This window comes from Microcoleus sp. FACHB-SPT15 (assembly GCF_014849525.1).
GTDB classification, from domain to species: Bacteria; Cyanobacteriota; Cyanobacteriia; order Cyanobacteriales; family Coleofasciculaceae; genus Symplocastrum; species Symplocastrum torsivum.
Genome location: NZ_JACJNU010000049.1, coordinates 57,672 through 173,014 on the forward strand (window position 1 = coordinate 57,672; position 115,343 = coordinate 173,014).

Genomic DNA, 115,343 nt, shown 5'->3' on the forward strand with positions numbered 1-115,343 from the left:
TCCGTCCTTTACAGCCCAACAACTAGGAAAATCTATAATTGATAAGGGTTTGCTGAAAGTAGACCTTGCGAAATTATCCTGAGCTTGTTATGACCTCTCCTCGCCGCTACCACATCACCACTTTTGGCTGCCAGATGAACAAAGCCGACTCCGAACGCATGGCTGGCATTTTGGAAGATATGGGCTTTGAGTGGTCAGAAGACCCTAACGAGGCAAATCTACTCCTCTACAACACCTGCACAATTCGGGATAACGCTGAGCAAAAGGTTTATTCCTACTTAGGCAGACAGGCTCATCGCAAGCACGAACAACCCGACCTCACGCTTGTCGTTACTGGATGTGTTGCCCAGCAGGAGGGAGAAGCCTTGCTGCGACGGGTGCCAGAACTTGACTTGGTCATGGGGCCACAACACGCCAATCGTCTCCAAGATTTGCTGGAGCAGGTATTTGATGGCAACCAGATTGTTGCAACAGAACCAATTCAGATTGTTGAAGACATCACTAAACCTCGCCGCGATAGCAAAGTGACGGCTTGGGTGAATGTCATCTACGGCTGCAATGAGCGTTGTACCTACTGTGTCGTTCCCAATGTCCGAGGCGTTGAGCAATCGCGATCGCCAGAAGCAATTCGTGCTGAAATGGAGCAACTAGGGCAGCAGGGGTATAAAGAAGTAACACTACTAGGACAAAATATTGATGCCTACGGACGTGACCTTCCGGGTGTTACCGAGTCCGGGCGGCACCAGCATACCTTGACAGATTTGCTTTATTATGTTCACGATGTGCCAGGGATAGAACGCCTCCGCTTTGCGACCAGTCACCCCCGTTACTTCACCGAACGCCTGATTCGTGCTTGTGCAGAATTACCGAAGGTGTGTGAGCATTTCCACATCCCCTTCCAATCGGGAGATAACGAGATACTTAAGGCAATGTCACGGGGATACACTCATGAGAAATATCGCCGCATCATCGACAAGATTCGTCAGTATATGCCCGATGCTTCGATCAGTGCAGATGCGATTGTCGGCTTCCCTGGAGAAACGGAAGAACAGTTTGAGAATACGCTAAAGCTAGTAGAGGATATTGGCTTTGACTTGCTAAATACGGCAGCTTATTCGCCCCGTCCTGGCACACCAGCCGCAGTATGGGACGATCAGCTCAGTGAGGAAATAAAAAGCGATCGCCTTCAGCGCCTCAACCATTTAGTATCAATCAAAGCTGCTCAAGCCTCACAGCGTTATCTTGGTCGTGTCGAAGAAGTCCTAGTCGAAGACCAAAATCCCAAAGACCCGACTCAAGTAATGGGACGCACACGGGGCAACCGCCTCACCTTCTTCACTGGAGATATTGAGGAATTGAAAGGTAAATTGGTCAAAGGCAAAATTACTCAGGCGCGTGCCTTCAGCTTAACGGGTGAACGAGTAGAGGTACCCATCCTCACAGGCGGTTAAACATCAAGTTCCCTAGTCCTCTTCTATATCCGTCACTTCCTCCCAACGATTACCGCGATTCGGATACAGCCTCTTTGGAAGAAGATTCCATGCCGCGCAATCAGCAGCCCAGTTGCGAAAAATTCGTTGGCTAACAAAACATTGGGCAAAACGCCAATTGTAGATTTGCTTCCAAGCACTTGGCCATTGTTCTGTCTCATGCACCTTTTGCAAAGCTCGCACGTCTGCTTCCAAAGCCTCTGCATATTTCTGAAAAATGGCTTCCAATTGGTTAAAGTGTTCTTGGGGTGCTTGCATGGATGTTTAGGAACTGGGACAGAGCCTTAAGTGAATGAAGGCTAAACGCTGGAGTGCTTGAATATTACATCAATACTTTCATCCCGCACTGCCACACTCACTAAAAACTCAGATTGCTAGCAGTTTACTTTCTCCCTCGAATACAATAGCGGCAATACCTCCCCAGCCTGAAAACTTTTAAGACAAGGAACAGCAGGTGTTTAAGACAAAGAATCTGCTTTTAAAGAAAACAAAGAACACAACAAACCTGGAAAGATAGACAAGACACTCAATTAGTTCAACCAGGTTATTTTCTGCCAATAGAGGTTAAACGCAATGGGGCAACGGGACTTGCAACCGGAAAACGTTGGAGCCAGTGATCCACAAGCAGCAGAAGCTCTTTTGAGATCCATGACTCAGGATATTGAGAACCTGCGGCAAAATCTTGTTGTCCAGCTATCTCAAGATGTCGAGCGGCTCCAAAGAGAGAAAGCCCAGTTGATTGACGATATCGAAAGGCTCAAAACCCAGCGTCAGCAGCAAATTGTTCAACAACAACAATTAGTCCAGCAAATCACTCCAGCTCTAGCGAACCAGCTCCAAGAACTACTAAGAGAGCAGATCAATCAACTACCAGTTCCCCCATCAGTCTCTGACAGAGGCACTATGCCCCTCGACGGCTCCGGAGGAGCAGGGGAAAGGCAAGGTTCTATGCCGTTATCAAGAGATACGGCTGCCAGTGATTACAACGAAAATGCTTATCGGCTCATTGCCTCTTTAGATTCCACCCTGAGAACGACGTTCAAAACGTTGCAACAAGACCTCAGCAGCTATCAAAGCTCTCTTTCTCAGCAGTTGGGTCATATGTACAGCCTAGAGCAGCAAGGAGAGGCGATTTTAGAAGCACTGGTGAGTCGGCTCAGAGAAGAAATTCAATCTGAGTCGTTGGTGGCTAAGAATCCTCCGGTTGCACCTCCCACAGTACCACCCCCTTCTCCCCTACCTCGTCGCGAGAGGCTGGAGTATCCAGAGAATAATCACAACCACTCCACTGTTGCTTCTTCTTCAGCACAACCAGGGGCGACCATGCCACTCGTGCCGGAGCCAGAGCCGCCTGCCGCTATTCCCAAGCCGCCACCTCGCACTCAACCCGCCTCAAAAGTCCAGCTTGGGTTTTTGCTCGTTCTCCTTTCCTCGCTAGCACTCTCGTTTCTCAACATTGTTATTACGGTAATTCTCAACAAGTCACGAATTTTTGGGGTATTTGAACAAGGAGGATTTATTTCTCCAAGTGTAGGAAATTCACTACTCATCCTGTGGCTACGAATGCTAGTTGTGGTACCGCTGATGACGGGTTTGACGACTATTCTTTACCCCAATATGTGGCGAGATATTAAGCAGTTTGCTCAGTCGAATGACCAGCCTTTATTTCTCAAAGTCATAGGCAGTGGCTTCTTTCTATTTGTGTCCCAAGTACTCATCTATATGGCTTTGGGCCCGATTTCACCGGGAGTGGCAATTACAATTTTCTTCATCTATCCAATCGTTACTGTACTGTTGGCATGGCTGTTATTTGGCGATCGCCCTAGCTCATTTCGCAGTGCGATTATTGCCTGTGTCTTGCTGGGAGTTGTCCTAATCATGGTTCCAACTGGAGCGGCTAAGCTTTCTGGGTTGGGGGTTGCGGCGGCGGCTGGTTCTGGGATTGCCTTCGCTATTTACGTCATCCTGACGCAAATGTGTGCAAAAAAGCTACACCCAATTCCGTTTAGTTGGATTAACTTTGTGATCATTCTGGGCTTCTCTGGTCTTAGCTTGGCGGGACCATTGCCAGAATCCTGGCGTTTTGAAGTTGACCCGGCGATGTGGCCGAATCTAATCGTTAGTAGTGTGATTTTAGGGGCGATTACACTGGTTAGCTATCTGTTTAACAACATTGGTATTAGCTTGATTGGTGCGGCGAGAGCGTCAATTTTAGGGGCAACTGGACCCGCGTTAACAGCGCTTTTAGCATTGGTGGTTATTCAAAGAGCATTGCTGCCACTACAAATGTTTGGAATGCTACTGGTTACTCTAGGAGTCGCTGCCTTGAGTTTTGAGCGATTGCGACAAGCGCCTAAAACCCCTCAAACAGCTAGGCAAGCCCAAGCTAAATAATTGGGTACACATTGAATCGGCAATATCAACTTCTGGCAGAAGGGGCAAGGTAATTCTATATCTACCTTTCCCCTTTGGCTTAATTACATAGGCACGTCACAAGATACGCAAGGTTGAAAAATGCGATCGCTTTCGTGGCTACCCAGTAATCACACATCTATTGGCAACATTATTCATCTTGATCTGGCTTGACATTTAAGCAAATGCTTAACTATCATAAAAACAGTTAAGCATTCGCTTAAATATTGAGTTGAACTGTTGAGTAGACCTGCTGCCAGTACTGATATATTTCAAGCGATCGCAGATCCAACGCGACGCGCCTTATTAGATCGACTTCGTGACGGTGAACAACCTGTCAAGCAGTTGGCAGAACCCTTTGAAATGTCATTACCAGCCATCTCTCAGCACTTGCAAATACTGTGTGAAGCTGGCTTGGTGTCTCAACGCAAAGCAGGACGACAACGCCTCTATCGCCTAAACCCTGAACCTCTAAGAGAAGTGTCTGACTGGCTCATCCATTACGAGCAATTCTGGCAAGAGAGATTAGATGCTCTTGGCAATTATTTGGAGGAAAATCCATGCTCCGAGACGTAAAGACTGAAGTTTTTTACCCTTATCCCCCAGAACGAGTTTGGCAAGTACTCACCAACCGCCGTGCCTTGGCAGCGTGGCTGATGGATAACGACTTTGAGCCACGAGTCGGACACAAATTCCGCTTTCAGCCTGATCCACAACAAGGAATTGAAGAAGCTATCCACTGTGAAGTAATTGAACTCAATGAGCCAAGGAGTCTTTCTTATACCTGGCGAGGTGGTTTTATGGCTAAGCCAACTATCGTTACATGGACACTCTTGCCTGTTGATGGGGGTACACAACTCCAGCTTGAGCATAAAGGGTTGGAGGGCGAGGTAACACCCTTTAGTCAGCCGATACGTCTTGCTCAAGCAAGGCACGACAACTCTATATTCAAGGCAACCCTAGAGACACAACTGCTACCAGTTAGTCCAAGAATGCCGTCAGCGCTTGGATACAAACAGTTTGAGAGCTTTGACAACATTACTCTCAACTTTTATCTCAGTGGCGGCTGGCACTCACCACTTAACAGCAGACTTCAAACTGTGCTAGCTGACATTGCTAAGCAGAGTCACCTTGCAGCCGCCTCTAATGTTCATACAGAGCGTTCGTAATAACGTTGAGATGGTTCCTTGACAAGAGTCCTAACTACAAAAACATCGAGAATAAAAAATGTCTACAAGCCTTTCTAACATTGACGAAAAGATGATCAGCAACGTTGAACCAAGATTCGAGAAACTAACCAAACGCGAATACATAGCTGCCTTAGCTCTTCAATCAGTTCTAAAAAATAGTAGCTGGATAGAGTTTTCACAAAGCGCCAAAGAGCGGGGCATCATCACGAATAACACACTTAAAGTTGCTGATGAAAACAGCAAAATAATTACTGAACTCTGTGTCAAATATGCAGATGCGCTTCTCGCTCGACTTGAAGAAAACTGAATAATGAATGAGGTAAATTTAAGAAACATTTGCCTTAGTTGAAAAGCACATGCCAGAGGTGGACACAAAAAACGCTAAAAAATGCTGCACCCTCTGGTCAGACAAGTTTTAGAACTTGGAACACTAAGCCTGCCGAAATTTACCTTCAAAGAATTACCGAAACACATCGGCTTCCTTCCCGCTGTAAAAATACCTGTCTTGAGATAGTAGGGGAGAGGAGAATAGGTAATCTTTTGACTCTAAAGGGGATAAGTCTTTAAAAATTAGCCTTAGGAAAGGAAGTGAATGATGTCTAGCAGAGAATCACTAGAGCTAGCTGGTGTCCCTGTTGTAGTTCGTCCGCCTGCTAATCCCAGGTTATCGGCCCCGCTTATTGTCCTTTGGCATGGTGCGGGTATACCAGGTAGCGAGGAGAACCTAGCTGAGACATTTCCGCTTAAAGAGGTGCAAGCCTGGAAAGCGTATCTCGGACTGCCACTATTTGGAAAGCGCCTGCCAGTCGGTGGCACTGATGAGATGATGCAACGACAGCTAGAAGACTACGTGTTACGGGCCCTGCTTCCCACTATGGAACAAGCCATGCAAGAGTTACCGAATGTCGTTCGGGCGTTGCAAACACAATTTAGCATCAATGATAAGGAAGGGATTGGTTTGTTTGGATGGTCGGTTGGTGGTCTTACTGCTTTGCTCACCTTGGTGGAAAGTTCGCTACCCATTAAAGTAGCTGTGTTAGCTGGTGTTACCAAAGACCTTACGGTTGCTGTAGATAACTACGAACGTCACGTTCAGAATGCATATCCTACACTCAAAGAGCAATATCCTTGGGTAGAGAAGCGCTACCGCTGGACTGAGGAGTCAGAAGTTGCTAAACAACGTTTAGACTTTGTTTCTCATGCTTCAAAAATTACTCAGCGCCAACCAATGCCTGCTATTTTATTCGCGCATGGTTCGCAGGACGACATATTTCCTGTAAGCAAGGTAGAGGAATTGTATGCGGCTCTTGCACCGTACTACGAGCAAACTAATCAGGTGAAGCGTTTGTCCATACAAACCTTTGAGAATTTGAAGCATAACATCGACCTGGAAGCCGCAGAGAATTCTCCTGAGATGCAACAAGATATAGCTGAACTTCAACGGATTGTGGCGGAATGGTTCAGCCAATATCTAACCCCATAAGCTACTAGCTTTAATCATTCAAAATTCAAACTCAACCGAAATTGCGATCGCACTATTTCTTGAAGGTAGGTATCTTATGTCTACTGGTGTGCCTAAAATTCCCTATCAGTTTCCTGGCGAACCCTATTCGCAATGGATTGACATCTACAACCGACTCTATCGAGACCGAATTATTTTCTTAAACAAAGAAGTAGATGATGAAATTGCCAATCAGATTGTTGCATTGATGCTTTATCTAGATTCGGAAGAACCTGGTAAAGATATCCAGCTCTATATCAACTCGCCAGGGGGTTCTGTGACGGCTGGCATGGCAATTTACAACACGATGCAGTGTATTAAATCTGATGTGGTTACAACTTGTGTGGGTTTAGCCGCTTCAATGGGATCGTTTCTTTTAGCAGTCGGAGCTAAAGGCAAACGATTGGCTCTGCCTCATGCTCGAATTATGCTACATCAACCTGCAACACCAGGAACTCAAGGACAGGCTTTAGATATTGAAATTCAAGCTAGGGAAATTCTGCGGATTCGGCGGCAATTGAACGAAATCTACGCTCAAAAAACAGGGCAGACTGTAGAGAAAATTGAAAAAGACACGGAGCGAGACTTTTTCCTGTCTGCTGAGGAAGCGAAAGAATACGGCTTAGTCGATCGCGTTTTGTCGAAGTGAGGAAGGATGAAACTGCTAATCCTTGGTGGTACTGAATTTTTGGGTCGTTATTTAGTGGAAGCTGCCTTGGTAGGTGGACATGAAGTAACGTTATTCAACCGTGGGCAAACCAATCCAGACTTGTTTCCTAACCTTGAGAAACTACGTGGTAATCGTGACGGAGAGTTGGAGGCGCTCAAAGGTCGTCAGTGGGATGCAGTAATTGACACTTGTGGCTACGTGCCACGGGTGGTAAGAGCAACGATAGAACTCCTTGTTAATTCGGTAGATCACTATACATTCATCTCCAGCCTGTCGGTTTACGCCAATACCAACGTGCCAGGACAGGACGAAAGCGCCCCTGTCGAGGTGCTGACGAATGCCAATCATCTAGAGGATGAAGAAAACCCCGAAACATACGGCGCACGAAAGGCGTTGTGTGAACAAATTGTCGAGGAGACTATGCCGGGTCGTGTCTTAAGTATCCGTGCGGGGATGCTCGTTGGCCCCCATGATTACAGCGATCGCTTTCCCTACTGGGTACGTCGAGTAGCTCAAGGCGGCGAAGTGCTAGCACCTGGTCGCCCAAACCGTCCAGTCCAGTTGATCGATGTGCGAGATCTGGCTGCCTGGACTCTCCGGGCGATCGAAGCTCGTCAAACAGGTGTCTACAACGCTACATGGCCAGACTACTTGCTCACAATGGGGCAACTGCTTGAAGTTTGCAGAACAGCGACTGGCAGTGATGCCTACTTTACCTGGGTTGATGAGCAATTCCTGAAAGAAAAGGAAGTTAAACCTTGGAGTGAAATACCATTCTGGTTGCCCGAAGCAGAATTTGCTGGTTTTTTCTCCTTTGATTGCCGCAAAGCTATTCGTGCCGGACTAAGCTATCGCCCTCTAGTTGATACAGTCCAAGACATTTTAGCTTGGGATAGCACTCGTGAAACAACGACAGAACCCTCGAAGCGATCGCTAGTTTTAGCGCAGGGTCAAATTGGCTTATCGCCAGAACGAGAGCAAGAATTACTGAAAGCGTGGCATAAAGAATGTTTTAATGTTTAAGAGGCAAACCCCATGCTAAAGCTTTATCACCTTCCTCTCTCTGCCAACTCTCGCCGTGTGTGGATTGCACTACTAGAAAAAGGGCTTCCCTTTGAAGAGGTTTTACTCAAGCTAGATGGCGATCAATATCAACCAGAGTTTTTAGAACTTAACCCATTTCACCACGTTCCAGTTTTAGTCGATGATGGTTTTAGGGTAGTAGAATCTTTGGCAATTCTTGACTACCTAGAGGTAAAGTATCCGATACCTCCGCTAATGCCTAGCGAGGCTAAAGCGATCGCAACTGTGCGAATGGTACAAATGCTTAGCATTACTGAATTATGGTCTCCAATGATTCGGCTGACGAGTGAGGTGATGGGCTTTGTCAAAAACGACGCCGAAAAGCTGGAGAAGGCTCGTCAGCAAGTACACACAGTGCTGAGCTTTTTTGAAAGTCAACTCGATGATTCGCCTTATTTTGGAAGTAATCACCTCACTTTAGGCGATATTACTGCCGGAACTTTGGTGACTCAGCTTCCTAGTATTGGTGTGCTACTAGATGACTATCCAAAAGTCATTGGTTGGTGCGATCGCTTAATGCAACGTGATTCATGGAAAGCAACTGAACCTAGTCCAGAAGCAATTGAAGCATTAATTCCTCAGGCAAAGGCTTTGATGAGAGCTTATCTCACTTAACAGGCTAACGAAATCATCCAATTCCTTTTGAGATGAAAGGAGTCTTTGAAGAACTATCTACAACCCGTTGAAATGAGATAACGCTCTCCTATTACTCTAGGCAGCAGAAAATAGAAACTCTTGCATTTAGTAGAGGTCTATTTATAGTTAAGGGCAGGCAAGTTGCCCGCCCTACAACAGAGAATGCGAAAGTGATCGCTTTTTTAGCCTAAACAACAACCTACATGATGGGAAGAACACTAATTAAATCTTGTAGGTTATCTGCCACAGCAGCCGTTAGTTGGTGCGTAACTGGCAAGCTATCTACTACTATTCCTGTACATAAAAGCATCATGTAGAGGATAGAGTATTTAAACATTGAACGAGCAAGTTGCTTGTCAGTAGGTGCTTGTAATAGCTGCCATGCTTTTTTCAAGAAAAGGCTTCCCAAGACTAAGGCAAGTACGCCATAAATAACACCCGACTCATGCAAAGGATAAATCAGTAAGAAGGACGCGGGTACCACTAGCAATGTGTAATACCAGATTTGACGGGTAGTAAACTCTTCACCCGCCACAACGGGCAACATGGGGATACCAACTTTCGCGTAGTCGTCTCGAATCATCAAAGCTAACGCCCAGAAGTGGGGAGGTGTCCACAGGAAGACAATCGCGAATAACAACCATGCTGCCCAACTAAGTGTACCTGTTACAGCCGCCCAACCCACTAGTGCTGGAATTGCCCCAGCCGCACCGCCAATTACAATGTTTTGCGCTGTATGGCGTTTCAGTAAGTGGGTGTAGATCAGCATGTAGAAGACAATGCCGGACATTGCCAACAACGCACTTAGCAGGTTGGCAAATACTGTGAGTAGAGTAAAGGAGAGAAACGCTAACGCGATCGCAAATAACAAAGCATCACGCGGTTGCACTCGTCCCGAAGGAATCGGACGATGGCGCGTCCGCATCATATCGTAGTCGATGTCACGGTCATAAATGCAGTTCAGCGTCTGAGCCGAAGCAGCAGCCAGTGTACCACCCACCAGGGTTACTAGCAGCAATATGGGATTCACTTGTCCATCGGATGCCATCCACATCCCTGCTGCTGTCGTAATTAACAACAGTGGGATAATTCGGGGCTTCGTTAGCTGATAGTAGCTTTGAATAACTTGCAGGAAGTTTTCATGTTGACGGGATACACTTGTCCCAATCATTAAGTCACCTATTCCTTTTTTTGAAACAATACGCGCCTTGCCTAGGAGTGGGAAGTAACGCGGTTAACTCCTGAAATGTTTAAGTAGCTTCAGCCTCTTGGGACAACGCCTTTAGCGCACCAGCCTCTGTCCGATCGCGCAATGCTAATACAGTGAAGGCAACTAGCGTTCCTAGTAAAGCCGCGCCTACAGCTTGATGGGCAACAGTTAGTGGTTCAACTTGCAGGTGTAGCCGCCAGGTTGCAACGCCTAAGAGTATCTGTAAAACCACTAATCCAGCGGCAAGCTTTGCCAACTGGCGCAGGGTAGGATGAAGTGCAGCTGTCCGCCAAGCGATAACTACAACAGCCAAGGTTGCTAGGGTTGCAGGGACTACACCAGCAATATGACTATTCATCACGAGGCATAGTTGAGATACCCCAAAGCATTGATGTAACGCCCATTTGGAAGCAACCAGTCCACCTAAGAGACTTTGTAGATAAACCAAAATTGCTGCTGTTAAACTCACCCAAGGTAACTTACCAACAGCACCCGTACCTTTGTAAGGGAGGAGTGCTGTACCAATCACCAGTAGGGTAGTGAAAAATAACAGTGCTGTTCCTAGATGGGCGGTAACGATATCAAACCGAAGCAATTCTGTAACAGTTAACCCACCCAGGACACCTTGGAAAACAATCAGACCCAAGGCAAATGTGGATGCCCAAGGAAGCCAGTTGGGTAAAGAGCGTCGATCCCACCAGGATAAACCAGCCAGTGCGATCGCACTAATCCCAATCAAGGCGGCATCCAGTCGGTGAAACCACTCTAAGAATACTTGAAGATTCATTTGCTGGCTGGGGACTAGCTGACCGTAGCATAAAGGCCAGTCAGGACAAGCTAGACCCGCATTCATCACCCTTGTCGCACTACCTACTGCCATCAATAGCAATGTTGCGATCGCGATTTTCCATACCAAGCGACGGATACGTTCTTTGGGTTGGGATGATTCCTGAGTAGCAACCGACCGATAGAGGACTGATTCAGCCATAGCACCAATTGCAAATCAAAATTAATGAACTTTAGAGTAGCGGCTCATCCTCAACCTAGCACCTGGACTTTGAAGATGACCAAACTCCACTTACCACTTTAATGACGCTATCGCCAGAGATGAATAGTTTTAGAGATTTTTCAGAATTGCTAACTTCCCAATTAAGCCTTATGGCTCTCAGAAATCTTTACATTTACTTAATATCAAGCCATCAAACAACAAGGATTCTTTCCTGCCTCGCTTGATCCCAAGGAAATTAATAAAAAATCTATAAAAAATCAGTGGTTGTTACTTTTTTTCTAAGCAGGGTGTCTTACCGTGGTAAGTGACCACAAGGTAAAAGCTATAGTCAAAGGGTTTGCTCGACGGCTGACCTTGGCAAGTGATTATACTGACGAGCCGCATTCGAGAGAACTTTGACGGGAGCTGCGCCAAAAACTAAAGTTTTGCAGAAAGTCCTACACTAGCAAGCATCGTGAACATCCCAAGTCAAATTACAACCCTGCTGGCTGGCATCGCCTTGACCCTGATCAGCTTGTGGTATGGTCAAAACCACGGTCTACTGCCTCTAGCAGCCTCCGATGAAGCTGCCCAAGTGGACGCGCTGTTTAACATGATGATGACCATTGCCATGGGTCTGTTTCTGCTGGTACAGGGGGTAATTGTCGTTTCGGCAATCAAGTTTCGTCGCCGCAAAGATGACGAAACCGATGGACCACCGGTTCATGGCAATATCCCTCTGGAGATTGTCTGGACAGCAATACCTGCTGTATTGGTCTTAATCATCTCCGTCTATAGCTTTGAGATTTACAACGCGATGGGAGGACTCGATCCCATGGCATCTCATGACCATCATGGGTCACAGCTGGCTCAGGCTCATAACATGTCCCCTTCTGAAGCGAATCCTGACAAGAGTCTCATCGCCCTTAGTCCAAGCCGAGGAGTGATCGCGATAGGGCTTGGTGCTTCCCCAGAAAACATAGGCAAACCAGTACCACTGACCGTCAATGTCATGGGTTTGCAATATGCCTGGATTTTTACCTACCCTGAAACTGGGATCACATCCGGCGAATTGCATCTCCCAGTCGGACAAGAGGTGGATCTGAGAATCAGTGCCCAAGATGTTCTGCACGCCTTCTGGCTGCCAGAGTTTCGCCTCAAACAAGATGCGATCCCCGGTCGGGAAACCGAGCTACGCTTCACAGCAAATAAAGTTGGTCAGTACCCTATAGTCTGTGCTGAACTCTGTGGTGCCTACCACGGCGCAATGGGTGCTCAACTTTTCGTTCAGACACCGGAAGAATATCAGGCATGGCTTAAAGAGCAGCAAGCTGTTGCCAGCAATGACACTTTGGATAAAGCGGTTGCTGCCAATCCTGCCGATAGGTCAAACAGTGAATTTCTTGCTCCCTATGCTCAAGAGATGGGAATTGAATCGCAAACCCTGGAGCAACTGCACTCCAACCACGAGCATTTTGCTCAAACTATGGCAATTAGTAATTAGCTGTAATTGGTTGTTGGCTATTGGTTGTTGGTTAAAGAGTTGAAGGTTGAAAGGTTGATGCATTTGAAGGCGATTAACAACTTGCCAACCGCTTAGCCTACCAACCTAGAACCCTTCAAAAACAACAGGCAACAAACAACAAGCAACGAGCAACAAACAACAAACACCATGACACAAGCAGAGCTTCAAGAAAAAGCTAATCAGCCTGCCCAACCCCCAGAACCAGGGGAAAGGAAATGGCAAGATTACTTTACCTTCAACACTGATCACAAGGTCATTGGCATTCAATACCTCGTGACCGCATTTGTATTTTTCTTCATCGGTGGGATACTTGCCTCGATAATTCGGGTTGAACTGGCTACGCCTGCTTCCGATTTGGTTAGCCCTGAAACCTACAACCGAGTATTTACAATGCACGGGACGATCATGATCTTCCTGTGGGTTGTTCCGGCGGGAACGGGTGCTTTTGCGAACTATCTGATTCCCCTAATGATTGGGGCGAAGGATATGGCATTTCCAAAGTTGAATGCCGTAGCCTTTTGGATGAATGCTGTTGGTGGACTGTTGCTCCTCTCCAGCTTTTTTGTTGGGCCTGCTGAGGCAGGTTGGACTTCCTATCCACCGTTGAGTACAACAGCGAGCCGTGCGGGAGAGGCAATTTGGATTCTTAGCCTCCTGACAGCCGGAACCTCCTCAATTTTGGGAGGTCTGAATATTGGCGTCACCATCCTAAAGATGCGGGTGCCAGGAATGGGGCTAAATCAGATGCCCTTGTTCTGCTGGTCGATGTTGTCAACTACAGCCCTTCAGTTGCTTGCAACACCAGTGCTGGCAGCGGCTCTGATTCTGCTGGCTTTTGACTTGCTTGCCGGGACAACATTTTTTAATCCAACGGGTGGGGGCGACCCGGTTGTTTACCAGCATATGTTCTGGTTTTACTCCCACCCTGCTGTCTACATCATGATTTTGCCCTTCTTTGGGGTGATTTCGGAAGTGTTGCCAGTACACGCTCGGAAACCGATTTTTGGTTATCGAGCGATCGCATATTCCAGCATTGCAATCAGCTTCCTGGGTCTGTTGGTTTGGGCACACCACATGTTTACCAGTGGCACCCCAGGCTGGATGCGGATGTTTTTCATGATCGCGAGTATGGTGATTGCCGTGCCAACGGGAATCAAGGTCTTTAGCTGGTTGGCAACGATTTGGGGAGGCAAACTCACCTTAGATGCTCCAATGCTATTTGGTATGGGCTTTGTCTCTGTCTTTGTGATCGGCGGTATTACAGGTGTAATGTTGGCATCGGTGCCGTTTGATATTCACGTTCACGACACCTACTTTGTTGTCGCTCACCTCCATTACGTCCTCTTCGGTGGCAGTGTTCTTGGGCTTTTTGCTGGGTTCTACCACTGGTTCCCGAAGGTAACAGGGCGGATGTACAACGAAACTCTAGGTCAAATTCACTTTGTACTGACCTACATCGGTTTGAACCTAACGTTCATGCCAATGCATGAGTTAGGTTTGTTGGGAATGAACCGACGAATTGCCATTTATGACCCGAAGTTTCAAGCGCTTAATGAGCTTTGTACAGTTGGCGCGATCATCATGGATACGTCAATTATTCCCTTCCTAATTAACGTCTTTTGGAGTATCGCTCGTGGTAAGAAAGCGGGTGACAATCCTTGGAAGGGTTTAACACTGGAGTGGATGACAACTTCACCACCCGCGATTGAAAACTTTGAAGGTGTGCCTGTATTAGCGACTGGTCCTTATGACTATGGTATGGGCGATCGCAAATATCAAACCTATGTACCCACATCTGACGAACGGGAACCCGCTTTAGCTGCTGGTCCCAACTCCGCTTTACGAGCAGACCCCGACCCAGCCGTTGCCGCTCATCCCGATGACCGTCAAGGGGAAAGTCAAAATCGCGAATAGTCATTAGTTTTTGGTTGTTTGTTGTTTGTTGCTAAAAATAAATAACCAATAACAAATAACCAATAACAAATAACCACTCAGACAAGAGGTTTATGCAAGGTTCAACAATCGACGAATCTAAAACTTCCCTCAATTATCACCATGAGGTTGAGGCGACAGATCACCACGAGGAGCATCCAGACTTTCGGATGTTTGGTGTGGTTGTATTTTTAGTTGCCGAGAGTATGATCTTTCTCGGCTTATTCACGGCTTTCATGATCTACCGCACCATTATGCCAGTTTGGCCTCCAGAAGGAACGCCAGATTTAGAGCTGTTGCTCCCAGGTATTAACACGGTAATTCTAATTGCCAGTAGCTTTGTCATGCATCAAGGCGATGTAGCAATTAAGAAGAACGACGTTTCTGGGCTGCGGTTCTGGTATTTGCTCACAGCCGTGATGGGAATAATCTTTCTGGCTGGTCAAGCTTATGAGTATTCTCATCTAGAGTTTGGTCTGACCACCAATGTCTTTGCTAGCGCGTTTTATGTTCTGACAGGTTTCCACGGTTTGCACGTCACTGTTGGCGTTTTACTCATTTTGTCGGTATTGTGGCGATCGCAAAAAGCAGACCATTACACCAGTGAAGAACACTTTGGTCCAGAAGCCGCAGAACTTTACTGGCATTTTGTCGATGTTGTGTGGATTGTTCTATTCACACTGGTATATTTGCTTTAAGCAATTTTTAATACTCTATTGCTAAAAAAGTCCCCAATTGGGGGCTTTTTTTTCAAACAAATAACTTTTTAAAATTAAGTCCTTTAATTTATTCGTTTATCTAAGGCAATATGTATTGCTGTTCTAATATCTTTTAGGGCGTTTATACTATCTCCTTTGCTAAAATGTACTTGCGCTCTTAATCGGTATAGCTCAGTCTCTTTATTGTTCGATTGAATCGCTACATTATAGTTGTTAATGGCTGCTGACCAATCTTCTAAATCAGCATAAACAGCAGCTCTATTTCTATGATAGATAGTTTGTTTAGGCTCTAAGGTTATCGCTTGAGTAAAATCTCTAAGACCATCTTGCTTATCTCCTAGTTTAATTCGAGAGATTCCCCGGCTATTATAGACGTTCGCAAGACGTGCAGGATTATCGGCTGTTTTAATAGCTAGGTCATAATCTTGAATAGCACCCTGATGGTCTTTTAAGAGTTCACGGCTAATACCACGATACGTATAAGCATCAAGAAAGCTAGGATTAAGTTTAATAGCTTCAGTATAATTTTTAATGGCTTGACCATATTCTCTTGCAAGAAATTTCTCATGTCCCTGATTATAAAAATCTAGGTAAGTCTTTTTCGCTTTGGAAGTGTTTTGTTTTGGTAGCTGTGGAGTTGGGTAAATTATTATATAAGCTTGGGAATTGTCATCTATTTGTTGATGGTTATTAACTTGTAAATAGTTATTAGTAGAACCATTAGGTTTGCCAAACCAGATAATAGTTGCAGAACTCAGTAATGCGACTGTGAGAGTGACGAGACCAAGCCTAGACCATCTCCTATTAATACGGCGAGTCCCATTCTTGGTGAGCAACTTTTCACCTCCTTTAATGTCATGGCTAACTGTGGGTGATGCCTGTTTGTAGCTAAACTGTTTATCCATAGGTGTTTTAGCTTGATGTACGAATGTTTAACGTTGTTAGTAATTGCTACCTAAATGAGTTAACTAAATCCGGAAGCTAAGTCACAATAAATCGCTTCATAACTCTACTCAATAGCGAATAACTACTTACTGTCCTAACAAAAAAACCTATTTTCTGAACGCAGCGTTTCTGTTAATGAAACCTTGCTTGCAAAGATACGTGGCTACATTATTGAAGGCTATGAAGATTGACACTTGGTTTTTTAAGCAAGTTTCCAGAACCTTGTATTGAATCCTGTGTTCCTATGAAGGTAATGTTTTGGTTGGCTTACAAACCCGGAGACAATGAAATATATCGCTCTACCGTTGTTCTTGATGTTATCGCTAGCTGTTGTACTCCCTGCTCAAGCGTCCTTCTGCCGCAACTCTAATGACCACTTGATTTGCATCCTGAGTATCAAGCGAAGCGCTAAGAATTACTGGGAGTACCGGGCAGCCGTTAGTGTTGATGGGGTTAAACGACCAATCGAGGTATACAATTGCCAAGAGCGTGTTAGGGTTCGCCAAGATGGAGTCGTGGTGCCATTTGAACCCAACAGCCCAGGTGAACTCATCTGCAATCTCATCAAGAGATAGCTCTTATTTGCCAAAAGCTTTCAGCTAAATTAGATGAAATTAGCGATCGTGACTTGATGGTTTTCAATCTGTGCGGACTTGGTTCGGTGAGCGATCGCCTTTTAAGCCAGCTTCTAAACTAAGATTAGGTCTGTTTATGGTGTTGTAGGCACCGAAACATTTAACAAAAGACAAATTGCTATATAGACCATGAATCAAACAGCAGATGCCCTAAGCCTGAATGCCATTGATGACAAGCTATCGCAGCGTCATATTAACCTTGACCCAGGCGGATATTTCATTATCTATCTGGATCGGGAGGCAGGGCTAATTTGTGCAAAGCATTTTACAAATGTAATTGACGATCGCGGCTTAGCCATTGACCCAGAGACAGGAAAAGTCATCCCCGCGCGGGGTAAAGTAGAACGAACCCAATGCACCCTATTTACTGGCAGAACCGCTAAAGAACTTTGTGTCGCGATTTTTGAGCAAACCCAGCCCTGTCCTGTCACACTGTTCGACCATGCGGCTTATTTGGGACGAGAATTTGTTCGGGCTGAGAATGCTCTAATCAATGGGCAAGAGTATGTTCAGGACTAGCCTGAGAAACCCTGGTAGAAGAAGTAGGTTGCCATTGGAACAACGGTGGCGATAACCAAGATGACAACAACCCAAATTGTTGAATTTTTAGTATCCGTTTCTTCTGCTTTTGTAAACGTACCTGCAACCTGAACATTTTCTTCCACAACAGGTGGCCCAGGATCAGGTTCACCAGAAAGAACAGCGACTAAGCGATTGCTTGCATCTAGTAAGCCCTGATTGTATTTGTTCCCGTCACGGATTGGCACAATCAGTGTTTCAGACGCTACACTCTCGGCAATGTCGTCAGGCAAAATAGACTTGACGGCTTCACCCCTGCGAATTGCTGCATTATTCGTGAGCGTATCAATCACGATTAAGGCTTGATTCGCTTGAGCTTCCGGTGTCGGGAACCATTTTTTAAACAGGCTATCTGTGAAAGTTTCTGCTGTCTCACCGTAGTCTAAGCGGTGGATGGTTACCATCCTCACCTCTTTGCCAGTTTTTCTGGCTAAATCATCCAGAGTGCCACTCAGTTTGCCTTCACTCAGGCGGCTGAGAACCTCTGCTTTATCGATGACCCAGGTTGGTTCACCTGCCCGAACATTGGGCATTTGATAGACACCCGTAGCGCTGGCTGGTGCAGCGATAAACCCACTTACCAGAAGGACTAATAATAGCGGTAAAAACAGGCGTTGAAGGTATGTTCGATAGTTGTATAGCGAATTGAGGAGCTGTGTCATTGAATTGATCTCAAGATGATCTTGTTCAATAAATACTATACAAACTGGCACGAAACCTATACCTCAAACATGAAGAGCATGTTAGGGTTGATGGGTAGCCGTCGGCTTACTCACATGCGCGAGTGCCAGCAATGAGTTCAGCAGAAATTTATCGGGGTTGGATTATTGAGGCTAGACCAGTGTTTTGCGTTCAGGTTTGGAGTGCTGCTGGTGAATGCGTTATTCCCATTCATAATGCGAAAACTGAAGAAGAGGCACTTCACTTAGCAAAACGCTGGATTGATTTGCAAATGACACCAGACAGCGTCAAACCTCAACCAACTGATACACCTCCCCCAGACTTCGACTTCGACGATGACGATATCCCATTTTCGCGACCCATTAACCTGAGAACTAGTGAGAGAAATCTCCAAGACCCTTGGGAATTTGAGGTTAATCAACCTGGGATTTGGTTGCATGGTAGTAGAGGATTATTCTTCTGAATCAGGCAACGTGAAGAAGTCGTAGAGACGTTCCGGCGGAACGTCTTTACAAAGTTTTATGGGTTGCTTAAAGCAAGCCAGTTAAATGTGAGAGCAGCTTGCTTGATCTCATCAACTAGATTTGCTCTCACTGCCCAGTTCAAACTCAAAACTGTCTGACTCGCTGCCTTGATGAACTGTTTTTACCCATTTCAACCGCTTGGGACGCACAGAAATTCGAGCGGTAATCCCAGCAATCACCAGCATCCAGTGCAGCATATACAGAGTACCGCGCAGTGTCTGCACGAGGGTAATCAACAATGATGCAGCAGTACGGGGTTCGTCTCGCTTAGTACGGCATAAGCCAACGAACATCCCGATTAAGGGTAGGGTGAGGGTAAGTGCGGTTAGAGGAGTTAGGAGAGGGAAACTCTTGCGTGCGATCGCCATCAAACAGTCTGGCACAGCCGCCGCAGGCAAAAGGTACTGGATGATCATAAATGAGAACAAATCCAGCGTTTTAAGTGTGCCCATGCGATTACTTGCGATTAACCGCCAGTAATCCAAATAGCGCTGGTATCCACCTTCTCCCCAACGGTTACGCTGATGCCATAGTGCAAAGGCATTGGTGACACCTTCTTCTTCAACAGGGGGAAAGTCGAGAAAGCCAATATCCCACTTGTCCAGATGCAAGCGAATGGTTAAATCTAAGTCATCTGTAATGGTTAGCTCGTTCCAGCCTCCACAACTCTCTAGCGCTGCACGACGCACAAATTGACCATTCCCCCGCAATTCGCCAATGCCACCAATGGCAATGCGCTGCTGCTGGATGTAGGTATCGAGAGCCATTTCTGCCATCTGCCCTCGTGTCCAGAAGTTGACTGAGGCATTTGCGATCGCTTTTCGCACCTGCACCGCTCCAGTTTCTGCCTTACCAAATAACGGCAGAACTCGCCGCAGTAAATCCTTTGGTACTTGAGCATCCGCATCAAACACGCCAACAATTTCCCCTCTGGTTAAGGGTAGTACCTGATTGAGCGCTCCCGATTTGCCACCGCCCGCATCAGCCGAGCGATGCAGCACTCTCAACTGGCTGTATTCAATGGCTAACTGGTCTAACAACACGGGTGTCTGATCGGTACTGTGGTCATCAATTACCCAAACTTCATACCGTGTTTTGGGATAATCTAAGTCACACAATCTCCTGACTAGGTTACTGATAACCGCTTCCTCATTTTTTGCCGCTACAAGCAGAGAAACATAGGGAAAATCGACTTGAGTGTTATCTGCAAGTGGTTTGGGTGTCTTTAAAGGTCGAGCCAGCAATACTCGCATCGCCTGAATTCCTAATAGCGCTGTGAAGCCCCAAATCAACCAGGAACCCCAAGAAACTAAATGGAGGATGATTGTGCCGCCCCAAATCGCTGTTAATGTCACAGCGGCTTTGCGTCGGCGCCCTTCTAATCCTTGGAAGAAGAAGTCACTTTCAAAATCTTCATCGTCCAAATCAGATAAAAGAGAGGTAATCGGGTCAAGCTCGTTACCAAGATCGTTTTCTGTCCAGGAATTCTCTGGCATAAGTTATTTGGTTTAACCACCTATACTTATCAACACCCACTAGTCCACTGAGGGTGAGCTAACACCACACTGTGCAGCATCATTGTATCTAACATTATTAAATTTCTTATACTTTAATGAGTATTTTTTACACTTAAAACCCCGTATAGTCGAGTGGTTGATTTTTGACAAATTAAATTTAAAGGTTTGTGGAATTGGCGTATGGTGACGTTTTGGATGGCTACTGCCGCTTGGGGATTGGGTTCTGTATTATGGGTAGAACTCGTGCGAGACTTCTATCACGTCTTATCCCATCATTGGTCTCCTTTATATCGGTTACACGTCTGGCATCATCGCGTTTTTCGCCCCGATTTAACAGCCGTCAGTGATACTATTTACCGCCAAGCCCAGTGGCGCAATGATGTGCCAGAATGCTTAGTGATGCTGCTATTTAGCGTGTTGCTATGGGCTGTTGCTCACACATTTGCACCTGAACACCAACTGTCGGCATTAGTTGGTTCTCTCTATACCCTAACGTTTTTAGGAAGTGCGATCGCACGCGGCAGTGGATTCACCTGGGCGAATGAAATCACCGATTTGACCCATCTCCCTGGCCCTTTCCTTACCCCACCGTCTTGTTGGAGTGTCAATCGAACCTACCACTGGCGACACCACTTTGATAATCAAAAGGCTTACTATTGCGGTACGTTGACGTTGGTGGACAAGCTCATGGGAACCGCTCTCTCACTCAAAGGTAAAACAATTGCAGTCACAGGAGCATCGGGAACGCTAGGGAAAGCGCTTCTTTTAGAACTTCACAGCAGAGGAGCAAAAGTAATTGCTCTTACATCCCAAGAGCAACCCGTTACGGTGAGTGTGAAGGGTGAAAGTGTACCAGTTAAAACGATTACTTGGAAGATTGGACAGGAGTCTGAATTAGCCCCACATCTGGAAAAGGTCGATATCCTCATCCTTAACCACGGGATTAACGTACATGGTGAGCGAACGGCTGAGGCGATCGCAAAATCTTACGAAATCAACACCTTTTCGAGTTGGCGGTTGCTAGAACTCTTCTTCACCACCGTTCGCACCAATGAAGACATCGCCCGTAAAGAAGTTTGGGTCAATACCTCAGAAGCAGAAGTTAGTCCGGCATTGAGTCCTTTGTACGAACTAACCAAACGAGCCTTAGGAGACTTAGTAACACTACGCCGTCTTGATGCTCCGTGTGTAGTCCGCAAACTCATTCTTGGGCCATTTAAAAGCAATCTCAATCCCATAGGTGTAATGTCCGCACCCAAGGTGGCAAAGCAAATCGTCAATCTAGCTACCAGAGATGCACGTAACATCATCGTGACCATTAACCCCTTAACTTTTATTACTTACCCCATCAAAGAGTTTTGCGTCGGAACCTACTTTAAGCTATTTAGTCGCCCTACTGATGTAACTCAAGTAGTACCATTCCCGGAAACGCTAGCAGCAGATGCGACAACTTCATCACGAACACGTTAGCGAAGACTGAAGAATTAAGAAGAGTTTTTCCATAACTGCTCACGCCTCCCCTTACTTCGCCTGCTCCCACTGCTGCCCCTGCGTCTATCTGCCTCCCATTTCAAGGGTAGGTTTGTAATAAAATGCCATCAATAATTGGGTGATGAGGTGAGGTGATGAGTAAAAAACCCCCCAAATTTAATTTAATGTAAATTAACGTCCTACCTCCCCAACATCCCAATCTCAAAAACCTCAAGTTGATATTCGCACCAAAGCTGTAAATATTGAGTCAAAACAGACAATTACAGCCGATAACGCCACAATTAAAGCTAACGCCGTTCTTTACTATCGCCTGGTTGACCCTTCTAAGGCAATTAATAAGGTTGAAAACTAGAATCTATCAGTCTATCAAACCGCCCTTCCTACCTTACGAAATGTTGACCCTTCGATGGCTTGAAAAGGCGATGAGCTGACTTAATTTAAAAAATGCGATCGCGTCCTATAAAAGCTTTTCCAAGAAGAAATTATTCAACGTTGTGGGGCAGGTATCCCAGGAATTACTGTCTTTGGGTAAAATTTCTCAGCTTACGCCACAAGAAACCTTCCGATATTTTTATTTTAAAATCCTAAAACTTTTATTTACTGTCAAATTTGCAACTTCCTTATCATTTAAGACAATGATGAGTCTGATAATTATTTTTAATTTATCAAAAACTTTAAAAAAGTTTATCTTTTGATATCACCTGTCTAAAAACTACTACTATAGATACAAGCCTTACAAGGCTTATTTTGCTAACCACCCTTGTTGAAATAAATTCTTAACGTTTAAGTGAAACAAGAGCCTACTTACCAGAATAAAAGCTCAAGAAGAGACTCTAAAGCCTTAGGCTAATAGCGTTGTAACTAAATGATCAAGATAGTTACAAAACGTTGTACTTAAGTTGAGCAACGTTGTCTCAGCAGCACAACGGCTTCATCAAGGAAGCAATTCAAATCATCAACCTGTAAAAGCTAAGAAAAACTTAAGAAAATTGTTACTGCCTAATCAGGAAGGGGAGATAATACTAATGCGAACAAGTGAGCAAATCAAGGCAGAAATTGAGGAAAAATTTGGTTTTTTCCCACCCTTTTTTGCTCCTGGTGAACAGACTCCACAGGTATTGGACAACCTCTGGCAACAAACCATTAGTGCGTATGTTGATAATCCTCTGCCGCCTCTGTTTAAGGAAAAGCTGTCTGCTTACCTGTCTCGCTTCTGTTCTGTTCCTTACTGCATGATCTGCCACAGTTGTTCCTTGCACGCTTTAGGGATGCAAGCACAAGAAGTGCTGGAACTCCTTGAATCTCCTCTACCAACGCCAAGTGACATCGATAAACATCTTCGTATCCTTGTTGCATCTGATGTGCCGAAGCTTTTACAAGAGGGGAACGCAGCCCTTGAAGAAAGCTTACTCTATTGCTCAATCTTCATTGCATTAAAAGGAGAAAACAACGAGTATTACCGAAGTGAACTCCGTCGCTTACTTGGAGGTGCTACTTACCAGCACTTAGTCTCGTTTATTGCTTATGTTAAAACTTGTCATGTCTGGATGGAAGCTCATCCTGAAGTTGTCTATCAGGCTGACAAGCGAGTACAAGACCATTTTGATACCCTCCTGAAGAAGGAGCCAGGTTTAAGTGAGTTCTTTAATAACTACTGCGATAGAGTCAGGCGTGAACACCAAAGTTGGGCAGAACAGATGGCTCGAATCCATGAGCGTAAGCAAAATGAGGAAACACTTCGCAAACTCGGTGTTGAAAACCTGCGCCTTGCCCGTACTGTTGCTTCAGTTTCTGATAGTGTCCTAATCACCGACCCGAACCAATTCGACAACCCAATCATCTACACTAATCCCGCTTTTTCCCGGATTACTGGCTATCAACCGGAGGAAGTTCTGGGTCGCAATTGCCGCTTTTTACAAGGTTCTGGTACAAATCAACAGACGATTGAGCAAATTGATGCTTACCTTGCCCGAAGAGAAGAGGTGAATGCCACTGTGCTGAACTACCGCAAAGATGGCAAGCCGTTTTGGAACGAATTGAAAATCTCCCCAGTATTTTCAGAAGAAGGTGACTTACTCTACTTTGTTGGTATCCAAAGAGATATCACTGAATACAAGCAAGCCGAAGCAAAAATTTGTGAGCAAGCGGCATTGTTGGATGTTGCAACCGATGCGATTTTTGTTCGAGATCTAGAGGACAAAATTTTACTGTGGAATAAAGGCGCTGAACGGCTATACGGCTGGAACTCAGAAGAAGTCCTTGGCAAGCAGGCAGTACAGCTATTGAACCAGGAAAAAATAGCTCACCTTCGAGAAATCAGAAAGACTGTTTTTGAAGAGGGTCTGTGGAAGGGTGAGCTACATCAAGTCACTAAAGACGGCAAAAGAATTATTGTCGAAAGTCGGTGGACACTAGTGCGTGATGAAGAGGAAAAACCTAAATCAATCCTTGTTGTCAATACTGATATTACTGAAAAGATACAACTTGAAGCACAGTTCCTTCGCGCTCAACGTATGGAGAGCATTGGCACTCTCGCTAGTGGTATTGCTCACGATTTAAATAATGAGTTGACACCAATTCTTGCATCGGCTCAGTTACTACTATTGCCAACCAAACTTTCTGAAGAGAAAAAGCGACAGTTACTCAAGACAATTGAAACGAGTACTAAACGTGGGGCTGCTTTGGTCAAGCAAGTTTTACTGTTTGCGCGAGGTGTTGAAGGGAAGCGCACTATACTTCAAACTGAGCAATTAATCTTGGACATTAAGCAAATTGTCGAAGAGACATTCCCAAAATCTTTAGATATTCAAACCCATATTCAGAAAGATAGTTGGATGATCAACGGAGATGCTACACAACTGCATCAGGTTCTGATCAATCTCTGTGTTAATGCTCGTGATGCGATGCCAAAAGGTGGAACATTGAGTTTAAGCGCCACCAATCTATTTATTGATGAAAACTTTGTCCGGATGAATCTTGATGCCACAGTCGGCTCCTACATTTTGATTACTGTTTCTGATACAGGAATGGGCATTCCACCAACAGTTATTGATCGGATTTTTGAACCATTCTTTACGACGAAAGAGCAGGGTAAAGGAACTGGGTTGGGACTTTCGACGGTAATGGGCATTATTAAAAGCCACGGTGGTTTTGTGGATGTGACAAGTAGGGTAGGGAAAGGCACACAGTTTAAAATCTACTTACCCGCTATTAGGAAAGCTGAAACTCAACAAACTGAAGACGGTGAATTCTCTACTGGACAGGGAGAGTTGATTTTGGTTGTCGATGATGAAGCAGCAATTTGTGAAATTAATAAGACATCTCTAGAAGCCTATAACTATCGGGTGGTTACAGCGAGTGATGGGATTGAAGCGATCGCACTTTACGTCCAGCATAAGGATGACATCAGCCTGGTGATCGTCGATATGATGATGCCATCAATGGATGGACCGACCACAATCCGCACTCTGCATAAGATTAACCCAAACGTTAAGATTATCGCTGTCAGTGGGCTGATATCTAGCGCTCAGCTAACTGACGCGACCAATGCTGGCATCCAAAGATTTTTGCCGAAGCCCTACACCGCAAGAGATCTATTAAAAACAATCAACGAGGTTTTGGACTTGACAACAGTACCTTTATAAGAAGCAGCAAACCGGATTGAGGGTGCGGGTAGCAGCAAGAGGTCAAACACATTCAAATCCAAACTGTTGGGACACTTGATAACGGGCAGGTTTCCGGAGATTCTGCGCGACTCCAACAAATTCCATGTCACCGAGGGGAAGCCCTCACCCTATATCCCTCTCCCACGGGGAGAGGGACTTTGAACTCTTACTCCCCTTCTCCCAATGGGAGAAGGGGTTGGGGGATGTTAGCGTATCGGCACGCAGTGCGGGCTGTTCCTCCACTCTTTGTGTTTAACACAACCTTCATATTTGCAACAATCTTAGGGAAGATCCGGATGAGTAGAAGCGAAGTTCGTAGATTGTGGTAGGTCTGCAAAAGCAAGATGCAGCGTTTCTTAAGGTTATCTGTCTAAGATAAGGAACTCCTTTTCGGGGAAGTTGAGATTTAACAAAATGCTTACTCCGTCATCTGTTAGCTCGATCAATCCTCCAGTAAAAAGACAGGAGGTAGTGTTAACCACCAACGAGCTGGTAGAGAAGATTCAGGCTTGTAGCCAAGATCAATTTACAGGTCAGTTGGATTTGAGTATTGAATATAGCAGAGACCAGAAGTGGAGCCTGTATTTTTACTTAGGTGATTTGATTGGCTGTACTGGTGGAGTGCATCCAATTCGTCGTTGGTTTCGGCAGTTGTCCCACCACTGTCCACAACTGCCAGTCTATATTGCCACGCCTGAGTCGAAGCAGCCTCGGTGTTGGGATTATGACTCCTTAGCAACACTAGTGAGGCAGGGGGAAGTCACGCTAAGGCAGATGGCAGAGATTGTTACAGGCAACGTAATGGAAATCCTGTTCGATATTATCCAACGGGAGGAACAGCTCCACCATCGTTCAGGGGTGCAACTCTCCTACAGACCGATACCGATAAACAGCATCGAGGCAAACGTTGTTTCGATTCGAGTTTACCCGCTTTGCCTAGAAGCAATGCAGGATTGGGAGGCTTGGCAGCAGGCAGGCTTAGCGAAGTATTCCCCAAACCTCGCTCCCAAAATCTCGAACGCTGAAGAATTGCGTTGGCAAACTTCACCCGCTGTCTACCGCAACCTGACTACCCTGATTGATGGCAATCAGACTTTAAGGGATTTAGCGGTCAAATTAAAACAGAATCCGTTACCTCTAGCCCAATCCCTGATGCCCTATGTCCAAAAAGGGTTGATCGGACTGGAGGAGGTTAAAGACTTCCCCAGCTATTCCGTTAAGCCAGCTACGGCAACCACGTCTTTTTTCGCACCTAGCGGGAACTCCGCAAGTCCAGAGCGATCGCAATCAACGGAAGTAACAGTTGCCTATATTGATGACAGCCGTCTCGATAGCCAGACAATGAGTCACATCCTCAACCAAGCTGGCTATCAATTTCTCAACATTCAAGACCCCGTAAAAGCACTGCCACTCTTACTGGAACATAAACCAAGCCTGATTTTCTTGGATTTGGTCATGCCAATCGCCAACGGCTATGAAATCTGTGCCCAAATTCGCCGCATTTCAGCCTTCAAGGATACACCTGTGATTATTCTCACCAGCAATGACGGGATTGTAGACCGAGTGAGGGCAAAGATCGTCGGCTCTTCCGGCTTTTTAGCAAAACCCATTAATTCAGAGAAGGTGCTGGCAACTTTACAAAGGTATTTACCAACTTCAACAACGGCTCAATCCCAAAGGTGGAACACGCCTTAGGAGGAATCTCCTTGTGTAGGCAGCTTTTGAAGCCAAGAGTCATAAAGAAAGAAACATTTGATTAGTTACCCAAGTCTTATGATTACAGTCCTTTTGGTTGAAGACAGCCTGACAGAAACGGAGGTGTTAACCGGTTACCTCAGACAGGCAGGTCTAAGAGTAGTCAGTGTCACCAGTGGCGAGGAGGCTCACCTCAAACTTGAGGGTGCCAAACCAGATTTAGTGATTCTTGATGTGATTTTACCAGGGCAAAGTGGCTTTGAACTCTGCCGCCAACTCAAGAGCAATTCCAGTACTAAAGCAATTCCAGTCGTCATGTGCTCAACCAAAGGTACCGAGGCGGATAAACTCTGGGGTTCGATGCTGGGGGCTGATGCCTACCTACCCAAACCAGTAAACCAGCAACAACTGATTCAAACAATCCAGCAATTAACTTCCGTGTATTAGGAAAGAGTTTATGCTGACCCCACTTGACGCTGTGCTAACAGCGAACAGTTTTGACCTATTCACATTAGACGACCCACTCCCCCCAGAAATCGGAGAGCGGTTGCTCCGCTTTCCCTTAGGTCACGAGGACAGTGCGCTCCTACCACTCGCGCAGATTGCAGAAATTTTTAGGGTGAACGTGGAGGACATTCTGCCAGTCCCTGAAATGCCCAGTTGCGTTTTGGGAATTTGCAATTGGCGGGGAGAAATGCTCTGGCTTGTGGACTTAGACCAGCTTCTAGGCTATCCACCTCTATATCTAATGGCAGCCACTCCTATGGCTATCGTCGTTCAAGCCAATACCCAGCCTTTGGGTCTGGTAGTGTCGCAAGTCAATGACATTGAGTTACACGACTTGCAGAAACTTACAAACGCGGCGAACGGCTTATTTCCTCCCAAACTCCTGCCTTTTGTCCTGGGTGCTCTTGCTGAGGGTAAGGGCACTGTCTTGGATGCCATTGCCATTACTCAGTCTCCCTTATGGCAGATCCACCGAGGAGAAATCTCTTGAAGTCATCTACTAAAACCAAGTTCCTTGAACGCAGGGAGTAGGGAAAAACCCTGAATTGATACATGGAGAGTCCCCTACCCGTCTCCATGACCAACCTGAGTCAGCAAATCTAGTTAATAACAACAGTAATATGTCTCCAGAGAATCTAGTACCAGCGATGCCGAAGCTTGAGCCATCCGAGCCAAGAGTTGAGCCATCGAAGAGTCAAAGCAAAGGTAATGAGGTAGTTAACGGATCGAATGGCAATTTTGAGCCACAGCAAGCTCTAGCCGTAGTTAATGCCCTCAAAGCCGACCTCAAACAGGCGGGACTTGCCAAACCGGAAATTCAGGAGAAAGTTCTTCAGTTGGAGAAGTGGGTACAAGGTTTGCCAACCGGGGTTAATGGTGACAAACCAGCGATCGCAACTGAGGAACACCGCAAGCGCGAACGGCAGTGGTTATTAGCCCTTAACAGTCAAATGCGCTCTGCAAAGAATCTTGACACCTTGTTTAAAACGACATTAACTGAGGTTCGTCAGCATTTACAAGTAGACCGAGCATTGATCTACGAGTTCCAGACTGAGAACGAAGGTGTGGTGCTGGCGGAGTCGATGGTGGCTGGCTATACACCCAGTTTAGGAGAGTCCCTCAGTGCGATCGCTTTTGGTGTAGCCGAACGACTAGACTACCAGCAACAGCAAGTTGTCATTCTAGATCGAACCTTACCCAAGCCTCTGAGTCCCTACCAACTTCAACTGCTGCAAAAATTCCAGGTCAAAGGCAGTTTGACGTTGCCGATTTTCTTAGAAGGACAAGTATGGGGTTTGCTCAGCCTCATGCAATGCTCTGCTTCTAGGGCATGGCGGGAAACTGAAATAACCTTGCTCCACCAAATTGTCACCGAACTGACTCTCGCTCTACAGTCAGTGGAATTTTCTGACCAAATGCAAAAACAGGCTGAGCAAGCCAAAGTTATCAACAAAGCGATCGACAAAATCCGCCAGCCCGAAAATCTAGATACGCTCTTCAAGACAACAGCCAGAGAAGTCCGACAACTCCTCAATGCTGACCGAGTGGGAGTGTTTCGCTTTTACCCTGAGTCCGGCTTTGATGATGGGGAATTTGTATCGGAAGATTTAAACTCAGGCTACAGTTCAGCTATAGCTGCCAAGGTTCACGACCACTGCTTTGGTCAACAGTATGCCGCCCATTACGCTCAAGGAAGAATTCAGGCGGTTGCTGATATCTACAATGCTCAGTTGAGCGATTGCCATATCGAGATTCTCGCTCAGTTTCAAGTTCGAGCTAACTTGATTGTGCCTCTGTTGATCGGCAATGAACTGTGGGGATTGTTGTGCATTCATCAATGCAGTAGCCCACGCGAGTGGCAGAAGGATGAGATTGACTTTGCCAAGCAGATTGCCGCCCAGTTTAGCTTGGCACTAAAGCAAGCAGAGTACTTGCAGCAGTTGCAGGAGCAATCCACCAACATAGCAAAAACCGCTGAACGGGAGCGAGCGGTCGCCAAAGTAATTGACAGGATTCGCCACAGTTCGGATATTGACACCATATTCAAGACCACGACGCAAGAAGTCCGCAAGCTCTTGGGTGTGGAGCGCTTGACCATCTACAAATTCCGTCCGGACTATTTCGGTGACTTCCTAGTGGAGTCAGAGTCTGGGGATTGGCCTAAATTAGTGGGCAGTGCTTGGGAAGACCCCTATTTGAACGAACACCAAGGCGGTCGCTTCCGCAACAACGAACCTCTAGTGGTGGATGATGTCTACAATAGCGGCTTAACCGACTGTCATGTTGAAGCCTTAGAGTACTTTGGGGTCAAATCCTGCCTAGTGGTTGCCATCTTCCAAGGACAGAAGCTCTGGGGATTGCTCTCAGCCTTTGAACACAGTGGACCACGCCACTGGGAAGAGGGTGAACTCAAGAGCCTCAGCCAAATTGCCAGCCAACTGGGGGTGGCTCTCCAGCAGGCAGAGTACTTGGAACAAGTTCAAACCCAAGCCGAGCAAGTTGCCAAGACCGCAGAACGAGAGCGAACCGTTGTCAAAGTGATTGACAAGATTCGCAAGAGCTTGGACATCAACACGATTTTCAAAACGGTAACTCAAGAAGTTCGAGAATTGCTACAAGCTGAGCGTGTGGGAGTCTATCGCTTTGAGCCTGATTGGAGCGGTGAGTTTGTTGCCGAGTCAGTCGGGAGTCGCTGGACTGCATTGATGCAGGAACAAATTGATAACCCACTCTTGCGAGAAAATATCAGCGAGTGTAGTGCAAAAATTCTTGGCGGTGGCAAAGCCAGAGTGGCAGATACCTATTTGCAACAAACTCAGGGCGGGATGTATGCCAAGGGAGCAAACTTCCGAGTTGTCGATGATATATACCAAGCAGGCTTTTCACCTTGTTACATTGACATTCTGGAGCAATATCAGGCGAAAGCCTATGTAATCGTTCCGATTGTCCAAGGAGAAAGACTCTGGGGACTACTAGCGGCTTATCAAAACTCTGGGCCTCGTGCTTGGGAAGACGGCGAAGTCAAGGTGATGACTCAAATCGGCACTCAACTGGGGGTAGCTCTCCAACAAGCCGAATACCAAGAGCAGCTACGGCAGCAATCGGCTCAACTTGCTAAAGTCGCCGAGTGGGAGCGAGCAGTCACTCGCCTAGTTGGTCGTGTGAGCGACAAGATGCGCCAGACGATCGATATTGAGAGTATTTTCAAGACAACGACGCAGGAAGTTCGGAAACTACTTGGTGTGGAGCGAGTCGCTGTTTGCAAGTTCCGTCCAGACTACTCTGGCGATTTTGTCTTTGAGTCTCAGGCTGGAGATTTACCCCAAATGGTTGGCATGACTTGGGAAGACACCTATATGAAGGAGAACCAAGGCGGATGCTTTGGCAAAAACCAACCATTTGTTATCAATAATATTGGTCACGATTCTGGTTTGAGTGATTGCCATGTAGCAATCTATGAGGGCGTTGATATCAAAGCTTGTGCGATCGTTGCGATTTTTCAAGGGCAGAAACTCTGGGGCGTGTTGGGCGCTTATCAGCACAGTGCCTCTCGCCATTGGCAAGACGATGAAGTGAGGTTTCTGACTCAGATTAGTAACCAACTTGGTGTCGCTCTACAGCAGGCGGAGTTGGTCTATGAAATGGATAAAGTCGTAAAGTACAAGCAACAAGTCCCCGCAATCATCGACAAGATTAGCAATACGTCATACATTGAGAACGCTTGTAAAGCTGCTGTCGAAGATGTCCGACAACTTCTGGAAGTGGAGCGAGTCTGTATATACAAGTTCCGCCCAGACTATTTTGGAGACTTTATCTATGAGTCAGAGTCTGGAGGATGGCCGAAACTCGTCGGTAGTGCTTGGGAAGACACCTATCTACAGGAACACAAGGGCGGAAGGTTCGCCAACAGCGAACCCTATGTTGCGGATGATGTTTACACAGTGGGTTTGAGTGATTGCCATGTGGAAACCTTGGAGTACTTTGGTGTCAAATCGTACCTGATCGTTGCCATCAAACAAGGGGAAAAGCTCTGGGGCTTGCTGAGTGCATTTCAACACAGTGGACCTCGGCATTGGTTAGAAAGTGAAGTCACCTTGCTGGCTGACATTGGTCGTCAACTGGGGTCGGTTTTACAGCAGACCGATTACCTGGCGCAGTTGCAGGCACAATCCACCCAGATGACCAAAGCCGCTAAAGTCAGCAACTCGGTCGCGGAAATCATACCCAAAATCCTTCAGTCTCAGGATACAGATACGATCTTCCGTGTCACCAACCAAGCCGTCCGCCTGCTGCTGAAATGCGATCGCGCCGCAATCTATCGCTTCAATCCTGATTGGAGTAGTGAGTTGGTCGCCCAATCAGTAACCAAAGGCTGGAATGCTGTGGAAGGCTCTGAGATAGGAGCCATCTGGCCCCAAGTTAATCTGCAAGAAGCTCAAGGAGGCGCCTATCGCAACGGTGAAAGCTTGGTCGTGAAGAACATTTACGCGGCTGGCCACTCTCCCTTTGAAATTGAAATGCTGGAGGAGTTTGAGGTCAAAGCTTATGTAGTCGTGCCAATTTTCAAAGACGACAAGCTCTGGGGTCTACTTGGTGTTTACCAAAACACTGAAGTTCGCTCATGGGCAGAGATTGAAGTCAGCGCCCTAAAACAAATCGGTGTGCAAGTCGGCGTGGCGATGCGACAAGTGGACTACTTGAAGCAAGTGCAGCAGCAGTCGGAGCAATTGGCAGAAGCCGCCCAACGGGAAAAAGCAGCTAAAGAACAAATCCAGCAGGAGGTTATCCAATTGCTGGCGGCAGTCCGACCAGCACTCAATGGAGACCTTACCGTCCGCGCTCCCGTAACCGAAGATGAAGTCGGTACGATTGCTGATGCCTACAACAACACCCTGCAAAGTCTGCGGGAAATCGTGAAACAGGTGCAAACTGCGTCCCGCCAAGTCGCCCAGACATCCCAAGAGAGTGCATCGTCGATTACTGGTCTTGCTGGTCAAGCCCAAGAGCAATTCCAAGCACTTGGTCGCGCCTTAGAGCAAATCCAGACCATGGTCAGTTCTACGAAAGCTGTAGGAATGAATGCTCAACAGGTAGATGTAGCTGTCCAACAGACCAACCAGACTGTTCGGGAAGGGGATGCGGCGATGAACCGCACTGTAGATGGAATTATGGATATCCGGGAAACAGTGGCGGAAACCAGTAAGCGACTCAAGCGCTTGAGCGAATCGTCGCAGAAGGTGTCCAGAGTGGTGAACCTGATTAGCAACTTTACGACTCAAACCCAACTACTAGCTCTAAACGCGGCAATTGAAGCGACACGAGCTGGGGAGTATGGGCGTGGTTTCGTTGTTGTTGCAGATGAGGTGCGTTCTCTAGCGCGTCAATCAGCGGAAGCAACCACTGAAATCTCGCAGTTAGTTCAGGAAATCCAGGAAGGCACGGCTGAGGTGTCCACTGTGATGGAAAAGAGCATCCAGCAGGTTGCGGCAGGAACATCGATGGTACACGATACCCGCCAGAATCTGAATGCGATCGTTGAAGCCACGTCTCAAATCAGTCAACTCGTTGCGGGTATCACCCAAGCAACGCAGGTACAGACTCAGCAGTTCCAATCGGTAACACAAACGATGACAGAAGTAGCTGCGATCGCTAACAAGACCACGGAGGATTCCACTGAGATTTCTACCTCATTCAAGGAACTCCTGACAATGGCGCAGAACCTGCAAGCAAGTGCCGATCAGTTTAAGGTTGATTAGTTGTTGATTGATTAGTTGTTGGTTGTTTGTTGTTCGTTAATAACTAATAACCAATAACCAACAACAAATAACCAATATTATTTGAGGGAGTTTAAATAGGAGTTTAATCGAGGTGCTAGTTCGTCAACGATTGGTTTGAGTGTTTGGAACTGATCAGGTGTTAAAAGATTGCGAGAATAGGCTCTTCTTAACCAATGTTGAGTTTCATATAAAGAGCCTCTCGCTATCCTGACGAATCGTTGATTGTCTAGAGAACTACCTCTTCCTACTCCCTCTGCAATATTGGCTCCAACGCTATCTGCTGACCGGATAATCTGCTTACCTAATGTATCCTTTGCCAACGGCTCCCACTGTGTAACAGTTTTCCAAATCTCATCTGCTAGTTGTTCTGCTAACCGATAAACCTGCAAATCTTGAAGTCTCATTGTTAGTTGTTAGTTGTTTGTTGTTTTTGGATTGACGAATGATTAATAACTAATGACCAATAACAAAAAAATAATCTCTAGCGGTCAATAGTTTCAAGGACTGCTAAATCAAGTAAGTATTTACTCTGTCTATAGAATTCCCATCAAATCCTGTAAGGTAACAGCCTGAATTGAAAACTAAATCAACAAACAACAAATAACAAACAACCAACAACAAATGACAGATCCAACCATACGCGAACAAAGCTATCTCTACTTTCTCCAGGAAGCGCCGGAACTGCTGCAAGTTTTAGAACAAGAATTGCTGAGTCTTCGAGAAGACTACAGTATTAACAAGGTCAATACTCTAATGCGGGCTACCCATACCCTGAAGGGGGCAGCAGCAAGTGTTGGGTTGGAAACAATCCAAACGGTTGCCCACTCTTTGGAGGATATTTTTAAAGCCCTTTTTAACCCTGACTTGTCGATTGACCCAGAAGTTGAGGCGTTAATTTTTGAGGGATTTGAGTGTCTCCGCTTACCTCTAACTGCTGAATTTACGGGAGGGCAAGTCAATGATGCTGAGATTCTTGACCGAACTGCTGCTATTTTTGCCCAACTGCAAGAAAAGCTGGGTGACTGTTTTGGTCAGGAAGCTTACCTCCCTAGTTCGGTAGAGTTGGGCTTTGATTTAACCCTGTCTATCTTTGAAGTGGGAGTTAACCAACGATTAGACGAACTTGCTGATGCCCTAACCCGTGCGAACCTAGAGGAAGTTGCTACGACTCTTCGGACTCAGGCAGAGGTTTTCACTGGATTGGCAGAATCCTTGAATTTGCCTGGGTTTGGAGCAATTGCTCAAGCGGCAATCAAGGGCTTGGATACCGCTCCGGCTCAGGCAGTGACGATTGCCGAGATTGCTCTGGCAGACTTTCAATCGGGACAGGCAGCCGTGCTAGGGGGCGATCGCACTCAAGGCGGTCAACCGTCTCTAGCTCTACAGCAACTCGCTGGACTCAGTACCAGCGCAACTGAACCTATTATTAATAGTGCTGAGCCAGTAGTCAGGCACAATGATTTTGATGCCATAGAGGAAAAGGGCGAGACAACTCCCCATTCCTCTTTCACGTCCTCACCCCAAGATGTCGCTGTCGATGCTCAAGAATCATTAATTGAATCTGAATTGGGTGAGGTGACTAATGCCGCGAATTTAGAGTCGAGCGTGACTGACTCATACAAATCCGAGCCGAGTATTGGTGAAGTTCCATCTCTAGAGTCGTTGAACAACTCAGAACACGAGGAACCAGAACACGAGGAATTAGGCAACTCGCTCTTAGAGACTATCTGGGGAGGGGAAGCGGTACTGGATTCCCAAACTCCTGCTGAAACGGAGGCAGAGCAAGCCAGCTCTAGCTCACCACATAACCCTTATCATGTTGTTCCTTCGATGCCAGCGTCGGCGGCTGATTCAGCCAGTTGGAAGCCTATGGAACCAGAGGTGACAGTTCCACCATCCCCATCCCGCTTCCGCATTGATAGTACTCCTACCCCAATTTCCCAGAATGAGCAGGGTTCTGTCTCTCCTACTGTGCGGGTGAATGTTGAGCATTTAGAACACCTGAATTCTTCAATTGGGGAATTGTTAACGAACCAAAACCGCCAGACGCTCCAGAACGAGCAACTACGAACAGCGGTGCGATCGCTTCTTGTCCGTCTCCAGAAACACCAGCAACTACTCGGTCAGCTCCAGGATTGGTCTGATCGGCAGTTCATTGGGCAACAACGGTGGGCTGAGACGGGTAGCGATTGGCAGTCCCATGCGCCTTTCGATTCCCTGGAACTCGATCGTTATGACGAAGCCCAAGTTGTTGTTCAATCGATTCTGGAAGACGCTTTTACATTAACAGAAGCGACTGACGCGATCGAGTTATTTACATCGGCATCCAGTCAAAGCTTGGAAAAACAACGTCGGTTGTTGACGAGTACTCGTGATGCCCTAATGCAAGCCCGGATGTCACCTTTGGGAGATATCTTCGGGCGCTTCCACCGTGTTTTACAGCCGTTAGAAATTAGGCACAACAAGCAGGTAACCCTAGAACTTAGTGGAACTGAAGTCCTGGTGGATAAAGTGGTGGCGGAAAAGCTCTATGACCCCTTGCTACACTTAGTTCGCAATGCTTTTGACCACGGAATTGAGTCCCTTGAAGTCCGGCAACAACACAATAAACCAGATTTTGGTCAGATTGAACTGAGTGCCTCTCAATCTGGCAGACATCTGGTGATTGAAGTCCGGGATGATGGTAAAGGGTTGGATTTTGAACGAATTCGGCAACGGGCAGTAGAACGTCAACTCATCTCTGAGGAACAAGCGATCAATTTAGATGAGGGTCAGCTCATCAATTTACTGTTTGAACCGGGCTTTTCTACAGTATCTGGAGTCAGTGAACTCTCTGGGCGAGGTGTTGGTCTAGATGTGGTTCGGGCGCAGTTGCAAGCTCTCCATGGTTCGATCACGGTTTATTCCGAACCTTATCGAGGGACAACATTCTCCCTCCAAATTCCTCTGAACCTAACGATCACTAAGTTGCTTTTGTGTCAAGCAGGTGGTCAAAGCTATTCCTTCTTTGTGGATGCGATCGAACAAATTTTGATTCCTCAAGCACACCAGCTTCGGTGCTGGGAAGGTGGCAAAGTCCTCCGATGGAACAAGAATGCGAGTAGCGAGTTAGCGAATCCACATTTGCCAAGCCAACGCGAAGCGCAAACATCGGAGCAACTTATCCCCATATACCAACTCTCGAAAGTCCTGAATTATTCCTCAGAGGTTGTCAACTCGTTGATTTTCCAGTCTCATCAGCCGTTTGTCCCTGAAGGACAGATGATGCCGATCATTCTTATCCGTTACCAGGATAGGTTTTTGGGTCTGGAAGTAGATCAGTTGATTGGAGAGCAAGAATTAGTGATTCGTCCCTTGGGGGCGATGATTGTGCCACCCAACTATGTTTATGGGAGCAGTGTTTTAGCTGATGGACGGTTGACATTGGTGCTTGATGGGGCTGCATTGATGCAGTACGTGTCTGAGCAGCAGACGGGTAGTAGTAGCGATTCTTTACAGGATAGGTATACGGCTGACGCACTAACTTACACAACGGCTTCACGCGCTTTAGCCGCAAGTGCAACACGCTCCATATCATCATCAAGTCAAGAGCAACGGCTATTACCAGCAGCACCCAATACAGATGTCAGGGCAAGACGAGACAAACTGATTCTCCTTGTGGATGACTCTATCACCCTGCGCCAAACTCTGGCTTTGACTTTACAGAAGGCTGGTTATCGAGTGCTTCAGGCTAAGGATGGTTACGAAGCGATCGAGCAACTCCGACAGCACCGGGAGATTCAGTTGGTAATCTGCGATATCGAGATGCCTCGAATGAATGGATTTGAGTTTCTTAAATACCGTCAGCAAGACTCTGTTTTGGCAGACATTCCGGTTGTCATGTTGACGTCCCGGAGTGCGTCGAAGCACCGCTTGATTGCAACGGAGTTAGGGGCAACAGCCTACATTACGAAGCCTTATTTGGAACAAATGCTGTTAGCGACGCTAACTGATGCAATTGAGAACAATACTCGAAATTCTATTTCTATATGAGAGTTAGGAGAGGGCGATGCACGACGAGTCAACAGTAGCTAAGTTCGTAGTTTTCAAGGTTATGGATTATCTCCTTGCCCTTCCCATTGAGGATGTGCTCAAGGCAGTGAATTATTCGTCTGTAGCTGGCGGTGGGCTGAGAACAATGGGTGTTGTCCAGCTTGGTGGCCATATGATTAGGGTTTTGGATTTGCATCAGCACATCAGTGTAGAGAGTTTATCTCAGTTACCCGCTAACCATCTTTTTTTAGTGATTACCCGTAGTTCAGGGGGAGAACTTTGTGGAATTCCGGTGGATGAACCGCCGAATTTGGTAGAGTTACCGCTAGCGATGATGCAAAGGCTGCCAATGTCTCAAATACAAGGTAATGCTCTCCTTGAGATGGTCTCTCATGCGGCTGTTCTATCCCAGGAAAATGTGACAACAACAATTTTTCTGCTGGATGTGAAGCGAGTTCTAAATACCAGCATGAATGATTCCCAGAAGAGACTGCCAGGAAATAGACAAATGGCAGTCTAAACTTATGGACACCAAGAAAAATAAACCCCCACCCGCAAGAGCGAGTGGGGTGAAGGCAAGTTGTCTTAGTGCTGGTAAAAGGTATCTCTGGAACTGATGCCACTTATGCAGTCAGACGATTGTATAGAGTGTCATCTGCTTGTTCGGGTAGTGCAACACCCTTGCTTTCTATTTCCTGGAGTTTTGCCTTAATCCACTCTGTAGATTTTGTTTTACACAGTTCAAGCCAAAGGTGTTGCCCGACACGTCGAGGTACAGGGGAGTCGAGAGCAAAAGCGTACCACAAACCCTCTTTCTGAAAAAGCTTGGTTAAGCCGAAATATTGGCAAATCAATGTAGCCGCAGCAGGACGCAACTCTCCAGGAGCGACTTGCTCCCAAAAAGCCACTTTTTGATGCTGAGAATCGTGAATTGCTCTTTCTGTGCCTTCTAAAAGTGCGATCGCTTCCAGTATTTTCTGCTTGGCTTTGTGAATTCGGACGAGTTCTTCTTGCTTTTGGCGATGCAATCCAGATGCCCAATCCCCATTCAACGCCTCCTTCAGCATTCGGCGTTCTACTGGATGGGTGGGTTCAAGGGCATAAGCAGCAGATTTCAGTTCGTTAACGGTTCGCATCAATATTCTCCTGTTATGGGTGAGCTAAAAGCTATAAAAAGATTGCCAATGGGTTGAGTGTGGCTCTCAAAGAAGGTCACGAGGCTAACGCAAACACTAACGGAAATGCTAACGTTTGTAACTTATTGCTTTTTGTCATTGGTTAGGAAGAGCGGGCAACAAACATAACGTCAGATCTATTAACGAAATCCCTAACGAAATTAGAAAAAAAGTGTTATTCATTCACAAATTCTTCACAGTTGCTTAGTAGTCTTTATACATAAGCCTTTGAACACTGACGAACCCTCTCGATGAATCGGGGGGGTATTTTTTTACCATATCCATAAAAAAGGTTAGCTGCAATGGTTAAGCTGATGCTGATACCGAGTTGCATTCGCTGTGGACGATCAAAAAGAAAAGGGTCAAGGTGAAAGAACACTGACCTTCACTCTTACCCTTGCCTACAAGTATAATTTTTGTTGCTATTTAAAGGCTCATTCACTGACTAGACACCTATGCAGGGTTCAGAATAACTCTGAACTCCTGAACTCCTGAACTCCTGAATTCTTCTTGTTCAAAGTTACACTGACTCCAAAGCCGCTTGTGCTTCCTTCGCAACTTCCTCTTTTTCATCATTGGCTAGAGTTTCCAGCACTGAACGCACCTCAGTGCCTCCAAGTTTAGTGAGCGCTTGTACCAACCGATAGCGAACCTGCCAATCTGAATTTGTGGCATAAGGAGTCAAAAGAGGTACCGCACGCGCATCACCTAAGTCTCCCAGTGAACTAATTGCTGCTGTTTGTACAAGCCCTGTATCAGAGTTTAGGGCTTCTTCTAACAGTTCAAAAGAACGCGGATCGCCTAGCTCTCCCAAGGTTGCAATAATACTGAACTGAACCAGCCATTCGGGAGTCTGATGATAAAGCCGCTGCAAATCTTCAAACGCTTCTGTAAGCTTTAGTGCCCCGATCGCATCTGCGGCGGCTGCCTGAACATCAGGTTCCGAATCATTGAGAAGGCGATCGCGCAACAGTGTCAACGTCGTTTGTAAATCTTGACCCCCCAAGGTATCAAGTTGGCTTACTGCCGCATATCGAACACGAGTATTTTTATCAGTCACAACTGGCTGAATTAACTCAAACGCCACAGAGGGTTCCAGTTGACGTAACTGGTTGACTCCACTAATACGCTTGCCGAAATCCTCTGAACTCAGCAGTTGTTGAACAGACTCACGGGTAACGCTCATTGGTAAATATTAATTATCAATTGCTAGTTATTCCACCTAAAAAAGCAGCGGTTGTTGCTTGGTTGCAGTCCGAGTCTCCAACACGCTGCCTCATGAATTGAATCAGGAATTCCTGCCCTAGTGCAAGGAACCTTAAACCTTGGCTGAGCTACTCTTCAAATTCAGCTGCCATTGCCCGCACAATATCTCCAGGTGTGAGGATACCAATTACCTTACCTGTCTCATCAGTTACGGCTAAACGTCGGATGGATTTTTCCCGCATCAGCTTAGCCGCTTTAGGCAAAGGTTGGTCAGGTTCTACAGTAACAGGGTCACCGCTCATCACTTCCCCAACAGTTTGCCCCAGTGCCTTGTGAAGTTCTTGGTCATGACGGGCGGGGTTTTCGAGAGTTATGACGCTGTCCAGAAACATGATGTAAAGTGGTGGCTCTACTCCTGTCTCCTGCCAGAGCAAGTCTGTTTCTGAAATTACACCGACCAATTTGCCTGTGTCATCTACCACTGGCAAACCACTGATGCGTTGTTCGGCAAGAATTTTTATTGCCTCCCGGATAGGTGTTTGAGGTTCCACCAAGATGGGGTTACGACTCATGACATCGGCAACAGTTTTAGCCATACTCAGTCGGCTGTATCTTCTTTAATTCAGTACTAATTAATTGTAGGTAATCTACAGACAGACTTAACTTGAATGTGTCTCTCTTAAGCGAAAAATAGTCACTTGTAGAAAAACCAGGCTTGGGGGGCTTCCCCCCAAACCCCCCGCGCAAGGGTTGATGGTGGAGAGTTGTTAAGTTAAGTCAGTCCTATTCGACTTTACTTAGTCAGGACTTACGCAGAACCCCTATCTGTAGGGTGAGCACTGCCCACCTTACTACTACGAATAGTGTTTAAACGAGCAATTTGCGTAAATCCTATTAGTGTTCAAAGATATCTCGGTAAAGCAACAAATCTAGAGTCACCATGACGGGTAAAGCCTCAAAGCACTGTTGAGCTAGTTCCCAACGACCTTCTCGTTGCAGCATATGGGTTAGCTTCTGCCGCACACTCACAAGGTAGCGAACATCGTTGGCAGCATAGCGTAACTGCTCGTCTGAGAGGTTGGCGACATTGCCCCAGTCGGAACTTTGAGCGCTTTTGTCTAGTTCTACTTGTTCTAGCTCTAGTACCAACTCTTTAAGCCCATGGCGACTACTATAGGTACGGGCGAGCTTACTGGCGATTTTCGTGCAAAAGATGGGCGTGGTTTGGATACCAAGATTCTGGCGTAGCATCGCAAGATCGAAGCGAGCAAAGTGAAACAGCTTAAGGATACTGGGGGTTTCCAGCAACTGTTTTAAGTTAGGAGCCTCTGTCTGATCTTTAGCAATGCGGACAACAGTAACTCGGTTTTTGGGGTCACATAGCTGTACTAGGCATAAGCGATCGCGTTGGTAAATGAGTCCCATGGTTTCTGTATCCACCGCTAGTGCATCTACGGTGAGATACTCCTGAAGCAGACTATCGGATAAATCGCGATCGCAAACTTGAAATTCTTCCAATTCTCGATTCCTCAGTAGATTAGTTCTGCCAAGTGGCTTAACAAAACTCATGAAATCGGGCAGGCTGGAGTTACCTGCCCATCCAAAACGGCTTAGCGGCGTTTGATGAAAACTTGCGTGAAGTAATACTCACCCTTGGCATTTTTTGTGATGCCAATACCCGTTACATCAAACTGACCTTCCATATTCTTGCGGTGACCAGGGCTTTTTATCCAGCCTTCAACCGCTTGTTGGTCTGGGTTAGAGTAGCCCTGGTTGTAAGCAACATTTTCCGCCGCACTTCCATAAGGAATTGACTGACCAATTGCTTTAACTCGTGCCTCAAATCCATTGTGGCTAAACGGTACCTTACCACTTGCCATTGCCTGAGAATGAAGTCTTGACTGCTCACTGATTCGAGCATCCAATGCTAGAGGCGGTAAGTTGCGGGACTGGCGATATTTATTGATCTGTTGATGCACAGACTGTTCCAAAGCCGCGAATTCATTCGTCGTTGACCTTTGAGACACGGTTGAATTTGGTGGATTGCTCAAGGTGGGCAAAGGTTGACTGGGACTATCAAAAACCTCATAAGCAGCAGCACAGCCACTCACTCCACCCACAAGGGTGAACACGCCGAGGATAATTTTTGCCAAACGTTTTTGCATCTTGGAAAGGAATAGTGATTGGAGACGAGGAAGGAATGCGTTCGGAGGTAGGAGTTAAAGCTTCTGATTCTCTAACCCTCACTTCCCACTCTTACTAATTCCTAGTCCCCAGACCTCAGCCCCTAGTTCCCTTTTTCTAAATCAAAAAACTTGGCAATGGTTTGGACATCCTTATCACCACGACCTGAACAGTTAATGACAATCCTTGGACTGCCATTGAGTTGTGGGCAGAGGGTTTCGAGATAAGCGATCGCATGAGCCGTTTCCAACGCAGGGATGATTCCCTCTAATTCTGATAACCGTCTTAACGCATCAACTGCCTCTTTGTCAGTCACACTGTAATATTCTGCTCGACCAATATCCTTTAGATAGCTATGTTCAGGACCAACACCTGGATAATCTAGTCCAGCACTAATGGAGTGAGGTTCTATCACCTGACCATCCGCGTCTTGCAGCAAATAACTCATTGCTCCGTGTAAAACCCCAGGACGACCTTTGGTCAGCGTTGCCGCATGCTTCTCTGTATTCACTCCTTCCCCTGCTGCCTCAATTCCAATCAGCCGCACATTAGGTTCCTTAACAAACTCATGAAACAGTCCCATCGCATTCGAGCCACCGCCTACACAAGCCAAAAGAATATCCGGCAAGCCACCCCATTTTTCTAGAGCTTGTTCGCGTGTTTCTTCTCCAATTACTGCCTGGAAATCACGCACAAGCATCGGGTAAGGATGAGGCCCGGCAACTGACCCCAGAATATAGTGGGTTGTTTCCACATTCGTTACCCAGTCTCGAATTGCTTCTGAGGTCGCATCCTTGAGGGTTCCTGTGCCAGCAGAGACAGGTTGTACCGTCGCCCCCATTAGCCGCATCCGAAACACATTTAGGGCTTGGCGTTCCATATCCTGAACGCCCATATAAACAATGCATTCCAGCCCAAACCGCGCACACACGGTTGCTGTTGCCACACCATGCTGACCCGCACCTGTTTCAGCAATAATCCGTTGCTTGCCCATCCGCTTGGCTAGCAGCACCTGAGCCAAAGCATTATTAATTTTGTGCGCTCCGGTATGGTTTAAGTCTTCCCGTTTCAGATAAATCTGCACTCCACTACCGTCAGGTTTGCCATAGTGGGATGTCAGGCGTTCGGCAAAGTAGAGAGGGCTGGGGCGTCCTACATAGTCTCGCTGTAACTGTTGTAGTTCCTGCTGAAACTCTGGGTCGTCACGGTATTGCCAAAAACACTGCTCTAGTTCACTCAGAGCGGGCATTAGTGTTTCAGGCACATACTTGCCGCCAAATTTACCAAAACGACCTAAGGCATCAGGTTGTTGGCTTACAGCGTCGGCATCAGGTTGGGAACTACGAGGTAAGGGAGTAGTGGTCACAGCGCAATATAGAGATTGTAGGGGTCTTTTTAATTTTATGTCTGAGTGGGAGGTTTATTCGGGTTAGTAGAGCCAAGAAACTGGGACTTGAGTTCCTCTAACTCAAGATCAATTTGAGTTTTTGATTTGGGGGGACTGGGAGAAGAAGCTGCCTGAGATGTCGGTTTTTGGCTTGGGGTTTTAGGAGTAGGAGTGCCAAGAAACTGAGACTTGAGTTCCGCTAATTCAGCATCAATCGCCGGAGTCGATTTCGGCACAGGAGGTTGTGATTTTATCGGAGGTGTTGGAGGAAGTGTAGGTGTCTGTGACTTGACTACTGTTGGAGGCGTTTGAGAATTCAAATCTCGAAGAACTTCAGCGGCTGACTGGTACCGGCGATTGATTGCACTTTCTAGCATCTTGTCCAGAATACGACCAAGAGCAACACTCACGGGCTGACTACAAGCATCTCGCCACACCCAAATGCCTTCATTGGCATCAAACAAATCAAAGGGGTGCCTCCCAGTCAACAAATGAATGCAGGTGACACCCAATCCATAGATATCACTGGCGAAAACTGCCCTACCGATGTTTTGTTCAGGTGCTGAATATCCAGCCGAACCAATTGCAGTTCCCGTTCTAGCTAGCGCGGTGCCACTAGCAACTTTTGAGGCTCCAAAATCAACGAGAACCAGTTGACTATCCCGATGACGGCGAATAATGTTTTCTGGCTTGATGTCCCGGTGAATGACTTGATGTTGATGCACAAATTGCAGTACGGGTAGCAAATCATTAAGTAGCGATCGCACTTGTGCTTCATTAAAAACGCCCTTCTCTGTCAGTTCATGGGCTAAGTCTTTGCCATCGATAAACTCTTGCACTAAATACTGTTGGCTGTCTTGAGAAAAATACGCCAGTAGTTCAGGGATTTGGGGATGTTTGCCCAACTCATCCAAGCGTACTGCTTCCTGAGTGAATAACTCTGCTGCTTTTTGAACTGTGTTGGTACCCTGCGCTTGGGGGAAAAACTGCTTGATGACACAGCGCGGTTGGGAAGGTTTATCCTCATCCACAGCTAAGAACGTTTTGCCAAAGCCACCCTGCCCAATGGGTTCAAGCGTTCTGTAACGCTCTTTGAGCAGTAACTTGGCTCCACACGTCCGACAAAAGTTGGCACCTGCGGGGTTCTGGGGTGATGGACAGCTGGGATTAAGGCAGTAGCTCATTTGGATAGTAGGCAGCTCTTGCGTTTATCTCTATACTCTATTTTGACTGAGCTTAGGCTTATCCGACCTTTAAAAGAGGCTCATGCGCTCAAACCGCACGGAAAGACAAGTATTTAGAACGATGAACGTTTGTGTTGAATAATCGCTTCCCGAAAGCCCAGCACGATCAATATATTTGACAGTGTTAGGAAAAACTCGGCACTACCATGTAACCAATCTACATTTGCTAATTGCTCCCCATAAGCTACCTGTGCATAAATCCCTGCCGGGATAGTGACGGCAACAAACACTAGAGTCATGTAGAAGCCAATTAGTGCTAAGCGAGGCATCTTTCCAGAACGGGTAAGAAACCACAAAAATCCTAAGTAAGGAAATAAGGAAAGTGCAAATAAGGTTTCTTTAGAAGGCATATCAAGATAGGCTACAAGCTATTAAAAGAAGATTTTTGTAAGGCGATCGCATTTTGAGCTTGTTCTTTGTTGTTTGTTAAAGAATACAAATAACAAGTAACCAACAACCAACAACAAATACACTTGCGTCCCAAAAGGGCTTAGTCAAGAAGCATCAGTGGTTGACTTCGATTTGATTGTTCTGGTCGTTGTACTAGTATCAGACTGCGCCGAACGCCAAATCCACCAGGCAGCAGCACAAAGGGTGACGTTTCCAACAACAGTCATAGCCGCCTGAAGTGTAACAATCCAGTCTAGGGCTTCTGGATTGTCAAAAAAGTGCCAGGTGCAGGCACACATGGCGCTGATCAAGGCGGGTAACATAGCGAAGGATAAAGCCCACCAAGAGCGATCGCCTTTTATTTCGCCATACGTCCAAATTAACCAAATTGCAGCTATCCACTCGATGACGCTGGAGATGTGAATAATCCATGTAGGAATGGAGAGGGCGTGCATATTTTTACTGACTAGGGGTAATCATTCGTTCTTGCCTCCGGCAGTGATAGCCTGTTGTTTATAGCTTCACCGCCAGAGGCTTTGACTTTAACGGCGTTTGCAAGACATCAATCTAATCGTCCGAGACCCAACTTTTTCGTAATGCCCTTAGTATCCGGGTGAGTTGAGGTGAGCGATCGCACCTCAACAAAACTGGCGATAGTTTATAAGATTCAGTCTGCAACAAACTTAAGCGAAACGCCGTTCATACAGTAGCGTTTACCAGTAGGTTTGGGGCCATCATTAAACACATGACCCAAATGCCCACCGCAGCGACTACAATGCACTTCAGTTCTCGTCATAAACAGGGACTTGTCTACGGTTGTAGCGATCGCGTTTTCCATCGGGTCGAAAAAACTCGGCCAGCCAGTACCGCTGTTGAATTTGGTTTCAGATGAAAATAGTGGCAACTCACACCCCGCACAGACAAAGGTACCCTTGCCATATTGCTTATCCAGTGGGCTAGTGTGAGCGCGTTCAGTGCCATGTTTCCGCAGCACCTGAAACTGTTCTGGTGTCAGAACTTTGCGCCACTCTTCCTCAGTTTTGCTGATTTCAAATTCACTATTTGACGTTGCCATAACTTTTGCTCTCCAAGGTAGATTAATGTGACAGGTGTGCCGTGCTTGGTCTTGTTGCACCAGCCTGTAAAAGATATCTTTCTTCATAATCCTTCATTTAGTTGCCGATTAACCAGTAATCAAATCATCAAAGGATAGGGATTGGAGGTATTTAAAGCATAAGTCTATTAGCCAAACGCTTGGGATGCTTTTCGATAGAATAGTCACGACTGAGTAAAGGAATGAATATTATGCAGGTAGTGTTTCGCGAATTTAACCCTTTTGATTTGTGGATTTGGCTGGAGTTCAGCATGGTTCCCTCTTCGATGGAAAAGGAATATGTTGAGGAACTGTTCAACTCCTGGTTCTTCCTCGGTAAGCTGGGAGGCTTCGATGCGGAAAACCTCCAGGTTCAGGACGTTGGGATTGATATCAGCTATATGGAGTACGACGACAAGGTAGCAGACAGCAGCTTGATGTCAGTGATGCATAATAAGAGTGATTTTGAGTTTGAAGGTACTTGGGCACGCTGTTGGTTTGATTTAGGTACCAGTGATGCGATCGCAATTGATGTCTTAATCAATTCCCTCAGGCAGCTTTCTAAGGAATATGTAATTATTGAACGCTTATACCTTGGTGGCGAAAATGAAGACTGGCCGATAGACAATGATCGGCGTGCTCTTTTCTCTGAAGCTCAGCAAAACTAAAGCAACTTGCTAACAGCCAAAAGTGCAGGTTAGGACAATCTGAGATCTCAGAGTTTTCAGTTGCACAGGTAGACGTAGAGAACAGCTAAAAGCAGCAATGAACCCACCTAAGCAAATCCGTGTAATAGTACTGGGATTGATTCGAGATGGCGATCGCATCTTTCTTTCGGAAGGTTACGATCCAGTCAAGCAAGAGACGTTTTATCGAGCATTAGGTGGCGGTGTTGATTTTGGCGAAACTAGCTATGATGCTTTAAAACGAGAGTTTCAAGAAGAACTCGAAGCCGAACTCACTAATATTAAATACCTAGGTTGTATTGAAAACCTATTTATCTACAACGGTCAACCGGGTCATGAAATTGTTCAATTGTATCAATGTGATTTTGTTGACCCAAAGTTTTACCAACTCGAATCAATAGAATTTTCTGAGGGAGATCATAAAGGAACAGCGGTTTGGTTAGATATTGACCAGTGTCAATCTGGAGAACTTCGTATTGTTCCTGAACAGTTTTTAGATTACCTGAGTTCGCCTCATGAAGGAGCAACAGCGTGAAGCCTACATCAATCTGATTAATGGTGTCTGTGTTAAGTAGGGGATGAGAAGGTTCGTGGTGCGATCGCTCAACTCTTCCAGATTTAACGAGGATTAACGTAAAAACAATGGGTTATCTTAATATCGTTACAAAAGATTTCCCAGAAACGGTGATGCCAATCTCACTGATATAGTTCAAGGCTCCTTAAGGAACCAAATCTATCATTACTTTGCGAATCGTGCATATCTAAAGAGCATTTGCATAAACAGAGGTATAGACTATGGGGTTAAAAATGTAATGTAGTCTTGTTAGCGTAGATACAAGTGTCTAGTCTACTTGACAGAATTACAGTCAATCCCAAGCAGTATGGTGGTCGTCCTTGCCTCCGTGGGATGAGAATCAGGGTATCAGATGTATTAGATTTACTAGCTGCTAGTTTAAGTTTTGAGCAAATTTTAGAAGAAATGCCAGACCTTGAGATGGACGATCTTAAGGCAGCTTTACTTTACGCAGCACGCAAACTCGATCATCCAGTGATTGCAGCATGATTATCTGGCTCAATGCCCAACTGCCGCCTGCTATTGCTGCTTGGATTATTGCTACCTTCGGTATAACAACTATAGCTGTGCGCGAGCTTGGGTTGAGAGACGCAGAGGATCGTGAGATTTTTGAGGCGGCGAAGGCTCAGGGGGTAGTTGTGATGACCAAAGATAGAGATTTTGTCGATTTAGTTGAACAAGATGGTTCACCTCCACAGGTGATTTGGCTGACTTGTGGCAATACGTCTAATGCACAACTCAAAGAAATCCTCACTGCCACTTTGCCAGATGCTCTCGAACTTTTGCGATCGGGCGAAAGGCTTGTATAAATCACTGGCAATTAAATGTATTGCCTCTAAAGCCGTTGTGTACTCGATGGCTAGTTCACGCATTGCGATCGCAGACTGCTCGCCCAAAGTAGTCCAGAGTAGCTTAGGTCAGATACTCCTCAAAGGTTAGTTTCTTGGTTGTTACAGTCATGATCGTCCCCTTCAGAGCAAAGGTATGGGAATGCTGGAAGCGGTGAAGGCAGTGCTTGTGCGATCAATCTTTTGGTCGGGAGGTCATCTCAATCAGGTGATGCACCTTAATAAAAAAATATAAAGCCTGCAATAAAAGCAGGCTTCATTCGTGAATGCCCGACTTCAGTCTCAGGCTCTACCGAAACATACTGCTGACTGAACTGTCCTCATGGACACGCCAGATGGTTTCGCCTAGCAAGTTCGCGACTGAAAGCACTGTTAGCTGTTGAAAGCGGTTTTCTTCAGGAACTGGAATTGTGTTTGTCACAATTACTTCTTCAAACACCCCACTCGATAAACGCTCAATGGCAGGTGGTGAAAAGACGGCATGAGTAGCGCAAGCATAGACTTGACGAGCGCCTTCTTCACGTAGGATTCTTGCTCCTTCGCAAATAGTGCCACCTGTATCAATCATGTCGTCTACCAGTACCGCTGTCTTACCCTCGACATCCCCAATGACGTTCATCACTTCCGCAACATTATGCGCTTGCCGTCGCTTATCGATAATTGCCAGTGGCGCATCATTCAGCTTTTTGGCAAAAGCTCTCGCTCTTGCTACACCCCCCACATCTGGGGAAACAACAACAATATCGGATAGTTGCTTCCTTTCCAGGTAGTCTAGTAGCACCGGAGAGCCGTAGACATGGTCAAACGGAATATCAAAATATCCTTGAATTTGGGCAGAATGCAAATCCATTGCCAAAATCCGACTCGCACCTGCCTCGGTAATCAGGTTAGCAACTAGCTTCGCCGTAATTGACTCACGACCCGCTGTTTTGCGGTCTGCTCTGGCATAACCATAGTAAGGAATTACTGCAGTGATTTGCCGCGCTGAGGCGCGACGGCAGGCATCAACCATAATCAGTAACTCCATCAGGTGGGCATTTACGGGTTGGCAAGTTGGTTGAATAAGGTAAACGTCACAGCCACGGATTGATTCTTGAATTTGGATATATAACTCTCCATCTGCAAACCGCTTGCGAACCATCGGTCCTAAGTCCATGCCAAGATAACGAGCCACTTCCTGAGAAAGCGGAACATTAGCAGAACCTGAAAATAGTCGGAGACGATTGTTGTCCGCAATCGGCGGCAGTGTGGGCTGAAGCGTTAAAGTAGCAGAACGGCTCACAGCAGACCCTCGAAGCTCATTTCACTGCAATCTTATCATTACTAGATTGTAAACTTTTCTCAGGATTTGCTCGAAATTGGCTTGGAGGGAAATTCTTACGGTTCCTCCAGAAGAACACCTCTATCAATAGCAACAAACAAATTTATTTTTCTATAGTAGTAAAAAATTCCGCATAATAATTGATTCACTTCAACAACCACTGACCAAAAAACTATGGCTCGAAGCTGAAGTGCAATACCGCTCAATCAAGCGGCGTATTTACTATTTCTAAGTCTCTTGAATCTAAACTGTATGGTAAAGGACGATATTTAAGCAGTTTTCAACTATTCTGGTTAAGGATGCTTGACGGTTCAAGCAGGGAAGTGGTAGGCAACACGATTTTATTTACCAAGATTAAAAAAATATAAATTTTTATAAATAAACGTTCTTAGTGTTATTAAGTTACAGAAAATACTTAAGAGATTTAATAATCTCTAACCACAAAAAAACTGTAGTTCATTTTTAAAACTACCATTGGCGAGTTGGTTTCATTCACGATACTCTAACATAGTGATGACAGGTCACTGCATTCGGAAGTGAAGTTCAGCTTGCCGTTAGGCATCCTTCCTCTTTCTCGTAAACACCGATTTACACCCTCATGGAACCACCAATCGCCTCTGGAACTATTCTGCAAAATCGCTACCACTTGCTCAGTGTTCTTGGTCAAGGTGGATTTGGTCGGACTTATAAAGCGGAAGACCAAGGACGTTTTAATGAACTTTGTGCCCTCAAGGAATTAATTCCACCTCAGAGTGAGCCGTTTGTACTAGAGAAATCAAAGGAGCTGTTCCAACGAGAAGCAACTGCCCTGTATCAAATTAAGCACCCGCAAGTTCCTCAGTTTAGAGCAACGTTTGAGGAAGGGGGACGGCTGTTCTTGGTGCAGGACTATGTGGAAGGGAAAACCTACCGCGAGTTGCTCAACGATCGCAAAGCTCAGCAATCGAGTGGGGAGGCTCAAACTCAGAATCAGAATTTGGGGATTTCCACCCCAACGACAAGGGGAACAATGGCAAACTCTGGCTCTGGAGTCTTCTCAGAAGCCGAGGTACGACAGCTATTACTACAGTTATTACCAGTTTTAGACCACGTCCACAGTAAAAGCATTATTCACCGGGATATTACACCGGACAATATAATGCTGCGTAACACAGACAATCTGCCTGTATTGATTGACTTCGGTGTTGTGAAAGAACTGGCAACCCGTTTTCAGTCTCCTAATTCTACGGCTCCAGTAACGACTGTTGGGAAAGTGGGTTATGCGCCTAGTGAGCAAATTCAGACAGGTAGAGCTTATCCCAGTAGTGACCTCTATTCCTTAGCCGTTTCAGCGGTAGTCCTCTTGACAGGCAAAGAGCCACAGTCACTTTTTGATGATACTCAGCTAATATGGCGCTGGCGTCGGTGGGTCAATGTCACTGATGAATTAGCCAACATCTTGAACAAGATGCTGAGCTACCGACCAGGCGATCGCTATCAGTCGGCAATGGAAGTGATGCAAGCGCTTCAATCTCACGGCTCAGTTGCGCCACAGCCAGCGCCACAACCAGTTCCACTGCCTCCACCTCAACCTCAACAACCAGACCGGAATGTTTCCAATATGGCGACCATGCCAGTGGGACGCCGCCCGGAACCACCTGCTAATCCAAATCCCAGAATCCCAAACCAACCCGGCCCTGTCATTCCTGAACCCAGAGCTAACTCAATTTGGGATAATCCTTGGGCTGTCGTTGGGATTGGTGGAGCATTGGCGTTGCTAGCAGGACTTGGCTCCTGGGCAATTATCAGCAGTATCCGCAATTCACAAAATGCTCAGGTGACACCGACACCCACAACGCCTGTTACTGAGTTACCAACCCCAATCCCAACAGAAACACCCACAGAAACACCCACAGAATCACCCACACAGACACCGACCCCCACACCAACGCAACCTAGTTCATTTAGTCAGCGTGTAAATCTGTCGGCTGGTCAAGCTGTCTCAAGATCGGGAACTATAAACGCGAATTCAACGATTAACTACGTTGTTCCAGGTACACAAGACCAACAGCTTAGAGCCTCTCTTAATGGTGAAGGGGTTTTGCTGACGGTACTTGGGCCTGACCAAAACCCAATTGATAATCAAGCTAACCGTGTGCAGCGCTGGCAGGGAACTCTACCTTTTAATGGAGATTACACCGTCCAACTGCGTCCAGTTCAAGGTTTGCCAAGGAGCAACTACAATTTATCGTTGGGTTTGACTAACCCAGCGCCCCCAACAACACAACCAACAACATCACCGTCACCACAGGTTAGCTATGACACAGAACGACTAAACTTTGCAGAAGGTCAAGGAACGTTGCAGCTTGCTGATCAAACGGGTCCACGAACGATTAAGCGCTACTTGATCAATGCTCAGGAAGGACAGCAGCTAGCGGCAGAAGTGCAAGACGGTGGTGTGTCTTTAACAATCCGCGATCCTGGGGGTCAGGTAATAGCAGATGCTTCGGGTGTCCAGTTTTGGCAGTCTCAGGTCTTGCGTGCTGGTAATTATACAATTGACGTAATTGCCCAAAGACCGACACGCTTCCAGCTGTCTACTAGTCTTCAGTACCCACAGTAATTCAGGTTTATCTGGATTAAGCGATCGCAGGTACTAACTGATTAATTTTTGCCTAGCACAACAATTTAAACTTAGATGCACAGTAGCTTATTGATTGCTGGCACGGATACAGAGACAGGAAAAACTGTTTTGACCTGTTCCCTCGCTGCTTATTGGCAGACGTACCGTCCTCAAGAGAGTTTGGGAATTTTGAAGCCAATTCAGACGGGGATAGGTGATTGCGAGTTATACCAAAAACTCTTTGACCTCAAGCAAACCCCAGAAGAGATTACACCTTTGCACTTTCAGACACCTGTTGCGCCACCTGTGGCAGCAGAACGAGAAGGACGCTTAGTTGATCTAGCACTCGCTTGGCAGGCATTTACTTCCTTGCAGCAGCGATGCCAATTAGTACTGGTGGAATCCTTGGGGGGACTCGGTTCACCAATTACTCACGAACTAACGGTAGCGGATTTGGCACGGGATTGGCGGTTACCTGTAGTGTTAGTGGTTCCGGTTAAGCTGGGTGCGATCGCACAAGCTGTCGCCAATGTTGCCCTAGCACGTCAATCAAATGTCCACCTCAAAGGAATAGTCCTCAATTGCGTTAGCCCTCGTTCAGACGAAGAGATTGCTGATTGGGCACCCGTTGACCTCATCCAGTCTCTAACAAACGTTCCAATTTTAGGTAGATTGCCCCATATGGCTAACCCGACTGACCTCTTTAAACTTGCTCAAGTTGCCTCAGATCTAGAGATAGAGCGATTACTCCCGAAGTACTAAGCTATTGCACATTTAACCTACAGCACTAATTTATTGGGGGTCACTCAATAGTGCTGTCTTTGCGGCTTTAGGCGTACTTGTTGGGGTAAATGTGAAGTCTCTTGAAAGGTTTTAGAGCCGACTAACACGACTGGTAGACTTTGGCTTACGAAACACTTGCCTACTCAAGCCGAAAGCACCAATTGTTAGTATGCTCAAAACAGAAGATGGCTCAGGTACAGATCGAGATACTTTGCCATCAATGCCCATTGAAAAATCACGAGTACCAGGCAATCCTGGTAAGAAGGCCGAACCATATCGGAGTTCAAATGTACGACCATTATTTCCAGGCGGCATCCCAACGGCATTTGCACCACTTGTGGTTGCGATGTTAGAAAAGGGAGCGTCAATTGGACTATCTGAAATGTATTGTGGGATAACTGACAGCCAGTAGGTTCCTGGAGAGAGGTTAATATTTAATCCTGAAGCTGTAACAGTATATACAGCGTAGTCAGAGCCAGAAACGGTGAAGTTGGTAGGCGTGATTGTCGCCGAACTAGAACCACTTGTAATAATTGTGCGCTCATAGGGACGGCAGCTAATTCCACATCCTGTTGGCAAAAATTGTTCAATTGACCAAGCTACACCACTAACTCGCGTGGAATCTCGTAGCAGGTTATTAGACCAAACGCTGTCGATGTACCAACCTTCGTCCGTAGTGGGGACGATGAAGTCATCAAGAACTAACTGGGTTAGACGTAGACCAAGAGCAGAAGAAGGCTCAAAAATATTGAAGGAGTTGCGCGTGGAGTCTTGTCCATTGGGGTCACCGTTGTACCAAAGAGTGTCAGCAGTAGCAGGAGTGGCAGTAGCATAGCTGAGGGCAGCAGGAACTATCAATGCAATGGCTAGCTTACAAAGATTAGCCATGAACGAGTAATTGATAGTTTTTGAAAGCATGAGATTTCTCCAACTAGAGCTGTATTTCTCCTTCGCCTAATTCTCACCTTTAGGATAAACTTCCTGCTCTACCTCAAAGCATATTTTTTAAGGTTCTCTGTATAGGGTTTGACAGGATTTCTAGGGTGTCCTGTTGAGGTAGTAAGCAATTGTTGAAGTAATTTTGCGATCGCACTTTCTCTTCTTGGTGCTTATCAATTTGCTCACCAACAGGACTAAGGAGTCGAGCCAAGATAAATTACCCATTTTTACCTTAAAAAAGGGAAGAAGTACTGCTAAATTCAAGCTACATCGAATCTCGGTATTTTTGTAACAGTTGGGGGATATAGTCATAGCCATCAACGCCAATGATTGGGATGATTTTTGGGCGCTGTTGACTCAGTAAGCTTTGGAAGGCTTCAACTCCCATTTGACCTTGCAAAATTGTTAGTAAGCCTGCGGCTTTACGCCAATCATTAGAACCAATTTGTTCGAGAAGATATGCACCTAATGTTCCGGTGTAGATGGTTGTTTCCCAATTTTGTAAGCTGTAGGATGCTTCAGCTAAGTAAGTGAGGTTGAGACCTTGGAGGTACAAATCGCCAGAAAATTGAGCGGCTTGCCAGCCTTTTTCTAGATATGCGATCGCTTTTTCCGGCTGTTGGATCACAACGTAAGCAATTCCTAAACTACTAAAACACAACGCCTGACTTTGACCATCACTCAAACGTTCCGATAATTGCAACCCTTGTTCTAAGTAGTAAATTGCATTCTCATACACCTCTGGTTCTACCTGTTGGGTATCCTGAGCTTGGAAGACTTCACTGTAGCCAAAGTTTGCCAAGGCATTGGCTTCTCCTAACCTGTCTCCCGATTGCCGAGAAAGAATCAAGGCACGTTGACTATAGTTAATTGCTTCCGCATAAATTTTCCGAGCGACATAAATTCGGCTGAGGTGATTGAGATTAGCCACTTCACAAGCCCTATCACCCGCTTCACGCGCAATCTCTACTGCTTGTTGATGAAACGATGTTGCTCGATCATATTGACCCTGAGCTTGTAATGAATAACCAAGTAAAGTCAGAATCCGTGCTTTTTCCTGTGTTCCCTCAACACGGCGTAAAGGTTCATCTAAGTAGTTCAGGGCATCCCGCAGATAGTTACCAGCCAATGAGGCAAAAACACCACCATAAAGGGGAAAATAATCTCGCTGGGCGAAGGCGCGGAGAATTTGCAGACTGACTTGAAAACAGCCATTAACAATCGCATCACGTTGCTCACTACTCAGTGCATAGCTCAAGACACTAGCTAACTGTGACCAAATCACGGCAAAGGCGATGAAGGTCGAAATTGAAAGTTTAGCTCCTACCTTAGAGTCATAAACCATCTTGTCGAACCAAGCGACTAGCCCTCGCTGCAAGCACTGAAGAACAACAGCTAACTCCACCCAGGTACCAACTTCCAGATTTCGCTGACTATCTGCCCATTCATTGAGCGGTTGATTCCGGGCTAGAGCTTGAAATAGAGATTGGGGTAAGGGGCTATTGACCTGTTTTGCCCACAATGCCCAAGGTCCACGCTGTTCAGGGATGCCGTCAAATCCTAATGGCCCTCGGTTTTGGTCGTAAATCCAGCTAACTAAGTGATCTTCCAAGCGTTGCCAGGAGGCTAAACCCGCTGTAATGCCTGCCGATAGTTGCTGAATTTCTTTTGCACTCTCAGAGTCAGATGCTGAAGCTTGTTGTTGTAGAGTTTTTGCGAGTTGAGTGAGTTGTTGTAAGTTCAGTACCTCTTGCCGATTCGGGTCAATCACTCGCACTAAAGCAGTGAGACGGTCAGTCGAGTTAGCTGAGGTAATGGCTTTAATGGCGGCGGCAAGACTTTTAGAGACTTGGTTTTGCTGCTGTACCCGTTCCCACTCACCACTGATCGTTTTTAGTGCCCTAAGCACCCGCATCGCCTTAGCTTGCTTGATTTCACTAACCGGATTGTCTACCTGCTGCTGGGTTGTACTCAGTTGCTCTTCGAGGCAACGCTCAAAGATTTCCCCAGTACCGCTACTGACTCCTTGCAATAGCATTTGATAGACCTGCTCTTTCGAGCGGATTTTCCCCTTTAGGGTTGCTTGCACAATTTCATCAATTAACTCTAAGTAGCGACTTTGTAGTGATATAGGCTCTGACATAACTCCTGCTCTTGAAAGAGCTGACTTTACCTCAACTGTACTGCGAAATTCCTCTTCCTATCGCTTCTTTCAAGCTGACTTAGAAGAGGGATTGTTGTCCCAATTGCCAAATCAAACCTTTCCAGTTTTTTTTGCTAGACTCGCGACCACTGTTACTAGTTCGGCTGGTTCTACAGGCTTTGGGATGTGCATCTGAAAACCAGAGGAGATCGCTTTCATTCGGTCTTCTGCTCTAGCATAGGCGGTTAGTGCGATCGCTGGAATCTCTCCCCCCTGCTCTGCTGAGAGTTGCCGAACTTTACGAATTAAGCTGTAGCCGTCCTCAAGCGGCATTCCAATATCGCTTACTAAGACATCTGGCTGGAACTGTGATATAGCTTCCAATGCCTCACTCGCTGATGCAACGGCAAAGACTTTGGCTTCACACTCCTCCAATGCGGCAACGAGAAGCTCTCGCGAATCCACCTCATCATCAACAATCAGGACTCGTACCCCATTGAGTGCTGGCGTGTTGTCGAATGGCACTCCCAGATCAATGGTTGGATGGACAGATTCACCTGAATGAGGCTTGACGCGGAGGGGCATAAGCGGCAACTTAATGGTAAAGGTGGCTCCTTTCCCCTCACCTTCACTATCAGCACGCACTGTGCCACCGTGCAGCTCAACCAATTGTCGTACAATCGCAAGTCCCAGTCCCAGCCCACTATAGACCCTGGTGCTAGAACTATCGGCTTGCCGAAAGCGCTCGAAAACGTAGGGGACAAACTCAGGGTTAATGCCTTTACCCGAATCCGTGACGGTGACTTCAACATAGGAGTTCACTCGCTCTAAGCGCACCATGACACGCCCCTCTTTGGGCGTGAACTTGATGGCATTCGATAACAAATTCCAAATGATTTGCTGCAAGCGGTCAAAGTCACCTGCAACTGGCCCGGCTGCCGGGTCAAGCACTGATTGGAGAAGAATTTCTTTGGCTTGGGCGGCAGGACGCACTGTTTCAAGCGCCGTCTCAATTACTGCAACCAGTTCAACCGGACGGACATTCAAGCGGAGCTTACCCTGGATAATCCGGGAGACATCCAGCAAATCCTCAACCAGTTGCGCTTGTGATTTGGCATTGCGCTCAATCGTTTGCATTGCCCGTGCCGTAGTCGCTTCGTCAAATTTCCGACTATTGAGTAACCGCGTCCATCCCAGCATCGCATTCAGAGGCGATCGCAATTCGTGAGAGAGAGTCGCTAAAAACTCATCCTTCAGGCGATTAGCAGCCTCAGCGGCGGCGCGTGCCTCCTGTTCACGGGCGAGTAGCTGGTTGCGTTCATCTTCCGCTTGCTTGCGCTCGGTGAAGTCACGCATAATTTTAGAAAAGCCACGTAGCTGCCCCGTCTCATCTCGTAGGGGTGTACTGATGCCACTTGCCCAGAATCGGCTACCATCTTTACGAATGTGCCAGCGTTCATCCTCAGCGCGACCATCCGTGACTGCGGTTTCCAATTCTTGCTTGTCTATACCCTGCTGAAGGTCTTCAGGCGTAAAAATTATTGAGCCAGGTTGTCCGAGAATTTCGGATTCCTGATAGCCCAACATACGTTCTGCTCCTAGACTCCAACGGCTAACCCGCCCCTGAGTGTCGAGGAATAAAATTGCGTAGTCCTTCACATTCTCCAACAACAGACGAAACCGCTCTTCGCTGACCCGAAGCGCTTCCTCTGCCTGTCTACGATCTGTCATGTCAGCCAGGATGTAAACAGCACCGATGAATGCTCCACCCTCATTGAACACGGGGTCTACTGTTATAGAAAACCATTGGCTATCGAAGTGAACCTCCTGGCTCTCGCGCTGACGAGTTTGCTGAACGTGGCGCAAGGGATTTGCCTCAACCGAACCCAGCGTCGTTAGCATTAGCTCTTGATACAGACAACCAACGAGTTCGCTAAAAGGTTTGTTTAAAAGCTCTGTCATAGCGCTATTGCAGCGCATAACTCTTCCTTCCTGATTTAGGAGGCAAACGCCATCGTTCATGGCATCAAATGTGCTTTGCCACTCCCGCGCCAATGAGAGTGCAGACTCTTCAGCCTGCCGAATGCGTAGCAGAGATTTGATAGTAGCAATTAATTCAATCGGTTCTACAGGCTGCGCTAGGTAGCCATCTGCACCACTATCTAACCCCTGTGCCTTGTCCCGACTTTCAACAAAACTGGCAGATAGATGGAGTACGGGAATAAAGGCAGTAGCTGGGTTAGTTTTGATTCGTCGGCAGACCTCAAATCCGTTTATATCAGGCAGCTTCACGTCCAGAATAACTAGGTCGGGTCTGGTCTGAGTCACGAGTTGCAAGCCAGCTTCACCTGTTGCTGCCTCAATGAGGTTAAACCCCCGATGTCTTAACATCCGCTTGACAGCGTAACGATTGGCTTCGTTATCGTCTACGTGCAAGATCGTGACTAGCTGCGGCTCAGACATTATCTTCCTCACAAAGCTCCAGTGCTATTCCTGCCTTTACAAGTGCTTCCCTAACCCGTGCGATCTGTTCTTGGCACCGTTTTGCTGTCACAACGTCCTCGGATACCATCTCTTTAGAGAGAATCGCAACGGTGTTTTCAGCAAGAGTCGTTTGCTCTTGGGCATCAAGAGGCTGTGAGGTATTAATAATCACAGGAATCTGGTTAGTTGTAGAGTCGTTTTTGAGCCGTGATAGTATCTCGATGCCACTCATTTCTGGCAGGGAAAGATCAAGAACAATGCAGTCCGGCTTTTCGACTTGAGCCAGATGGATACCCTCACGTCCATCAACTGCTTCAATAACAGTAAGGTGAATATCACCTAAGAATTGCTTAAACACATATCGGGCTGTTGGATCATCGTCAATGAGCAAGAGCTTGCTCGGTGTATCAGGCTTTACCAGCCTATTGAGTTGGTTCAACAATGAAAATCTATCCACAGGCTTAACTAAGAAACCATCAGCCCCTGAAGCCATGACTTGCTTTTCATTATCAATGACGGTGACAACGAGAATGGGAATATCTTGGGTTACCTGATTCTCTTTCAGCTCACGAAGGAACCCCCAAGTGTTTTGCTCCTCCAGCAAAATATCCAACATGATCACGCTGGGAGTGAACAAAGCCATTGCTTGTTCAGCTTGTATCAACGTTCGTGCTAAGAAAGGTTGATAAATCGACCCCTGGAAATACTTCTCGTAAGTGAAAAGGGTTTCTGCATTGTCCTCTACCACCAGTATGGGTAAGCGTTGCGGGTCTAGATCCCAAGACACTGGCGGCAAAGCTGGCTCTTCGGGAGAACCAGGGTAAACAAGTGGAATGGAAGCAAAAAAGGTAGAGCCAACTCCCAAAGTACTGGTGACCCAAACGCTTCCTCCTAATAACTCCGCAAGCTTACGCGAAAGCGGTAGCCCCAGACCTGTGCCTTTTACCTGCCTTTGCAAGGGAGAGTCTACCTGGACAAATTCTTCAAAGATTCGCTCAGTATCCTCTGGTGCAATGCCGATGCCTGTATCGGCAACGGAGAAAGTAATTGTGTTGCTAACCCGCACGGCGGATACCCGAACCTCACCCGTGGCTGTAAATTTGAGGGCATTAGAAATAAAGTTTCTGAGAATTTGGGCAACCTTGCCCTCATCGGTGCGAAGCGTCGGGATATCGTGAGGTTCTTCAAAGACCAAAGCAATTGAGGAGTTGTGTGCCAGCAGAGGGCGCAGCATTCCTCTGAGGGTTCCGAAGAGTTCGCTTACTTCAAATTCGTCGGGCTGTACGACAATTTTCCCTGCCTCCACTTTCGCGAGATCTAAGAGGTCATTCACTAAATCAGAGAGTCCTTCAGCCGCTTTTCGGATGAATGTGACCTGCTTTTCCTGCTCTGGCGTTAACTCACCATCCATCCGGTCTAACAGCATCCGGGAGAGGGAAGTAATCGAGTTAACAGGTGTCCGAAACTCATGGCTCATGTTTGAGAGGAAACGAGTCTTGAGTTCGTTGGCTCGTCTTAAAGAATCGGCTTTTTCGTCTAATTCGGCGTACAGCGCTACGACACCCCGATTGGTATCTTCGAGTTCACGGTTGAGCTGAGTTAACGCCTCCTCTCGCTTTTGTAGTTCTTCTAAGGCGTATAGCAGTTCCTGGTTCTGCTGCTGGATTTCTTCAAAGGGATTGCTAGGCGATCGCTTAATCAACTCGTCCACTATCTGTGTCAAACGACTTGCATTCACTAAAGGCGATCGCTTTGGCAAGGGTTTTCCCATCCGCACAGTTGTTCCGTGACTGGGTGAAGACTCAATCTCGAACAGATCCATAAGTCGCTTGCAGCCAGTAATCCCTAACCCCATGCCAGTCTCCGACGTATATCGCCCCTCCAAAATGGAGTTCAGATTGGTGATACCTGACCCTTTGTCACGAATGCAGACTAGCAAACTTTGAGAGGATTCGCCTTCCAGCCGGAACTCAACTCTTCCTCCCTTTGCATACTGAAAAGCATTGCGGGCGATTTCCGATACAGCTGTGGCAATGCGGGTTTGATCTTGAGAGTCAAAACCCAACAGTTCAGCAATCTGCCGTGCCCGCTGACGGGTCATGACAACATCTTGTTCATAACGTACTTCTATGGTGAGGATAGTTGCCCTCATCTCAATTTTGGATTTTGGATTGTGAAGATTCTCCCCATCTGCCCATCTCCCCATTTCCCTATCCTCCCATCTCTCCCTCACGGGCAACTAACACAGTTACGTCATCCCGACCTCGGTTGAAATCCCGGTACAACACTCCAGCGATGAGACTGGGATGTCTGGTTACCAAGCCAGCATAGCGGTCTAAGCGCCATTGTGTGCCCAATCCATCAGAGTGCATAATCAAAAGCCCTCCTTTAGACCACGGATAGACAAACTCCTGAATCTTGCGAACCTCATGCCCAACCGTGCCGTTGTAGGAAACCAGGTTGTTGTTTTTTTCCGGAGAAAGAATCGTGCCAGAAATGTTTCCGACACCAGCAAAACGCACGGTAAGGCGTTCAAAATCAACTTCCGCGATCGCTAAAGCAGCTCCGCGTGTACTTCGCAGTGCCGCGTGTGCCACCTCAACAATCTCTTTAGGACTTTTGCCCAGATTCTCTCGAAATACCCTTACCGCTTCACGAGAGGCAAGGGCGGCTTGTGAACCATGACCCAAACCATCTGCCACCAAGAGCAAATAGCGACCTGAATCTTGATCAATTGCCCAAGCATCCCCCGAAACATCCTCACCTGTCTTGGGTAGACACACGACACCACTTTCTAGATAGTTGGCTTGCGACCTTGCAGGTAAGTCATTAGCCCAGAGGTGGCTTAATAAGGCTGTGCCCCCATTCGGAACAGAATAAAGATCAAAAAAAGCGGAAAGGCGGCTAATTGCCCCCAAGCCAGTTCCAGGAGTTCCTGCTGTAGAAAAGCCATCACGCAGGCACTCGTTGATGTTGCTTATCCCTGGTCCTTTATCTAAGGCTAAGATTTCAATGCCCTCGCTCTTGTCTCTGGTCAAAGGTTGTAGCAGTAGTTTGCCATCTGTGGCGTGCCGAACGAGGTTATTTGCCACTTCTGTAACCACAATGCCGACTTTCCCTCGCTCAGTCTCGTTGAAGCCAAGACGACTCGCAAGAGCGATCGCCATCCGTCGCGCTTCACCTGCCTGACTAGACTCTAAAATCGGTAAGGCAACGGGTTCTGTCATGATTTAAGTCATTTCCATTTGGTAATAGTAACGCAGGTGCCTTCTCCGACTTGGGAAACGATCTTGAATTCGTTGACCAGCCGCTTTGTTCCACTTAAGCCCATACCCAGTCCGTTACCAGTCGTGAAGCCGTCTTTTAGGGCTAGTTCAATGTCTGGAATTCCTGGTCCCTTGTCTTCAAACGTCAACTGTAGACCTTGACGAATTCCATCCTGTAGGACTTCCAGCTTTACTGTGCCGCCCCCGCCATAGTCCAGGGTGTTGCGGGCAAGCTCACTCGCTGCGGTGACAATCTTAGTCTGATCTATCAGACTAAAACGCAGTTCCACAGCCCACTGACGCACGGCTTGCCGTACTAGTACAACATCGGCAGAGGACTGGATGCTCATTGTTTCAGACCTCTGTCTGTCCATTTGCGCTCTCCGTGGAAGACGCTGCCAACGAGGCACGGAGGCGAGCCATTCCCTTTTCAACGTTTAATGCCGTACTAATTCCTGTTAAGGAGAGTCCTAACTCGACCAGAGTAATGGCAACTGCTGGCTGCATTCCGACAACAACCGTTTCGGCATCCAGTATCCGCGACATTTTGGCGATGTTTCCCAGTATCCGCCCGATGAAGGAATCAACAATTTCTAAGGCTGAGATATCAATCAGCACACCGCGAGCACTAATTTGGGTAATTCGGTTGGTCAGGTCGTCCTGTAAGGTCATTGCTAAGCGATCGTGCATATCGACCTGAATTGTCACTAGAAGGAATTCGCCCATTTGGAGGATGGGAATACGTTCCATAAACTCTCCTGGCTCTATAGTGTCCCACTTTTGGAACGACTGATTGTTGCCCCAGTTCGCTTTAGGGCAAGAGCAAAAGCATCGGCAAGTGAAGCTTTTGTGACCATATCCGCGAGATCTACGCCCAGGTAGACAATGGTTTGAGCGATCTGGGGACGAATGCCGCTAAGGATACAATCAGCGCCCATCAGACGAGCCGCTGTTACTGTCTTGAGTAAGTGTTGAGCCGTTAGGGTATCTACGGTTGGCACTCCTGTAATGTCAATGATTGCCACTTCCGAACCCGTCTCGACAATTTTCTCCAAGAGAGACTCCATCACCACTTGGGTACGGGCGCTATCAAGGGTACCAATAATCGGTAGGGCTAAAATCCCGTCCCACAGTTTCACAACAGGCGTTGAAAGTTCTAACAACTCCTCTTGCTGCCGCATGATCACTTGATCGCGGGTTTTCTGATAAACCTCAGTTGTCCAAAGCCCCAACTCGTCCAGCAGGTTACTTGCTAACAAAATGTCTTCAACTAAAGCTGCGCCATCCTGTGCGAGTTCGGAGCGGAGGTGGTTGAATAGGGGTTGCTTAAAGGAGAAAACAAAGGTTGCCGTTTCCGATGGTGTAAAGCCTTTCTGGGAACGAGTTCGGGAAACACTTGCCAACATTTCGCGCACTCCCTTCCACTCTGGGGCTTGAGTATCACTCAAGTCACTCTGCTGTACAGCAGTTTTAAATAGCTCCAAAAACTCTCTGCACTCTTCTCGCAACTCTGCCTCTTTGAGCAAACCATGGCGGTTACCATGAGCCAATTGCTGTTGGAGCCAGTCCTCTAACAGTTGAGTTTTGTAATTTGTAAAAATCTCTGGAATTTTACTTTTGCCGCTCAAGTCCATAAAAAATCCTCGAAGTTGGAACCCCCTGTCCTCAGACGGTAGAGGAAAACGATTAGACGACTCAAGTTCCAGTGTTCCACCCGCCGAGGGTTCACTCATTATTACAGGTCAATTATTCTAAACTTTCCGGTTAACTAGCACGAGTGGTGCCGTAGAACTGTGAAGTGGTGGGAAATTTACGGGCGGCGCTTCAAGAGTGCCAAAGGATAAGTTAACTACTACTGGAGGTATTCCTTAAAGGCTGATTGACCTACTTATTATAGGTACAAAGTGGGTCAACTGCTGCGGACACTCTATTCCACGGGGCTGTTCTCTACAGACAAAGTAAATAGACCTCTTGCTCTCATTCCTTTTCATCAAATTCTGGGGCAGGCGGGATGCCTACTCCACCAGAAAAAAGGCTATGAGTGGGATGAGCCGAAAAGCCCGACCTAGCTATTGCTCTTCAAGAGGTTTAATGTATAGCAGTAGCCACGAATGTTAGGGCATTAAGGGGAGAAGAGCGTTCCTTAACTAGAGCCAATTTGACCCAAAGCTGACCGCCCAAAGCTGACTGCTGATGGCTATACATTAGCTGAACACTTGATTAGTAGAGTTAGCTTCTGTTGCTCGACATGCCTGTTGTCGCGTGGGAATTTCAATCCAAAACTCGGTTCCCTCTCCGGGTTTGGAAAAACACTGAAAAACGCCACCATGTTTTTCCACGACAATTTGGTAACTAATAGAAAGCCCTAAGCCTGTGCCTTTTCCAATCGGCTTGGTTGTAAAAAATGGGTCAAAGATTTGAGATTTTGTCATTTGGCTCATCCCAGGCCCGTTGTCAGAAATTTGAATAACGACATCTTCAGCAGAAGCATTATTTTGAATGGTGTTGAGGGGCATGGAATAATTTTCCCTATCCCCTACAAAGGGTTTCATCCCAGTGCGGATGGTGATCTGGCTCTCTTCGATTTGAGTTCCCTGTAATAACCGGATGGTATGGTACTCTTCTAGAGCATCGATCGCATTACTCAGGACATTCATGAATACTTGATTGAGCTGACTGGCATAGCACTCAACTAAGGGTAATTCTCCATAGGCTTTAACAATCTTGATGCCGGGATAATTAGGCTTATTCTTCAGGCGATGTTGCAAAATTAAGAGTGTACTGTCTAAGCCTTCATGAATATCCACTGGCTTCATCTCAGCTTGGTCAAGGCGGGAGAAATTCCTTAACGACAGCACTAGCTTACGGATGCGCTCAGTACCGATTTTCATGGAAGCAAGGATTTTTGGTAAATCTTCGTCCAGGAAATCTAAGTCAATACTCTGGGCAAGCTGGGCAATCTCTGGATTGGGATTGGGATAGTGTTTTTGATACAGGTGTAGGAGAGTCAGTAAATCCTGAGCATACTGGCTGGTGTAGGCAAGGTTGCCGTAGATAAAGTTGACAGGGTTGTTGATTTCGTGAGCTACACCCGCGACCAATTGCCCCAAGCTGGACATTTTTTCGGTCTGAATGAGCTGGGTTTGGGTTTGCTTGAGATTGTCGAATGCGATCGCAAGTTGTTCTGTCTGCTGAGTTGTCTTTGTCAGTAATTTCGCTTGCTGTAAGGCAACACCGAGGTGCGCTGCAATCTGGGTCACAAAATCTATTTCGGAGGCGTTCCACTGTCGCGATGTTCGGCATTGGTGGATACAGAGTAATCCCCAAAGTCGAGGGGGTGTCCCTGTCCCTTCTCCCCCTTTTAGCAATGGCACAACTAAGTTGGCTCGTACCTGAAATTTTGCCAAAATCTGGATGTGGCACTCACTTAAATTGGCATTGTAAATATCAGCCACTGCCTGAATTCGACCTTGATGATACTGAGCGGCAAACTGATTCCCGAAGCAGTGGTCGTAGATTTTTGAGTCAAGTGCTGGCGGCAAATTGGGTTGAACATCTTCAGAGATAAATGTTCCCTCATCGTAGCCAGAGTCAGGATTGAAGCGAAATATCGCAACTCGGTCAGCGTCTAGTAGTCGCCGGACTTCTGTCGTTGTTGCTTTGAAGATTGTCTCGACATCCAGGGATTGTCGGATTTTGGTAATGACTCCAAACAAGGCTTGCTGTTGTTGGGCAACTGTTGCGAGTTTTTGGGCTTGTGCTGTCGCTGTAGCGGCGGCGGTGCAGCTTTGTTCATACAGTTCGGCTTGCTGAATTGCAACAGCCGCTTGGTCAGCTAGCTGTTGTAGTAACTCAATTTCAGAAGCTTGCCAACGACGTGGTGCCTGACATTCTTGAGCAATCAAGAGTCCCCACAACTGTGCGCCAACTCCTATCGGGACGATTAGTGATGCCTGAATTTGGAACGCTGCCAAAAACTGTCGATGTTCTAGTGTGAGGTTGAATTGAGAGACATCGTTAATGACTTGTACGCTGCCTCCTTCGTATAGTTGACGCTGTGGGTCGGGAAAGTAGCCTTGAGGGTCACTGACTCCTAGAATTGATAAGCAGTTACCGTTGAGTGATTCCACAATCACTTGCCCTGGAGTGCTACTCGCAAATTGGTAAATTACTACTCGATCCGTATTCAGCAGGTGCCGGACTTCTCGCACTATTGTTTGCAGAGTAGTTTTTAAGTCAAGGGTGCTGCGGATTTGCTTCGTAATACGCTCCAAAGCCCGTCCCTGTTCCAATGATTGTTGTAATTTCGCCGTGCGCTCCTCGACTTGGCGTTCTAGATTAGTGTTGAGGGACTGGACAAGGGAGTAGAGTTTGTATTGCTCAATTGCCATCGCCAAATGACGACCTAACGCGATCGCAAGTTCACGATCATTCGCTGTCCACTCTTGAGATTCACCTCGTTTTAACTCTCGCCAAACTTCAAAAGAGCGACGAGGCAGTTGTTGTTTCGCACTAGGGTCAAATTGTCCTGCCCATAAGGTTTCGGTATCAACTTGAGGACGAAAGACGCTAAGGTAGCCCAAGAACCCACAGCGATAATACAACGGTAAAACCAATATTCCTCGAATTGCTGTCGAGTTAAAGGCTGAGGTGAGAATCTGTAAGTCTGGACTTTGATACAGGTTCGTCGTTGTTAGAGGTTCACAACCTTGTTGGAGATTAGGGATTGCTAAAGAGTCAGTTGATACATGCTTTGCTCTACTAATAGACTCCTTCCCATTCCCATTCCCATTCCCAATTCCCGATTCCCAATTCCCAATTCCCGATAAAGCCCAGGCTGAAAAGACCGGATGCTGTTCAATCGGGTTCTGTATTTGCCCATCCCAGGACGAGGGTTGAGTTCCGTAGACAAATACCTCAGCAGAATCAGCCGTTTTGTAAGGAGCAATATAGAGTCTGCCACCACAGCCTTGGAGTGCGGTAACAGTTTCTTCCAGTGCCGTTTGTAGTTCAATCGTCGGTAGGGAATGTAGGAGAGTGGAAACTCGGTTAATGGTTGCTTCGATAAAGTGCTGTTGACGCGCTTGAGACAGGAGATTGGATTGAGCGATCGCCATTGAAACTTGATCGACTACCAATTGCACAATTTGCAATTCCTGTCTTGAAATTGAGTGGGCTTGGGAATGATGTGACACGATTAAGCCCCAAAGTCGCTCTTGACTTGGCGTTGCCTGAATATCGTAATGCACAATCGGTAGTACTAATGAAGAGGCGACACCCATGGCTGTGAGGTAAGCCGCATGGCAGGGGTCTACAGGGCGATAGTAGAATTCTTCAACCACAGGGCGATCGCTAGAAGCAACAGCATCCATAGGCGAGAATCCAATCATCCCAGCAGCAACATCGACGATTGAACGTAGGCGTACTGTCAGGTAAAGCTGCCGAGCAGTTTCAGGAATATCATCGGCTGGAAAGTTTAGCCCTTTGAGAGACGGAAGGCGATTGTCTTGAATAGACTCTGCCATCACTTCTCCACTGCCAGATTTGTGAAATCGGTAAACCATTACCCGATCAGTTCTCAAAAAGGCACGGATTTCACTTACCGTCGTTGTTAGGATTTCTTCTAATTCCAGAGATTGACGAATCCGATTAGTGATTCGACGCAGTAAATCTTCCTGGTTAAGCTCTGGCTGTCGCACTGTCGTACTCTCTCTAGGATTTTTTCTAGTTATGCACCCGCCATAAATGTTCGATGAAGGCTTTCTCTGTACAAGCATTTTCTTACCTAAAAGCCAATCAGGACATACATACAACCCTGAAAGTTCATAAAAATTAAGCAAACTTAGCTACTTCTTGTACTTGTTCTATAGAATATACACAGATAAGGATTTTTAGTTAATCTCTCGTGTGTTTACGGGTTGGTGTAATTCAGCGAAGCCGTCGTTTCGGGATAGATGAATAGGCATTAGTTATCAGACAATCTGTCTCACTTCCTCATTCCAAACTCTTAAAACAGTGAGATTTATGGTTGTTCACAACTCAGTTCCTTGCCTAAACGTAAAGACAAGATGTGAATCGCGGGATGAAGATCGAGGCTTTTTCATTGTTGATGTGTGATTCTTTAGATAAGTAATGAGGGCAATTTATTTAATAGACTGATTCCTGTCCAATGGTAACTGAGCCATGTAAAGCCAAGCTCACCTAGGAAAATGGACAAATCAAGGGTTAAAGTGCATTACAGGTGTAATACTTCTTGAAAAAGCTTCAAGTGAATAAAAGATGATGTTATTGTTAATATTCTAATCTTGAAAGCTTCAATCCGTCGAATTCTGGAAATCGCTCATCAAGAAAAAGTTTTGACTTGAGGCGTTAGGGCTTAATTCTTACTGCCGCTTGCCACAATGCTAGGTTATTTGCTGCCGTTGTCGGATTTCTTGGCGAACATTCATGAGAATTTTCCCTAATTGGTTTTGACCCGTTTTATCTTGACCACAGCCCCAGTAATAATCAACAGGAGAGTCTTCCACAATCAGTTCTTCGCCAGTATCAAGCAGAATTGCCTGAATATCGGTATGGGTGAGAAATTTGGTTAAAACACCTTGCCACATGACTTGTGACTTCACCTGCTCCCAGTCGGAACGAAGTTTGCGAGTGCGATCGCGTCCTAAGGTTGCCGCATCCATCGGTGTTGGGGCATCGCGAATCACAGCGATTAAGGCTTCATCTTCAGTACCGACAAATTTGTGAGCTTGGTAGTAATGCTCCACAGTTTGCCAATACAACTCCTTGATTTGAATTGGATGGGGGGAGAAGTTGGAAAAGCAACCGTAGGGTTCAGTAACCTTATAAAAGTAAATCGTCATGTCAAACTATTTGTTCTATGCCCAGAGTAAAATATTGGAGACCTTTTCTTTAGCCAAGCTCTGCCTTTAGATAGTTGCCAGATTTAAAAAAGTGTCTCTGCCTTGGTCTAAATACTCTGCGAAGTGAGATTAGACAGTTCAACAGATTAACGATGTCATCTGACTAGAGGCTGACCCACACAAAGGCGTAATGCATATCTCCAGCAAGGCTGAGAGAATAGTTGTTGGGTTAGCTACTCTCTTTTAAGGATAGGATGGGTAACCGCTTTGTCCATCCCCTGTATAGGTGTCAAAGAGTCGGCACACGACAACTCAATGTTATAGAAATAGAAATAGAAGCTGTATCCAGAATCAAACTGAATCAAACCGAGTCATTCGTTTTTCTTCCCCAGTGGAGGCGCAGTACGCACCTAAAAATGCTACCGAATAATATTAGTAACTCAAGTTGCCAAGCCGTTATTTATGATCAACTCTCTAAATCGCGACTCTGCTTCTCTGGCATGGATCAATTTTCAACTCGGTAGAAAATCAGGAAAAAGAGTTTCTATTGGCTCTTCCACAAGACACTAAAAAAAAGCAAAGCTGTATCGTAATATACATTTAGTCAAGATTAGCTAGCTTTAAAAGTTAATATAAGATTAGCTAATGTTCAAAGCATCCACAATCCATGCTACTAAAGTTTCAATTAATTTAAATTTAGGCTAGGTGCCGTTATGGACTTTGAAGAAAATTATCAACAATGCTTAGATAAATTACTTTGGGTCAACGAGCAGTTAGAGGTAAAAATTCCTCAAGCCCAACTTTATAAAATTGCTAAGCTTATTGTTCAAACAATGACAGGCCCTTGGCGCTATTTTCATTCAACCGAACATATTTTTGAAGTCGGTGGATATAGAGATGCGATTGAAGTACTAGCGGCTTTATTTCACGACATAGTATATGTACAAGTGGATGGAAGTGTAAATTTTAACCTCACCTACTATCTGACTCCTTTTATTAGAGAAGAGGAGGGGAAAATGTTTATTCAAGAGAAAAGTGAATATAATCGTGATTCCGACTTTGAAATGGTAGCTGCGATCTTTGGTTATGTTCCTGGGCAGCCGCTTTCTCCTTTTTCGGGGCAAAATGAATTTTTGAGTGCTGTCGTTACTGCCAAGGTTTTATCAGCTTTTTTGAGTCCGTCGCTAATCGTACAGATAGTTGCTTGTATTGAAGCCACGATTCCTTTTCGCTCAAAGTCAGAATCAGGGTTGAGTCCTTGTGAAGTCTTATATGAGCGACTGAAGTTAACTAATGAGCAGTTCAATCTTCAGTTGACAGAGGAAGAAATCATTCAAACCTTGAAGCGCTCAGTAAGAGTGGCGAACCGCGATGTATATAGCTTTGCTAATCAGAGTTCTGCTATCTTTTTATCCAGCACTTGGAGTTTGTTACCGGAAACTAACCATAATCTCCAGAAATCGGGTTCTTACACGGTTCGTGATTACCGAATTGCCATGCAAAAGATGGCAAATTTCATGAATTTTCTCAATCCAGATCTGATTTTCCGTCAGTTCCAAGGAGAACCGGATGACCAAACCTATCAAAGCTTGGTTGAGCAAGCGAGGACGAATCTGCAAGCGGGACGGCTTTACTTGGAGAGCAAACTCGTTACAATCGCTATTCTTGAAGCTTTGTCTTTACGAATCGGCTCAGATGTTTCTCTATCAATCATTATGGGGGAATTACCGGGTTCGGGAGTTTCTGTCGGTCGGTTGGTAGAGTATTTTCCTGATATTCATAAGGTTTATCAACCTGCAACTGATACTGAAATAACAGTATTGAATTTATTTGAAGTCGGACGAAGTAATAATACAAGTTACGATCTCAAAACTTCGCCCTTAACTGCCTTTATCGCTAAATACGTTGGATTTGATGAAATTCGAGAAATGCGATCGCACTCGTATTCCTTTTTCCAAGGAACTATTTCTTCCGAAGAATTTCTGACTAATTGCAATCCGGCTCTCATTACAGTCATCACTAACGGTGTAATCAAACTCTTGGAAAATCGTAAGGCAGCATTGCTTGGTTCTTGGAAATCGCGCATGTCTTAAAATAATCTATTTAGATAGTCGCTTTTTAGGACTAAGAGAACACAGACACTTTCATCTTCCTCTGTTCTCTCACGAAGTTAAGGATAGGTTATCGAATTATTCATACATTAATTTTAGGTTAAGCCAACATCTTCTTCGTGGGCAGTTATCAAGTATTGGTCAGTAGCTCACTCTAATTAAATATGCTACAAAAATTACATATTTCACACTTGTTTTACTTTAGATAAAATATAAATGTAATCCTAAAAAATATAATTTATTACCCTAAGTTTTAACCCTAACTTTACTTTGATTGAAATACAATCAAAGGAATCATAGCAGTAATCCAATCATCCAGTGCTTAGGCTCATCATTAAGCTAGGGCGACGCATCTACTAGGCAATGTTGAGTACACTCTCGCTACAAACTATTAATTGTGCTTGTTCAAATACCAGATAGGCTTACGCTTGATTCACGTCTGGCAGACCTCCCAACACATGACTTTCAAGTTAGCTTAACAACCTTGGGGGAGGTAGTCGTAAAAAAGTTTCAGCGCCAGCCTGAGTTACCAGGGGTAATGATTACGAATGATAGTCAAATCGTAGGCATGATTTCTAGAACTCAATTCTTTGAATGGCTCAGTCGTCCCTATGGATTAGAGACTTTCCTGAAACGTCCAATTAAATCCCTTTGGAGGATGATTGCGGATAGTGGGGAAATTGCTGATGTAGAAAAATTCCTAGAAAAGCATCTCGTGTTGAGTGCGACTTGCCCTATTGATAAAGCCGTAGAACTTGCTCTCAAACGTCGAACCTCCTTAGCCTATGAACCGATCATTATTGAATGGGCAGATGGGCGGCGGCGGTTACTCGATATGCAGGTTTTGCTCTTGGCTCAATCTCAGCTCTTTGCCCTAGCCAAAGAAGCGGCTGATACCGCCAATCGGGCTAAAAGCGAATTCCTTGCCAATATGAGTCATGAACTACGTACTCCCCTAAATGCCATTCTCGGCTTTACCCAGGTAATGAACCGAGATCCATTTCTATCTACTGAACAGCAACAACATTTGGGCATTATCAATCGCGCTGGTGAGCATCTGCTGGAATTGATCAACGACATTCTCGAAATGTCCAAAATTGAGGCAGGCAGAATTGCCTTGAATGAAACTAGCTTTGACTTGTATCGCTTGCTAGATAGTCTCCGCGAGATGCTACAACTCAAAGCCTCATCCAAAGGCTTACAACTTCTTTTTGACTATGCACCAAACGTCCCTCGATACGTACAAACCGACGAGCGGAAGTTGCGAGAAGTTCTGATTAACCTTCTCGGTAATGCCATCAAATTTACTCAACACGGATGTGTGACGCTGCGGTTAAGTATGCGGAATGGGGACAAGGAAGAAAAGGAGGAACTTTCTGAAAACGCAGCCTTATCTCCCTACTCCCTATTCTTCGAGGTGGAAGACACAGGAGCAGGTATTGCTCCAGAGGAAATAGAGCAATTGTTTACTGCTTTTGGGCAAACAGAAACAGGTCGTAAATCGGGAGAAGGTACGGGATTAGGTTTACCGATTAGTCAAAAATTTGTGCAATTGATGGGGGGGACTATTACTGTCAGTAGTAATCCCGGTCAAAGGACAACGTTTGCTTTTGATGTCCGAGTGAAGCTAGCTCAAGCGGCTGACATTCCAAAGACTCACCCAACCAGTAGGGTTATTGGCTTAGCACCTGACCAGCCGAACTATCGCATCCTGGTGGTTGAGGATCGTTTAGAGAGCCGTCTACTGTTGGTCAAGTTGCTAACCTCTTTAGGCTTTTCTGTCCGTGAAGCTGAGAATGGTCAAGAAGCTCTTGAACTATGGTCAAGTTACTCGCCGCACCTGATCTTGATGGATATGCGAATGCCTGTAATGGATGGGTATGAGGCTACCACACAGATCAGAGCGCATCTCAAAGATCAGACAACAGTAATTATTGCCCTGACTGCTAGTGTCTTTGAGGAGGAGCGAAATATTGTCTTGTCAGCAGGTTGTGATGACTTTGTGCATAAGCCTTTTCGAGAAGAGGTACTTCTAGAAAAAATGGCAGAACATTTAGGGGTGCGTTATCTCTATGAAGAGGTAAAGTCGCCAGATGTTGTGTCTGGAGATGGCGCTTTCGAGGAAACTCAGGGTGAGTTTATGATAACTGACCAATCCCTCTCGCTTCACTTATCCCAAATGCCAACTGAGTGGATAGAACAACTGCATCAGGCAGCAAATAAATGTTTTGATCATGTGATTATTCAGCTTATTAAAGAAATACCACACGCTCATGCACCTTTAGCGATCACGTTGGAAAATTGGGCAAATAATTTTCTTTTTGAGCAAGTTATAGATTTAATTCAACAGGTACAGGTAAAAGAACCATTATCCGCTATAAAAAATTAGAAGCGTCAAACCTAATCTGAAACTAGGTGGTAGGTGGTAGGGGAGAGGGGTTTTCCTCGCCATGTTTGTGTACTGAACTCAAATTACAGATGAACAGTAATCAAACTGAGACAACTAAAGGAAACATTCTTATCGTTGATGATACGCCAGACAATCTGCGCCTTTTGTCAGCTATTTTGACTGAGCAAGGCTATGAAGTTGGCAAAGCGCCCAATGGTCAAATGGCATTGAGGGCGGCTAAGACAGCCCTACCTGATCTCATTTTGCTCGACATTAATATGCCGGATATTGATGGTTATGAGGTTTGTAAACGCCTGAAGGCGGATGACAAAACTAAGGATATTCCTGTAATTTTTATTAGTGCTCTTGATGAGGTTTGGGATAAAGTCAAAGCCTTCCATGCTGGTGGCGTGGGCTATGTGATTAAGCCATTTCAGAGGGAAGAAGTTTTGGTTCGCGTCGAGAATCAACTTGTGATCGCACGTCTTCGCTCATCCTTTCAGAAACAAAATGTACACTTGCTGCCGGAGACTCCAAAGCTTTTGGTGCAGGAAGGACAAGGAAAAATTTTTGAATCAACTTCTCTCGTATCTCTTGAACAGGTAACTAGAGGAAATATTCTCATTGTTGATGATACCCCAGACAATCTGCGCCTTTTATCCACGATTCTGACTGAGCGAGGCTATGAAGTTGGTAAAGCGCGTAACGGACAGATAGCATTGAATGCCGCTAAGGCTGCCCTACCTGATTTAATTTTGCTCGACATCAATATGCCGAATATGAATGGCTATGAAGTTTGTGAATACCTGAAAGCAGATGACCAAACTAAGGAGATTCCCGTAATTTTTATCAGCGCTCTCGATGAGGTTTTGGATAAGGTCAAAGCTTTTAAGGTTGGTGGCGTAGACTATATTACTAAGCCATTTCAGGGTGAAGAGGTGTTGGCTCGTGTTGAGAATCATTTAAAACTTCGTGCCCTCTCGAAAGCACTGCAAAAAGAACAAGAAAAATCAGAGAATTTATTGTTAAATATTTTGCCTCAGGCGATTGTTGAGGAGCTAAAACAAAATCAGAGGGCTACGCCTACACAGTATGAGGAAGCAACATTTTTGTTTGCTGATATTGTTGGCTTTGCGCCCCAGTCCTTTTCTATGACTCCTACAGATGTGGTTAACTTGCTAAATCAGGTGTTTTCTATCTTTGATCAGCTAGCCCAGCAGCATGGTGTTGAGAAAATTAGAACAATTGGGGATGCCTATTTTGTAGCAGGGGGACTGCCTGTCGTGCGAAACGATCATGCTGAAGCCATTGCTGAGATGGCACTGGATATGCAAAAAGCGATCGCACGTTTCCAATGGCCCAATGGTGAACCCCTAAAGCTGAGAATTGGCATTAACACGGGTGGCCCTGTGGTAGCGGCTGTGATTGGTATCAAAAAATTTGCTTATGATATTTGGGGGAATGCTGTAAATATTGCCTGTCGGATGGAGACGCAGGGAGTCGCAGGACGTATTCAAGTTACGGCGGATACTTATGAACGGTTGCAGGATAAGTATGAGTTTGAAGAACGGGGCGTAATCGGCGTTAAGGGTAGGGGAGAAATGACGACTTATTGGTTGTGCGATCGCAAACACCCAAGCTCAATTTCCTAGATTGAGTAAATAGAAAGCAAGATTGTGCAGTTCATCTAGTTGGTTAACAGTTCTGCTGCGACTAATCCTTTTTGGATTGCAAGGATTGCGGCTTGAGTGCGATCGCGTACTTCCACCCAATAATATTGAGTCTTGTGAAACCTAACTTATGAGCGACTTCCAAAATGACTCGTGTAATTGGTTTAATCAGTGGCACATCTGTAGACGGAATTGACGCAGCTTTGGTGGAAATTTCTGGTACGGATATCAATTTGCAAGTGGAACTGGTGGCTGGGGAAACTTATCCATACCCAGATAGTTTGAGAGAGCAAATCTTAGCGGTTTGTGCTGGTGCCTCTCTTTCAATGGCAGAGTTAGCCGAATTGGATGATGCGATCGCTTTTCAATTTGCCCAAGCAGCACAAGAAATTCAAGGCAACTCTCCCTCAGCTAGCTTAATTGGTTCACATGGTCAAACCGTCTATCACCGCCCACCTGTAAAGCAGGGAAGTCAACAAACTCTAGAAGAACCCCTTCCCACCTCTCCATCATCCCATCTCCCCATCACCCAACTGGGATACACTCTGCAATTGGGACGGGGAGAGGTTATTGCCCAACTGACAGGTATCAAAACAATCAGCAATTTTCGTGTAGCTGATATTGCAGCTAAGGGACAGGGGGCACCACTAGTGTCAAGAGTGGATGCTTATTTGCTCTCGTCACCAACTCAACATCGGTGTATTCAAAACATTGGTGGAATTGGCAACCTTACATACCTCCCAGCCCGTCAAGGCAATTGGCTAGAAGCAATCTGCGGCTGGGACACAGGCCCCGGTAATGCTCTTTTAGATTTAGCGGTGCAGCACTTTAGTCACGGCAGCCAAACCTACGATCAAGATGGTAACTGGGCGCGTCAGGGTACCCCCTGTCAGGCACTGGTTGAACAGTGGCTTAGCGAAGACTTTTTCCACCTATCACCGCCAAAGTCTACAGGACGAGAGTTATTTGGTGTTGATTACCTAAATCGCTGCTTGGCAGAAAGTACAGCTTACCACTTGAGTCCTGCTGACACTCTGGCAACACTGACTGAACTGACTGCATCCTCAATTGTCCACAGCTACCACAACTTCTTACCCAAAATGCCGGACGAAGTCCTCTTATGTGGGGGGGGGGGTCGTAATCTTTACTTAAAGCAGCGTCTACAAGCCTTGATGGAGTCTGTGCAGGTACGAACAACGGATGAGGCTGGAGTAAGTGGAGATTTTAAAGAAGCGATCGCCTTTGCTGTTCTAGCCTACTGGCGCTCTCTTGGTATTCCTGGTAATCTTCCTCAAGTTACGGGGGCAGCAGCCGCCGTACCGTTAGGGAATGTCTATGCTCCAATAGAGTCTTAGTACAGAGTTCGGTGTAGTATGTAAGACTCCGGTTATACTCTTAATGATACTTACCGCCTTTCATCCTCATCTATGCCACTTTGGGAATCCGTCTACTTAAGTTAATGACTAATCCTTAGTTGAGAGAATGAAAGAGGCGATGTGTTGCATTACAAGCAAAGGTAAAAACCGTGGCTCACACCTTTTTAATGGAGGCGGGACGCTGGACACTCCAGGGAAATTGGCTGGAGCGAAATGGAATGCCAATAGCGGTCAAAGGTAAGACGATCGTTGCCTGGGGTCGGGAAAACTGGTTTACTATGGTCACAAAGCTAGTTTTTCCTGATAGCGATCGCGAAGATATTTCTTTTCAGTATCGAGGGCGTCTTGACGCTGGTGAGCGACAGTACACCTTTGTTTTACAACACAGTGTCTTAGGTCGTGTTGAGGGAGAAGGCTGGGTCACTCCGGAATCCATTGTGCAACGCTACTGGGTCTTAGGCGATAAGCAACGGCGTAGTGGCTTTGAGACAAGGCACCGGCTTGATGAAAACACCTACTACCTATCAAGTGGCATTATGGCAGGTCACTATCTCACAAGCACCATGGAGGCAACTCTAGAGCGTCAGCCAGAATCACCCTATTCTTGAGTTTAAATAGTGGGTGAGTTTAATTTAACAGACGAGCAACTAGGCGGTGGCTTGCTCAATGTCCCCAAAATAACTATTTCTTTTCTTGCAAGAGAGAAATTAATTGTAGGCAATCCCAACGCCGCCTCAGCTTGCTTTGTTTCCTACTCGACTCATCTAGGAATCGTTAAAACGATGACCTGAGCAAGCTGGGTCAACTTGTATCACAATCGCTGGAAAGTTATGAGGAAATACTTTTCCTTGAAACCTCCTAAATTATGTTCTAACGAAATCGATCGCTAGGTATATTTCACAACTGCTTCAAGCTGCACCCACTTAAATCATGTTGACAGACCCTAACACTGGTCGCTTACTCGCCAATCGCTATCAACTCGTTGAGCTGATAGGCAAAGGCGCTATGGGTCGAGTTTATCAAGCCAAAGATATGTTGCTGGGAGGCGTCATCGTCGCCGTCAAGTTTCTCTCCCAAGCCTTACTAAACAAGAAAATGCGCGAACGCTTTGAGCGGGAAGCAACCATCTGTGCGCTGCTCGGCGAGAAAAGCAATCACATTGTTCGCGTCAGAGACTACGGCGTGGATGAAAATGATATTCCCTTTTACGTCATGGAATATCTGGAAGGAGAAAACTTAAGTGCAGTGATTCGACCGCACCCTCTTCCTTTACCTCGATTTTTGAACATCACCCGCCAAATCTGCCTAGGGCTGCAATACGCTCATAAAGGCATCATTATTGAAAATCACCTCTCCCCAATCGTCCACCGCGATATTAAGCCAAGTAATATTCTTATTATCCAAGACACCTCTTTCGGTGAACTCGTAAAAATCCTTGATTTTGGGATTGCTAAACTTCTCCAGGAAGACAGCTCTCAAACTCACTCGTTTATGGGCACGATGGCTTATTGTTCTCCCGAACAAATGGAGGGGAAGGAACTCGATAACCGCTCAGACATTTATAGTTTAGGCGTAGTGATGTTTGAAATGCTCACCGGGGAGATGCCGATTGTGGGAGAAACGCATTCCTTCGGTGGTTGGTACAAAGCGCATCACTTTTCACCTCCCAGATCGTTTGAATCTGTTAACCCCAGATTGAGATTACCAAAGGCGCTAGAAAATCTAGTAATGAGCTGTCTGGCAAAAGACCCAAAGGCTCGTCCTCAAAACGTTACGGAAGTCCGACAGACTTTAGAATCTTTAGAGCAACGCTTTGGTCGGGGTCAGCAACTGGGTCAGCGCATTGGTGCCGCACTATCCAAATTACCCGTTGTCACCGACTTACAACAAAAGCCTTCTCTTAGTGCTGATGAAATTTGTTGGCAGGCTTCCTGGCCCAAGGACAAACCCATCGCTGCGATCGTCTTTCCTCATATCATTACTAATGGCAGTGAAGCTTTAGCCACACTCTGGGTAATGCTAAACAAACAGGACATTCAGAATCGTCAGGTAAGTACACGATACAACCATTTCCTGTTTCTAATGTCACCTCATCCAATGATGCTCTGGATTACGGCTCTGCACAACCGTGAACATGGAGCGCGGTGGCTTCCTTGCTACTTAGACCTCAAAACAGCGATCGGTCAAAGAATGGTTAGGCGCTTGGGCGAAACTGGATGCTATCGTATTTTATTCTTTGCCTTAACAGAACCAGAACATTGCGCTAATGTGATGACTTCAACGATCGCCCCTATCCAACGCAGACGGTTCATAGATTGGGCAAATACGAGTCAGACATTAATCACCACTACTCAGCCAGAGCTGAGTAAGAGAATCCTCAAGCAAGAGTTTGAGAAACTCAAGCCGAAGATTTTGATGAAGTTGGAGACGATTTACACTGGCGATACTACTGATATTTCGGATTAGGGATTGGGAATTGGGAAAAGCGTAGAGCTAAGTTAGTTTCAGAACTCCCTGTCACTAGTCACCAATCCCCATCCCCGATTAGAGCTGCTTGACTTCAGACACTAGCTGCGCTACGACATCCTTAGCACTGCCAAAGAGCATCATGGTTTTGTCTTTGTAGAACAGGTCATTATCGACACCTGCAAAGCCTGTACTCATCCCTCGCTTAATGACGATCGCATGTTTTGCCTTGTCTACCTCTAAAATCGGCATTCCATAAATGGGGCTACCCGCATCACTGCGTGCGGCTGGGTTAACTACATCGTTCGCACCAATCACCAGCGCGACATCCGTTTCCTCAAACTGGGGATTGATGTCATCCATATCATACAACTGAGGATAAGGTACATTCGCCTCTGCCAATAACACATTCATGTGTCCCGGCATCCGACCCGCAACAGGGTGAATCGCGTATTTTACCTCAACGCCTTTCCCTTCTAGCTGGTCAGCCAACTCGCGCACTGAATGTTGTGCTTGAGCCACTGCCATACCATAGCCAGGAATAATCACCACTGAGCGGGCATATCCCAACATCATTGCCGCTTCTTCGGGATCAACGCTCTTGACGGTCTTATCTTGGTTGCCACTGCCACTAGCACCAGCCACTGCCGATTTTCCACCTCCTCCAAATGCACCAAACAGCACACTTGTCAAGGAGCGGTTCATCGCTTTACACATAATCTGGGTCAGGATGATGCCCGACGCACCGACTAAGGCACCAGCAATGATCAACATATTGTTCATCACTACAAAACCAGCAGCACTCGCGGCTAAACCTGAGTAGGAGTTCAGTAGAGAAATCACCACTGGCATATCGCCACCCCCAATTGGGAGAACGAACAACACACCGAGTAAAAGGGAAATCGCAACCAGCCCTAGGAATACTGAGATATTGGCTTGTGTGACGATGAGATAGCCACTTGTGACGAGAAAGCCAATCAATAGCAGAGCATTAACAGGTTGTTGCAAAGGGAACGTAATCGGGGCACCAGGCAAGAGACCTTGCAATTTGGCAAAGGCGACAAAACTACCTGTAAGTGTGATACCACCAATTAAGACACCGAGAATGATCGTAATCGTGGCGTCGAGAGATACAGGTTCCCCAGTACTAAGTAATCTCCAGAACTCTCCAATCGCCACTAAAGCCGAGGCAGCCCCCCCAAGACCATTGAGCAAACCAACCATCTGGGGCATATCGGTCATTTCGACTTTATAAGCTGCGATCGCACCCAGTACTGAACCAATCGATAGCCCCACGATAATCATTGGGTAGTTCAACACCTGCCGATCCAGTAGTGTCACCACTACTGCCAAGAGCATCCCTACCGCTGCTAAGGAATTACCCCGGCGGGCTGTTGCTGGTGAACCCAACTGCTTCAAACCCACAATAAATAGCGACGCTGCAACTAAATAACTCAGCTCGATCCCCGTAGGCAGAAAGTCAATCACGCCTTCACCTCTTTTTTCTTAAACATTTGCAACATCCGATCCGTGACTAAGAAACCGCCCACTACGTTGATGGTTGCCAGGACTATGGCAATTAAGCCCAAAATCACAGTGATATTCCAGTCTTTTGGGCCAGAAATGAGTAGCGCCCCAATCACAGCGATGCCAGAAATTGCATTCGCCCCAGACATTAAAGGGGTATGAAGTGTTGGCGGCACTTTGTTGATCACTTCAAAACCAACAAATGACGCTAAAACAAAGACAAACAAACTTGCAAGTAATGCTGTTGTCATAAACTGAACTAAGTTTTTCCGATACTAGACGCAATAATTTTGACGCGATTGACAAGCGCGAAAGAGAGTAGTTGCCTGAAATTAAACCGCTGCCCTAACCTGATCTAGAGCATCCTTGACTCGTTGGTTCCGAATTTCCCCTGCGTGAGTCACGCAAGTGCTACCAATGATGTCATCGTCAAAGTTCAGTTGTAATTGGCCATCTTTAACCAAGTACTGCAACAGGGTAGAGATGTTCTTGGCATACATCTGACTGGCATGTATTGGCATGGAAGAGGGTAAGTTAATCGGTCCGATAATCGTAACACCGTGTCTTACAACGTCCTTACCCGGTTCGGTGCCTGCACAGTTGCCACCTTGTTCAGCCGCGAGGTCAACAATCACGGAGCCAGGGTTCATCTGGGCTACCATTTCTTCAGTGACAAGTAACGGGGCTTTTCTTCCAGGAACCTGAGCTGTTGTGATCACGACATCGGCATTCTTTACGTGTTCAGCCACGACTTCTTGAGTGCGCTGCTTGGACACCTCAGAGACTTCTTTGGCGTAACCTCCTGCGGCTACGGTTTCTTCGTCTAGCTTGACTTCGACGAATTTGGCACCGAGACTTTGCACTTCTTCCTTAACGGCTGGACGGATATCAAAGGCTTCAACGATAGCTCCCAAACGTCGTGCTGTTGCGATCGCTTGTAGTCCTGCAACCCCTGCTCCCATCACAAATACCTTCGCAGGCTTGATGGTACCAGCTGCTGTGGTCAACATCGGGAAGAACTTGGGCAGTGCTGCCGCTGCAATCAGTACAGCTTTGTATCCAGCGACACCCGCCTGAGATGACAGGGCATCCATACTCTGCGCTCGGCTAGTACGAGGAATCAGCTCCATCCCAAACGCCGTTATTTTCCGATTGGCTAGGTGCTGTGCCACCTCTGGTAACCCAAGCGGATTGAGGAAGCTAATCAAGACGCTTCCTTCCCGCATTTGATTAATTTCATGTTCTTTGGGGACACCTACTTTCAGTAGGACATCTGCCTCACTCCAGAGGGTAGCTGCATCATGGATAATCTTGGCACCAGCAGCTTCATAGGCATCATTACTAAAGAATGATGCCTCACCCGCACCGCTTTCTAACCAGATTTCTAAGCCCTGTTTGACTAATCGGGCGACGATATCAGGAATCAAGGCGACGCGATGCTCACCAACTTCTACTTCAATTTCTTTAGCGATCGCTATTCTCATGAACGCTCCTTGCAACTTCAGCTAGTGATAACGATAAAAACTTGCCTCAAACAAAACCAATTACTTCAACCTCCGACCCAGCACTTCACTGGCAGCACAAAAAAGCACTAGCACAGTGCAGGTAGCCAGCCGATCAAGTAAGGAAAACAAATCTCGTCATAATTTGCATCCTATGTTGCACTCCAAATCCTGATCGCTATCTTTAACTTCTCTTAGGAATTCGATGTTTAGGCAGTAACAAATCTTAGAGTTGATCTGGGATTATCAAGTGGCGTTTGTCATACAACTTAAAATAAGTTGAGTAGAGGAAATAGGTCAAAATCCCTATTCCATAAAGAATTAAGGTTAGATACGGTTCTTAGTACAAACGCTCACTTTGGTAAGTGTTCTTAACAATTTGAATTAAAGCTTGCGACATTGTTGTGTATGGATTGCTGAATTGATAAGAATCTTTGCCGCTTTCTCACAGTTTCTCCTTTTTGATCAAAGGGGAGTCAACCCGGATTTGGGATCAGAAGCTTTTCCAGGTAATGGGGAAAGAAACACGGTTAAAAAGCTTACAACCATCAGCCGCAGCTAAATATCAATCCGTAGTGGCACTTTTGGGGAACTTTTTACGTCAGGGTAAAGTAAGGAGTAAAGGGCAACGGTGGGATTAGAGTGATCGCTTTGTTAAAAGGCTGGGTAGAGAATACTCCCTCTCTCCTATTTCATCTTCTTCAGTCATTATTCAAAGAGACTTAACTCTGATAAAGTCAAGAACAGTAAATTTTAGTAACGAACGTCAATACTATACCGTTAAGAGCAACAAACCTATGTTCTCCACAAAATCATCCATACGCCGCCTGTTTAGTGCCCTGGCAGTTACGGGTTGCCTACTTACAGGTGTTGCCGCTACTAGTTGGGCGCAGAATAACTCCGGATTAACGCTGTTTAGCGGAGTTCAGCGTGGAAATCAGCTGAACTATTACCTAGATTTTGGGGGTCGCCCTAACCAATTCGATCGTTATCGGCTGCGAATCCCTGCCAAGAAAATGGAGTTGGGAGTCTCCCAGTTTGCCATTTCTTATCCTGACTATTACAACGGCAAGTTTGACCTAAACAAAATCGAGGTGCGGGTTAAGGGCGATGCGGTTCCTCTGTCCAATGTCGAGTGGGATCAGGAGAATCATGTTGTTCAGATTGAGTTGGAGGAGCCAATTTCTGCGGGTAATAAAGTCGAGTTAGTGTTTTCTAACGTGAAAAACCCGCCATTTGGTGGGATTTATTACTTCAATTGCCAAATTTTGACACCCGGTGATGTTCCACTACCCCGTTACCTGGGTACATGGATTTTGAGCATTGGTCAAGGTTAGAATTCATACTCTCACAACGGGATGTTCTAGTATTGGTCGCTCATCGTTATTAGTAGAGGCGTGGTTAAGGAAAGCTGTGGCATACCGCTTTGCGATCGCGTCTCTATGCCGTCAGTTACTGATAACCCATAACAATGAACCAGAATTGTAGGAACAGGAGTAATTTTCATACAACTCCTTGATTGGGTGTAAAGCACCTGTCTCGTATTAATGTTGTGGGAAATTACGCCTCAAGCGTTTCTTGAGCAAGCTTTCCCCTAGTCAAGGTGCTAATGTAATAGACTGTGGCTCTTTTACAAAACGTCAAATCGCTTTTTTGAAGTAATCGCTCATGACTCAACGTACTCTTCGCGGTACCAGCCGTAAGCAAAAAAGAACATCTGGTTTTCGCGCCCGGATGCGAACCAGAACTGGTCAAGCTGTAATCAAAGCTCGTAGAAAAAAGGGACGTTATCGTCTCTCTGTCTAGTTGTGGTTTGTTGCTACAGGGCAATCGCACTCTTGTTGCACTGTTGATTGTACTCTTGTGGGAGAGTTGTCCGTGGCATTGCCTCAATCCAATCGGCTCAAGCACCGGCGAGATTTCCAGACGATTTATCAAAAAGGAATTCGTCGCTCAGGGCGTTATTTAACATTGCGGGGTCTGCGGCAGCGTAATAATGTCGTAGACACCCCACCTTTAGGTAAGTTACTGCCCTTGGATGAGAGCAAGCCTCCAACTCGGATTGGCATTTCTATTAGCCAAAAAGTTAGCAAAAAAGCCGTGGTTCGTAATCGAATTAAGCGCCAAATTCGGGCAATTTTCCGCCAATTTTTGCCACGTCTCTCACCGGGATGGCAACTGGTCGTGGTAGTTAGACCAGGAGCTGACGAGTGCGATTATGGGCAAATTTTGCGAGAATTAGAGCAGTTGTTAGCAGAAGCAGAGGTGCTTAATGGGCATTAAAGAGGAAACGTTCTTTGAAGGTGGCCCTCATGTTGGTGATTTGATTATTAATATTTTGATAGGGTTTACAGTTGTTGGCTTGCCCTTAACTGTTGGTGCAATTGTGCGATCGCTTTGGTTACGCTATCGAATTACGGATCGCCGTATCTCTGTAACCGGGGGATGGCGAGGGCGCGAACGTACCGATCTTATTTATTCAGAAATTTCAAAAATTATCAAAGTTCCTCGTGGCTTTGGGGGGTGGGGGGACATTGTTGTCACCCTGAGAGATGGTAGCCGCTTGGAGTTGCGTTCAATTCCCCGCTTTCGCGAAATCTACGACTACATCGCTGAAAAAGTCTCACAAAAAACAGGTAAACCCATTGACTCCGTAAAGTCTTGAGGTAACAGGCACCTCAGCTATGCCCAATCAGATGTGACCCGCTAGGAAGAGAAATTAAGTCTCTAACCCTCAACTATTGCAATCTAATACTGTAAGAGAGGCGAACAACGTGCGGGTCATCTAAACGGTACATGTCGGATAACCAGCCTCGCATTTTGACAAATTTTAGATAAATTAGATTAGAAAACTCTACAGCGTCTAGGTTGACTTCATACGAATGGACTTTGGTATCGGGTTTCTTTCTAACAACGTAATGCTGCCAATCCTGGATTTCTTTTACGGGATTGTGCCAAGCTATGGTCTTGCCATCGTGGCGCTGACTCTAGTCATTCGCTTTGCCCTCTTTCCCCTAAACGCTGGCTCCATTCGCAACATGAGGCGTATGAAGATCACCCAGCCGCTGATGAAAAAACGGCAAGAGGAGATTCAGAAGCTCTATAAAGATGACCCAGCCAAGCAGCAGGAGGAGGTAAGCAAGCTCTTTAAAGAGTTTGGTAATCCCTTGGCAGGCTGTTTGCCCGTACTGTTGCAAATGCCAGTTTTATTTGCCCTATTTGCTACCTTGCGAGGGTCGCCGTTCTCAGATATCAACTACTCTGTGAACCTACAAATCTTCCCTAGAGAGCAACTTGAACTGATTCAACCGCAAGCGTTCGTAACGAAACCTCAAAATATTTACATTGCCGATGGCGTTCATGCTCCAGTCGCCGCTCTACTTCCCGCTGGCAACCGCTTAGTCGTTGGCGAAAAGACTAAAGTTGAGTTTCAAACGGTTGAGGGCAAGCCTCTAAGTAAATTTATAGCTGAGTATCCGGAAACTGAAATTGCTCCTAAATGGCAAATCACCAAAGGTGAGGAGCGGGTGCAAATTCAAGAGGACGGTACCATCGTCGCGCTGGAACCTGGAGAAGTCACACTTCAAGGTACTCTCCCTGGATTAGCCGCTAATCGAGGATTCCTCTTTATTGATGCTTTAGGGCGTGTGGGTGCCTTTGATGAAGATGGAGCAATCCATTGGGATATTGTCGGCATGATTATCGCCTTTGGAGTCAGCTTATACATCAACCAACTTCTTTCTGGTCAGAGTGGTGGTGATGCGGCTCCCCAGCAAGCAGCGATCAATAAGTTTACTCCCGTCTTGTTCTCTGGGATGTTCTTATTCTTCCCGCTTCCGGCTGGTGTGCTGATGTACATGCTGATTGCCAACATCTTTCAGACTGTCCAGACCTTCATCCTGATGAGGGAACCGCTTCCGGAAAATATCCAGAAGATGATGGAGCAGCAAGAGAAGGAGACAAAATCGTCGTCTGGAGAGACAAGAGAAGCACTGCCTTTTGAGCGGCGTTCCAAGAAGAAGGCTTCAAGTTAGACCCCTGTGGGCAGTTGCTCACAACGAACGATGAAAATGGCTTTTCCCCATTCCCTACTTCCTGAATCCCTATTTTCGAGAGAGTTATGAGCAACCAGCCAATGCAGAGAGGTCAGCAGTGGCTTGAAGAACTTCTGCACTTATCAAGCTTGCCTACCCGTGTTGAAGCCACAGATACCGACGAATCACAAGACGATAAGCCAAGCTACTGGCTAACAATTGATCAAACCCAACTAACTAGCGCCCATATTCAAACCTTAATCGGTCCAGAGGGCACAGTCCTTGATGCAATCCAGTACCTAGCTAATTCAATTTTGAATCTGGGTCAAGGTGAAGAACTTCAAGCCTCTTACACCGTTGAACTTGACGGCTACCGCCTCCGGCGTCAAGAGGAACTTCGGGCAATGGCGACAGACGCCGCCGAGCAAGTCCGCCAAACGGGTCAAGAGTTTGAAATGAAATCCTTGTCTTCGGCAGAACGGCGTCAAGTTCATACCTTTTTAAAGGAGTGTGACGACTTAGAAACGGAGAGTAGAGGGCAAGAACCCGATCGGCGCCTTGTTGTGCGTTTACGCTCTCAAAATGGCTCTTAACAATTAAAATTGGCTCACAACTGGGTGTGAGTCATTTGGAAAGTGGGATAAGTATCATGGAAGCGGTTCATATTCCTTGGCTGCTCAAGCTACCAGAGCAGACAAATGAAATTCAAGTTAATGAGTTGATTGCTGGTTTAGAAACCCTAACACCAGTGAGGGGACGCTTAAAAGTGAGGCATCAAGGTAATTACCTGGAGGTTTCGGCTCAAGCGGAAACGATTATTACTTTGACTTGTCACCGCTGTTTGCAGCAGTACAACCACCGTTTAAAACTGGATGCGTCAGAACTCGTTTGGTTAGACGAGTCAGCTAACCAACCGGATGCTGGACCTCTAGAGCGTGAGACGGCACTGGACGATTTGGTGGAAACGTTGCCGCCGCAAGGGTATTTTCAGCCTGATACTTGGTTATATGAGCAACTGTGTCTGGCAATTCCTCCACGGCAACTGTGTGACCAGCAGTGTCCAGGAATCCAAGTTACGGACACGGAGAGTGCCTCGCCTACGGATCGGCGTTGGGAGGCTCTCGAAGCGCTAAAGCGACAACTTCCCGGATAGTCTGCTCTGCTCAAGAGTTATGGGTTATGTTATGAGTTACGAGTTATGAGCCACTAGTTTTAGGACTCATAACTCGTAAGCTTACAGAGGTAGATGTACGACGGCTGAGTCCCTGGTGCCATGAGTTTCAATGATGAGTTTGATCTGCTTCTACGTGCCCGCTATCCGTTGATTTACATCCCGACTCCGGAAGAGGAGCGAGTGGAAACGGCGATCGCACAATCGGCAAAACGCCTAGGCGATCGCGCTGTCTATATTTGGGATTTTGTTGATGGCTATCAGGGCAACCCCAATGACATGGGTTTTGCTCGCCGTAATCCCTTGCAAGCCTTAGAATTTGTAGAAAAACTACCAGAAAGTGCAGCGGCAATCCTTATATTAAGGGATTTCCATCGCTTTTTAGAAGATATCTCCGTTTCTCGTAAACTTAGGAACCTATCTCGCCGTCTAAAATCCCAACCTAAGAATATTGTGATTGTGACACCGCAAGTCGCTGTTCCCCCAGACTTGACGGAAGTGCTAACGGTTCTAGAATTTCCCTTACCCGATGCCTCGGAAATTAAAGCGGAGGTGGGACGCTTACTCGCGGCTACGAGTCAATCTCTGACCGATAAAGTTTTAGATGAACTGGTGCGTTCTTGTCAAGGTCTTTCCTTAGAGCGGATTCGTCGGGTTCTCACTCGTGCAATCGCATCTCATGGCGAAATCCAGCCTGAAGATGTTGAACTGGTTCTAGAAGAGAAACGCCAGTCGATTCGTCAGACACAAATTTTAGAGTTTTACCCAACTCAAGAAAAAATTTCTGACATTGGTGGCTTAGACAACCTGAAAGACTGGCTGCTGCGTCGGGGTGGTGCCTTTACAGAACGAGCAAGACAATATGGCTTACCTCATCCTCGTGGCTTGCTACTCGTTGGAATTCAGGGAACGGGCAAATCGTTAACAGCAAAAGCGATCGCTCATCACTGGCACCTCCCACTACTTCGCCTAGATGTTGGGCGTTTGTTTGGTGGCTTAGTCGGAGAATCTGAATCTCGTACTCGGCAGATGATTCAACTAGCCGAAGCCCTCGCCCCCTGCATTCTCTGGATTGATGAAATTGACAAAGCCTTCTCTGGACTGGATTCTAAAGGAGACGCTGGAACGACGAGTCGTGTCTTTGGCACCTTCATTAGCTGGCTAGCAGAGAAGAAATCTCCAGTATTTGTTGTCGCCACTGCCAACAACATCCAAGCTTTACCCCCAGAAATGCTGCGTAAAGGGCGGTTTGATGAAATCTTCTTTGTCGGGTTACCTAGTCAGGAAGAACGTCAGGCAATTTTTGAGTTACATTTATCTCGACTGCGACCTCATAACTTAAAAAGTTATGAGCTGGACCGATTAGCCTACGAGACACCGGACTTTTCAGGTGCAGAAATTGAGCAAACTCTGATTGAAGCCATGCATATTGGGTTCAGCCAGAACCGAGACTTCACCACTGATGATATATTGGAAGCCGCTAGTCAGATTATCCCCCTAGCTCGAACAGCGCAAGAGCAAATCCAGTTCCTCCAAGACTGGGCCGCCGCCGGAAAAGCCCGCTTAGCGTCTAGAGATAGCCGTCTGAGCAGTCGCATTCAGCGTCAACTTCAATAATTTCTTGTTGGTTGTTTGTTATGGGTATCAATCAAGCAACCAACACCTAATAACCCACAACTAACAACGAACAACTCCTATGAGTTTTTCAGGTATAGCTAAATTTGTCATTGGTTTTATTGTCGGTATCCTTCTCTTGGCGGGTAGCAGTGCCGCTACTGCCTATTACTTCTTTACTAAACTTGCCGCTCCCCCTCCCAAACCCATCTTTGCGGAGGAGCAACCGAAGGCTTCACCCGTTGCCAAGAAAACTAGTGCGCCCTCAACCTCCAATCAACCCAGTAAGCAACCCACCCCTAGTGCCTCACCCTCACCAACAGAGGAACTACCACCAGGCGCTTACAAGGCTCGTGTTACCTGGGAAGAAGGCTTAAGCCTCCGTGATGGGCCAGGAGCAGAGGCAAACCGTATTGGTGGGGTTGCTTTTAATCAAGAAGTCATCGTTCTTAAAGAGAGCAATGATCAAAGATGGCAGCAGGTACGATTAGCCGAAGGGACACAAGAAGGCTGGATTAAGTCAGGTAACATTCAACGAGTCAATTAAGGAAACCGTTTCGGATTGTCCTATATCCCTCTTCTGTCACTCTCCGGTTTTTCCTATTATTAATATTTTCTACAAAGGAGGTACATTAGGGAATACAGCGTTTGCCCATCTAATTTTGGCAATTGCCCTACTCTAAGCAATTTCTATGAAGAAAAAGTTTGCGATCGCCTACCATAGGTTAGTTCTAGAATTCAGCAATGGCAAAAGTTTTCGGAGAGTGACAGAAGAGGGATATAGCGGTTCTCAATTACCTGGGGTACAGCGAAAAGGCTCCTCGTTTATAGCCCCAAGCGTCTTTCTGGCATGAACCATGTAGCTTGCTTCTCACGAAGTGCGAATACCATGAAGCCAAATACTGGTACTTCACTCTCATTGAGAACTGCTATAGACTAGGGCGAGAAGTGCAAGTAGCCTAACGATTATTCCTTTATTGGTATTGGTTTGATAGATTTAGCAAATGACAACTTAGACTGGAGGCAAATTGACACGCCTCTTGTGAAAATCGTCTGTCAACTTAATTTTATTAAGAAAGGTAGCTAAATTTTAATCTTAATTGCAAAATCCCAGGTAAGTGGAAAGCTAGCTATGAAGGGATGGTAGTTTGTATGAACTGTAACTCACAGTCTTAACAACTCTACTTACAAACTACAAAAGATGTACAACAATAATTCTGATAAAGACTGGCTAACTGCTGCTGTAACGGCTGCCTTAGGTGCTGGAATCGTTACATCTTTCGCCGTTAGCCAAGGCCAAAATCCATTTGTTGCACTAGCGATTACTGGTTTTTCTGCGCTTGTTGCTGTGTTGTTCAGTCAAACAGGATTGATTTAAGAGATAACTTCTCTTAACTGATAGCTGGAAAAGTACTCACCTTGTTAATCGTCAATTTAGTGAAGAATAAGCACTTTATAAATAATTAAACGCCTCAGTAACAAGGTGAGTTAATAAGGGCAATACTCAGACTGTGAAAGGTTAAAGCCTGAAAAAAATAGAAATGTCACAGGCGATAAACAGTTCAGAAGAACTAACCTATTAGGAAAAAGTTTTCCTGGCTTTCGGAACTGGAGGGCAGATTTAGCCACGAATATCTAGCAATAGCTTAAATGATTTTTGTGGTATCGTCTGTCGTTATGCTTGTTACGTTATCCCTGGTATGGGTCATGGTCAAAGCAATTACAGACGATTGTTTACTGGCCATGTACGCTATTTCCTTACAACGCAGTTGGGCGATTGGCGAAATTGACATCTTCTTCAGCTTACGAGAAGCGAATCGTTTTCTCTGGTGGACTAGAAACAAGCACTGAGATTGAGGTCTCCTGTAGCAGGAAACCCATTGGACATCCAGCCAACAACAGGGGACGTGAGTCTAACCCACTCGCGCCCTTCACTGTCTACTCTCGACTGTGGAGGATTATTGAGCGTGACTCGCTCTTCAAAAAATACTGTACTGAGTGGACGAGAGTAAATATCCGGTCGTTCACGGACAACCACACCCTCAAGTCCTTGATAAGTAACTTGGCGGCAAAGGTTTGAGCCAGGAGGACGAGGACGGGTGACTACTTCTTCTGAGCGAGGAGGACGAGGACGGGTGACTACTTCTTCTGAGCGAGGAGGACGAGGACGGATGACTACTTCTTCCGGTTCTTCCGAGCACCGCTTAAGGTCTCTTGCCTCTACAAACCCCCTAATCGGAGAACTAATGGCTATCCACCCCCCTCTACCATCTTCCTCTGCTAGGACAACTTGTTCATTGGGTTCTAGCGCTCTAGTTGGACTGGCACTTGAACGCTCTCGGTAGACAAATATTGATCTAGACGCTGCACGGCATTGCCCTACAAGCCCTTGCGCTAAGTGAAACGTCCGCTTCTGCTGAGACTGGTTTAGTTCCGCTTCAAGAATCAGGTTAGCTGAACTAGTGTTGGATAAAACAGTAGTGATCGCCTTTATATCTCCTACAGTGCTTAACGCTAAAGCTAAGAGAGCGACAGGTGTTCCCCAGTAACTCATATTTTTCATGCCATTAACCCCTCACTCACTTTGTCAGTCTCTTAGTCAAATAGCAGACATATAAAGACTTGTGCAAATCATAAGGTTTATTGAATCACATCTTACAATCTGACTACTGGCTCACTCGTTGAAAGTTCAGCATTTTATACCAAGGCTTGACAGAGTTAATGCTTCCGATGCGTCTAATCTTTCAAATAAGTAACTAGTCGTAGGGCGATTTCTAGAAAAATCAAGAGCTTGAATAGTCAGCCAGAATTCCTCTAAACCAATAAACAACGCAGCGATTTCAATTTGACTCTAAATTTTTAGTTAGAAGCACTACTCATAGAGAAGTTAGTACACACTAGCTTTATCGAAACTAAACTTGAGCATAACTATCGGTAAATAAATTAGCAAAATCGTCGTTTCAATTGATAAACTAGCGAGATAAATTTCCCAGAAATGATATGGAAACTATTGCCTATCTTCATCTTGCACTAACCCACGAAGAACCTACTGACATCACTCAGAATTTAACCCTAGAGAATTTAAAGCTTCTAGAGTGGCTCAAGCAGCAAAAGCTAGCCACACACGCTCGGATTTATTTGCTATCCCTGGTTGTTAGCCTGAGCGTTTTGGGGATAGCAGGTGAGGCATTGGCTCAACGAGTACTAAGACAAGGCGATCGCGGTTTAGATGTAGAGTTGGTTCAAGAGCGTTTACAGCGGCTGGGATACTTATATCAGTCTCCTGATAGGGTTTTTGGTCCCGCAACTCGGAATGCAGTTATCCAATTTCAGCAAGATAATGGACTAAATCCTGATGGCGTAGTCGGTACGGATACTGAGGAAGCTCTATTTGAAGGAGGGCAGAGTCCACTCAGTACCTTCAACACTCCGCTCCTCTCGACTCCCTATCCTCCTCCTGTGTATGACTATCAGCAGCAACCTGTGTCTAGGCGATCGACAGGTACAACTCTATTGCAACGAGGGGATAGTGGTCTAGCCGTTCGGCAACTCCAGCAAAGGTTGAGACGTGAAGGGTATAATCCTGGTGCAATTGATGGAATATTTGGGAGAGATACTCAGAGAGCTGTTCAGGAGTTTCAGAGAGCTAATGGGTTGTATGTTGATGGTGTGGCTGGTCGAGAAACGCTCACAGCATTGGGAATCGGTTCGGGTTCTCCAGGCAATTCCTATGTGGTAGTCGTACCAATTCGGGGTGAGGATACACTTTCTGAGGTGCAGCGATACATAGCTGGTGCTAGTCGGAGAGACTCAAAACGTGGTGAGTATGTTGATGCTGGAGCGTTTAATAACCGAAACGATGCGGAAAGCCTGTCTTATCGGTTGCGATCGCATGGACTGGATGCACGGGTAGCATATCGCCCATAGTTGATGTATCACAGGTATCTTAAATAGTGAAATCACCAGCTAAACTGGTGCTTTGCTTTGTGATGCTTCTGGTAGAACAATGGAAACTCTTGCTTATCTTCACCTTGCCTTAGCCAACGAAACCCCAACTGATAACGATTACATTGCTTCGATTTCGACGTGGGAGAGTATAAATCTGTTTGAAATGCTCAAGCCGCAGCAGCTTTCAACACGAGCCACCTACAGTTTGCTCTCCTTCACCATTGCACTAGGGATTTTAGGAACGGCAACTCAGACATTAGCCTTGGTACAAGAAGGCTCACGCGGTTCACAAGTAACAGCCATCCAGCAGCGTTTACAGCAACTGGGTTACTTCAAGGCAAATGCCACTGGCTATTTTGGCTCCCAAACGAAAGAAGCAGTCATCCGGTTTCAGCAAGCTAAAGGACTGACACCGGATGGTGTAGTGGGTACGACTACAGAAACGGCTTTGCGTGGACAAACAGCCCCTCGTCCACAGCCTGTAAGAGTGCCTTTTAACGGTGTTTTGCGATTAGGCGATCGCAGCGACAAAGTTAGTCTTCTTCAAGAGAGTTTAGCAGCAGCCGGTTACTGTAGTGGGACTAGAGGTGTCTTCGATTCACAGACTCAAGCGGCTGTTCGGCAATTCCAGCAAGCCAGAGGACTAAGGCCTGATGGCGTTGTCGGTCCACAAACTAGAGCCGCCTTGCCTGCAATTGGTGGATCAGAGTCAACACCTACATCAGTAAGTGTGACTAGTCGGTTTGATACACGATCTTTGCAAAGGCGTTTGCAAGCCCAAGGATTCTATCGCGGCCTAATTGATGGAATTTGGGGACCACAAACTCAAGCCGCAGTGGAAGCCGCTCAACGCGCCTATCGCGTTAGTACCAGTGATATAAGAACCGGACGCTTTTAAGTCGTTATCCTAAACACCAGCAGTGCATCTACTCAGCAGAGTACTAATTTCTACAACCGTTTCACCAAGCTAGCATCGATATCTTGCAGCGTGGCACAGCCGCTCAACGCCATTGCTAAATTTAACTCGTCCCGCAACAGTTCCAGTACATGATGCACCCCAGCTTCTCCACCAACAGCTAGCCCCCATAACACGGGACGCCCTAACAACACAGCTTTAGCGCCTAATGACAATGCTTTCAGTACATCTGTGCCGCGTCGGATGCCACCATCCACGAGAACTTCTGCTTTGTCTCCTACTGCTGCAACCACCTCCGGGAGAGCATCAATAGTTGCGATCGCACCATCTAATTGCCTGCCCCCATGATTTGACACAATCACTGCCTTTACTCCATGTTCCACTGCCCGCAAAGCATCGTCCCCTCGCAAGATTCCTTTCACAACGACTGGCATTGTCGTTATTGATTGCAACCATTCCAAATCCTGCCAGGTTAGGCTTTGATCAAGCTGCTGCGTAAAATAGGTAAGCAACCTCGAATCTTCTACTGTTGCAGGAATTTCCCTACCCTTCATCGTCACGAGATTTGCCATTTGCATTCCTGACGGCAGTGTAAAAGGATTACGCCGACTTTTTTCCCTAGAGCCAGCCAGTTGTGCATCCACAGTCAAACATAAAGCACTAAAACCCGCCGCCTCAGCCCGTTCGACCAAGGCACGAGTAAGGGCGCGATCATGATGAATGTATAGCTGGAACCATTGAGGTGTGGACATCGGCACACTTGCCACCTCCTCCAAACTTTTGGTAGACATTGTACTCAATACCATTGCCACACCCATCTCAGCCGCCGCCCTACGTGTTGCCATTTCTCCTTCTGGATGTGCTAGACATTGGAAAGCTGTTGGAGCAATTAAAATCGGCATTCGGACAGCTTGTCCTAAAATTTGAGTACTTAAATCTCGATGACTGACATCTACTAACATCCGAGGAGAGAGTTTGAATCGCTCAAAAGCTTCCCGATTATCCCGCAACGTTACCTCATCCCAAGCGCCACCTGTGTAATAACCCAGTGCCATCTCGGATAAATACTGACTCGCTAATGATTCGTACTCAAAAAGGTTAATCGGTCTTTCTGAAGAATTGATTATCGGTTTTGCTTGCACCGAATGAGCCGACTGTGCCTTCTCCAAGCAAACCTTTAGCTCTTTAATTAGCACCTGTACATGAGGTTCATCGAGTACGGTAAAGTGAGTACCTGGTACATCATAGACCTCCAGACCTTGCTCAAACCGATCACCCCAACCCAATAAAGGGTCTCGAAACCATTCTTCTTCTTCTGCCCAAGTGTTTGCTCTAAATAGAATTCCCAAACCTGGATAAACGTTAGGTTTGTAATTTTTTAAAGCTAGTCGATTTGTCTGCTCAATAGTTGGGAGAGTTGGAATTGGTTCGGCGTTGGCTAACACAAGTCCTCGGTTTTGAGAAAGCTTATGTTGAAGCTTTTCCCTCATAGACGTTTGAATCGTCTTGATTCTCGTTGTCACTTTGTTGAGGATGTAATTTGGTCCCAGGCGTGAAAAACTTTGCCAATGATTAGAAAGCCGCTCTTTAACTGACAATTTTTTGAAGGCTACGACACTGCCCGCATCAAAGAGAACCAGCAGCGCTATCTTCTCACCTTGAGCAACTAGTTGCTGTGCCATCTCGAAGGCAACGGCTCCCCCAAAGGAGTAACCAGACAAATAATAAGGCCCTTGTGGTTGAATGAGGCGTACTTCTTTGAGGTATTCGGTTGCCATGTCTTCAACGCGAGATAAGGGCGCTTGTTTGCCATCTAGCCCTCTTGCTTGTAATCCATAAACAGGTTGATCTGAGCCTAAATAACGCGCTAAGTTCCAGAAATTGAGAACATTGCCCATTACGGCATGGACGCAAAACAGGGGTGGCTTAGAGCCAGCAGGTTGAATGGGTACTAGCGCACTCCAAGAAACAGTAGACTCCTCTTCCTTGGTGAGAAGGTTCGCTAGTTCCTCTACTGTTGGTGCTTGCAGTAGGATAGCTAGAGGTAGGTTTTTGCCAACTATTTGCTCAACTTGAGCAAGCAGTTGAGCCGCAAGAAGCGAATGTCCCCCTAACTCAAAAAAATTGTCTTTGATGCTAATGTTCTCAATGCCTAAAACCTTCTCCCAAATCTGTGTCAACTGAAGTTCTAAGTCATTTTGAGCTGTCACAAAGGTTTCCTTTCTCTCGGCATCATCTTGAGTAGGGGCTGGGAGGGAAAGGCGATCAAGTTTTCCATTTGGCGTTAGGGGCAGCTTATCCAGAAGCACGAAGGCAGAGGGCACCATGTAGCTGGGTAACTTCTCCTCTAAGACAATACGGAGTTCTTTAATCAAAGCGGTTTTGCTGATGTCTGCGGAAGGTAGCTTAGGAACGATATAAGCGACAAGCCGTTTGTCGCCTGGTTTGTCCTCTCTAGCCGTGACGACACTTTGCCTAATCGTAGGGTGTTGTTCCAGTACCGACTCAATTTCCCCTAACTCAACACGCATCCCCCGAAGCTTTACTTGAAAGTCAACACGACCTAGTATTTCTAAGGTGCCATTGGGTAGGTAGCGTGCTAAGTCACCTGTTTTGTAGAGTCGCGCTGATGACTCAGATGCGATCGCGCTAGCGCCCCCGCCAAGGGCGATCGGTTGTTCTTCTACAAAGGGGTTATCAATAAACTTCTCAACATTGAGTTGATCCAGGTTAAGATAGCCACAAGTTACACTAGCACCTGCAACATGGAGTTCACCTGGCTCCCCAACAGGAACTCGCTGAAGTTCAGAGTCGAGGATATAAACCTGAATCTCACAGAGAGGATACCCGACGGGGACATATCCCTGTTCTCGATCAAATTCAGTCGGGATAGGATAAGCACAAACTCCAATGGTTTCCGTTTGACCGTAAATGTTGACAATACGGGGTTGATTTTTTAACTTGCAGCGCAACTTTTTATAGAGTTGACAGTGCAGCAAGCCGCCCGAAAATACCAGGAGTCGTAATTTGGATGATAGAAGTCTGTCTTGAGAGTTCTGATCCAAATTTTCAAGTGCCTGAAGTCCATAACGCCAAACTGACTCAACAGTATCAATGATGGTTACACCCTGTTTCTGGATTAACTCAAATAATGTTAAGGGGTTCTGTGTTTGTTCGCGAGTAGCGAGAACCACTCTAGCTCCTTGAGACAATGGTACAATTAACTGCCGAATTGATGAGGAAAATGAGAAAGAAGCTGTGTGGAGATAGACATCATCAGGCTGAACCTGCAAAACTTTGTTGATTGCCTCAATATAATGTGAAACATTTGTGTGGGAAATTTGTACGCCTTTTGGTTTGCCTGTGGAACCAGAGGTATACATCACGTAGGCAAGGTTCTGGGGTTTTACCTCGTTAAGGGGTGTTTCTTGACTCTCCTGTGCAATGGTTTCCCACTCTTTGTCAAGGCAAATTACAGGTACTCCCTGCTGGAGAAATCCTTCAACTAGAGGCCTCTGAGTTAACAGGAGTGATACTTGAGTGTCTTCTAGGATGAAAGCAATGCGTTCTTTTGGATAGGCAAGATCCAGGGGCACATAAGTACCACCTGCTTTAAGGATTCCCAAAATTCCTACTACCATCTCTATAGAGCGTTCCGCACAAATTCCGACTCGCATCTCAGGAGCCACGGATTGCTTTTTGAGGTAGTTCGCTAGCCGATTAGCTTTAGCATTAAGTTCTTGATATGTCCATTGCTCATTTCCCTGAACTAGTGCGATCGCGTGTGGCGCTAGCTCAACCTGAGACTCAAAGAATTGATGCATACAAAACATATTGGTACTGACAGGTCTAAATGATTTTTGGGTTGCATACACCCTATGAAACTCAAGAGCAAATCAACAAACTTATTTGGTTTACTCCATAGCAGGTGATTAAATGTAAATTTACTATAAATATCCTTATAGCAAAAAAACTTTCACTAGACTTTATCAGAAGATAATGTTCTTTTATTTAAATTGAAGTTCGTGTCTAATTTTAAAGTTTTAGCCTGAAGTTCTCTTTTAGAACTTCAGGCTAAACTTACGAGTGAGTTTCACCTGCCTCAATAGTCTCTTAGCTAAGAGCTTCCAGATAATCTCTCACACGGTTACGACGCTTTGGTTGGCGCAATTTTTGTAAGGCTTTCGCTTCGATTTGACGCACTCGCTCACGAGATAACTCTAGAGCACGACCAATTTCTGCTAAGGAATAAGGATGACCATCTCCTAGACCAAACCGCATCCGAATGACATCTCGTTCACGGCTAGTAAGGTCTGCTAGAAGTTGCTGCAAATCGCGTTGTAGCGCTTCTCGCATCAAGACTTCTTCGGGAGAAGTCTCCTCGGTTTCGAGCAAGTCACCTAACTCCGTGTCTTTTTCCTTGCCTACTTTAATTTCCAAAGAAACAGAGCGAGGCACACGGAGTAAAACTTCCCGAACCTGAGGAGGTGTCATTTCTAGCTCAACGGCAATATCCTCAATCGTTGCTGTGCGACCTCTTTCTTGGGAGATTTTGCGCTGAGCTTTTTTGATTTTGTTGAGTTTTTCGGTGATGTGAACAGGGAGACGGATAGTACGGCTTTGAGTTGCGATCGCTCTGGTGATGCCCTGACGAATCCACCAGTAGGCGTAGGTGCTGAATCGGTACCCCTTCGTGGGGTCAAACTTCTCGACTGCCCGCTCTAATCCAAGCGTTCCTTCCTGAATTAGATCTAGCAGTTCCAATCCACGATTTTGATACTTTTTCGCCACCGACACCACAAGGCGCAGGTTAGCTTTGATCATGTGTTCTTTGGCTCGGACACCCTGAGCTTGAATGTTATCTAGCTCTTTGACTGTCAAGCCAGCTAACTCTGCCCAACGCCGTTTTCCAGCCGCCAAGCTCGGCTTCAAGTCCGAAACTTCCACCCCAGCGACAGCAGCCCAACGTTCCCAAGAGGGACGGTGACCTAACTGGGATACTAAACGGTCATGAGCATCAATCAGATGGGCAAAGCGCTGAATCACTTCATCCGCCTGCGTCGCAAACTCAGCCCGTAAGTCCAACAGCCGCATATATCGCTGAACTTTTTGGGCTTCCGATACTTCCTCATCTCGCCTTAATAAACGAACCCGACCAATTTCCTGAAGGTATAACCGAACGAGGTCAGTAGGGCGGCGGCTGGTACTCTTGGTAAAGTTAGTAGCGTCTGTACTCTCACTCTCCGTATCAACCAAATCAACTACCGATGGTTCCACATCTTCACTTGTACCGTTAAGCTCAAAGCTAAAGGCAGGTAGCTCGTGGTCGAATTCTGTGTCGGCATAGAAAGGAGTGGCTGGCATAATGATCTCTTAATTACGACTGGTGACCACACTTGATGCTCGTGCGTCACACCTTATTACTAGAGTTCCCACCCTTGATGACCGAAGAACAACGCTTATCTTTTTTTTTACTGGAACGTACTAGCTGTTTCACTAGGTGAGTGTTACCAGTAATGAGTATAGATGAGACGCTTTAGTGTCAAATTCTACATGAATTTCGGTAAACACCCTAAATCCATCTTTAGTAGGATGACTTAGCGTCTCCCTTTAGAAGCTAGTATAAGCGGAACACTAACTAAAGATAGTGACTTCGGTCAAATGGATATGTTAATCTACATCACCTCTTAGGTAGATTCCTGAAGAATTATCCAGATTTAGAAAAAAAGTTTTAAGAAAAAGTTCCTTTTTTTTCCTGAGCCTGAGTTAGGCTGACTAAATTTGACATCAACTAAACTTATGCCTACTCTGGCTTAATATCTCGCAGCATTAGCGCCTCAACAGCCGCTTGTGGTGTAATCTCCCCTTGGAGCAAGCGATAAACCTGATGAGTGATGGGGACTGAAATTCCTCGCCGTTGCGCTCGTTCAACCAAAACGGCTGTTGTGTTGACACCTTCTGCTGTTCCCTCTAGGTGTGCCAAGATGTCCCTTAGGGTTTTGCCTTGGGCGAGTTGATAACCCACTTGATAATTGCGGCTGAGGCTGCTGTTGCAGGTTGCCAATAAGTCTCCCAGTCCTGACAAGCCATAGAATGTTTCGGGTTGAGCGCCCCAATCTGCGCCGACTCGGATGATTTCAGTCAGTCCACGAGTAAGGAGAGCCGCTTTGGCGTTTGTTCCTAACTGCAAGCCATCACAGGCACCCGATGCGATCGCCATAACATTTTTGAGCGTACCACCCAGTTCAACACCAAGGGGGTCAGGATTGGTGTAAACCCGGAAGTTCGGCGAAGAAAAGGCTTTCTGTACTACCTCTGCTGCCTTCTTGTTGGTACTGGCAACAACACTAGCCGCAGGCAGTCCTTGCTTGATTTCTTTAGAAAGATTTGGCCCGGAGAGTACAACGACTGGATTAGCCGGGAACTCCGCTTGCCAAATTTGAGAGGGAGTACGAGTCGTCGTAGCATCCAATCCTTTCGTTGCTGTTACGAAAATTGTCTCAGGAACAATTGGCAATGACTGTAACTGGGACACGACAGAACCGACACCTGACATGGAGACTGCTGATAGAACAATATTTGCCCCCACCAGGACATCCTCGAATCTTTCCTCGCTACGACGCGACCATATACAGACATCATGACCCTTTTGAGATGCCACAGAACTGAGGGCTGTTCCCCAGACACCGGCTCCAATGATGACGATTTTGGTCATTTGTTAATGGTTTAGTTGTCAGTTGTCGTCAGCGTAGCATCCTATTACCCCAGCACATCTTGTCTAGGGTAGCGTTTCATCAACTCCCTGACTTGTTCAGCGTGGTAGGAACTGCGGGTAAGCGGGGAGGAGACGACTTGCAAGAATCCTAAGGATTCACCCAGTTCTCTCCAAGCATCAAATTGTGCGGGTGTAATGAACTGAGCAACATCTAAGTGCTTTTGGCTGGGTTGGAGATACTGTCCAATGGTGAGGATATCGCAGCCTACTGCACGTAAGTCCTGCATGACTTCTCGGATTTCTGCATCGGTTTCACCCAAACCAACCATCACGCCAGATTTTGTATAAGTCCAAGGCGCTAGCTCACGCGATCGCCTCAGGAGTTCAAGCGAGCGCTGATAATTTCCCTGAGGACGCACCCGTCGATAGAGTCGGGGTACAGTTTCAGTATTATGATTAAGTACTTCTGGTTTAGCCTGGAGAATTACTTCAAGGGAATCCCAGTTTCCACATAAGTCAGGAATCAGCACCTCAATGGTTGTATGAGCTGAGACACTACGAATCGCTTCGATACAACGTGCAAATTGGGAAGCCCCCCCATCCTGTAAATCATCCCGGTTTACTGAGGTAATAACTACATGGTTTAAGGCTAAACGCCGTACTGCTTCTGCTAAGCGTGTTGGTTCAGTAGGGTCAAGGGCTTTGGGCTTTTTCTCAAAGTCAATATCACAGTAGGGACAGGCGCGAGTGCAAGCTGGTCCCATAATCAAAAACGTAGCGGTTCCAGCATTGAAACACTCGCCAATGTTTGGGCATGAAGCTTCTTCACAGACAGTATTTAGCGCCAAATCCCGTAAAATTTCTTTAACGTTTCCGACGCGCTCCCACTGAGGTGCTTTAACACGTAACCATTCTGGCTTAACAACCACTCTCTTAGAATAGCTCCCACTGAAGTTACACAGTGTTAATCCTAGCAAGCGCGCGGCTCTTTGCCATACAACGTGATATGATGTATGGGTTATGGCTTATCGGGATGTAGCGCAGCTTGGTAGCGCACTTCGTTCGGGACGAAGGGGTCGCAGGTTCAAATCCTGTCATCCCGACTGCAAAACATTGCAAATTAAAGGCTCTTAGCTTTTGTAGCTGTAGAGTCTAAATTCATTTTTTGAGTGTAGAGAAATCAAGGGCAAAAGGAGTAAATTTAGATACAGATAGTCCTAAATTAAAGTTATCTTGCAATCAAATTTTCAAAATTGTTGAATAAGCCGCCGTTGAAGTCATCCCCACCACTGATGAGCATTGCACGCCTCTAAAAAGCGATCGCTCTAATCCATCACGCTTCATACACTATAAATATTACTCGATATCAAGTTCAGCTTTTTGACAAAGGCTAGGTCTGACACTAATAGGGTATCCAGAGTAAACTGTTGCTGACACTCTTGCCTTAAGACAGGTAGTTATCGCTTAGGTTCGCTTTGAGATAACAACTTGCAGGTGTGTGAGTTATTTTTACCCTTAAGTTCAAAACATAACACTCTTACTTGGCAGATGCCCGTTAGTTACTCCAGCTTTATGTCAGTCGCGCAACCAATATTTATCTTGGGATCTCCATGTTCTTTCACCTCCTTGGTTTGGGCTATGCTTAGTCAGCACCCGGAAACCTATGGAGTGCCAGAACTCAATCTGTTGCTCACAGAAACTTTAGAGGAGTTTGCGCTCAGTCTAAGAGGTTCACGCCAATTCCAAAGTCATGGATTATTGCGTACTATCGCTCAACTTTATGCTGGTGAACAAACTCTGTGTTCCATTGACATGGCACATCGTTGGATTTTTAACCGTCTTCACTCTATGACCGCAGAAATTTATTTTGAGTTATGTCATAAAGTTTCTCCTCTGCGTCTAGTCGAATCCAGCCATGTGTATGCCACTGATCTGGAAATCTTAAATCGCATCTACAACACTTTTCCGCACGCTTACTTCCTTCATTTGCTTTGTCATCCCAGAACTCAAGGCGAGTCAATTATGAAGATAGCTAATGGTGCTATGGCAATTCTAGAGGACTGGATAGATTATTCAACTGAGCCACCAGTCGTAGAGCCGCAGTATGGTTGGTACAAGCTCAACTCCAACATTTTAGATTTTTTGAAAGGTGTTCCTGCTAGTCAAAAAATGACTATTCGTGGGGAAGACATTATCAACGAGCCTTGCTTCAATTTGGAAAATATCTGTCGCTGGTTAAAATTAAACTGGGATGAATCTGTCTCAGCGGCGCTATTGCGTCCTCAAGATTCATCCTATGCTTCTTATGGGCCTTATGGAACTCATTTGGGTCTCGATCCGCACTTTCTCAAATATCCCGCTCTTGAGGCACATAAAATGACAGGAGTTGTTAATCTCGAAGGCCGACTCTCATGGCGCAATGATGATAAAGGATTCATCCCTGAGGTACTCCAAATGGCTCAAGAATTTGGTTATGAGTAGGTATTGTTGATTAACTGAAACAGGCTGATGTTAATACAGAATGAAGAGGTTGCTTATGCGGAGCAAGGAACCTCTTGGTAAAAATGAAAGTCAAAAAGTCCAGTTTGAGATTGGAAAAATTCCCTCCAACGCGGGTAGACTTCTGTATGAATTGTAAAGTGAAAGTTTTTTTACCAATAACAGTGCTTCGTTGTGCCACTTCAGTTGTGCTGACGCTCTTAATAGCGAGTAGCTGTAGTGCTTTCCCGATCAGCCAGTCTTCCTCTAGAACACAAACGGGAGATTCTGTGTATAAACAGAACTCTGAACCTCATACTATTAGTTCCCTTCCCGAAGTGGAAGTAACCAATTCTGTGTATCAAGCTAATCCAGGACCCTATACGGTCGGCGTTTTGGATAATATCACCCTCACAGACACTCGTCGCGATCGCGATGTGCCAGTCAAGATTTACTATCCACAAGGACAGGGACCGTTCCCTGTGATCATCTTCTCGCATGGAGCAGGAGGCTCTAAAGAAATCTATAGTTACTTGGGCGAGTTTTGGGCAAGTCATGGATATGTCTCTATCCATCCCACACACCAAGGTACTGATACAACTGTTTTGAGAACACAGGGTCTAGCAGGACTAGCCAGAAATAGCAATGAGCCTAGACAACGCCAGCAGCGTTCTCAAGATATATCGTTCATAATCGACTCTTTTGGTACATTGGAACGTCAGGCTCCCGAACTAGGCGCAAAAATGGATCAATCCCAAATTGGGGTTGCGGGTCATTCTCTTGGTGCTTACACAACTATGGCAGTTGCTGGAGTCCGTCTAGCCCCCCCTTGGGGTCAAAGTGGAGGGGTTCGTGACCCCCGTGTTCGAGCCTTTATTGCGATCTCTCCTCAAGGTCCAGGAGATGCTGGTCTAGACAGGTACTCCTGGGATGCAATTACAGCACCAGTGATGATTGTGACAGGTACTCGTGACATCGCACGTGAGACTGTAGGACGCCAAGAACAGCCAGCATCGTGGCGGCGACAGTCTTTTCAGTACATGCCTCCTGGAGATAAATATCTTGTCTGGATCACGGGTGCTACCCACTCCGCTTTTGGTACCGGTGAGAGTCGCGCTGGTATAAGAGGTGAAAATGGTGTAGGACTGAGGAGGAGAAGATTGCTAAGAGAGAACAGGCAAAGACAAACTGACGCTAACACTGAAGCTAACACGACTGGGATAGCTGATACAGAGACTGTACAACGCTATACCAAAATAGCAAGCCTAGCTTTTTGGGATGCTTATCTCAAGGGAGAAACCCCAGCCAGAACCTATCTGAAGTCCACTCAACTTCAAACTTATAGTGATGGTGATGTCTCAGTTTCTGTGAAGTAATTAGCGCTCTTGTCTACTAAGTAGATTTTGCCTGTTGGTCAAGAGATTAAGGAAGCCAAGACCAAATTTCAACCTGTACAAAGCGAACAATAGAACGAGTGAAGGCGGCAAAAACTGGCATGGTGCGTCCTTCAATCTTTGCATAACCAGACATCCCAGCTTTAAGCAATCTATCTGTGTTAGGCAGGTCTACAGTGACTTTTACAAACTGTTCAGTCAAGCTAGAAGTAGACTCATCAGCATTAGTAAGCTTAGTGGAATCACTAGCAGCGATCGGCTCTACAGAAACCACTTCTCCAGTAAGAGGTTTATCTGGATAAGCTAAAAGCTTAACCTCTACTTTTCTACCGACAGAAAAATCACCTATATCGTATTCTGGGACTTCTACTTCGCCTCGAATATGACGATTATCTTCAGCAACAGCAAACGTTTCACCTTGCTCTAGATAGCTACCCACTTTTTGCTTAAGAGATGAGGTCACTAGATAACCATCAATTGGCATCACCAATGGAGTTCGTTTAACTTGGTCTTGATTATATTTCAACTGTTGCTGGAGACGCTTAAGATTAGCACGAGCCGCTTCAACTTCTTTACTAGCTGCTTCAATCTCTTCAGGAAAAGGACCACTCAACACTGATGCTAAGTTAGCTTCTGCTTTCTTTATATCTTGCCGCTTTTTCTCTACATTTTGTTTGGCTTCTTCAACATTCTGTTTGGCTTCTTCAACGTTATTACGGTCTGTTTCTGCATCTTTTGCAGAATTTTCATATTGTTGCAAGGAGAAAGCGCCCGTATTGTACAAAGCCTTATAACGTTCCGCTTGACGAGAGCTAAATTCTGCCTTGCCAATAGCTGTTTTAAGCTGTTCTTGAGCAACTTCTACTTGTTGTTTAGCAACTTCTACTTGTTGTTTGTCAACTTCCACTTGTTGTTTGGCAACTTCTACATCTTCCTTTCTAGGAGTAGCGAGTAGTTTTTTCAAGTTAGCCTGTTGCTTCTCTAGCTCAGCTTGCTGCTGTCTTACTTGCTCTTGTGTTATTAATACTGAATTTTCTATATCAACTGCCTCTAAATTCGCAATTACCGTTCCCGATTTTATCCATTGACTATCTCCGCCCTCGAAAAAAACTTTAGTAATTTTACCTTTAACTTGGGCTTGAATCTGCTGCTGTATTGGAGGTGAGATTTTGATTACACCACCAGGACGATATGGGTAAGGCAAAAAAAGTAATATACCTAAAGCAACTAAAAGAGATAGTCTAATGAATTTTTTCACCCACGACTTTAGTATCTTATTAAAGCTGTTCGATTTATTAACAGATTTAGGAAAATCGCTGAGAAACAAATCTACCTCTTCCAGCGGATGAGATAACGGTGTTTGCTGAGAGCGATCGCTTGTTTTTTCTAAATTATTTTGGTTATGTGAGTTCTTTCTATCCTGCTTTGGGTGCGTTGCTACCCATAAAGTCCGAAAGCCCAGCATAAAAGGTAGAATAATTAGTAAAGCTGTGGCTCCGTTTCCTAAAATACCAGGAGAAATATTTCTTAGCAGCCTATGAGACATATCATTAACTAGCTTTAGCGCCAAGAATACCCAAGTAAGGATCATCAGAAGAGATAATCCTTGTAACTTGAGTTTCTCTGGGAAAGTTAATCGCTTTGGCAAAGGTCGCCGCTTCAGGAGCATATCGAAGATAAGAAGATTCTTTTTAAGCCAGTTTGGGGGAAGACGAAAGTATGCAATCATCAATCCGTAACCATCAGATGGCCAAAACGGGCTGGAGTCAAAGAGGAAGTCTAGGTATCCCATATAAGCCAATGAAATAGCCCAACCTCCCAATCCATTTCCAGTTCCCTTCGTCCAGTACCAAATCAAAGTTCCTAAAGAAAATATAAGAATTCTAATTATTAGTGGTGTGCCAAAAGACCATAACTGAATCTTACGTGGAAGCTGCCATATCCCATCTTTTTTAAGATAAAAGCGAGGCAGAATTCCAAATGTTAGCTTCAGCCCAAACTCTCCTACAGTTCCACCGTAAGAAGTGCAAACTATTCCCTGAGCTAGCTTACTCGTTAAATTTACGACAGTTATGTTCAAAAGATGATAAGCTACCCAAGAGGTAGGTTTTACCAATAAACCTATATCACGTCTAACTAGTGATTGATTGTTGAATATAGTAAATAAAGCTAATATCAACAAAGGGATTAGTAACCAAAACAATAAAATGGCAATTGGCTGAAAAGGCTTAGCAATCTTTGCCAGAAATTTAAAGAATGATTCTGAATTAGATACTGCCCAGACTTTACCTCTTTTTTCTTTCTTTCGACGCTTAGATAGAGTTGAAAATTGCGAGATTTCATTTTCTTCCTTGCTTTCCGTTGAACTAATACCTAGAGAAAACGTATCTTGCTCATCAAATACTTCCAGAAGACCACATTCTGCAATTTCTTGTGAAAATTGATTAAAATCCTCTTCTGTTAGTACTAACCCAAACTGTCTTTCAAAAGCTGCTAATATTTCTGATGGCGTAGAAATACCATCCATAGATTTGCATAATAAATATTCCTCTTCCCCAAATTCAAACGCTTCACCAGAACTTGGCTTCTTGAATGAATAAGAGTGTTTTGAAGTCTCCGGATCTACGGTTGTTGTAATTAATAGATCTTTTCGTAAGCGAGTTTCTAAAGGTTTATACATGACAACAGCAATACCACGATACACTTGGCGTTACAAAACTTAACTAAACGGGTTTGAAAGCTAAGATAAAGTTTGCCTTACAACAATCCATCTAATTTAACTAACATAGCTAATTTATTGAGACTTTATGCCCAGGAAGATGAGGGATTGGCAATAGGCGCTATAGGTTGGTTTTTGGGCAATGGGGATTCTAGAGAATAGCTTGATTGTTATAGTAGAGCTTCGTTCAGCGATTTGCCCTATAGGTTGCTCCACAGGGGAAGCTGCGGCTGAATTGTCTAGTAGTTGTGAATAATAGAGGGGTAAATACGTTAAAATTAACACCAACTTGCCCTATGCCTAGACTGCTTACAAGAACTTCTCGGAACAAAGGCTAGATAATGATGAAGTAGTGAAAAGTACTGGTGAGGTGGACAATGCCGTAAACATTCGTAGTTAGGATGAATAGGCTAGCTCATTAAACAAGAAGCTGATTTGACTTAAGTCAAACCTACTAACCTACTTGTAGAGTTAGAGGTTTCGCCGCGTCTAGAGCCTAAACTTGCTGAAGCAAAAGCTGTTAAAGACAGCTTTGTCGGTTTTCTACTTGAATGACCTGTAAGGAGCCTGAACCCCTTACAGCAGCATTTGAGAATGCTATGATAAAATCCACAATTTACGAACAACGGAGTTTTTATGCCAAAATTTATTCCTAGTGTAAAACGGCTGACTGAAGAAAGAAACCAAGTAAAGGTTCAGGATATAGCACCTCAAGTTTCAGATAGAGATCGATTAAAAATCGGTCTTTCACTTGCCAAAGAAAAACGTCTTGATGAGGCTTTAGACGAGTTCAAAGCTGTTTTGGAAAACAATTCTTCATCTATTCCTGCCCATATGGGTGCAGGAACTGTGTATCTAAGACAGAAACGATATGATGAGGCGATGAATCACTTCCAAAGTGCAGTCAAACTAGATCCCTTGATGTCGAAGGCAGCATTAAAAGTAGGGAGGATTTACTTCATAAAAGGTGAGCTAGATAAGGCAGCTGAGGAGTTTCAGAATGCACTCAACCTAGACCCTAAATCGACTCAAGCTTATATAGCAATGGGTCAGGTTTTCATGAAGCAGAAGGATTACGAGGCTGCCATAAAGCAGATTTCTAAGGCTTTACGCTTAAATCCACAACTGGCTAAGGCTCGTCTACTAGTTGCCCAAATTTATAAAGCTCAGGGGAAGATTCCAGAAGCGATCGCAACCCTTAACAGTGTACTGACGATCGATCCCAAACTTTTTCTTCCTTATTTATTAATAGGTCGCCTTCATCTTATCCAAAAGGAATATGGTCTAGCAAAAGAGGCTTTTCAAAAAATAATTAACAACGAGCTGCCAACACCTGGGGCTAACCTGGCGAAGCTCTTAGGCTTTGCAGAAGCTTTAACTGGAGTAAATGAACTAGAAGAGGCTGTTCAAATTCTCAGGAATTTGCCTGAAGTTGATGCTATTGCCGCCAAAAAACATCAACTGTTTGGAGATGTTTACTACAAACAAGGCTTATTTAGGCAAGCGACAGAGGAGTATCAAGCCGCAAAACTCCTAGCTTCACAGGAAGAGAATGCGATTGATGAAACGGATGACTTTGACATATTGCTAGAACAGGATGACACTCAATGGGAGGACTTAGCAAGTACTTACAGAGCCTTAGGTAAGTCATTACTTTCCGATCCTTCTAATCCTCAAACTCCACAAAGACGCATTTCGAGCCTTTAAGCTTAGAGTTTACATAACGCTATGTGAGCATTTTTTCTCAGTTCGCTGTCGGTAAGTTGATAACAGATAGATACAGTGGCTCAGAAAAAAAATTGATTCAGGCTTAGCTAATGAAACAAAAAGGCTGTTTCAATCCTTCTTGATTAGAAACTTTATGTTCAGCCCTTTCTTAGGAAAGTTGGCTCAATAGCCAGAGTAAACTTAGCTTGATGTATTAAGTTGTAACCGTTTGACTTTACCCAATAAGATTGTTCTAGATGACAACAGACCATAGTGCATCAGCCGAAAAGCGACAAGCAATTCTACAACAAATCAGAGAACGTCACGGTAGCAGACAGAAATCCTCTAATAACCAGCCGGATGTTGAGCCGCGACAGAACCTAGCTAGGAGTAACCAACAGACCCGTAACAATCAAGAAAAAGCTCTTCCTATCGATTTTCTGAAGAATGTTCAACAATGGATAAACAGTCCAGAAATTGAGCCAAACTCTACCTCTCTACAGGAACTTGAGCAACGTAAGCAAGAACTTCAATATCGCTCTGCTTGGCTACTAGGACTACTTGAAGTTACACAAAAGGAATTAAACGCTATACAGGAACATATAAAAATAAGAACAACAAAGTAACCTCTACAGGATAAAAAATAGAATGCGTGTGTTTCTTATAGAATCCTAAATCTCCTAGTTTAATGTAGAAGCTTAGGTATATTGTATGATTCTGGAACTACATCAAATACTCAGGGTTTCTACGAAACTTTAATGCCAAAGAGAGTTATAGCGATTCTCGTATCAGTGAAGCACATCTTGCTTTCTTGCCAATTCCCCATTCCCAATTCCCGAAAACCCAGAACTTGTATCTCATCCTTTAGGAGAACTGCTACATATTACTTTCTTATCTCTGTATTGGAATTGCCTGTCTGAGGATTACCAATGGCTGAACCTCTAATAATCTTGTGCCCTTTACGTTCCTTCTCATCAGTTGCCTGTGGAATGCTAGGTCAACATCCAGAAATGTATGGTTTTCCGGAACTTCATCTATTTGTTGCAGACAGTATGCAAGAACTAATGCTGTATCACGAACACAAAGGTAGGGTAAAGGGAGGGCCGGGCTTACTTCGGACGTTGGCACAGCTGCATGATGGAGTTCAAACAGAAACGACCATTCATAAAGCAAAACAATGGCTAGATGAACGGCAGAGTTGGTCTACCAAAAATGTCTTTGATTATCTGCTTGAACAGATTAATCCCAAAATAGGTATTGATAAAACTCCTGTAACTGTTATGAAATCTGAATTTATTGAGCGTTCCTATACAATGTTCCCTAAAAGTAAGTTCTTACATTTAACCCGTCATCCTATATCAGCGGGAAAATCAATGCAGGAGTTTTTTCAACAAATGTCAAAAATCTCTGTTAGAGAGTCTTCAAAAACATTAGATCCCGCCAGACTTTGGCTCCAAACGCACAGCAGAATTATGGAATTTACTAGCACACTGCCAGTGGGACAAAGTATGCGGCTCAAAGGGGAGGATTTATTATCTAATCCAGACGTATATTTACCACAAATAGCTGAGTGGCTTGGTGTGCGAACGGATAAAGAAGCGATTGAAGCAATGAAGCATCCAGAAACTTCATCCTATGCTTCTATTGGACCACGAGGAGCACGGGGGGGTAATGATCCGAAATTTTTAAAAAGCCCTGTCCTACGTGTAGGTCAAGTTTCAGAGCCATCACTGAATAGAGCTTTGGAATGGGCATTAGATCAAGGATTTTCCACAAAAATTACTAAACTTGCAAAGCAAATGGGCTATCAATAGCGGTAGCAAAAGCTACATAACTATGTATTAGTAAAATCAGGCACTAAGTCCTAATACAACTAGGCAAAAGTGTATTACATTGCTATCCATAAATTCTAGAATGACTGAACCATTAATTATCCTATGTCCGTTACGTTCTTTTTCATCAGTTGGATGTGCCATGATTGGTCAACATCCAGAGACGTATGGTTTTCCTGAGCTTAATCTTTTTGTTGCAGACAGTGTTGAAGAAATGCTGCTGTATTATCTCCGCCAAGGAAGACCTCAAGGTTTGCATGGGTTGCTACGCACACTGGCACAACTACACGATGGTGTCCAAACAGAAACAAGCATTTTTAAAGTTCGAGCATGGCTACAAAAACGAATGGACTGGTCCACAAAAAAAATGTTCGATTATATCCTGGAACGAATTAGCCCTCGAATCGGTGTAGACAAAAGTCCCGTAACGGTTATGAAACCAGAATTTATCGAACGTGCTTATGCAATGTTCCCGAAGGCTAACTTTTTGCACCTGACTCGCCATCCCATATCAGCAGCCAAGTCGATTCGTGAGTACCTTAAGCAAATGTCAGAGGTACGAGAAAATCTTTTTAAACCAATGTTAAAGACAAGTGGAACCCCTAAGCCACTCATTAAGAACGCACTCAAAGAAACTACCTTTGACCCGGCTCGCTTATGGCTTTACACTCACAGCAGCATTATCAACTTTACTAGTACGCTGCCTGTAGGGCAGAGTATGCGATTAAAGGGGGAAGACCTGCTATCCGAACCAGACTTGTATCTACCACAAATAGCAGATTGGCTTAGTTTACGAGTTGATCAGGAGGCTATTGAGGCGATGAAACATCCAGAAAATTCATCTTATGCCTGTCGCGGTCCACTAGGGGCTAGGGGTGGGAATGATCTAAAATTCTTAGACAGCCCTAGATTACGTTCTGGCAAAATTTCAGAGCTATCACTGAAGAGCAAGACTGAGCTAGATTGGGCTTTGAATCGGCAATCTTCACAAAAAATAATTCATCTAGCTAAGCAAATGGGTTATCAGTAGTTCTATTAGTAACTAGAAAAAGAAATGTCTAAAGACTCTTTACTAGCGGCTCAATACTTTGCCAGTACCGAGCAAAAAGGTTACCAACAGTTGACAAGTAGTTTTAGCTGTTTCCTATTCTTATTTCAAAATCATTTATATCTTGCAATCACATCTGATTCAACACAAAAAGCAAATCACTCTGGCAAATTATTACGTCATGATTCCCTAAACGACACCTGGGATGAAGTGTATCAATTACCTCTATTAAATGAGGATAGTAGTGCTTATTTGACAAAGGCATCAAAGTCAAATATTAGTCAGAATGATTTAATCCATCATAACAAAATATTCAGCGAGATAGCTATTTTTAAAGGGAAGAGCGATAATGCCCCAATGCTTTATCTAAGTCTTATCTCCTCGCTTGAATCGCAACTTTTACGCACAGAAACTTGTGAATCTTTTCACGTAATTCCAAAGGCTAAAGTGGAACAGTATAGGTTGTCTTTCCGCCAACTTTATCCGTTCCAAAATAAGCTTTATGCGTCCTGTTTAGGAAGATTAACGGGTGAAGCCGAAAAGTGGGAAGATCTGCCTATTGTCTATGTTTCAGATGATCCAGCATTAGGACTATGGCAATGCACAAGTTTATTGGGTTTTGGCGACTCGAATAATAAAGCCATTTCCCAGATGGTGGCATTCAATGATTGCCTGTATGTGGGAACTGTAAATCTAGAGCAAGGATTTCAAGTCTGGAAAACTCAAGTTATTGAACCTTTTTCTTACTCTTGGAAGCAGGTTATCTCCAAGGGGGCATATAGATATACGATGAATGAATTTGTATCATCTATGGTTGTCTTTAAAGGCAATCTATATGTTGCTAGTGGCAGAGCATTACTCGCGGAGAACAATACTAATGAGTTTAATACTGCTCCTCCTGAATTAATTCGTATTTATCCTGATGATAGTTGGGACTTAATTGTCGGTACACCGAAATTTACCCCTGATGGATTGAAGGTACCTTTATCGGCAATGGGACCAGGTTTTGATGACCTTGAGCAATCGAATTTTCAGTGCCTACTGGTTCATGATAATTATCTTTATGTTGGAGTCCAAAAACCGGGCAGGTTTCAAATGTGGCTTTCAGAAGATGGGGAAATTTGGGAAACTATTCCTTTAGAGGGAATTACTCATTATCCCCAAGTCGAGCTATGTGCGGCTATGTCCACCCCATTGGGATTAACCCTTGTTTTTGATACAATCCATGGTCAAACTGTAGATAACTCTTTATCTAATACACTTGGAGTTAATGGTTTAGAGATTTGGATTGGCAAGGAACATTAGTGCAAGAGGGCAGAAGGCAGGAGGCAGAAGGCTTTTATGAATATTGCTTGTACAGTAAGCTTTTTAACCTCTTTCAACTGGATAGTTATTTCCCCTACGCTGCACTAAGTTGTTCTGATTCTTGTAGGGCTTTAAAGTAAATCCAAGCATTATGAAGACTCAAATAGCACCAGTTTCTGAAAAATTTGGTACTCTACTGCTAAGTACAAAATGTAGCAGCATTTTTAGCTTAGATAGAGATGAAGTTATTAACTTATTTAAGTCTTCTAATTTATTACTTTTTAGAAGTTTTAACGTTAACACTGATAAATTTAAAGCCTTTACTGAGTTATTTAGCACTAACTTTATGGCTTATATAGGTGGTGCCTATAACCGGGAAATGATTAAAGGAGACAAGACTCTCTTATCAGTAACAGGCCATAGACTTTCCTTTGCAGTTCCTCCTCACGGAGAGATGTATTACAAAAAAAATAAACCCCAACTTATATGGTTTTATTGTGCTACTCCACCCTTAAAAGATGGTGAAACTACGGTTGGTGATGGAGCAGAGATTTATGAAGAACTAAGTGATTCTACCAAAAAGCTTTTTAGCACAAAACGATTAAAATATATTCGCAATTATCCCAAGGCGATATGGAAGGAAATCTATCAAACTGATGACCTGAGAGTAGTTAAAAAAATATGCGACGAAGAAGATATCTCTCTTAGGGTAGATCAGGAAACCTATGCGATCGCAACGGAGTATTTATGTTCAGCCGTTGTTCAAAGTAGAAGAGAAAGTCATCCTATTTTTATTAACAATATCTTACCCGTAGTAGAGCAAGAGTTACAGGGTAAGCAAGCTAGTCTTGTGAGGTTTGAAGACAACTCCAAGATTCCCGACGCTGTTATTGATGAACTAAAAGAAGTTACTGACCGGCTCATGAAGCCAATTCAATGGCAAACGGGGGATATCTTGATGATTGATAATACAAGATTGCTTCATGGCAGAAGGTCATTTTCAGATAATCAAAGGGATATATATGTCAGGCTGTGTAACGCAGCTTTCCCCTTTTGAGAGCTAGGGATAGTTTCTTGTTTAGCTGCTTTGCCAAATTTCAAGACCACCATTGGGATTATCTTCATAAGTCCATTGCTCATTGACTTGAATGGCAGCACGCGGACCAAAAGGATTAGCGGTACCGATAAAAAGACCATGAGGTGTAGATACGATATTACGGAGTCCGTAGTTATAAGAATTGCCAAATCCTTGACGGCTTACTGGTAGCCAGTTTTCTCCATCAAAAGACCGCCACAGATCGAAACCGCCTTGATTCTTAATGAGATTTTCAATGCCTACTTGCTCTAGCAGCCAATTTAGCTTTTGAGATTGACCTTTAAGTCTGTTAAAGCGCAGGATGATGCTCCAATTCATGGTACCTGCATAAAGCCAACCATCATGAACTCCCATTCGCCAGATGTAACCATTGGAAATACTACCAAACCCTGCTGGCAATCCACTTAAAGGAAACTTACCGTCTCGCTCATCACCCACGATAATTTCCCAGGAGCCATCGTGAGCTATCCTGATTATTTCAGCTCCTGCCGGACCTATTTTATTCCGATGATCGTAACCCCCGTTTTGTATACCAGTGCCTACATATAAAGCATCTTTGAAAACCAACATACTGACTGTTCCCTGATTGAGGCTGCCCCGGTTTGCACCACGAGTAATTACTTTTGTCCAGTGGTAAGGAGGTTCTCCCTGTGCATCAGTGCGCCATATTTGAAAGCCGTTATTGTTAAACGTACCAACGTAGAGATAATTACCAAAATCAATCAGTTCGTAGATTGTCTTGTTATCAAAGTCACCAAATCCCGGTTCGTTGACAGCTTGCCACTCCTCTTGAACAGGGTCGCTAGTTTCATAGATGATAGGAATACCCGCCGTGTTTTGATTGCCGCGAGTAGCACCCGCAGGCGTTGTATAGAGTTTCCCTTTAAAAGGAAACAAAGAACGTAAGCTCGTGATCGGTAGACCAATTAAACCTGGCTTGGAGATTGGAAAAAAATTGATACCATCTTCAGAGCGAAGGATAATCGTGCCTGAACTACGAGAACGCGCACAGGTAGCAACGTAGAGGGCAGGCTCTGAATCGGATTTTCCTTGAAATACTGTCATAGCCCGGTAGCCAAAGTCACGGCTAAATTCAGCTCCTTGAGAATCGGTAACCATCGGAGATTGATAAACACGTTCCCAATGAGCTGTGACTGGGCTATAGCGCCAAATTTCTCCCCGTGCTTGAGTATATTCAAATTCTTTGGAATATACAGTATAAGGGCATTCGACTGGCCAAATATTGACATTTAGCGGAACGTGCGGCTTGAGAAAACAGAGAGTTGCCCGACCCGTGCCAACATACAAATGGTCTTTGAACCACACCATTGAGTAAGCGTAGGAATTGTTGCGATCGCCAAAGCCGTTTTCACTAATCTTGCGGAAGCTTGAGAAGCTTAGCCCAGGATTTGGTTCTGGATTAAAAGGTTTCATAATCAGTAAGTCTAGGACGCGGTATAAGATTTTACTAAATAAATCAATAGCTTTGGTCTAGCTGGGATAGAAGCAACACATAATTCATATACCCTGAGTAGGTAGAAGACACCTTTAGCCACCAAAGTAGCTTGAAGTTGACTAGTGGCTAAAGTTTTTCAAGATCGGAGTAACTAACTGCACTCAAGGAGAAACTATTATGACTACTGAACCTACTGTTCCAGACGATCGCGCCCTGACACCCTATGACCCAGAAATGCGGGCTCTTGTTAAGCAAGAGATGCCCAATGCTTCTGAGC

Annotated in this window: 97 protein-coding genes, 1 tRNA gene and 1 pseudogene (1 of these 99 only partly in view); 60 read left to right on the plus strand and 39 right to left on the minus strand. The window is 45.5% G+C overall.

Annotation, left to right across the window (positions count from 1 at the left end; all coding sequences use genetic code 11):
• Positions 1-89 precede the first annotated feature (89 nt).
• Positions 90-1,451, plus strand: coding sequence for a tRNA (N6-isopentenyl adenosine(37)-C2)-methylthiotransferase MiaB (gene miaB / locus H6F98_RS16320; protein WP_192219754.1), 1,362 nt, complete (start codon positions 90-92; stop codon positions 1,449-1,451).
• 12 nt (positions 1,452-1,463) lie between these two features.
• Here miaB and H6F98_RS16325 read toward each other — a convergent pair whose 3' ends face one another.
• Positions 1,464-1,748, minus strand: coding sequence for a hypothetical protein (locus H6F98_RS16325; RefSeq protein WP_192219755.1), 285 nt, complete (start codon positions 1,746-1,748; stop codon positions 1,464-1,466).
• Positions 1,749-2,063: 315 nt separating this feature from the next.
• Between H6F98_RS16325 and H6F98_RS16330 the strand changes: the two genes are divergently transcribed.
• From H6F98_RS16330 to H6F98_RS16365, 8 genes are all read left to right on the plus strand, one after another.
• Complete coding sequence (locus H6F98_RS16330) at positions 2,064-3,884, plus strand: DMT family transporter (RefSeq protein WP_192219756.1); 1,821 nt, start codon at positions 2,064-2,066, stop codon at positions 3,882-3,884.
• A 258-nt stretch (positions 3,885-4,142) separates the two neighbouring features.
• Complete coding sequence (locus tag H6F98_RS16335) at positions 4,143-4,478, plus strand: helix-turn-helix transcriptional regulator (RefSeq protein ID WP_192219757.1); 336 nt, start codon at positions 4,143-4,145, stop codon at positions 4,476-4,478.
• Complete coding sequence (locus tag H6F98_RS16340) at positions 4,463-5,071, plus strand: SRPBCC domain-containing protein (RefSeq protein WP_192219758.1); 609 nt, start codon at positions 4,463-4,465, stop codon at positions 5,069-5,071. Before H6F98_RS16335 ends, H6F98_RS16340 begins: the two co-directional genes overlap by 16 nt.
• A 58-nt stretch (positions 5,072-5,129) precedes the next feature.
• Entirely contained in the window at positions 5,130-5,399 is a 270-nt protein-coding gene (locus H6F98_RS16345) for a hypothetical protein (protein ID WP_192219759.1), read from the plus strand.
• Positions 5,400-5,684: 285 nt separating this feature from the next.
• Positions 5,685-6,575 carry a S9 family peptidase gene (locus H6F98_RS16350; RefSeq protein ID WP_192219760.1) on the plus strand — a complete coding sequence of 297 codons (891 nt, stop codon included), beginning with the start codon at positions 5,685-5,687 and terminating at the stop codon, positions 6,573-6,575.
• A gap of 76 nt (positions 6,576-6,651) precedes the next feature.
• The gene (locus H6F98_RS16355) at positions 6,652-7,242 is read left to right on the plus strand and encodes an ATP-dependent Clp protease proteolytic subunit (protein WP_192219761.1); all 591 of its coding nucleotides are present in this window, start codon (positions 6,652-6,654) and stop codon (positions 7,240-7,242) included.
• 6 nt (positions 7,243-7,248) lie between these two features.
• Positions 7,249-8,286 carry an SDR family oxidoreductase gene (locus H6F98_RS16360; protein WP_192219762.1) on the plus strand — a complete coding sequence of 346 codons (1,038 nt, stop codon included), beginning with the start codon at positions 7,249-7,251 and terminating at the stop codon, positions 8,284-8,286.
• Positions 8,287-8,298: 12 nt separating this feature from the next.
• The gene (locus tag H6F98_RS16365) at positions 8,299-8,961 is read left to right on the plus strand and encodes a glutathione S-transferase family protein (RefSeq protein ID WP_192219763.1); all 663 of its coding nucleotides are present in this window, start codon (positions 8,299-8,301) and stop codon (positions 8,959-8,961) included.
• Between the two features lie 220 nt (positions 8,962-9,181).
• Here H6F98_RS16365 and H6F98_RS16370 read toward each other — a convergent pair whose 3' ends face one another.
• The gene (locus H6F98_RS16370) at positions 9,182-10,153 is read right to left on the minus strand and encodes a heme o synthase (RefSeq protein ID WP_192219764.1); all 972 of its coding nucleotides are present in this window, start codon (positions 10,151-10,153) and stop codon (positions 9,182-9,184) included.
• Between the two features lie 79 nt (positions 10,154-10,232).
• Complete coding sequence (locus H6F98_RS16375) at positions 10,233-11,180, minus strand: heme A synthase (RefSeq protein ID WP_192219765.1); 948 nt, start codon at positions 11,178-11,180, stop codon at positions 10,233-10,235.
• A 475-nt stretch (positions 11,181-11,655) separates the two neighbouring features.
• On the opposite strand from H6F98_RS16375, the gene H6F98_RS16380 reads away from it, so the two are divergent.
• From H6F98_RS16380 to H6F98_RS16390, 3 genes are all read left to right on the plus strand, one after another.
• Complete coding sequence (locus tag H6F98_RS16380; RefSeq protein WP_192219766.1) at positions 11,656-12,684, plus strand: cytochrome c oxidase subunit II; 1,029 nt, start codon at positions 11,656-11,658, stop codon at positions 12,682-12,684.
• Positions 12,685-12,852: 168 nt separating this feature from the next.
• Positions 12,853-14,619: a cytochrome c oxidase subunit I gene (gene ctaD / locus H6F98_RS16385; protein WP_192219767.1), complete on the plus strand. Its 1,767-nt coding sequence runs from the start codon at positions 12,853-12,855 to the stop codon at positions 14,617-14,619.
• Between the two features lie 92 nt (positions 14,620-14,711).
• Positions 14,712-15,335: a heme-copper oxidase subunit III gene (locus tag H6F98_RS16390; RefSeq protein WP_192219768.1), complete on the plus strand. Its 624-nt coding sequence runs from the start codon at positions 14,712-14,714 to the stop codon at positions 15,333-15,335.
• 83 nt (positions 15,336-15,418) lie between these two features.
• On the opposite strand, the gene H6F98_RS16395 is transcribed toward H6F98_RS16390, so the two are convergent.
• Positions 15,419-16,261: a tetratricopeptide repeat protein gene (locus H6F98_RS16395; protein WP_192219769.1), complete on the minus strand. Its 843-nt coding sequence runs from the start codon at positions 16,259-16,261 to the stop codon at positions 15,419-15,421.
• A gap of 324 nt (positions 16,262-16,585) precedes the next feature.
• Here H6F98_RS16395 and H6F98_RS16400 point away from each other — a divergent pair, with 324 nt between their 5' ends.
• Both H6F98_RS16400 and H6F98_RS16405 read left to right on the plus strand, forming a co-directional pair.
• Positions 16,586-16,876 carry a hypothetical protein gene (locus H6F98_RS16400; protein ID WP_192219770.1) on the plus strand — a complete coding sequence of 97 codons (291 nt, stop codon included), beginning with the start codon at positions 16,586-16,588 and terminating at the stop codon, positions 16,874-16,876.
• 189 nt (positions 16,877-17,065) lie between these two features.
• A complete protein-coding gene (locus H6F98_RS16405; RefSeq protein WP_192219771.1) occupies positions 17,066-17,455 on the plus strand; it encodes a DUF4346 domain-containing protein in 390 nt (129 codons plus the stop codon).
• On the opposite strand, the gene psb32 is transcribed toward H6F98_RS16405, so the two are convergent.
• Positions 17,452-18,177, minus strand: a complete 726-nt coding sequence (gene psb32, locus H6F98_RS16410; RefSeq protein WP_192219772.1) for a photosystem II repair protein Psb32 — start codon at positions 18,175-18,177, stop codon at positions 17,452-17,454. The genes H6F98_RS16405 and psb32 overlap by 4 nt on opposite strands.
• 131 nt (positions 18,178-18,308) lie before the next feature.
• On the opposite strand from psb32, the gene H6F98_RS16415 reads away from it, so the two are divergent.
• On the plus strand, positions 18,309-18,659 hold the full coding sequence (locus H6F98_RS16415; protein WP_192219773.1) for a hypothetical protein: 351 nt from the start codon (positions 18,309-18,311) through the stop codon (positions 18,657-18,659).
• 111 nt (positions 18,660-18,770) lie between these two features.
• Here H6F98_RS16415 and H6F98_RS16420 read toward each other — a convergent pair whose 3' ends face one another.
• Positions 18,771-20,216, minus strand: coding sequence for a glycosyltransferase family 2 protein (locus tag H6F98_RS16420; RefSeq protein ID WP_192219774.1), 1,446 nt, complete (start codon positions 20,214-20,216; stop codon positions 18,771-18,773).
• Between the two features lie 201 nt (positions 20,217-20,417).
• Here H6F98_RS16420 and H6F98_RS16425 point away from each other — a divergent pair, with 201 nt between their 5' ends.
• The 7 genes and pseudogenes from H6F98_RS16425 to H6F98_RS16450 all read left to right on the plus strand — a co-directional run bounded on the left by H6F98_RS16425 (position 20,418) and on the right by H6F98_RS16450 (position 33,351).
• On the plus strand, positions 20,418-21,707 hold the full coding sequence (locus H6F98_RS16425; protein ID WP_192219775.1) for a bifunctional sterol desaturase/short chain dehydrogenase: 1,290 nt from the start codon (positions 20,418-20,420) through the stop codon (positions 21,705-21,707).
• Positions 21,708-21,945: 238 nt separating this feature from the next.
• Positions 21,946-22,080: pseudogene (locus tag H6F98_RS34620) on the plus strand (slipin family protein); the annotation flags it as partial.
• Positions 22,081-22,753: 673 nt separating this feature from the next.
• Positions 22,754-25,372 carry a PAS domain-containing sensor histidine kinase gene (locus tag H6F98_RS16430; RefSeq protein WP_192219776.1) on the plus strand — a complete coding sequence of 873 codons (2,619 nt, stop codon included), beginning with the start codon at positions 22,754-22,756 and terminating at the stop codon, positions 25,370-25,372.
• 435 nt (positions 25,373-25,807) lie between these two features.
• Positions 25,808-27,088, plus strand: a complete 1,281-nt coding sequence (locus H6F98_RS16435) for a response regulator (protein WP_192219777.1) — start codon at positions 25,808-25,810, stop codon at positions 27,086-27,088.
• Positions 27,089-27,166: 78 nt separating this feature from the next.
• Positions 27,167-27,535 carry a response regulator transcription factor gene (locus H6F98_RS16440; RefSeq protein WP_192219778.1) on the plus strand — a complete coding sequence of 123 codons (369 nt, stop codon included), beginning with the start codon at positions 27,167-27,169 and terminating at the stop codon, positions 27,533-27,535.
• Between the two features lie 10 nt (positions 27,536-27,545).
• Positions 27,546-28,085, plus strand: a complete 540-nt coding sequence (locus tag H6F98_RS16445) for a chemotaxis protein CheW (RefSeq protein WP_192219779.1) — start codon at positions 27,546-27,548, stop codon at positions 28,083-28,085.
• Positions 28,086-28,215: 130 nt separating this feature from the next.
• Positions 28,216-33,351 carry a GAF domain-containing protein gene (locus tag H6F98_RS16450; protein WP_192219780.1) on the plus strand — a complete coding sequence of 1,712 codons (5,136 nt, stop codon included), beginning with the start codon at positions 28,216-28,218 and terminating at the stop codon, positions 33,349-33,351.
• 77 nt (positions 33,352-33,428) lie between these two features.
• Here H6F98_RS16450 and H6F98_RS16455 read toward each other — a convergent pair whose 3' ends face one another.
• Positions 33,429-33,776, minus strand: coding sequence for a four helix bundle protein (locus H6F98_RS16455; protein WP_192219781.1), 348 nt, complete (start codon positions 33,774-33,776; stop codon positions 33,429-33,431).
• A 217-nt stretch (positions 33,777-33,993) separates the two neighbouring features.
• On the opposite strand from H6F98_RS16455, the gene H6F98_RS16460 reads away from it, so the two are divergent.
• Together H6F98_RS16460 and H6F98_RS16465 are read left to right on the plus strand one after the other, a co-directional pair.
• Positions 33,994-37,404 (plus strand): response regulator, encoded by a 3,411-nt coding sequence (locus H6F98_RS16460; protein ID WP_192219782.1) that lies wholly within the window; start codon positions 33,994-33,996, stop codon positions 37,402-37,404.
• Positions 37,405-37,420: 16 nt separating this feature from the next.
• A complete protein-coding gene (locus tag H6F98_RS16465) occupies positions 37,421-37,924 on the plus strand; it encodes a chemotaxis protein CheW (RefSeq protein WP_192219783.1) in 504 nt (167 codons plus the stop codon).
• A gap of 103 nt (positions 37,925-38,027) precedes the next feature.
• Here the strand turns inward: H6F98_RS16465 and H6F98_RS16470 are convergent, their stop codons facing one another.
• The 10 genes from H6F98_RS16470 to msrB all read right to left on the minus strand — a co-directional run bounded on the left by H6F98_RS16470 (position 38,028) and on the right by msrB (position 46,065).
• On the minus strand, positions 38,028-38,540 hold the full coding sequence (locus H6F98_RS16470) for a hypothetical protein (RefSeq protein WP_192219784.1): 513 nt from the start codon (positions 38,538-38,540) through the stop codon (positions 38,028-38,030).
• Positions 38,541-39,099: 559 nt separating this feature from the next.
• Positions 39,100-39,765, minus strand: coding sequence for a phycobilisome degradation protein NblB (gene nblB, locus H6F98_RS16475; protein ID WP_192219785.1), 666 nt, complete (start codon positions 39,763-39,765; stop codon positions 39,100-39,102).
• A 148-nt stretch (positions 39,766-39,913) separates the two neighbouring features.
• Positions 39,914-40,381 carry a CBS domain-containing protein gene (locus H6F98_RS16480; protein WP_192219786.1) on the minus strand — a complete coding sequence of 156 codons (468 nt, stop codon included), beginning with the start codon at positions 40,379-40,381 and terminating at the stop codon, positions 39,914-39,916.
• Positions 40,382-40,679: 298 nt separating this feature from the next.
• Positions 40,680-41,303 carry a ribonuclease H-like domain-containing protein gene (locus tag H6F98_RS16485; RefSeq protein ID WP_242058576.1) on the minus strand — a complete coding sequence of 208 codons (624 nt, stop codon included), beginning with the start codon at positions 41,301-41,303 and terminating at the stop codon, positions 40,680-40,682.
• Positions 41,304-41,395: 92 nt separating this feature from the next.
• A complete protein-coding gene (locus tag H6F98_RS16490; RefSeq protein WP_192219788.1) occupies positions 41,396-41,950 on the minus strand; it encodes a CAP domain-containing protein in 555 nt (184 codons plus the stop codon).
• 122 nt (positions 41,951-42,072) lie between these two features.
• The gene (gene trpB, locus H6F98_RS16495) at positions 42,073-43,335 is read right to left on the minus strand and encodes a tryptophan synthase subunit beta (RefSeq protein ID WP_192219789.1); all 1,263 of its coding nucleotides are present in this window, start codon (positions 43,333-43,335) and stop codon (positions 42,073-42,075) included.
• 35 nt (positions 43,336-43,370) lie between these two features.
• A complete protein-coding gene (locus H6F98_RS16500; RefSeq protein WP_192219790.1) occupies positions 43,371-44,540 on the minus strand; it encodes a serine/threonine-protein kinase in 1,170 nt (389 codons plus the stop codon).
• A gap of 113 nt (positions 44,541-44,653) precedes the next feature.
• Positions 44,654-44,950 carry a DUF3593 domain-containing protein gene (locus H6F98_RS16505; protein WP_192219791.1) on the minus strand — a complete coding sequence of 99 codons (297 nt, stop codon included), beginning with the start codon at positions 44,948-44,950 and terminating at the stop codon, positions 44,654-44,656.
• A 144-nt stretch (positions 44,951-45,094) separates the two neighbouring features.
• On the minus strand, positions 45,095-45,445 hold the full coding sequence (locus H6F98_RS16510) for a DUF2499 domain-containing protein (protein WP_192219792.1): 351 nt from the start codon (positions 45,443-45,445) through the stop codon (positions 45,095-45,097).
• A 212-nt stretch (positions 45,446-45,657) separates the two neighbouring features.
• Positions 45,658-46,065 carry a peptide-methionine (R)-S-oxide reductase MsrB gene (gene msrB / locus H6F98_RS16515; protein WP_192219793.1) on the minus strand — a complete coding sequence of 136 codons (408 nt, stop codon included), beginning with the start codon at positions 46,063-46,065 and terminating at the stop codon, positions 45,658-45,660.
• 230 nt (positions 46,066-46,295) lie between these two features.
• On the opposite strand from msrB, the gene H6F98_RS16520 reads away from it, so the two are divergent.
• The 4 genes from H6F98_RS16520 to H6F98_RS16535 all read left to right on the plus strand — a co-directional run bounded on the left by H6F98_RS16520 (position 46,296) and on the right by H6F98_RS16535 (position 48,152).
• Positions 46,296-46,751 (plus strand): DUF3531 family protein, encoded by a 456-nt coding sequence (locus H6F98_RS16520; RefSeq protein WP_192219901.1) that lies wholly within the window; start codon positions 46,296-46,298, stop codon positions 46,749-46,751.
• Positions 46,752-46,848: 97 nt separating this feature from the next.
• Positions 46,849-47,304, plus strand: a complete 456-nt coding sequence (locus H6F98_RS16525) for an NUDIX hydrolase (protein ID WP_192219794.1) — start codon at positions 46,849-46,851, stop codon at positions 47,302-47,304.
• Positions 47,305-47,607: 303 nt separating this feature from the next.
• Entirely contained in the window at positions 47,608-47,832 is a 225-nt protein-coding gene (locus H6F98_RS16530; RefSeq protein WP_192219795.1) for a DUF433 domain-containing protein, read from the plus strand.
• A complete protein-coding gene (locus tag H6F98_RS16535) occupies positions 47,829-48,152 on the plus strand; it encodes a DUF5615 family PIN-like protein (RefSeq protein WP_192219796.1) in 324 nt (107 codons plus the stop codon). Before H6F98_RS16530 ends, H6F98_RS16535 begins: the two co-directional genes overlap by 4 nt.
• 328 nt (positions 48,153-48,480) lie before the next feature.
• Here H6F98_RS16535 and H6F98_RS16540 read toward each other — a convergent pair whose 3' ends face one another.
• Entirely contained in the window at positions 48,481-49,473 is a 993-nt protein-coding gene (locus H6F98_RS16540) for a ribose-phosphate pyrophosphokinase (protein ID WP_192219797.1), read from the minus strand.
• 637 nt (positions 49,474-50,110) lie between these two features.
• Here H6F98_RS16540 and H6F98_RS16545 point away from each other — a divergent pair.
• Both H6F98_RS16545 and bioD read left to right on the plus strand, forming a co-directional pair.
• Positions 50,111-52,114, plus strand: coding sequence for a serine/threonine-protein kinase (locus H6F98_RS16545; protein ID WP_192219798.1), 2,004 nt, complete (start codon positions 50,111-50,113; stop codon positions 52,112-52,114).
• Between the two features lie 75 nt (positions 52,115-52,189).
• Positions 52,190-52,876 (plus strand): dethiobiotin synthase, encoded by a 687-nt coding sequence (gene bioD / locus H6F98_RS16550; RefSeq protein ID WP_192219799.1) that lies wholly within the window; start codon positions 52,190-52,192, stop codon positions 52,874-52,876.
• Positions 52,877-52,987: 111 nt separating this feature from the next.
• Here bioD and H6F98_RS16555 read toward each other — a convergent pair whose 3' ends face one another.
• The 10 genes from H6F98_RS16555 to H6F98_RS16600 all read right to left on the minus strand — a co-directional run bounded on the left by H6F98_RS16555 (position 52,988) and on the right by H6F98_RS16600 (position 68,592).
• Positions 52,988-53,815: a PEP-CTERM sorting domain-containing protein gene (locus tag H6F98_RS16555; protein WP_192219800.1), complete on the minus strand. Its 828-nt coding sequence runs from the start codon at positions 53,813-53,815 to the stop codon at positions 52,988-52,990.
• A gap of 286 nt (positions 53,816-54,101) precedes the next feature.
• Positions 54,102-55,979: a tetratricopeptide repeat protein gene (locus H6F98_RS16560; protein WP_192219801.1), complete on the minus strand. Its 1,878-nt coding sequence runs from the start codon at positions 55,977-55,979 to the stop codon at positions 54,102-54,104.
• Between the two features lie 111 nt (positions 55,980-56,090).
• On the minus strand, positions 56,091-58,442 hold the full coding sequence (locus tag H6F98_RS16565) for a response regulator (RefSeq protein ID WP_192219802.1): 2,352 nt from the start codon (positions 58,440-58,442) through the stop codon (positions 56,091-56,093).
• A complete protein-coding gene (locus tag H6F98_RS16570) occupies positions 58,435-60,669 on the minus strand; it encodes an ATP-binding protein (RefSeq protein ID WP_242058565.1) in 2,235 nt (744 codons plus the stop codon). Before H6F98_RS16570 ends, H6F98_RS16565 begins: the two co-directional genes overlap by 8 nt.
• 4 nt (positions 60,670-60,673) lie before the next feature.
• The gene (locus H6F98_RS16575; protein ID WP_192219803.1) at positions 60,674-61,690 is read right to left on the minus strand and encodes a SpoIIE family protein phosphatase; all 1,017 of its coding nucleotides are present in this window, start codon (positions 61,688-61,690) and stop codon (positions 60,674-60,676) included.
• A gap of 8 nt (positions 61,691-61,698) precedes the next feature.
• Positions 61,699-62,079, minus strand: coding sequence for an anti-sigma regulatory factor (locus H6F98_RS16580; RefSeq protein WP_192219804.1), 381 nt, complete (start codon positions 62,077-62,079; stop codon positions 61,699-61,701).
• Positions 62,080-62,083: 4 nt separating this feature from the next.
• Positions 62,084-62,479: an STAS domain-containing protein gene (locus tag H6F98_RS16585; RefSeq protein ID WP_192219805.1), complete on the minus strand. Its 396-nt coding sequence runs from the start codon at positions 62,477-62,479 to the stop codon at positions 62,084-62,086.
• Between the two features lie 14 nt (positions 62,480-62,493).
• Positions 62,494-63,462 carry an STAS domain-containing protein gene (locus H6F98_RS16590; protein WP_242058566.1) on the minus strand — a complete coding sequence of 323 codons (969 nt, stop codon included), beginning with the start codon at positions 63,460-63,462 and terminating at the stop codon, positions 62,494-62,496.
• 471 nt (positions 63,463-63,933) lie between these two features.
• Positions 63,934-67,428 (minus strand): GAF domain-containing protein, encoded by a 3,495-nt coding sequence (locus tag H6F98_RS16595; protein ID WP_313929882.1) that lies wholly within the window; start codon positions 67,426-67,428, stop codon positions 63,934-63,936.
• 705 nt (positions 67,429-68,133) lie between these two features.
• Positions 68,134-68,592: an NADAR family protein gene (locus H6F98_RS16600; RefSeq protein WP_192219807.1), complete on the minus strand. Its 459-nt coding sequence runs from the start codon at positions 68,590-68,592 to the stop codon at positions 68,134-68,136.
• A gap of 713 nt (positions 68,593-69,305) precedes the next feature.
• On the opposite strand from H6F98_RS16600, the gene H6F98_RS16605 reads away from it, so the two are divergent.
• From H6F98_RS16605 to H6F98_RS16640, 7 genes are all read left to right on the plus strand, one after another.
• Positions 69,306-70,685, plus strand: a complete 1,380-nt coding sequence (locus tag H6F98_RS16605; RefSeq protein WP_192219808.1) for a hypothetical protein — start codon at positions 69,306-69,308, stop codon at positions 70,683-70,685.
• A gap of 415 nt (positions 70,686-71,100) precedes the next feature.
• The gene (locus H6F98_RS16610; protein ID WP_313929883.1) at positions 71,101-73,092 is read left to right on the plus strand and encodes a response regulator; all 1,992 of its coding nucleotides are present in this window, start codon (positions 71,101-71,103) and stop codon (positions 73,090-73,092) included.
• 89 nt (positions 73,093-73,181) lie between these two features.
• The gene (locus H6F98_RS16620; RefSeq protein ID WP_313929884.1) at positions 73,182-74,744 is read left to right on the plus strand and encodes a response regulator; all 1,563 of its coding nucleotides are present in this window, start codon (positions 73,182-73,184) and stop codon (positions 74,742-74,744) included.
• A 164-nt stretch (positions 74,745-74,908) separates the two neighbouring features.
• The gene (locus H6F98_RS16625; RefSeq protein WP_192219809.1) at positions 74,909-76,117 is read left to right on the plus strand and encodes an anhydro-N-acetylmuramic acid kinase; all 1,209 of its coding nucleotides are present in this window, start codon (positions 74,909-74,911) and stop codon (positions 76,115-76,117) included.
• Between the two features lie 170 nt (positions 76,118-76,287).
• A complete protein-coding gene (locus tag H6F98_RS16630) occupies positions 76,288-76,746 on the plus strand; it encodes a hypothetical protein (protein ID WP_192219810.1) in 459 nt (152 codons plus the stop codon).
• A 9-nt stretch (positions 76,747-76,755) separates the two neighbouring features.
• A complete protein-coding gene (locus H6F98_RS16635) occupies positions 76,756-76,929 on the plus strand; it encodes a hypothetical protein (RefSeq protein WP_192219811.1) in 174 nt (57 codons plus the stop codon).
• 139 nt (positions 76,930-77,068) lie between these two features.
• Entirely contained in the window at positions 77,069-78,604 is a 1,536-nt protein-coding gene (locus tag H6F98_RS16640; RefSeq protein ID WP_192219812.1) for a serine/threonine-protein kinase, read from the plus strand.
• A 78-nt stretch (positions 78,605-78,682) separates the two neighbouring features.
• On the opposite strand, the gene H6F98_RS16645 is transcribed toward H6F98_RS16640, so the two are convergent.
• The 3 genes from H6F98_RS16645 to H6F98_RS16655 form a co-directional block, all read right to left on the minus strand.
• Entirely contained in the window at positions 78,683-80,092 is a 1,410-nt protein-coding gene (locus tag H6F98_RS16645; protein ID WP_192219813.1) for an NAD(P)(+) transhydrogenase (Re/Si-specific) subunit beta, read from the minus strand.
• Entirely contained in the window at positions 80,089-80,382 is a 294-nt protein-coding gene (locus H6F98_RS16650; RefSeq protein WP_192219814.1) for an NAD(P) transhydrogenase subunit alpha, read from the minus strand. Before H6F98_RS16650 ends, H6F98_RS16645 begins: the two co-directional genes overlap by 4 nt.
• 81 nt (positions 80,383-80,463) lie before the next feature.
• Entirely contained in the window at positions 80,464-81,615 is a 1,152-nt protein-coding gene (locus tag H6F98_RS16655) for a Re/Si-specific NAD(P)(+) transhydrogenase subunit alpha (protein ID WP_192219815.1), read from the minus strand.
• An 815-nt stretch (positions 81,616-82,430) separates the two neighbouring features.
• Here H6F98_RS16655 and H6F98_RS16660 point away from each other — a divergent pair.
• A complete protein-coding gene (locus H6F98_RS16660; RefSeq protein WP_199348571.1) occupies positions 82,431-82,970 on the plus strand; it encodes a DUF2808 domain-containing protein in 540 nt (179 codons plus the stop codon).
• A 26-nt stretch (positions 82,971-82,996) separates the two neighbouring features.
• On the opposite strand, the gene H6F98_RS16665 is transcribed toward H6F98_RS16660, so the two are convergent.
• On the minus strand, positions 82,997-83,140 hold the full coding sequence (locus tag H6F98_RS16665) for a hypothetical protein (RefSeq protein ID WP_192219816.1): 144 nt from the start codon (positions 83,138-83,140) through the stop codon (positions 82,997-82,999).
• Between the two features lie 161 nt (positions 83,141-83,301).
• Between H6F98_RS16665 and rpmH the strand changes: the two genes are divergently transcribed.
• From rpmH to H6F98_RS16715, 10 genes are all read left to right on the plus strand, one after another.
• The gene (rpmH, locus tag H6F98_RS16670; RefSeq protein WP_192219817.1) at positions 83,302-83,439 is read left to right on the plus strand and encodes a 50S ribosomal protein L34; all 138 of its coding nucleotides are present in this window, start codon (positions 83,302-83,304) and stop codon (positions 83,437-83,439) included.
• 72 nt (positions 83,440-83,511) lie between these two features.
• Entirely contained in the window at positions 83,512-83,916 is a 405-nt protein-coding gene (rnpA, locus tag H6F98_RS16675; RefSeq protein ID WP_192219818.1) for a ribonuclease P protein component, read from the plus strand.
• The gene (locus H6F98_RS16680; RefSeq protein ID WP_192219819.1) at positions 83,906-84,298 is read left to right on the plus strand and encodes a PH domain-containing protein; all 393 of its coding nucleotides are present in this window, start codon (positions 83,906-83,908) and stop codon (positions 84,296-84,298) included. Before rnpA ends, H6F98_RS16680 begins: the two co-directional genes overlap by 11 nt.
• A 217-nt stretch (positions 84,299-84,515) precedes the next feature.
• Positions 84,516-85,667: a membrane protein insertase YidC gene (yidC, locus tag H6F98_RS16685; protein ID WP_192219820.1), complete on the plus strand. Its 1,152-nt coding sequence runs from the start codon at positions 84,516-84,518 to the stop codon at positions 85,665-85,667.
• 86 nt (positions 85,668-85,753) lie between these two features.
• Complete coding sequence (locus tag H6F98_RS16690) at positions 85,754-86,260, plus strand: R3H domain-containing nucleic acid-binding protein (protein ID WP_192219821.1); 507 nt, start codon at positions 85,754-85,756, stop codon at positions 86,258-86,260.
• A 56-nt stretch (positions 86,261-86,316) separates the two neighbouring features.
• Positions 86,317-86,820: a DUF177 domain-containing protein gene (locus tag H6F98_RS16695; protein WP_192219822.1), complete on the plus strand. Its 504-nt coding sequence runs from the start codon at positions 86,317-86,319 to the stop codon at positions 86,818-86,820.
• A gap of 120 nt (positions 86,821-86,940) precedes the next feature.
• Positions 86,941-88,455 carry an AAA family ATPase gene (locus H6F98_RS16700; protein WP_192219823.1) on the plus strand — a complete coding sequence of 505 codons (1,515 nt, stop codon included), beginning with the start codon at positions 86,941-86,943 and terminating at the stop codon, positions 88,453-88,455.
• A gap of 79 nt (positions 88,456-88,534) precedes the next feature.
• Complete coding sequence (locus tag H6F98_RS16705) at positions 88,535-88,999, plus strand: SH3 domain-containing protein (RefSeq protein WP_192219824.1); 465 nt, start codon at positions 88,535-88,537, stop codon at positions 88,997-88,999.
• Positions 89,000-89,144: 145 nt separating this feature from the next.
• The gene (locus H6F98_RS16710; RefSeq protein ID WP_192219825.1) at positions 89,145-89,306 is read left to right on the plus strand and encodes a hypothetical protein; all 162 of its coding nucleotides are present in this window, start codon (positions 89,145-89,147) and stop codon (positions 89,304-89,306) included.
• A 347-nt stretch (positions 89,307-89,653) separates the two neighbouring features.
• Positions 89,654-89,830, plus strand: coding sequence for a hypothetical protein (locus H6F98_RS16715; protein ID WP_192219826.1), 177 nt, complete (start codon positions 89,654-89,656; stop codon positions 89,828-89,830).
• 456 nt (positions 89,831-90,286) lie between these two features.
• Here the strand turns inward: H6F98_RS16715 and H6F98_RS16720 are convergent, their stop codons facing one another.
• A complete protein-coding gene (locus H6F98_RS16720) occupies positions 90,287-91,015 on the minus strand; it encodes an SH3 domain-containing protein (protein ID WP_192219827.1) in 729 nt (242 codons plus the stop codon).
• 437 nt (positions 91,016-91,452) lie between these two features.
• On the opposite strand from H6F98_RS16720, the gene H6F98_RS16725 reads away from it, so the two are divergent.
• Positions 91,453-92,379: a peptidoglycan-binding protein gene (locus H6F98_RS16725; RefSeq protein WP_192219828.1), complete on the plus strand. Its 927-nt coding sequence runs from the start codon at positions 91,453-91,455 to the stop codon at positions 92,377-92,379.
• Between the two features lie 79 nt (positions 92,380-92,458).
• Entirely contained in the window at positions 92,459-93,298 is an 840-nt protein-coding gene (locus tag H6F98_RS16730; RefSeq protein ID WP_192219829.1) for a peptidoglycan-binding protein, read from the plus strand.
• Between the two features lie 50 nt (positions 93,299-93,348).
• On the opposite strand, the gene H6F98_RS16735 is transcribed toward H6F98_RS16730, so the two are convergent.
• The 4 genes from H6F98_RS16735 to lipA all read right to left on the minus strand — a co-directional run bounded on the left by H6F98_RS16735 (position 93,349) and on the right by lipA (position 100,960).
• A complete protein-coding gene (locus tag H6F98_RS16735) occupies positions 93,349-97,140 on the minus strand; it encodes an amino acid adenylation domain-containing protein (RefSeq protein ID WP_199348573.1) in 3,792 nt (1,263 codons plus the stop codon).
• Between the two features lie 289 nt (positions 97,141-97,429).
• Positions 97,430-98,680 (minus strand): RNA polymerase sigma factor SigC, encoded by a 1,251-nt coding sequence (gene sigC / locus H6F98_RS16740; RefSeq protein ID WP_192219831.1) that lies wholly within the window; start codon positions 98,678-98,680, stop codon positions 97,430-97,432.
• Between the two features lie 439 nt (positions 98,681-99,119).
• Positions 99,120-100,031, minus strand: a complete 912-nt coding sequence (locus H6F98_RS16745) for an NAD(P)H-dependent glycerol-3-phosphate dehydrogenase (RefSeq protein ID WP_192219832.1) — start codon at positions 100,029-100,031, stop codon at positions 99,120-99,122.
• Between the two features lie 44 nt (positions 100,032-100,075).
• A complete protein-coding gene (gene lipA / locus H6F98_RS16750; protein WP_192219833.1) occupies positions 100,076-100,960 on the minus strand; it encodes a lipoyl synthase in 885 nt (294 codons plus the stop codon).
• A gap of 100 nt (positions 100,961-101,060) precedes the next feature.
• Between lipA and H6F98_RS16755 the strand changes: the two genes are divergently transcribed.
• From H6F98_RS16755 to H6F98_RS16765, 3 genes are all read left to right on the plus strand, one after another.
• Positions 101,061-101,134, plus strand: a tRNA-Pro gene (locus H6F98_RS16755).
• A 469-nt stretch (positions 101,135-101,603) separates the two neighbouring features.
• On the plus strand, positions 101,604-102,512 hold the full coding sequence (locus H6F98_RS16760; protein WP_192219907.1) for a sulfotransferase: 909 nt from the start codon (positions 101,604-101,606) through the stop codon (positions 102,510-102,512).
• Positions 102,513-102,799: 287 nt separating this feature from the next.
• A complete protein-coding gene (locus H6F98_RS16765; protein WP_192219834.1) occupies positions 102,800-103,885 on the plus strand; it encodes a chlorophyllase/cutinase-like alpha/beta fold protein in 1,086 nt (361 codons plus the stop codon).
• 46 nt (positions 103,886-103,931) lie between these two features.
• Here H6F98_RS16765 and H6F98_RS16770 read toward each other — a convergent pair whose 3' ends face one another.
• Positions 103,932-106,583, minus strand: a complete 2,652-nt coding sequence (locus H6F98_RS16770) for an HlyD family secretion protein (RefSeq protein WP_192219835.1) — start codon at positions 106,581-106,583, stop codon at positions 103,932-103,934.
• A 675-nt stretch (positions 106,584-107,258) separates the two neighbouring features.
• On the opposite strand from H6F98_RS16770, the gene H6F98_RS16775 reads away from it, so the two are divergent.
• The 6 genes from H6F98_RS16775 to H6F98_RS16800 all read left to right on the plus strand — a co-directional run bounded on the left by H6F98_RS16775 (position 107,259) and on the right by H6F98_RS16800 (position 113,571).
• Positions 107,259-108,329: a lipopolysaccharide assembly protein LapB gene (locus H6F98_RS16775; RefSeq protein WP_192219836.1), complete on the plus strand. Its 1,071-nt coding sequence runs from the start codon at positions 107,259-107,261 to the stop codon at positions 108,327-108,329.
• Positions 108,330-108,586: 257 nt separating this feature from the next.
• A complete protein-coding gene (locus H6F98_RS16780; RefSeq protein ID WP_192219837.1) occupies positions 108,587-108,955 on the plus strand; it encodes a hypothetical protein in 369 nt (122 codons plus the stop codon).
• Between the two features lie 303 nt (positions 108,956-109,258).
• On the plus strand, positions 109,259-110,143 hold the full coding sequence (locus H6F98_RS16785; RefSeq protein ID WP_192219838.1) for a sulfotransferase: 885 nt from the start codon (positions 109,259-109,261) through the stop codon (positions 110,141-110,143).
• A 100-nt stretch (positions 110,144-110,243) separates the two neighbouring features.
• Positions 110,244-111,191, plus strand: coding sequence for a sulfotransferase (locus H6F98_RS16790; protein WP_192219839.1), 948 nt, complete (start codon positions 110,244-110,246; stop codon positions 111,189-111,191).
• A 24-nt stretch (positions 111,192-111,215) separates the two neighbouring features.
• The gene (locus H6F98_RS16795) at positions 111,216-112,514 is read left to right on the plus strand and encodes a hypothetical protein (RefSeq protein WP_192219840.1); all 1,299 of its coding nucleotides are present in this window, start codon (positions 111,216-111,218) and stop codon (positions 112,512-112,514) included.
• 151 nt (positions 112,515-112,665) lie between these two features.
• Complete coding sequence (locus H6F98_RS16800; RefSeq protein WP_192219841.1) at positions 112,666-113,571, plus strand: TauD/TfdA family dioxygenase; 906 nt, start codon at positions 112,666-112,668, stop codon at positions 113,569-113,571.
• Positions 113,572-113,592: 21 nt separating this feature from the next.
• Here the strand turns inward: H6F98_RS16800 and H6F98_RS16805 are convergent, their stop codons facing one another.
• A complete protein-coding gene (locus H6F98_RS16805; protein ID WP_192219842.1) occupies positions 113,593-115,044 on the minus strand; it encodes a hypothetical protein in 1,452 nt (483 codons plus the stop codon).
• A gap of 199 nt (positions 115,045-115,243) precedes the next feature.
• Between H6F98_RS16805 and H6F98_RS16810 the strand changes: the two genes are divergently transcribed.
• Positions 115,244-115,343, plus strand: the 5' portion of a protein-coding gene (locus H6F98_RS16810; protein ID WP_192219843.1) for a hypothetical protein. Its footprint extends 311 nt past the window's final position; only the first 100 of its 411 coding nucleotides appear in the window; it begins with the start codon at positions 115,244-115,246; its stop codon lies off the right edge, out of view.

What these genes read in the sequence shown, in the direction of transcription:
- miaB (WP_192219754.1), top strand. Translation starts at nt 90, where the DNA reads ATGACCTCTCCTCGCCGCTACCACATCACCACTTTTGGCTGCCAGATG.
- H6F98_RS16325 (WP_192219755.1), bottom strand. Translation starts at nt 1,748, where the DNA reads ATGCAAGCACCCCAAGAACACTTTAACCAATTGGAAGCCATTTTTCAG.
- H6F98_RS16330 (WP_192219756.1), top strand. Translation starts at nt 2,064, where the DNA reads ATGGGGCAACGGGACTTGCAACCGGAAAACGTTGGAGCCAGTGATCCA.
- H6F98_RS16340 (WP_192219758.1), top strand. Translation starts at nt 4,463, where the DNA reads ATGCTCCGAGACGTAAAGACTGAAGTTTTTTACCCTTATCCCCCAGAA.
- H6F98_RS16345 (WP_192219759.1), top strand. Translation starts at nt 5,130, where the DNA reads ATGTCTACAAGCCTTTCTAACATTGACGAAAAGATGATCAGCAACGTT.
- H6F98_RS16350 (WP_192219760.1), top strand. Translation starts at nt 5,685, where the DNA reads ATGATGTCTAGCAGAGAATCACTAGAGCTAGCTGGTGTCCCTGTTGTA.
- H6F98_RS16355 (WP_192219761.1), top strand. Translation starts at nt 6,652, where the DNA reads ATGTCTACTGGTGTGCCTAAAATTCCCTATCAGTTTCCTGGCGAACCC.
- H6F98_RS16360 (WP_192219762.1), top strand. Translation starts at nt 7,249, where the DNA reads ATGAAACTGCTAATCCTTGGTGGTACTGAATTTTTGGGTCGTTATTTA.
- H6F98_RS16365 (WP_192219763.1), top strand. Translation starts at nt 8,299, where the DNA reads ATGCTAAAGCTTTATCACCTTCCTCTCTCTGCCAACTCTCGCCGTGTG.
- H6F98_RS16370 (WP_192219764.1), bottom strand. Translation starts at nt 10,153, where the DNA reads ATGATTGGGACAAGTGTATCCCGTCAACATGAAAACTTCCTGCAAGTT.
- H6F98_RS16375 (WP_192219765.1), bottom strand. Translation starts at nt 11,180, where the DNA reads ATGGCTGAATCAGTCCTCTATCGGTCGGTTGCTACTCAGGAATCATCC.
- ctaD (WP_192219767.1), top strand. Translation starts at nt 12,853, where the DNA reads ATGACACAAGCAGAGCTTCAAGAAAAAGCTAATCAGCCTGCCCAACCC.
- H6F98_RS16390 (WP_192219768.1), top strand. Translation starts at nt 14,712, where the DNA reads ATGCAAGGTTCAACAATCGACGAATCTAAAACTTCCCTCAATTATCAC.
- H6F98_RS16395 (WP_192219769.1), bottom strand. Translation starts at nt 16,261, where the DNA reads ATGGATAAACAGTTTAGCTACAAACAGGCATCACCCACAGTTAGCCAT.
- H6F98_RS16400 (WP_192219770.1), top strand. Translation starts at nt 16,586, where the DNA reads ATGAAATATATCGCTCTACCGTTGTTCTTGATGTTATCGCTAGCTGTT.
- H6F98_RS16405 (WP_192219771.1), top strand. Translation starts at nt 17,066, where the DNA reads ATGAATCAAACAGCAGATGCCCTAAGCCTGAATGCCATTGATGACAAG.
- psb32 (WP_192219772.1), bottom strand. Translation starts at nt 18,177, where the DNA reads ATGACACAGCTCCTCAATTCGCTATACAACTATCGAACATACCTTCAA.
- H6F98_RS16415 (WP_192219773.1), top strand. Translation starts at nt 18,309, where the DNA reads ATGAGTTCAGCAGAAATTTATCGGGGTTGGATTATTGAGGCTAGACCA.
- H6F98_RS16420 (WP_192219774.1), bottom strand. Translation starts at nt 20,216, where the DNA reads ATGCCAGAGAATTCCTGGACAGAAAACGATCTTGGTAACGAGCTTGAC.
- H6F98_RS16425 (WP_192219775.1), top strand. Translation starts at nt 20,418, where the DNA reads ATGGTGACGTTTTGGATGGCTACTGCCGCTTGGGGATTGGGTTCTGTA.
- H6F98_RS16430 (WP_192219776.1), top strand. Translation starts at nt 22,754, where the DNA reads ATGCGAACAAGTGAGCAAATCAAGGCAGAAATTGAGGAAAAATTTGGT.
- H6F98_RS16435 (WP_192219777.1), top strand. Translation starts at nt 25,808, where the DNA reads ATGCTTACTCCGTCATCTGTTAGCTCGATCAATCCTCCAGTAAAAAGA.
- H6F98_RS16440 (WP_192219778.1), top strand. Translation starts at nt 27,167, where the DNA reads ATGATTACAGTCCTTTTGGTTGAAGACAGCCTGACAGAAACGGAGGTG.
- H6F98_RS16445 (WP_192219779.1), top strand. Translation starts at nt 27,546, where the DNA reads ATGCTGACCCCACTTGACGCTGTGCTAACAGCGAACAGTTTTGACCTA.
- H6F98_RS16450 (WP_192219780.1), top strand. Translation starts at nt 28,216, where the DNA reads ATGTCTCCAGAGAATCTAGTACCAGCGATGCCGAAGCTTGAGCCATCC.
- H6F98_RS16455 (WP_192219781.1), bottom strand. Translation starts at nt 33,776, where the DNA reads ATGAGACTTCAAGATTTGCAGGTTTATCGGTTAGCAGAACAACTAGCA.
- H6F98_RS16460 (WP_192219782.1), top strand. Translation starts at nt 33,994, where the DNA reads ATGACAGATCCAACCATACGCGAACAAAGCTATCTCTACTTTCTCCAG.
- H6F98_RS16465 (WP_192219783.1), top strand. Translation starts at nt 37,421, where the DNA reads ATGCACGACGAGTCAACAGTAGCTAAGTTCGTAGTTTTCAAGGTTATG.
- H6F98_RS16470 (WP_192219784.1), bottom strand. Translation starts at nt 38,540, where the DNA reads ATGCGAACCGTTAACGAACTGAAATCTGCTGCTTATGCCCTTGAACCC.
- nblB (WP_192219785.1), bottom strand. Translation starts at nt 39,765, where the DNA reads ATGAGCGTTACCCGTGAGTCTGTTCAACAACTGCTGAGTTCAGAGGAT.
- H6F98_RS16480 (WP_192219786.1), bottom strand. Translation starts at nt 40,381, where the DNA reads ATGGCTAAAACTGTTGCCGATGTCATGAGTCGTAACCCCATCTTGGTG.
- H6F98_RS16490 (WP_192219788.1), bottom strand. Translation starts at nt 41,950, where the DNA reads ATGCAAAAACGTTTGGCAAAAATTATCCTCGGCGTGTTCACCCTTGTG.
- H6F98_RS16500 (WP_192219790.1), bottom strand. Translation starts at nt 44,540, where the DNA reads ATGAGCTACTGCCTTAATCCCAGCTGTCCATCACCCCAGAACCCCGCA.
- H6F98_RS16505 (WP_192219791.1), bottom strand. Translation starts at nt 44,950, where the DNA reads ATGCCTTCTAAAGAAACCTTATTTGCACTTTCCTTATTTCCTTACTTA.
- H6F98_RS16510 (WP_192219792.1), bottom strand. Translation starts at nt 45,445, where the DNA reads ATGCACGCCCTCTCCATTCCTACATGGATTATTCACATCTCCAGCGTC.
- msrB (WP_192219793.1), bottom strand. Translation starts at nt 46,065, where the DNA reads ATGGCAACGTCAAATAGTGAATTTGAAATCAGCAAAACTGAGGAAGAG.
- H6F98_RS16520 (WP_192219901.1), top strand. Translation starts at nt 46,296, where the DNA reads ATGCAGGTAGTGTTTCGCGAATTTAACCCTTTTGATTTGTGGATTTGG.
- H6F98_RS16525 (WP_192219794.1), top strand. Translation starts at nt 46,849, where the DNA reads ATGAACCCACCTAAGCAAATCCGTGTAATAGTACTGGGATTGATTCGA.
- H6F98_RS16535 (WP_192219796.1), top strand. Translation starts at nt 47,829, where the DNA reads ATGATTATCTGGCTCAATGCCCAACTGCCGCCTGCTATTGCTGCTTGG.
- H6F98_RS16545 (WP_192219798.1), top strand. Translation starts at nt 50,111, where the DNA reads ATGGAACCACCAATCGCCTCTGGAACTATTCTGCAAAATCGCTACCAC.
- bioD (WP_192219799.1), top strand. Translation starts at nt 52,190, where the DNA reads ATGCACAGTAGCTTATTGATTGCTGGCACGGATACAGAGACAGGAAAA.
- H6F98_RS16555 (WP_192219800.1), bottom strand. Translation starts at nt 53,815, where the DNA reads ATGCTTTCAAAAACTATCAATTACTCGTTCATGGCTAATCTTTGTAAG.
- H6F98_RS16560 (WP_192219801.1), bottom strand. Translation starts at nt 55,979, where the DNA reads ATGTCAGAGCCTATATCACTACAAAGTCGCTACTTAGAGTTAATTGAT.
- H6F98_RS16565 (WP_192219802.1), bottom strand. Translation starts at nt 58,442, where the DNA reads ATGTCTGAGCCGCAGCTAGTCACGATCTTGCACGTAGACGATAACGAA.
- H6F98_RS16570 (WP_242058565.1), bottom strand. Translation starts at nt 60,669, where the DNA reads ATGGGGAGATGGGCAGATGGGGAGAATCTTCACAATCCAAAATCCAAA.
- H6F98_RS16575 (WP_192219803.1), bottom strand. Translation starts at nt 61,690, where the DNA reads ATGACAGAACCCGTTGCCTTACCGATTTTAGAGTCTAGTCAGGCAGGT.
- H6F98_RS16580 (WP_192219804.1), bottom strand. Translation starts at nt 62,079, where the DNA reads ATGAGCATCCAGTCCTCTGCCGATGTTGTACTAGTACGGCAAGCCGTG.
- H6F98_RS16585 (WP_192219805.1), bottom strand. Translation starts at nt 62,479, where the DNA reads ATGGAACGTATTCCCATCCTCCAAATGGGCGAATTCCTTCTAGTGACA.
- H6F98_RS16590 (WP_242058566.1), bottom strand. Translation starts at nt 63,462, where the DNA reads ATGAGTGAACCCTCGGCGGGTGGAACACTGGAACTTGAGTCGTCTAAT.
- H6F98_RS16600 (WP_192219807.1), bottom strand. Translation starts at nt 68,592, where the DNA reads ATGACGATTTACTTTTATAAGGTTACTGAACCCTACGGTTGCTTTTCC.
- H6F98_RS16605 (WP_192219808.1), top strand. Translation starts at nt 69,306, where the DNA reads ATGGACTTTGAAGAAAATTATCAACAATGCTTAGATAAATTACTTTGG.
- H6F98_RS16620 (WP_313929884.1), top strand. Translation starts at nt 73,182, where the DNA reads ATGAACAGTAATCAAACTGAGACAACTAAAGGAAACATTCTTATCGTT.
- H6F98_RS16625 (WP_192219809.1), top strand. Translation starts at nt 74,909, where the DNA reads ATGACTCGTGTAATTGGTTTAATCAGTGGCACATCTGTAGACGGAATT.
- H6F98_RS16640 (WP_192219812.1), top strand. Translation starts at nt 77,069, where the DNA reads ATGTTGACAGACCCTAACACTGGTCGCTTACTCGCCAATCGCTATCAA.
- H6F98_RS16650 (WP_192219814.1), bottom strand. Translation starts at nt 80,382, where the DNA reads ATGACAACAGCATTACTTGCAAGTTTGTTTGTCTTTGTTTTAGCGTCA.
- H6F98_RS16655 (WP_192219815.1), bottom strand. Translation starts at nt 81,615, where the DNA reads ATGAGAATAGCGATCGCTAAAGAAATTGAAGTAGAAGTTGGTGAGCAT.
- H6F98_RS16660 (WP_199348571.1), top strand. Translation starts at nt 82,431, where the DNA reads ATGTTCTCCACAAAATCATCCATACGCCGCCTGTTTAGTGCCCTGGCA.
- H6F98_RS16665 (WP_192219816.1), bottom strand. Translation starts at nt 83,140, where the DNA reads ATGAAAATTACTCCTGTTCCTACAATTCTGGTTCATTGTTATGGGTTA.
- rpmH (WP_192219817.1), top strand. Translation starts at nt 83,302, where the DNA reads ATGACTCAACGTACTCTTCGCGGTACCAGCCGTAAGCAAAAAAGAACA.
- H6F98_RS16680 (WP_192219819.1), top strand. Translation starts at nt 83,906, where the DNA reads ATGGGCATTAAAGAGGAAACGTTCTTTGAAGGTGGCCCTCATGTTGGT.
- yidC (WP_192219820.1), top strand. Translation starts at nt 84,516, where the DNA reads ATGGACTTTGGTATCGGGTTTCTTTCTAACAACGTAATGCTGCCAATC.
- H6F98_RS16690 (WP_192219821.1), top strand. Translation starts at nt 85,754, where the DNA reads ATGAGCAACCAGCCAATGCAGAGAGGTCAGCAGTGGCTTGAAGAACTT.
- H6F98_RS16695 (WP_192219822.1), top strand. Translation starts at nt 86,317, where the DNA reads ATGGAAGCGGTTCATATTCCTTGGCTGCTCAAGCTACCAGAGCAGACA.
- H6F98_RS16700 (WP_192219823.1), top strand. Translation starts at nt 86,941, where the DNA reads ATGAGTTTCAATGATGAGTTTGATCTGCTTCTACGTGCCCGCTATCCG.
- H6F98_RS16705 (WP_192219824.1), top strand. Translation starts at nt 88,535, where the DNA reads ATGAGTTTTTCAGGTATAGCTAAATTTGTCATTGGTTTTATTGTCGGT.
- H6F98_RS16710 (WP_192219825.1), top strand. Translation starts at nt 89,145, where the DNA reads ATGAAGAAAAAGTTTGCGATCGCCTACCATAGGTTAGTTCTAGAATTC.
- H6F98_RS16715 (WP_192219826.1), top strand. Translation starts at nt 89,654, where the DNA reads ATGTACAACAATAATTCTGATAAAGACTGGCTAACTGCTGCTGTAACG.
- H6F98_RS16720 (WP_192219827.1), bottom strand. Translation starts at nt 91,015, where the DNA reads ATGAAAAATATGAGTTACTGGGGAACACCTGTCGCTCTCTTAGCTTTA.
- H6F98_RS16725 (WP_192219828.1), top strand. Translation starts at nt 91,453, where the DNA reads ATGGAAACTATTGCCTATCTTCATCTTGCACTAACCCACGAAGAACCT.
- H6F98_RS16730 (WP_192219829.1), top strand. Translation starts at nt 92,459, where the DNA reads ATGGAAACTCTTGCTTATCTTCACCTTGCCTTAGCCAACGAAACCCCA.
- H6F98_RS16735 (WP_199348573.1), bottom strand. Translation starts at nt 97,140, where the DNA reads ATGCATCAATTCTTTGAGTCTCAGGTTGAGCTAGCGCCACACGCGATC.
- sigC (WP_192219831.1), bottom strand. Translation starts at nt 98,680, where the DNA reads ATGCCAGCCACTCCTTTCTATGCCGACACAGAATTCGACCACGAGCTA.
- H6F98_RS16745 (WP_192219832.1), bottom strand. Translation starts at nt 100,031, where the DNA reads ATGACCAAAATCGTCATCATTGGAGCCGGTGTCTGGGGAACAGCCCTC.
- H6F98_RS16760 (WP_192219907.1), top strand. Translation starts at nt 101,604, where the DNA reads ATGTCAGTCGCGCAACCAATATTTATCTTGGGATCTCCATGTTCTTTC.
- H6F98_RS16770 (WP_192219835.1), bottom strand. Translation starts at nt 106,583, where the DNA reads ATGTATAAACCTTTAGAAACTCGCTTACGAAAAGATCTATTAATTACA.
- H6F98_RS16775 (WP_192219836.1), top strand. Translation starts at nt 107,259, where the DNA reads ATGCCAAAATTTATTCCTAGTGTAAAACGGCTGACTGAAGAAAGAAAC.
- H6F98_RS16780 (WP_192219837.1), top strand. Translation starts at nt 108,587, where the DNA reads ATGACAACAGACCATAGTGCATCAGCCGAAAAGCGACAAGCAATTCTA.
- H6F98_RS16785 (WP_192219838.1), top strand. Translation starts at nt 109,259, where the DNA reads ATGGCTGAACCTCTAATAATCTTGTGCCCTTTACGTTCCTTCTCATCA.
- H6F98_RS16790 (WP_192219839.1), top strand. Translation starts at nt 110,244, where the DNA reads ATGACTGAACCATTAATTATCCTATGTCCGTTACGTTCTTTTTCATCA.
- H6F98_RS16795 (WP_192219840.1), top strand. Translation starts at nt 111,216, where the DNA reads ATGTCTAAAGACTCTTTACTAGCGGCTCAATACTTTGCCAGTACCGAG.
- H6F98_RS16800 (WP_192219841.1), top strand. Translation starts at nt 112,666, where the DNA reads ATGAAGACTCAAATAGCACCAGTTTCTGAAAAATTTGGTACTCTACTG.
- H6F98_RS16805 (WP_192219842.1), bottom strand. Translation starts at nt 115,044, where the DNA reads ATGAAACCTTTTAATCCAGAACCAAATCCTGGGCTAAGCTTCTCAAGC.